Origin of the sequence: Vibrio sp. TRT 2004 (assembly GCF_050113735.1) — a bacterium.
In the GTDB taxonomy this organism is placed as follows: Bacteria; Pseudomonadota; Gammaproteobacteria; order Enterobacterales; family Vibrionaceae; genus Vibrio.
On sequence record NZ_JBNJOH010000007.1, the window covers coordinates 1 to 115,343 of the forward strand.

110 protein-coding genes and 1 tRNA gene (1 of these 111 running past the window's edge) are annotated in these 115,343 nt (G+C 45.0%); 59 read left to right on the forward strand and 52 right to left on the reverse strand.

Annotation, left to right across the window (positions count from 1 at the left end):
• Nucleotides 1-191: 191 nt before the first annotated feature.
• Nucleotides 192-548, reverse strand: a complete 357-nt coding sequence (locus ACQEXR_RS04565) for a hypothetical protein (protein ID WP_426951429.1) — start codon at nucleotides 546-548, stop codon at nucleotides 192-194.
• A 256-nt stretch (nucleotides 549-804) separates the two neighbouring features.
• Between ACQEXR_RS04565 and ccoN the strand changes: the two genes are divergently transcribed.
• The 11 genes from ccoN to ttcA all read left to right on the forward strand — a co-directional run bounded on the left by ccoN (nucleotide 805) and on the right by ttcA (nucleotide 10,814).
• Nucleotides 805-2,232 (forward strand): cytochrome-c oxidase, cbb3-type subunit I, encoded by a 1,428-nt coding sequence (gene ccoN, locus ACQEXR_RS04570; RefSeq protein WP_008079443.1) that lies wholly within the window; start codon nucleotides 805-807, stop codon nucleotides 2,230-2,232.
• A 13-nt stretch (nucleotides 2,233-2,245) separates the two neighbouring features.
• Entirely contained in the window at nucleotides 2,246-2,866 is a 621-nt protein-coding gene (gene ccoO, locus ACQEXR_RS04575; protein ID WP_006878897.1) for a cytochrome-c oxidase, cbb3-type subunit II, read from the forward strand.
• 14 nt (nucleotides 2,867-2,880) lie between these two features.
• Nucleotides 2,881-3,057, forward strand: coding sequence for a cbb3-type cytochrome oxidase subunit 3 (locus tag ACQEXR_RS04580; RefSeq protein WP_331416286.1), 177 nt, complete (start codon nucleotides 2,881-2,883; stop codon nucleotides 3,055-3,057).
• Nucleotides 3,054-4,034: a cytochrome-c oxidase, cbb3-type subunit III gene (gene ccoP, locus ACQEXR_RS04585; protein WP_426951430.1), complete on the forward strand. Its 981-nt coding sequence runs from the start codon at nucleotides 3,054-3,056 to the stop codon at nucleotides 4,032-4,034. Before ACQEXR_RS04580 ends, ccoP begins: the two co-directional genes overlap by 4 nt.
• Before the next feature lie 90 nt (nucleotides 4,035-4,124).
• Nucleotides 4,125-4,604 carry a FixH family protein gene (locus ACQEXR_RS04590; protein WP_331426500.1) on the forward strand — a complete coding sequence of 160 codons (480 nt, stop codon included), beginning with the start codon at nucleotides 4,125-4,127 and terminating at the stop codon, nucleotides 4,602-4,604.
• Nucleotides 4,605-4,610: 6 nt separating this feature from the next.
• Nucleotides 4,611-6,983 carry a heavy metal translocating P-type ATPase gene (locus tag ACQEXR_RS04595; protein ID WP_426951431.1) on the forward strand — a complete coding sequence of 791 codons (2,373 nt, stop codon included), beginning with the start codon at nucleotides 4,611-4,613 and terminating at the stop codon, nucleotides 6,981-6,983.
• Entirely contained in the window at nucleotides 6,984-7,148 is a 165-nt protein-coding gene (gene ccoS, locus ACQEXR_RS04600; RefSeq protein ID WP_427019828.1) for a cbb3-type cytochrome oxidase assembly protein CcoS, read from the forward strand.
• Nucleotides 7,145-7,819 (forward strand): sulfite exporter TauE/SafE family protein, encoded by a 675-nt coding sequence (locus ACQEXR_RS04605; RefSeq protein ID WP_426951432.1) that lies wholly within the window; start codon nucleotides 7,145-7,147, stop codon nucleotides 7,817-7,819. Before ccoS ends, ACQEXR_RS04605 begins: the two co-directional genes overlap by 4 nt.
• A gap of 88 nt (nucleotides 7,820-7,907) precedes the next feature.
• Nucleotides 7,908-8,657 (forward strand): FNR family transcription factor, encoded by a 750-nt coding sequence (locus ACQEXR_RS04610; protein ID WP_138971892.1) that lies wholly within the window; start codon nucleotides 7,908-7,910, stop codon nucleotides 8,655-8,657.
• 142 nt (nucleotides 8,658-8,799) lie between these two features.
• The gene (gene uspE / locus ACQEXR_RS04615; protein WP_331426503.1) at nucleotides 8,800-9,747 is read left to right on the forward strand and encodes a universal stress protein UspE; all 948 of its coding nucleotides are present in this window, start codon (nucleotides 8,800-8,802) and stop codon (nucleotides 9,745-9,747) included.
• 134 nt (nucleotides 9,748-9,881) lie between these two features.
• A complete protein-coding gene (gene ttcA, locus ACQEXR_RS04620) occupies nucleotides 9,882-10,814 on the forward strand; it encodes a tRNA 2-thiocytidine(32) synthetase TtcA (protein ID WP_269376474.1) in 933 nt (310 codons plus the stop codon).
• A 34-nt stretch (nucleotides 10,815-10,848) separates the two neighbouring features.
• Here ttcA and ACQEXR_RS04625 read toward each other — a convergent pair whose 3' ends face one another.
• The 3 genes from ACQEXR_RS04625 to ACQEXR_RS04635 are packed head-to-tail and all read right to left on the reverse strand — an operon-like array spanning nucleotide 10,849 to nucleotide 13,162.
• On the reverse strand, nucleotides 10,849-11,508 hold the full coding sequence (locus ACQEXR_RS04625) for a DUF2987 domain-containing protein (protein ID WP_331416294.1): 660 nt from the start codon (nucleotides 11,506-11,508) through the stop codon (nucleotides 10,849-10,851).
• 12 nt (nucleotides 11,509-11,520) lie between these two features.
• The gene (locus ACQEXR_RS04630) at nucleotides 11,521-12,366 is read right to left on the reverse strand and encodes a glucosaminidase domain-containing protein (protein ID WP_426951492.1); all 846 of its coding nucleotides are present in this window, start codon (nucleotides 12,364-12,366) and stop codon (nucleotides 11,521-11,523) included.
• Nucleotides 12,359-13,162 carry a hypothetical protein gene (locus ACQEXR_RS04635; RefSeq protein ID WP_427019829.1) on the reverse strand — a complete coding sequence of 268 codons (804 nt, stop codon included), beginning with the start codon at nucleotides 13,160-13,162 and terminating at the stop codon, nucleotides 12,359-12,361. Before ACQEXR_RS04635 ends, ACQEXR_RS04630 begins: the two co-directional genes overlap by 8 nt.
• A 380-nt stretch (nucleotides 13,163-13,542) precedes the next feature.
• On the opposite strand from ACQEXR_RS04635, the gene potA reads away from it, so the two are divergent.
• The 6 genes from potA to ACQEXR_RS04665 all read left to right on the forward strand — a co-directional run bounded on the left by potA (nucleotide 13,543) and on the right by ACQEXR_RS04665 (nucleotide 19,499).
• Nucleotides 13,543-14,676 (forward strand): spermidine/putrescine ABC transporter ATP-binding protein PotA, encoded by a 1,134-nt coding sequence (gene potA / locus ACQEXR_RS04640; protein WP_426951493.1) that lies wholly within the window; start codon nucleotides 13,543-13,545, stop codon nucleotides 14,674-14,676.
• Nucleotides 14,657-15,517, forward strand: coding sequence for a spermidine/putrescine ABC transporter permease PotB (gene potB / locus ACQEXR_RS04645; protein ID WP_138971897.1), 861 nt, complete (start codon nucleotides 14,657-14,659; stop codon nucleotides 15,515-15,517). Before potA ends, potB begins: the two co-directional genes overlap by 20 nt.
• Nucleotides 15,517-16,287, forward strand: coding sequence for a spermidine/putrescine ABC transporter permease PotC (gene potC / locus ACQEXR_RS04650; RefSeq protein WP_138971898.1), 771 nt, complete (start codon nucleotides 15,517-15,519; stop codon nucleotides 16,285-16,287). The genes potB and potC overlap by 1 nt, the downstream gene beginning before the upstream one ends.
• A gap of 76 nt (nucleotides 16,288-16,363) precedes the next feature.
• On the forward strand, nucleotides 16,364-17,398 hold the full coding sequence (locus ACQEXR_RS04655) for an extracellular solute-binding protein (RefSeq protein WP_269376471.1): 1,035 nt from the start codon (nucleotides 16,364-16,366) through the stop codon (nucleotides 17,396-17,398).
• A 173-nt stretch (nucleotides 17,399-17,571) separates the two neighbouring features.
• Nucleotides 17,572-18,609, forward strand: coding sequence for an extracellular solute-binding protein (locus ACQEXR_RS04660; protein WP_427019830.1), 1,038 nt, complete (start codon nucleotides 17,572-17,574; stop codon nucleotides 18,607-18,609).
• Nucleotides 18,610-18,707: 98 nt separating this feature from the next.
• A complete protein-coding gene (locus ACQEXR_RS04665; protein WP_426951439.1) occupies nucleotides 18,708-19,499 on the forward strand; it encodes a GGDEF domain-containing protein in 792 nt (263 codons plus the stop codon).
• 21 nt (nucleotides 19,500-19,520) lie between these two features.
• On the opposite strand, the gene cobB is transcribed toward ACQEXR_RS04665, so the two are convergent.
• The 11 genes from cobB to ACQEXR_RS04720 all read right to left on the reverse strand — a co-directional run bounded on the left by cobB (nucleotide 19,521) and on the right by ACQEXR_RS04720 (nucleotide 30,594).
• The gene (gene cobB / locus ACQEXR_RS04670) at nucleotides 19,521-20,258 is read right to left on the reverse strand and encodes a Sir2 family NAD+-dependent deacetylase (RefSeq protein WP_427019831.1); all 738 of its coding nucleotides are present in this window, start codon (nucleotides 20,256-20,258) and stop codon (nucleotides 19,521-19,523) included.
• Nucleotides 20,259-20,427: 169 nt separating this feature from the next.
• A complete protein-coding gene (locus ACQEXR_RS04675; RefSeq protein WP_331416346.1) occupies nucleotides 20,428-21,648 on the reverse strand; it encodes an ammonium transporter in 1,221 nt (406 codons plus the stop codon).
• Nucleotides 21,649-21,948: 300 nt separating this feature from the next.
• Nucleotides 21,949-22,365, reverse strand: coding sequence for a hypothetical protein (locus ACQEXR_RS04680; protein WP_427019832.1), 417 nt, complete (start codon nucleotides 22,363-22,365; stop codon nucleotides 21,949-21,951).
• On the reverse strand, nucleotides 22,352-23,398 hold the full coding sequence (locus ACQEXR_RS04685; protein ID WP_426951443.1) for a formate dehydrogenase subunit gamma: 1,047 nt from the start codon (nucleotides 23,396-23,398) through the stop codon (nucleotides 22,352-22,354). The genes ACQEXR_RS04680 and ACQEXR_RS04685 overlap by 14 nt, the downstream gene beginning before the upstream one ends.
• A gap of 14 nt (nucleotides 23,399-23,412) precedes the next feature.
• Nucleotides 23,413-24,021, reverse strand: a complete 609-nt coding sequence (gene fdh3B, locus ACQEXR_RS04690; RefSeq protein WP_006878919.1) for a formate dehydrogenase FDH3 subunit beta — start codon at nucleotides 24,019-24,021, stop codon at nucleotides 23,413-23,415.
• Between the two features lie 11 nt (nucleotides 24,022-24,032).
• Nucleotides 24,033-26,888 carry a formate dehydrogenase subunit alpha gene (locus ACQEXR_RS04695; protein ID WP_138971904.1) on the reverse strand — a complete coding sequence of 952 codons (2,856 nt, stop codon included), beginning with the start codon at nucleotides 26,886-26,888 and terminating at the stop codon, nucleotides 24,033-24,035.
• Nucleotides 26,889-26,899: 11 nt separating this feature from the next.
• The gene (locus ACQEXR_RS04700; RefSeq protein ID WP_138971905.1) at nucleotides 26,900-27,097 is read right to left on the reverse strand and encodes a twin-arginine translocation signal domain-containing protein; all 198 of its coding nucleotides are present in this window, start codon (nucleotides 27,095-27,097) and stop codon (nucleotides 26,900-26,902) included.
• Nucleotides 27,098-27,143: 46 nt separating this feature from the next.
• Nucleotides 27,144-27,779, reverse strand: coding sequence for a molecular chaperone (locus tag ACQEXR_RS04705; RefSeq protein ID WP_331416302.1), 636 nt, complete (start codon nucleotides 27,777-27,779; stop codon nucleotides 27,144-27,146).
• 11 nt (nucleotides 27,780-27,790) lie between these two features.
• The gene (locus tag ACQEXR_RS04710) at nucleotides 27,791-29,455 is read right to left on the reverse strand and encodes a 4Fe-4S dicluster domain-containing protein (RefSeq protein WP_426951445.1); all 1,665 of its coding nucleotides are present in this window, start codon (nucleotides 29,453-29,455) and stop codon (nucleotides 27,791-27,793) included.
• A gap of 178 nt (nucleotides 29,456-29,633) precedes the next feature.
• Nucleotides 29,634-30,140, reverse strand: coding sequence for a DUF3306 domain-containing protein (locus ACQEXR_RS04715; protein WP_427019833.1), 507 nt, complete (start codon nucleotides 30,138-30,140; stop codon nucleotides 29,634-29,636).
• On the reverse strand, nucleotides 30,130-30,594 hold the full coding sequence (locus ACQEXR_RS04720; RefSeq protein ID WP_138971909.1) for a DUF3305 domain-containing protein: 465 nt from the start codon (nucleotides 30,592-30,594) through the stop codon (nucleotides 30,130-30,132). Before ACQEXR_RS04720 ends, ACQEXR_RS04715 begins: the two co-directional genes overlap by 11 nt.
• A 184-nt stretch (nucleotides 30,595-30,778) precedes the next feature.
• Between ACQEXR_RS04720 and fdhD the strand changes: the two genes are divergently transcribed.
• On the forward strand, nucleotides 30,779-31,609 hold the full coding sequence (gene fdhD, locus ACQEXR_RS04725; protein WP_331416305.1) for a formate dehydrogenase accessory sulfurtransferase FdhD: 831 nt from the start codon (nucleotides 30,779-30,781) through the stop codon (nucleotides 31,607-31,609).
• A gap of 226 nt (nucleotides 31,610-31,835) precedes the next feature.
• On the opposite strand, the gene ACQEXR_RS04730 is transcribed toward fdhD, so the two are convergent.
• Nucleotides 31,836-33,428 carry an ABC-F family ATPase gene (locus ACQEXR_RS04730; protein ID WP_138971911.1) on the reverse strand — a complete coding sequence of 531 codons (1,593 nt, stop codon included), beginning with the start codon at nucleotides 33,426-33,428 and terminating at the stop codon, nucleotides 31,836-31,838.
• 190 nt (nucleotides 33,429-33,618) lie between these two features.
• Nucleotides 33,619-34,173, reverse strand: a complete 555-nt coding sequence (locus tag ACQEXR_RS04735; RefSeq protein WP_427019834.1) for an outer membrane beta-barrel protein — start codon at nucleotides 34,171-34,173, stop codon at nucleotides 33,619-33,621.
• A gap of 369 nt (nucleotides 34,174-34,542) precedes the next feature.
• Between ACQEXR_RS04735 and ACQEXR_RS04740 the strand changes: the two genes are divergently transcribed.
• A complete protein-coding gene (locus tag ACQEXR_RS04740; protein ID WP_427019835.1) occupies nucleotides 34,543-36,888 on the forward strand; it encodes an AAA family ATPase in 2,346 nt (781 codons plus the stop codon).
• A 1-nt stretch (nucleotide 36,889) separates the two neighbouring features.
• On the forward strand, nucleotides 36,890-37,768 hold the full coding sequence (locus tag ACQEXR_RS04745) for a mechanosensitive ion channel family protein (RefSeq protein ID WP_427019836.1): 879 nt from the start codon (nucleotides 36,890-36,892) through the stop codon (nucleotides 37,766-37,768).
• A gap of 45 nt (nucleotides 37,769-37,813) precedes the next feature.
• On the opposite strand, the gene ACQEXR_RS04750 is transcribed toward ACQEXR_RS04745, so the two are convergent.
• Both ACQEXR_RS04750 and ACQEXR_RS04755 read right to left on the reverse strand, forming a co-directional pair.
• A complete protein-coding gene (locus ACQEXR_RS04750; RefSeq protein ID WP_427019837.1) occupies nucleotides 37,814-39,853 on the reverse strand; it encodes a sensor histidine kinase in 2,040 nt (679 codons plus the stop codon).
• Complete coding sequence (locus ACQEXR_RS04755) at nucleotides 39,843-41,291, reverse strand: sigma-54-dependent transcriptional regulator (protein WP_427019838.1); 1,449 nt, start codon at nucleotides 41,289-41,291, stop codon at nucleotides 39,843-39,845. Before ACQEXR_RS04755 ends, ACQEXR_RS04750 begins: the two co-directional genes overlap by 11 nt.
• 257 nt (nucleotides 41,292-41,548) lie before the next feature.
• Between ACQEXR_RS04755 and ACQEXR_RS04760 the strand changes: the two genes are divergently transcribed.
• From ACQEXR_RS04760 to ACQEXR_RS04790, 7 genes are all read left to right on the forward strand, one after another.
• Nucleotides 41,549-42,367, forward strand: coding sequence for a substrate-binding domain-containing protein (locus ACQEXR_RS04760; RefSeq protein ID WP_426951453.1), 819 nt, complete (start codon nucleotides 41,549-41,551; stop codon nucleotides 42,365-42,367).
• A 6-nt stretch (nucleotides 42,368-42,373) separates the two neighbouring features.
• On the forward strand, nucleotides 42,374-43,072 hold the full coding sequence (locus ACQEXR_RS04765) for an ABC transporter permease (protein WP_269376450.1): 699 nt from the start codon (nucleotides 42,374-42,376) through the stop codon (nucleotides 43,070-43,072).
• A gap of 9 nt (nucleotides 43,073-43,081) precedes the next feature.
• The gene (locus ACQEXR_RS04770) at nucleotides 43,082-43,798 is read left to right on the forward strand and encodes an energy-coupling factor ABC transporter ATP-binding protein (protein WP_426951454.1); all 717 of its coding nucleotides are present in this window, start codon (nucleotides 43,082-43,084) and stop codon (nucleotides 43,796-43,798) included.
• Nucleotides 43,776-44,360 carry a molybdenum cofactor guanylyltransferase MobA gene (mobA, locus tag ACQEXR_RS04775; protein ID WP_427019839.1) on the forward strand — a complete coding sequence of 195 codons (585 nt, stop codon included), beginning with the start codon at nucleotides 43,776-43,778 and terminating at the stop codon, nucleotides 44,358-44,360. The genes ACQEXR_RS04770 and mobA overlap by 23 nt, the downstream gene beginning before the upstream one ends.
• A complete protein-coding gene (locus ACQEXR_RS04780) occupies nucleotides 44,360-46,129 on the forward strand; it encodes a bifunctional molybdopterin-guanine dinucleotide biosynthesis adaptor protein MobB/molybdopterin molybdotransferase MoeA (RefSeq protein WP_427019840.1) in 1,770 nt (589 codons plus the stop codon). The genes mobA and ACQEXR_RS04780 overlap by 1 nt, the downstream gene beginning before the upstream one ends.
• Before the next feature lie 58 nt (nucleotides 46,130-46,187).
• A complete protein-coding gene (locus ACQEXR_RS04785; protein ID WP_426951458.1) occupies nucleotides 46,188-46,454 on the forward strand; it encodes a DUF2960 domain-containing protein in 267 nt (88 codons plus the stop codon).
• Between the two features lie 233 nt (nucleotides 46,455-46,687).
• On the forward strand, nucleotides 46,688-49,180 hold the full coding sequence (locus ACQEXR_RS04790; RefSeq protein ID WP_427019841.1) for a sensor domain-containing phosphodiesterase: 2,493 nt from the start codon (nucleotides 46,688-46,690) through the stop codon (nucleotides 49,178-49,180).
• Between the two features lie 30 nt (nucleotides 49,181-49,210).
• Here ACQEXR_RS04790 and nagK read toward each other — a convergent pair whose 3' ends face one another.
• Complete coding sequence (gene nagK, locus ACQEXR_RS04795) at nucleotides 49,211-50,119, reverse strand: N-acetylglucosamine kinase (RefSeq protein ID WP_331426517.1); 909 nt, start codon at nucleotides 50,117-50,119, stop codon at nucleotides 49,211-49,213.
• A 144-nt stretch (nucleotides 50,120-50,263) separates the two neighbouring features.
• A complete protein-coding gene (locus ACQEXR_RS04800; protein ID WP_138970943.1) occupies nucleotides 50,264-51,001 on the reverse strand; it encodes a tRNA-uridine aminocarboxypropyltransferase in 738 nt (245 codons plus the stop codon).
• Between the two features lie 71 nt (nucleotides 51,002-51,072).
• Between ACQEXR_RS04800 and ACQEXR_RS04805 the strand changes: the two genes are divergently transcribed.
• Entirely contained in the window at nucleotides 51,073-51,864 is a 792-nt protein-coding gene (locus ACQEXR_RS04805; RefSeq protein WP_427019842.1) for a sterol desaturase family protein, read from the forward strand.
• A gap of 22 nt (nucleotides 51,865-51,886) precedes the next feature.
• Here the strand turns inward: ACQEXR_RS04805 and ACQEXR_RS04810 are convergent, their stop codons facing one another.
• Complete coding sequence (locus ACQEXR_RS04810) at nucleotides 51,887-53,917, reverse strand: methyl-accepting chemotaxis protein (protein ID WP_427019843.1); 2,031 nt, start codon at nucleotides 53,915-53,917, stop codon at nucleotides 51,887-51,889.
• Nucleotides 53,918-54,005: 88 nt separating this feature from the next.
• Between ACQEXR_RS04810 and ACQEXR_RS04815 the strand changes: the two genes are divergently transcribed.
• Nucleotides 54,006-54,524, forward strand: a complete 519-nt coding sequence (locus ACQEXR_RS04815; protein WP_427019844.1) for an NlpC/P60 family protein — start codon at nucleotides 54,006-54,008, stop codon at nucleotides 54,522-54,524.
• Nucleotides 54,525-54,542: 18 nt separating this feature from the next.
• Here the strand turns inward: ACQEXR_RS04815 and ACQEXR_RS04820 are convergent, their stop codons facing one another.
• Entirely contained in the window at nucleotides 54,543-54,887 is a 345-nt protein-coding gene (locus ACQEXR_RS04820; RefSeq protein WP_138970940.1) for a DUF3802 family protein, read from the reverse strand.
• Between the two features lie 357 nt (nucleotides 54,888-55,244).
• Between ACQEXR_RS04820 and ACQEXR_RS04825 the strand changes: the two genes are divergently transcribed.
• Both ACQEXR_RS04825 and ACQEXR_RS04830 read left to right on the forward strand, forming a co-directional pair.
• Complete coding sequence (locus ACQEXR_RS04825) at nucleotides 55,245-56,111, forward strand: fructosamine kinase family protein (protein WP_427019845.1); 867 nt, start codon at nucleotides 55,245-55,247, stop codon at nucleotides 56,109-56,111.
• Between the two features lie 248 nt (nucleotides 56,112-56,359).
• Nucleotides 56,360-56,563 (forward strand): CPXCG motif-containing cysteine-rich protein, encoded by a 204-nt coding sequence (locus ACQEXR_RS04830; RefSeq protein ID WP_138970938.1) that lies wholly within the window; start codon nucleotides 56,360-56,362, stop codon nucleotides 56,561-56,563.
• A gap of 23 nt (nucleotides 56,564-56,586) precedes the next feature.
• On the opposite strand, the gene ACQEXR_RS04835 is transcribed toward ACQEXR_RS04830, so the two are convergent.
• Nucleotides 56,587-57,198: a riboflavin synthase subunit alpha gene (locus ACQEXR_RS04835; RefSeq protein ID WP_427019846.1), complete on the reverse strand. Its 612-nt coding sequence runs from the start codon at nucleotides 57,196-57,198 to the stop codon at nucleotides 56,587-56,589.
• Nucleotides 57,199-57,340: 142 nt separating this feature from the next.
• Here ACQEXR_RS04835 and ACQEXR_RS04840 point away from each other — a divergent pair, with 142 nt between their 5' ends.
• Nucleotides 57,341-58,711 carry an MATE family efflux transporter gene (locus tag ACQEXR_RS04840; RefSeq protein ID WP_427019847.1) on the forward strand — a complete coding sequence of 457 codons (1,371 nt, stop codon included), beginning with the start codon at nucleotides 57,341-57,343 and terminating at the stop codon, nucleotides 58,709-58,711.
• A 33-nt stretch (nucleotides 58,712-58,744) separates the two neighbouring features.
• On the opposite strand, the gene ACQEXR_RS04845 is transcribed toward ACQEXR_RS04840, so the two are convergent.
• A complete protein-coding gene (locus tag ACQEXR_RS04845) occupies nucleotides 58,745-59,599 on the reverse strand; it encodes a DNA ligase (RefSeq protein WP_427019848.1) in 855 nt (284 codons plus the stop codon).
• A gap of 310 nt (nucleotides 59,600-59,909) precedes the next feature.
• On the opposite strand from ACQEXR_RS04845, the gene ACQEXR_RS04850 reads away from it, so the two are divergent.
• The 19 genes from ACQEXR_RS04850 to ACQEXR_RS04940 all read left to right on the forward strand — a co-directional run bounded on the left by ACQEXR_RS04850 (nucleotide 59,910) and on the right by ACQEXR_RS04940 (nucleotide 81,524).
• Nucleotides 59,910-60,230, forward strand: a complete 321-nt coding sequence (locus ACQEXR_RS04850) for an STAS domain-containing protein (RefSeq protein WP_138970935.1) — start codon at nucleotides 59,910-59,912, stop codon at nucleotides 60,228-60,230.
• 34 nt (nucleotides 60,231-60,264) lie between these two features.
• Nucleotides 60,265-61,104 carry an OmpA family protein gene (locus ACQEXR_RS04855; protein WP_427019849.1) on the forward strand — a complete coding sequence of 280 codons (840 nt, stop codon included), beginning with the start codon at nucleotides 60,265-60,267 and terminating at the stop codon, nucleotides 61,102-61,104.
• The gene (locus ACQEXR_RS04860) at nucleotides 61,091-63,184 is read left to right on the forward strand and encodes an SLBB domain-containing protein (RefSeq protein ID WP_427019850.1); all 2,094 of its coding nucleotides are present in this window, start codon (nucleotides 61,091-61,093) and stop codon (nucleotides 63,182-63,184) included. Before ACQEXR_RS04855 ends, ACQEXR_RS04860 begins: the two co-directional genes overlap by 14 nt.
• Nucleotides 63,184-63,879, forward strand: coding sequence for a chromosome partitioning protein ParA (locus ACQEXR_RS04865; protein ID WP_427019851.1), 696 nt, complete (start codon nucleotides 63,184-63,186; stop codon nucleotides 63,877-63,879). The genes ACQEXR_RS04860 and ACQEXR_RS04865 overlap by 1 nt, the downstream gene beginning before the upstream one ends.
• A gap of 8 nt (nucleotides 63,880-63,887) precedes the next feature.
• Nucleotides 63,888-64,688, forward strand: coding sequence for a phosphate/phosphite/phosphonate ABC transporter substrate-binding protein (locus ACQEXR_RS04870; protein ID WP_427019852.1), 801 nt, complete (start codon nucleotides 63,888-63,890; stop codon nucleotides 64,686-64,688).
• 11 nt (nucleotides 64,689-64,699) lie between these two features.
• Nucleotides 64,700-67,012 carry a response regulator gene (locus ACQEXR_RS04875; RefSeq protein ID WP_427019853.1) on the forward strand — a complete coding sequence of 771 codons (2,313 nt, stop codon included), beginning with the start codon at nucleotides 64,700-64,702 and terminating at the stop codon, nucleotides 67,010-67,012.
• A 24-nt stretch (nucleotides 67,013-67,036) separates the two neighbouring features.
• Nucleotides 67,037-68,491, forward strand: coding sequence for a sigma-54-dependent transcriptional regulator (locus ACQEXR_RS04880; protein WP_427019854.1), 1,455 nt, complete (start codon nucleotides 67,037-67,039; stop codon nucleotides 68,489-68,491).
• Nucleotides 68,472-69,524 (forward strand): glycosyltransferase family 4 protein, encoded by a 1,053-nt coding sequence (locus ACQEXR_RS04885; protein WP_427019855.1) that lies wholly within the window; start codon nucleotides 68,472-68,474, stop codon nucleotides 69,522-69,524. The genes ACQEXR_RS04880 and ACQEXR_RS04885 overlap by 20 nt, the downstream gene beginning before the upstream one ends.
• Nucleotides 69,525-69,654: 130 nt before the next feature.
• A complete protein-coding gene (locus ACQEXR_RS04890) occupies nucleotides 69,655-70,860 on the forward strand; it encodes a glycosyltransferase (protein WP_427019856.1) in 1,206 nt (401 codons plus the stop codon).
• Nucleotides 70,853-72,037, forward strand: a complete 1,185-nt coding sequence (locus ACQEXR_RS04895) for a glycosyltransferase family 4 protein (protein ID WP_427019857.1) — start codon at nucleotides 70,853-70,855, stop codon at nucleotides 72,035-72,037. The genes ACQEXR_RS04890 and ACQEXR_RS04895 overlap by 8 nt, the downstream gene beginning before the upstream one ends.
• Nucleotides 72,038-72,060: 23 nt before the next feature.
• Complete coding sequence (locus ACQEXR_RS04900) at nucleotides 72,061-73,488, forward strand: lipopolysaccharide biosynthesis protein (RefSeq protein ID WP_427019858.1); 1,428 nt, start codon at nucleotides 72,061-72,063, stop codon at nucleotides 73,486-73,488.
• A gap of 32 nt (nucleotides 73,489-73,520) precedes the next feature.
• Nucleotides 73,521-74,885, forward strand: coding sequence for an O-antigen ligase family protein (locus tag ACQEXR_RS04905; protein ID WP_427019876.1), 1,365 nt, complete (start codon nucleotides 73,521-73,523; stop codon nucleotides 74,883-74,885).
• Nucleotides 74,886-74,958: 73 nt separating this feature from the next.
• On the forward strand, nucleotides 74,959-75,690 hold the full coding sequence (locus ACQEXR_RS04910; protein WP_427019859.1) for an acyltransferase: 732 nt from the start codon (nucleotides 74,959-74,961) through the stop codon (nucleotides 75,688-75,690).
• Nucleotides 75,683-76,798, forward strand: a complete 1,116-nt coding sequence (locus ACQEXR_RS04915) for a glycosyltransferase (RefSeq protein ID WP_427019860.1) — start codon at nucleotides 75,683-75,685, stop codon at nucleotides 76,796-76,798. The genes ACQEXR_RS04910 and ACQEXR_RS04915 overlap by 8 nt, the downstream gene beginning before the upstream one ends.
• Complete coding sequence (locus ACQEXR_RS04920; protein WP_138970922.1) at nucleotides 76,795-78,231, forward strand: GumC family protein; 1,437 nt, start codon at nucleotides 76,795-76,797, stop codon at nucleotides 78,229-78,231. Before ACQEXR_RS04915 ends, ACQEXR_RS04920 begins: the two co-directional genes overlap by 4 nt.
• Nucleotides 78,232-78,364: 133 nt before the next feature.
• Nucleotides 78,365-79,459, forward strand: coding sequence for a glycosyltransferase (locus tag ACQEXR_RS04925; protein WP_427019861.1), 1,095 nt, complete (start codon nucleotides 78,365-78,367; stop codon nucleotides 79,457-79,459).
• The gene (locus tag ACQEXR_RS04930; RefSeq protein WP_331426537.1) at nucleotides 79,456-80,643 is read left to right on the forward strand and encodes a glycosyltransferase family 2 protein; all 1,188 of its coding nucleotides are present in this window, start codon (nucleotides 79,456-79,458) and stop codon (nucleotides 80,641-80,643) included. The genes ACQEXR_RS04925 and ACQEXR_RS04930 overlap by 4 nt, the downstream gene beginning before the upstream one ends.
• A gap of 9 nt (nucleotides 80,644-80,652) precedes the next feature.
• Entirely contained in the window at nucleotides 80,653-81,291 is a 639-nt protein-coding gene (locus ACQEXR_RS04935; protein WP_331416334.1) for a sugar transferase, read from the forward strand.
• Between the two features lie 156 nt (nucleotides 81,292-81,447).
• A tRNA-Val gene (locus ACQEXR_RS04940) sits at nucleotides 81,448-81,524 on the forward strand.
• Nucleotides 81,525-81,780: 256 nt separating this feature from the next.
• Here the strand turns inward: ACQEXR_RS04940 and ACQEXR_RS04945 are convergent.
• Nucleotides 81,781-82,218 (reverse strand): hypothetical protein, encoded by a 438-nt coding sequence (locus ACQEXR_RS04945; protein WP_427019862.1) that lies wholly within the window; start codon nucleotides 82,216-82,218, stop codon nucleotides 81,781-81,783.
• The gene (locus ACQEXR_RS04950) at nucleotides 82,205-82,540 is read right to left on the reverse strand and encodes a hypothetical protein (protein WP_427019863.1); all 336 of its coding nucleotides are present in this window, start codon (nucleotides 82,538-82,540) and stop codon (nucleotides 82,205-82,207) included. The genes ACQEXR_RS04945 and ACQEXR_RS04950 overlap by 14 nt, the downstream gene beginning before the upstream one ends.
• Nucleotides 82,541-83,011: 471 nt before the next feature.
• On the opposite strand from ACQEXR_RS04950, the gene ACQEXR_RS04955 reads away from it, so the two are divergent.
• Complete coding sequence (locus ACQEXR_RS04955) at nucleotides 83,012-83,212, forward strand: DUF2986 domain-containing protein (protein WP_331416335.1); 201 nt, start codon at nucleotides 83,012-83,014, stop codon at nucleotides 83,210-83,212.
• A 59-nt stretch (nucleotides 83,213-83,271) separates the two neighbouring features.
• Here the strand turns inward: ACQEXR_RS04955 and ACQEXR_RS04960 are convergent, their stop codons facing one another.
• Complete coding sequence (locus ACQEXR_RS04960; RefSeq protein ID WP_426953241.1) at nucleotides 83,272-83,466, reverse strand: hypothetical protein; 195 nt, start codon at nucleotides 83,464-83,466, stop codon at nucleotides 83,272-83,274.
• Between the two features lie 70 nt (nucleotides 83,467-83,536).
• On the opposite strand from ACQEXR_RS04960, the gene ACQEXR_RS04965 reads away from it, so the two are divergent.
• Nucleotides 83,537-84,373, forward strand: coding sequence for an alpha/beta fold hydrolase (locus ACQEXR_RS04965; protein WP_427019864.1), 837 nt, complete (start codon nucleotides 83,537-83,539; stop codon nucleotides 84,371-84,373).
• Between the two features lie 88 nt (nucleotides 84,374-84,461).
• Here ACQEXR_RS04965 and ACQEXR_RS04970 read toward each other — a convergent pair whose 3' ends face one another.
• From ACQEXR_RS04970 to nirB, 6 genes are all read right to left on the reverse strand, one after another.
• Nucleotides 84,462-85,358: a hypothetical protein gene (locus ACQEXR_RS04970; RefSeq protein WP_171052130.1), complete on the reverse strand. Its 897-nt coding sequence runs from the start codon at nucleotides 85,356-85,358 to the stop codon at nucleotides 84,462-84,464.
• 151 nt (nucleotides 85,359-85,509) lie between these two features.
• Nucleotides 85,510-85,992 carry an NYN domain-containing protein gene (locus ACQEXR_RS04975; protein ID WP_138970915.1) on the reverse strand — a complete coding sequence of 161 codons (483 nt, stop codon included), beginning with the start codon at nucleotides 85,990-85,992 and terminating at the stop codon, nucleotides 85,510-85,512.
• A 71-nt stretch (nucleotides 85,993-86,063) separates the two neighbouring features.
• Nucleotides 86,064-86,822 carry a uroporphyrinogen-III C-methyltransferase gene (gene cobA / locus ACQEXR_RS04980; RefSeq protein ID WP_427019865.1) on the reverse strand — a complete coding sequence of 253 codons (759 nt, stop codon included), beginning with the start codon at nucleotides 86,820-86,822 and terminating at the stop codon, nucleotides 86,064-86,066.
• Nucleotides 86,823-86,954: 132 nt separating this feature from the next.
• Nucleotides 86,955-87,803 (reverse strand): formate/nitrite transporter family protein, encoded by an 849-nt coding sequence (locus ACQEXR_RS04985; RefSeq protein WP_331416340.1) that lies wholly within the window; start codon nucleotides 87,801-87,803, stop codon nucleotides 86,955-86,957.
• A gap of 125 nt (nucleotides 87,804-87,928) precedes the next feature.
• Complete coding sequence (gene nirD / locus ACQEXR_RS04990; protein ID WP_138970912.1) at nucleotides 87,929-88,252, reverse strand: nitrite reductase small subunit NirD; 324 nt, start codon at nucleotides 88,250-88,252, stop codon at nucleotides 87,929-87,931.
• A 15-nt stretch (nucleotides 88,253-88,267) separates the two neighbouring features.
• The gene (nirB, locus tag ACQEXR_RS04995) at nucleotides 88,268-90,823 is read right to left on the reverse strand and encodes a nitrite reductase large subunit NirB (RefSeq protein WP_426953245.1); all 2,556 of its coding nucleotides are present in this window, start codon (nucleotides 90,821-90,823) and stop codon (nucleotides 88,268-88,270) included.
• A 509-nt stretch (nucleotides 90,824-91,332) separates the two neighbouring features.
• Between nirB and ACQEXR_RS05000 the strand changes: the two genes are divergently transcribed.
• Complete coding sequence (locus ACQEXR_RS05000) at nucleotides 91,333-92,880, forward strand: methyl-accepting chemotaxis protein (protein WP_427019866.1); 1,548 nt, start codon at nucleotides 91,333-91,335, stop codon at nucleotides 92,878-92,880.
• Between the two features lie 207 nt (nucleotides 92,881-93,087).
• Nucleotides 93,088-94,134, forward strand: a complete 1,047-nt coding sequence (locus ACQEXR_RS05005; RefSeq protein ID WP_426953247.1) for a GGDEF domain-containing protein — start codon at nucleotides 93,088-93,090, stop codon at nucleotides 94,132-94,134.
• Here the strand turns inward: ACQEXR_RS05005 and ACQEXR_RS05010 are convergent.
• From ACQEXR_RS05010 to ACQEXR_RS05030, 5 genes are all read right to left on the reverse strand, one after another.
• On the reverse strand, nucleotides 94,131-94,793 hold the full coding sequence (locus tag ACQEXR_RS05010; RefSeq protein ID WP_331418261.1) for a DUF2726 domain-containing protein: 663 nt from the start codon (nucleotides 94,791-94,793) through the stop codon (nucleotides 94,131-94,133). The two genes, ACQEXR_RS05005 and ACQEXR_RS05010, sit on opposite strands and share 4 nt — an antisense overlap.
• A gap of 84 nt (nucleotides 94,794-94,877) precedes the next feature.
• Nucleotides 94,878-95,684, reverse strand: a complete 807-nt coding sequence (locus ACQEXR_RS05015; protein ID WP_426953248.1) for a hypothetical protein — start codon at nucleotides 95,682-95,684, stop codon at nucleotides 94,878-94,880.
• Nucleotides 95,685-95,692: 8 nt separating this feature from the next.
• On the reverse strand, nucleotides 95,693-96,454 hold the full coding sequence (locus tag ACQEXR_RS05020) for a substrate-binding periplasmic protein (RefSeq protein ID WP_426953249.1): 762 nt from the start codon (nucleotides 96,452-96,454) through the stop codon (nucleotides 95,693-95,695).
• 90 nt (nucleotides 96,455-96,544) lie between these two features.
• Nucleotides 96,545-97,228 (reverse strand): response regulator, encoded by a 684-nt coding sequence (locus tag ACQEXR_RS05025; protein WP_138970906.1) that lies wholly within the window; start codon nucleotides 97,226-97,228, stop codon nucleotides 96,545-96,547.
• Nucleotides 97,225-98,844: an ATP-binding protein gene (locus ACQEXR_RS05030; protein ID WP_427019867.1), complete on the reverse strand. Its 1,620-nt coding sequence runs from the start codon at nucleotides 98,842-98,844 to the stop codon at nucleotides 97,225-97,227. Before ACQEXR_RS05030 ends, ACQEXR_RS05025 begins: the two co-directional genes overlap by 4 nt.
• 346 nt (nucleotides 98,845-99,190) lie before the next feature.
• On the opposite strand from ACQEXR_RS05030, the gene ACQEXR_RS05035 reads away from it, so the two are divergent.
• On the forward strand, nucleotides 99,191-99,415 hold the full coding sequence (locus tag ACQEXR_RS05035) for a hypothetical protein (RefSeq protein WP_138970904.1): 225 nt from the start codon (nucleotides 99,191-99,193) through the stop codon (nucleotides 99,413-99,415).
• A gap of 53 nt (nucleotides 99,416-99,468) precedes the next feature.
• Here the strand turns inward: ACQEXR_RS05035 and ACQEXR_RS05040 are convergent, their stop codons facing one another.
• From ACQEXR_RS05040 to ACQEXR_RS05095, 12 genes are all read right to left on the reverse strand, one after another.
• Nucleotides 99,469-100,638, reverse strand: coding sequence for a tetratricopeptide repeat protein (locus tag ACQEXR_RS05040; protein WP_426953251.1), 1,170 nt, complete (start codon nucleotides 100,636-100,638; stop codon nucleotides 99,469-99,471).
• A complete protein-coding gene (locus tag ACQEXR_RS05045; protein ID WP_427019868.1) occupies nucleotides 100,635-101,252 on the reverse strand; it encodes an energy transducer TonB in 618 nt (205 codons plus the stop codon). Before ACQEXR_RS05045 ends, ACQEXR_RS05040 begins: the two co-directional genes overlap by 4 nt.
• Nucleotides 101,252-101,656 (reverse strand): ExbD/TolR family protein, encoded by a 405-nt coding sequence (locus ACQEXR_RS05050; RefSeq protein ID WP_138970901.1) that lies wholly within the window; start codon nucleotides 101,654-101,656, stop codon nucleotides 101,252-101,254. The genes ACQEXR_RS05045 and ACQEXR_RS05050 overlap by 1 nt, the downstream gene beginning before the upstream one ends.
• Nucleotides 101,653-102,210 (reverse strand): MotA/TolQ/ExbB proton channel family protein, encoded by a 558-nt coding sequence (locus ACQEXR_RS05055; protein ID WP_426953253.1) that lies wholly within the window; start codon nucleotides 102,208-102,210, stop codon nucleotides 101,653-101,655. The genes ACQEXR_RS05050 and ACQEXR_RS05055 overlap by 4 nt, the downstream gene beginning before the upstream one ends.
• Entirely contained in the window at nucleotides 102,210-103,565 is a 1,356-nt protein-coding gene (locus ACQEXR_RS05060) for a MotA/TolQ/ExbB proton channel family protein (RefSeq protein WP_427019869.1), read from the reverse strand. The genes ACQEXR_RS05055 and ACQEXR_RS05060 overlap by 1 nt, the downstream gene beginning before the upstream one ends.
• Nucleotides 103,562-104,329, reverse strand: coding sequence for a DUF3450 domain-containing protein (locus ACQEXR_RS05065; protein WP_427019870.1), 768 nt, complete (start codon nucleotides 104,327-104,329; stop codon nucleotides 103,562-103,564). Before ACQEXR_RS05065 ends, ACQEXR_RS05060 begins: the two co-directional genes overlap by 4 nt.
• A 169-nt stretch (nucleotides 104,330-104,498) precedes the next feature.
• Nucleotides 104,499-106,592: a TonB-dependent siderophore receptor gene (locus tag ACQEXR_RS05070; RefSeq protein WP_427019871.1), complete on the reverse strand. Its 2,094-nt coding sequence runs from the start codon at nucleotides 106,590-106,592 to the stop codon at nucleotides 104,499-104,501.
• A gap of 199 nt (nucleotides 106,593-106,791) precedes the next feature.
• Nucleotides 106,792-108,171: a histidine kinase sensor domain-containing protein gene (locus tag ACQEXR_RS05075; protein ID WP_427019872.1), complete on the reverse strand. Its 1,380-nt coding sequence runs from the start codon at nucleotides 108,169-108,171 to the stop codon at nucleotides 106,792-106,794.
• Between the two features lie 5 nt (nucleotides 108,172-108,176).
• Nucleotides 108,177-108,836 carry a response regulator transcription factor gene (locus ACQEXR_RS05080; protein WP_426953257.1) on the reverse strand — a complete coding sequence of 220 codons (660 nt, stop codon included), beginning with the start codon at nucleotides 108,834-108,836 and terminating at the stop codon, nucleotides 108,177-108,179.
• Between the two features lie 104 nt (nucleotides 108,837-108,940).
• A complete protein-coding gene (locus ACQEXR_RS05085; RefSeq protein ID WP_427019873.1) occupies nucleotides 108,941-109,702 on the reverse strand; it encodes an MBL fold metallo-hydrolase in 762 nt (253 codons plus the stop codon).
• A 172-nt stretch (nucleotides 109,703-109,874) separates the two neighbouring features.
• Complete coding sequence (locus ACQEXR_RS05090) at nucleotides 109,875-110,840, reverse strand: lactate/malate family dehydrogenase (RefSeq protein ID WP_138970893.1); 966 nt, start codon at nucleotides 110,838-110,840, stop codon at nucleotides 109,875-109,877.
• 123 nt (nucleotides 110,841-110,963) lie between these two features.
• A complete protein-coding gene (locus ACQEXR_RS05095) occupies nucleotides 110,964-111,836 on the reverse strand; it encodes a DMT family transporter (RefSeq protein WP_138970892.1) in 873 nt (290 codons plus the stop codon).
• 185 nt (nucleotides 111,837-112,021) lie between these two features.
• Between ACQEXR_RS05095 and ACQEXR_RS05100 the strand changes: the two genes are divergently transcribed.
• The 3 genes from ACQEXR_RS05100 to ACQEXR_RS05110 all read left to right on the forward strand — a co-directional run bounded on the left by ACQEXR_RS05100 (nucleotide 112,022) and on the right by ACQEXR_RS05110 (nucleotide 114,683).
• Nucleotides 112,022-112,738, forward strand: coding sequence for a glycerophosphodiester phosphodiesterase family protein (locus ACQEXR_RS05100; RefSeq protein WP_138970891.1), 717 nt, complete (start codon nucleotides 112,022-112,024; stop codon nucleotides 112,736-112,738).
• A 255-nt stretch (nucleotides 112,739-112,993) separates the two neighbouring features.
• Nucleotides 112,994-113,389 carry a SulA-like leucine-rich domain-containing protein gene (locus tag ACQEXR_RS05105; RefSeq protein WP_138970890.1) on the forward strand — a complete coding sequence of 132 codons (396 nt, stop codon included), beginning with the start codon at nucleotides 112,994-112,996 and terminating at the stop codon, nucleotides 113,387-113,389.
• A 190-nt stretch (nucleotides 113,390-113,579) separates the two neighbouring features.
• Complete coding sequence (locus ACQEXR_RS05110) at nucleotides 113,580-114,683, forward strand: phosphoribosylaminoimidazolesuccinocarboxamide synthase (RefSeq protein WP_427019874.1); 1,104 nt, start codon at nucleotides 113,580-113,582, stop codon at nucleotides 114,681-114,683.
• A 426-nt stretch (nucleotides 114,684-115,109) separates the two neighbouring features.
• On the opposite strand, the gene ACQEXR_RS05115 is transcribed toward ACQEXR_RS05110, so the two are convergent.
• On the reverse strand, nucleotides 115,110-115,343 hold part of the coding region annotated (locus ACQEXR_RS05115) for an IS630 family transposase (protein ID WP_427019875.1) (this coding region is incomplete at its 5' end). Its footprint extends 438 nt past the window's final position; 234 of 672 annotated nt are visible.

Sequence of the window (115,343 nt, forward strand, 5' to 3'; positions counted from 1 at the left end):
TCTAAAGATGACATCTAGGGTGCATAAAATACCTAATAATCAGTAAGATAATCAAAGATTAATTTACTGATTATTAGCTTCTTCGCTAATGACCAAATTCCAGTTGGTTGTTTTTAGCTTGATTGCGCCGCTTCGGTCTGAGACAACGCCTTCAAATTAAGAATGGTTTCCAAGTACACTAAAAACGGTGGTTAGAATCGTATTGTGGCTATCGGTTTGTGTGTATTACCAACGATGTTTAATTCTAAATCTTCTAATTTTTCAGCTTCGATTACCCAAGTGTTTACATCTTCAAGCACCTTAACTGAATTATCAGGCGAAATAATTTTCAAATCCGTTGTTGGCTTGTTAATCAATAGGCGATCTTTTGTGCGCTTGGCGGCAAATTCGTTACCGTTAACAGTAAAAGTACAGTTTGTTTTCAATCTGCAATCGATTATTTCCCCTTCGCTGAATGTGATCGTCCGCCAAATAAACGCTGTAAATAGTAGGGTTAACATGATGATTATTTGAACAAAACGTCCGCGCGTCAGTTTTTCAGCTGCCATTTAAGAGGTTCTCCGTGTAACAAACTTCAAAGTTTTAAAATAAAAGGCCAAAACCTGACCGACTGTAAGGTTACTACTCTGTCATTGAATTGTTAAATGCAGTATAGTTGGCGGCTGAAAATGCCACTTTTTTTTAAAATCGGCAAGAATATTTAACCGACTGAATAGGTTCTATTTTCTTAACGGTTTGGGTGGCATTACGACATGTGTCGTGTTGGAAGTAAAGTGTAGTTAATTAGAAATTGGAAGCATGCAAATGAGCCAAGAAAAGCAGCTTGAACAAAACTACAACTATACAGTCGTTCGTCAGTTTACCTTAGTGACTATTCTCTGGGGTATTGTTGGCATGGCTGTTGGTGTTTTGATTGCCGCTCAATTAGTTTGGCCACAGCTAAACTTTGATACGCCGTGGTTGACGTACAGTCGCTTACGTCCTCTGCATACTAATGCGGTTATTTTCGCGTTTGGTACAAGTGCCCTATTCGCAACGTCTTATTACGTTGTTCAGCGTACCTGTCAAACTCGTCTATTTGGTGGCCCTCTTGTCGCCTTCACCTTCTGGGGTTGGCAAGCCATTATTTTAGCAGCAGCAATTACTCTGCCATTAGGTTTTACCTCTGGTAAAGAATACGCTGAGCTAGAATGGCCAATCGATATTGCCATCGCAGTTGTCTGGGTTTCTTATGCGATCGTGTTCTTCGGAACATTGATTACCCGTAAGACCTCTCACATCTACGTAGCAAACTGGTTCTTCGGTGCCTTTATTATCACTGTTGCGGTACTTCACATCGTAAACAGCATGGCAATCCCTGTCTCGATGGGTAAATCGTACTCGATTTATTCAGGCGCAGTGGATGCGATGGTACAGTGGTGGTACGGTCACAACGCAGTAGGTTTCCTACTGACGGCTGGTTTCCTAGGTATGATGTATTACTTCGTACCTAAGCAAGCTGAACGTCCAGTTTATTCCTACCGTCTGTCTATCGTTCACTTCTGGGCATTGGTTTCCCTGTACATTTGGGCAGGTCCTCACCACCTACATTACACTGCACTTCCAGACTGGACTCAGTCATTAGGTATGGTGATGTCACTTGTTCTATTCGCTCCTTCTTGGGGTGGTATGATTAACGGTATCATGACTCTGTCAGGAGCATGGCACAAACTACGTTATGACCCTATCCTACGTTTCCTAATCGTGTCTCTATCGTTCTACGGCATGTCTACGTTCGAAGGTCCAATGATGTCTATTAAGACAGTTAACGCACTGTCTCACTACACAGACTGGACTATCGGCCACGTACACTCTGGTGCATTAGGTTGGGTTGCTATGGTATCTATCGGTTCGGTATACCACCTAGTTCCTCGCCTATTCGGTCAAGAGCGCATGTACTCTGTTGGCCTAATCAATACGCACTTCTGGTTGGCAACTATCGGTACTGTACTGTACATCGTTGCAATGTGGATTTCGGGTGTTATGCAAGGTCTGATGTGGCGTGCAGTTAACTCTGACGGTACATTGACTTACAGCTTCGTTGAGTCAGTTCAAGCGTCTTACCCATTCTACTTCGTACGTTTCTTAGGTGGTTTCATCTTCCTAGCGGGTATGTTCCTAATGGCATACAACACGTACAAGACGGTAACAGCGCCAAAAGATAGCCTAAAAGCTATCCCTCAGCCGGCATAAGGAGATTTAAAGAATGAGTTCTAATTCTAACAATCGCCACGAAATTGTTGAACGCAATGTCGGTTTACTCGCGATTCTTATCGTTTTTGCTATTAGCTTGGGTGCGCTTGTTGAGATCACTCCGCTAATTTTCCAAAAACAAACTACTGAGCCAGTTGAAAACCTACGTCCTTACACTGCGCTTGAAATGGAAGGTCGTGACGTATACATCCGTGAAGGCTGTAACGTTTGTCACAGCCAGATGATTCGTCCATTCCGTTCTGAAACAGAACGTTACGGTCACTACTCTGTTGCTGGTGAAAGTGTGTATGAGCACCCATTCCTATGGGGTTCTAAGCGTACAGGTCCAGACCTAGCACGCGTGGGCGGTCGTTACTCTGACGAGTGGCACCGTGTACACCTTATTGATCCTCGTGAGTTAGTTCCTGAGTCAAACATGCCTGGTTTCCCATGGCTTGAAGAGAATGTTCTTGATGGCAAGGACACTCAGAAAAAACTAACTATTTTCCGTGATCAATTCGGTGTTCCATACACTGATGAGCAGATCGCTAATGCGTCTAAAGATGTAGAAGGTAAAACTGAGATGGATGCCATCATCGCTTACCTTCAGTCTCTTGGTCACGCAATGAAGTAATTAAGGTGGTATTTATGGACATTGGTACTATTCACAGTATTTGGACCATAGTGCTTTTTGTGAGTTTTATTGGTGTGGTTTGGTGGGCTTACGGTAAGAGCCGTAAAGCTCGTTTCGACGAAGCCGCTAACCTTGTATTCGCTGACGAAGAGCAAGCACCTTCTAAAGAACAAGGAGTGACTAAGCAATGACTACATTTTGGAGTCTTTGGATAATCATCATTACAGTCGGTACACTTCTCGGCTGTGCTGCTGTCCTTTATTGGTGCCTTAAAGATAAAATGGGCGTCGAAGAAGGTGCAGATATGGGTCACGAATACGATGGTATTCGTGAATTGAACAACCCACTTCCTAAGTGGTGGACCTACCTATTTGTTGGTACGTTTGTATTTGCTGCGATTTACCTAACGCTTTACCCAGGTTTAGGTAACTTCAAAGGCGTTCTAGGTTGGCAGAGTTCTGACCAAACTGTACGTTCAGTAGAAGAGTCGAAAGCTTCTATCGCTGCATCACAAGAGAACAAGCATCTAGTTCAATACGCAAAAGAGTTAGACGATGCAGAAGCCTACTTTGGTGAAGCATTTAAGAAACTTGCTTACGTAGATGGTTCATCTGAATTGCGCCCTATCCCAGAAATTGCTGCGGATGGCGAAGCAGTTAAAGTTGGCCAACGTTTGTTCCTGCAAAACTGTTCGCAATGTCACGGCTCAGATGCTCGTGGTCAGAAAGGTTTCCCTAACCTAACTGACGACGCATGGCTGTACGGTGGTGAACCTCAGGCTATCGTTTCGACAGTAATGAATGGTCGTATCGGTCAAATGCCTTCATGGAAGGATGCTCTAGGTGAGCAAGGTGTGAAAGAAGTTGTGAGCTACACACTAAGCCTATCTGGTCGTTCTGTGAATGCACGTGAAGCTGAAGCAGGTAAAGCACGTTTTGTTGTATGTGCCGCGTGTCACGGTACTGACGGTAAAGGTAACCCAGCAGTGGGTGCTCCTGACCTAACAGACCAAGACTGGTTGTTCGGTGGCTCTCGCGCGGATGTAACTGAAACAGTTATGAACGGTCGTTCTGGCGTAATGCCGGCTTGGAAAGATATTCTAGGCGAAGACAAAGTTCAGCTAGTTTCAGCTTACGTTTGGAGCTTGAGCAACTCAGATAATAAGTAACATTTCAATAACAGCCCCTTTTTAAGGGGCTGTCTTTCCTTTACAGTTAAAGCCCTAATATCTTTCATTTTTTTCATTGAGAACTTTTTTATGGTAAAGCCTTGGTATAAGCAGTTCTGGCCGTGGTTCCTAATCATTCTGCCACTCACCGTTGTTGTATGGACGATCATTACAGTTATCGTTTTCTCACAGAACTCTGTTTCATTAGTGACTGAGGATTACTATAAAAAAGGCAAAGGCATCAATATCGATATCTCTAAACTGAATGTGGCAAAAGAGCTCGGTCTCAGCGCGGCTGCATTCTCTCAAGATCACGAAGTTGTGATTCAATTTGATAAAGGTCAACTTGATCACTATCCAGCTATAACGGCCATGTTTGCCCACCGTACACTACCGGACCGTGACTTTAGCCGACTACTTACATCTGATGCGAGCGGACAATATCGCTTTAAGTTAGATCAAGAGCTTCAAGGACCTTGGTTTATTGAACTTACGCCGCATGATCAGCAGTGGCTACTACAAGGGCGCGTCACTTTCCCATCCTCGACTCCAGTACAACTAGCGAACTAATAGCTTATGTGTAAATCGTGTTACCACTGCGGTGAAGAAGTACCAGTCAACACGGACTATAAAGTAGAGATTCTGGGTGATATCAGAGAAATGTGTTGCCCAGGTTGTGAGACTGTCGCTCAAACGATCGTTGATAGCGGTTTAGTCTCGTACTACCAATATCGCACCGCACCTGCCGAAAAAGCAGATCTCGTTCCTGAACAGTTACAAGCATTAATTCACTACGACAATGATGATGTTCAGTCAGAGTTTGTTCGCAATAGCGAACATTGTTCCGAGGTCACTCTCTCGCTTGATGGGGTTTCTTGTGCAGCTTGTGCCTGGTTGATTGAAAAACAGGTATCAAACAAATCGGGTGTGGTCTCTATTCGTGTCAATACAACCACAAACCGTGCTTTGTTGGCTTGGGACAAAACTCAGGTTCGTCTTAGTGAACTGTTGTCGTTAATCCATCAGTTAGGTTATAAAGCTGCACCATTTGAAGCAGATAAGCAGGAGGCCGCTTATCATCAACAGATGAAGCAGTATCTGTATCGACTAGGCATAGCAGGCTTGGCAACGATGCAGGTTATGATGCTCGCGGTTGCGCTCTACCTAGAAGTCTTCGGCGACTTAGAGCCCGAGTTTAAAAACTACTTCCGCTGGGTGAGTCTAATATTCGCCACGCCAGTGATGCTCTACTCTGCTTTGCCGTTTTATATCAACGCGTGGCGAAGTATTCGCAGCCGTACACTCGGTATGGATGTCCCTGTATCCATTGCCATGATCTTCGCCTATTTCGCCAGCTTGGTCGCCACAGTGACTGAAAAAGGAGAAGTGTTCTTCGAATCTATTTCGATGTTTGCATTCTTCTTATTGGTTGGCCGTTTCTTGGAAATGCGCGCACGTCGTAAGGCTGCGGCTGCGAGTGGAAACTTGTTGAAGTTAATCCCTGCGATTGCGAACAAGTTAAATGGTGACCAAGTGCCGGTGAAAACGTTGAAAGTCGGTGACCAGATCCGTGTTCTCCCCGGTGAACATATTCCTGCAGACGGTAAGATCATTTCTGGACGCGTCCACATCGACGAATCCATGCTTACAGGTGAGTCTTTACCTGTGGTCAAGCAAGTGGACGACTATGTGTTTGCAGGGACATTAAACGGTGAAGAATCGTTCGAACTTGAAGTGACCTCTTCAAAAGCCGATTCAATGATTTCGAATATTGTTCGTCTTCAGGATGAAGCGCAGCTATCTAAGCCAAAAATTGCAGAGATCGCTGATATTGTTGCACGCTATTTTGTAGCGGTGATCCTCATTATTGCCGCAGGCACTTGGTTTTTCTGGCACTCAAGTCGCCCAGATGACGCGTTTTGGATCATGTTATCCGTTTTGGTTGCGACGTGTCCGTGCGCGCTTTCTCTTGCTACGCCGACCGCTTTGACATGTGCGACATCCAGAATGGGTAACCTCGGCATCTTGCTGCGTAAAAGTCATGTATTCGAAACTTTGTGTAAGGTGAACCATCTCATTATCGACAAAACAGGGACACTTACCCATGGCGATATCGAGATCAATGAAGTGGATGTGTACGGTGAACACGATAAACAACAAGTTTTAGCTATTGCTGCGTCACTAGAGTCTCGCGCTAACCACCCTATTGCTCGCGCATTTAAACAATACGCCGATACCAACGTTATCGTCGATGACGTAGAAAACGTGATCGGTTCAGGGATTAAGGGACGTTATCAAGGTTCTGTGGTTAAAATCGGTAGTGCACACTATGTGTTGGGTGAAACAAAGCTCGCACAAGCGAATTCGGTTTATCTGTCCTTAGACGGCATTCATGTTGCGACATTTAGTTACCGCGACCCAATACGTGCTGAAGCAAAAGAGTTTGTAGAGAAGTTCCAGCGCTCGGGTGTCAAAATTACGCTTTTGACTGGCGATACCAGTGAAAACGCGCACCTTGTCGCGAGTAAAATTGGTATTCAAGACGTGGTTGCAGGTGCAAAACCACAAGATAAGCTGAATTATCTCAATAATGTTGACGCCAAAGACATTACCATGATGATTGGTGACGGCATTAATGATGCTCCTACGCTTGCCGGCGCTCATCTATCGGTGGCAATGGGCGGTGGTGCTGACGTCGCCAAAGCCTCCGCAGACATGGTGTTACTCGGTGACAGGCTTGACCGAATTTTGGCAGCTCGTGAACTGGCTTTGCAAACACGTAAGATCATTCGCGAAAACCTGGCTTGGTCGCTTGGTTACAACCTTCTGATCCTGCCACTTGCAGTTGCGGGATTTGTTGCCCCCTATTTTGCAGTTGTCGGTATGTCTGCGAGCTCAATTATTGTAGTATCTAACTCTCTACGCTTGCTCAAAGAAAAAGGTAAATAGATGGAAAGCCTTTATATCCTCATCCCTATTGCTATCGTGCTGGTCTGTGTCGCTGTTGCGGTCTTTCTGTGGGCGGTAAGAAGTGAGCAATTTGAAGATCTTGAACGTCAAGGTCATAACATTTTGTTTGATGAAGACCAACGTAAAGAGAACCCGCCTAAGTGAGCATTGATTGGTTAGGTGCTTTTTTCATTGGCCTTGTGGGCGCTGGCCACTGCATGGGAATGTGTGGAGGTATCGCGTCCATGCTGACAATGGGACAATCGCAACCATCGAAATGGGTTCCGTTGTTCTATAACAGTGGTCGCTTAATTAGCTACGCTGTCATTGGCGCCATCGTAGGTGGCGCCTTTTCGACAATTTCACAAGTTAGTCAAGTTAACGATGCATTGATTTGGTTAAGACTTGCCGCTGCGCTATTTATGGTTTTATTGGCCTGTTACATTGGTCGTTGGTGGCAAGGCTTACTTCACATCGAAAAACTTGGCCAAGTTATCTGGCGATTTATATCCCCCGCAGGTAAATCCTTGTTGCCACTGAAATCTTCACTCCATGCGCTTCCATTTGGATTTGTTTGGGGTTGGCTTCCATGTGGACTCGTGTATTCAACGTTAACATGGTCAGCCGTATCCGGAAGTGCACTCAACGGTGCGTTAGTCATGCTAGCATTTGGGGCCGGAACCCTACCCGCGATGCTACTTGTAGGACATGCAGCGACCTCACTCCATAAGCTGCAAAACTCTGATATATTTCGTCACATTGTTGCATTTACTATCTTAATCTATGGCCTATATACAGGCTATGGTGCACTGTCTTTACTTAACATTAGTTTTTAGTCGGCTGTTTTTATGCGCTTTTTTCCACTATCCTTTAGTCGTAATGGGTGCTAAAATATTGATGTATATCAAATAGTGAAAGGTTGTTATGATTTCTGAAAAGCCTGCAACAAAGCGCATTCAATCTGGTGGTTGTGCAATCCACTGTCAAGACTGTAGTATCAGTCAGCTTTGTATTCCGTTTACGCTCAATGAATCTGAACTCGATCAACTCGATCAGATCATCGAGCGTAAAAAGCCAATCCAGAAAGGACAGGAATTGTTTAAAGCAGGAGATGACCTTAAATCTCTTTATGCAATCCGTTCAGGTACGATCAAAAGTTACACCATCACAGAACAAGGAGATGAGCAGATTACTGCTTTCCACCTAGCGGGTGACCTAGTAGGTTTTGATGCAATTACTGGTGATTTGCACCCTAGCTTTGCTCAAGCGCTAGAAACCTCGATGGTTTGTGAAATTCCGTACGAGATCCTTGATGACCTTTCAGGTAAAATGCCGAAATTACGTCAGCAAATCATGCGTTTGATGAGTAACGAAATCAAAGGCGATCAGGAGATGATTCTTCTGCTATCGAAGAAGAATGCCGAAGAGCGTTTAGCTGCATTCTTGTACAACCTTTCTACTCGTTTCTCTCAACGTGGTTTTAGTCCACGTGAATTCCGTCTTACCATGACTCGTGGTGATATCGGTAACTATCTTGGACTTACCGTCGAAACGATTTCTCGTCTCTTGGGCCGTTTCCAAAAGTCAGAAATTCTAAGTGTTAAGGGTAAATACATTACTATTCTTAACCACGATGCGCTTATGGAATTGGCGGGCGTTTCAAAAGAATCATAATAATTTTCAATGATGTAGCTCGTTTTTCAGCATGATGATGAGCTACATCAAACTTCTCTTACATTCCTCCAATTATTTCTAAAACTCTACGTCCAACTAAGCTACATTAATCATATGCCCTCCTCGTCTCTAAGGAGTCAATATGAGTATCTACAATAAGATTTTGGTCGTTGCTGACATTAATAAAGATGAACAGCCAGCCTTAGCTCGTGCTATGCAACTTGCAGCGAAAAGTCGATCTCCAAGCCGGGTAACCTTCTTTCTTTCTATCTACGATTTTTCCTATGACATGACGTCCATGTTATCTGTCGATGAACGCGACGCAATGCGTCGTGGAGTCATTCAGCAACGCGAACAATGGATGCGTAAAATCGCCAAAGATTACATTAATGACGACGTCGACTTCGATGTTCGCGTGGTATGGCACAACCGCCCTTATGAGGCGATTATTGCTGAGGTATTTGCCGGCGAACACGACATTGTTATTAAGGGGACACGTAAACACGATGTGCTGGAGTCTGTAATTTTCACTCCCACCGACTGGCATCTATTACGTAAATGTCCATGCCCTGTTCTGCTAGTGAAGAACGCTGATTGGCCCGAAGATTCTAGCATCTTGGCTTCAGTTCACGTTGGTTCAGAGAACGATACCCACCTTGGTCTAAACGATGCCATGGTAGAACAGCTCAATAGTCTGACTGAGCGGTTAGGCGCGAAGCCTTATCTGGTCAATGCGTACCCTGTTACTCCAGCAAACATTACGATTGAGTTACCAGAATTCGATCCAGCGACCTATACCGACGCGGTACGTGGACATCACCTTACTGCGATGAAAGCTCTGCGTCAGAAACACGGTTATGACGAAGAACAAACCGTTGTAGAACAAGGATTGCCTGAAGACATCATTCCTGAGGCCGCTGAGCGACTCAATGCTGCGATGGTTATCATTGGCACGACGGGCAGAACAGGATTGTCAGCCGTCTTTATTGGTAACACAGCGGAGCACGTGATCGATAAAATTAATTGTGATGTGATGGCGTTGAAACCACAAGGTTATATCAGCCCGCTCGATCCAAAAACCGCTATCTAGTGCAAAGCCTCTCTCCGTCCCCTCTTTGAGGGGACTTTTTTTTGTTCTCCGCTGAATAGATCTAGCATCTGTTCCATTTATCCGTATCATACGCACTTCATTTTGTTTTGAAGATTGATGAAGACTGCAAGCTAATGACCGAGCAAACTCAAGAGCGTACTAAAGCTCAACAATATAATTTTAACAAGCTACAAAAGCGTATTCGCCGTAATACAGGCCAAGCGATCCAAGACTTCAACATGATTGAAGATGGTGACCGTATCATGGTGTGTTTATCTGGCGGTAAAGACAGCTTTACTATGCTTGATATCCTAATGAGCTTACAAAAGAGCGCGCCGATTTCATTCTCGCTAGTTGCAGTTAACCTTGACCAAAAACAGCCTGGTTTCCCAGGTCACATTCTTCCTGAATACCTTGAATCTCTCGGCGTTGAGTACAAAATTGTCGAAGAAGACACTTACTCAATCGTTCAGGACAAGATCCCAGAAGGCAAAACAACCTGTTCACTTTGCTCTCGTTTGCGCCGTGGCATCCTTTACCGTACCGCTAACGAACTCGGTGCGACGAAAATCGCATTAGGCCATCACCGTGATGACATTCTAGAAACTCTATTCTTGAACATGTTCCATGGCGGAAAAATGAAGGGAATGCCTCCTAAGTTGGTATCAGATAATGGCGAACACGTTGTCATTCGTCCGCTCGCATACTGCCGCGAAAAAGATATCATCAAATATTCAGAGATGCGTGAATACCCTATCATTCCTTGTAACCTTTGTGGGTCACAGCCTAATTTGCAGCGTCAAAACATCAAGCAGATGCTCAATGATTGGGACAAACGCTTCCCTGGCCGTATCGAGACGATGTTCCGTGCAATGCAAAATGTCGTACCAAGCCACCTTGCTGACTTCGAATTATTTGATTTCAAATCGATCGACAAAAACTCTGGTGTAATCAACGGTGGTGATATTGGTTTCGATAAAGAAGAAATGCCAACTCAGACTGTTCAAGACCCAGATATGGTTCACGAGTTTGATCCAAGCCTTCAGCTTAATGTCACCAACATCTAATCCGAATAAAAAGGGTCGCAATGCGACCCTTTTTTCATTTTGCTTTAGGCAAGTACGGCAGCACACGCGCTGTCTCTTGCGGCAAGGTCATAAAGCCTCCCTCACCAATATCATCTAGAGAGACTTGAACTTTACCATCAATAATGGGTTTTGATTTACCGTTAGAAAAAACGATTTTTGAATTGAGTTTGTCTGCAAACTCAAGTGTCACACCTTCGACATCAGGTGTGAACCAACTAGCAAACATGCCCCCTAACTGCTCTAAAATAGCCTGCATTTGTGGCAGGAGAACTTTCACCTGATCGTACGTGACATTGTCACTCATTGGTTGTTTGGTCATCACGACCATAGAAAAGTCACAACGCATATCCATCGGCGTATGGACAAAAACCAAAGGGTTAGCCGATCGTAAGTTATCGTCTAGAGGAACAATCACTTCGTTATATGGCGAAACCTTAAGGTCTTCGTAGTGTTCTTCTTTCTCCATCCAGGCTTTTTCGATATTACACAATTGTTTGGTATTAGCGTTAAGGAAGAAGAACCCTACTTTTACATCATCATGTCCCTCTTTCGCATTCTGCTTCATGTGTGAGTAGAGCTTTGAGTAGGTGAACATGTATTCTTGAGCTTGAGCAGGTAAAACAGCCGCACCCGTTAGCGCTGCGGCCAAAAACATTGACGTTACTTTCTTCATGAAATTATATACTTATTGTTTGACGATCGGATTTTCCCAGAAGCTCTGATTGTGCCTGATCATGCTTTGTAAATCGTTGACGTAGGCCTCACCTCGTTCAGAGTACTTCAGTAATCCATTGGACAGCGCCATTGCAGCCTCAGTATCAGTCAAGCTTTGTCCGGCAAGATGTCGTTGATAACGAATTTCTCTCAGCTCTTCATAAGCGTTATTGCGATTGACGTTCATAAAATAGCCGTAAATCGACTGCTGAACCGAACTGAACTTAGCCACTTCATGGGTCATGCCGTCGCCACGTTGAAGAGGGACAAGCCCACAACCTGACTGATAACACCATTGTCCAAAGTAGTTATTGGCTTCGGTGGCAAAACGCGAAGTGCCCCACGCCGATTCATTTGCGCCTTGAACCAAAACCAGTGCTTCAGGTATGACGTCGACACGGTGAAGCATATCGTCGAGCCACTGTTGCGATATTCCGTCAGAAGGCAGTTCAACATTGTAGAGCTTGCCTAAACGCTGCGCGTAAGACTTATCCGCATCGTCGAGCGATTGTTGCAAGTAGTTCTGCTGAATTGAATCTAAGCGCAGACGCTCGTTTCTCACTCTCTGGTTTTCGAGTGCGATACCAGGTCGAAGGTAGTCAAAGAATGCCTGCTTCTTTTGTTTTACATCGGTGATGGCAGCAAAGTTAGGTGCGCTACCTACAGCTGACGGCTTAACCTTCTGCTGCATCTCTGTTGCAACCGCTGCCACTCTCTTTTTTTCGCGCTCTTCTGCGGCATTTCGTTCGTACCCATAAAGAGAGCAGCCAGCAATAATACTCGCCGCAGCAATCGCTATAAATTCACTTTTACGCATTGAACACTTGTGGATCGTTGTCATTATCGTCTTCATCTTTTGGTCGGTCTGAGGCAATGATTTTTAGTTTGATGCCAAACATGTTGCGGTAAACAATCCCCTTAACATGGAAGAAAAACGGCAACACAAATATTAGACCTAAGCCGTAAAACATCATGCCGAGCACAAACATAATCGACACAACAATATAGATTCCCGCCAGAGCAAATATCTTTTTGTTCACCGCACGCAGAGAAAGCAGCAGTGATTGCATTGGGGGAATTTGTTTCTCACAGATTAAAAGAATCGAGTTACTGAATGCCAGCGACAAATACAAAGATAGGAACGGAAATATCATTCCTGCGATACCTTGTAGTAATAAACTGAACAGTGTAGCCAGAATGACAGGTACGGTATACTGCAACCCTTTACCAATATGGCGTGGTTTGGTGGCAAGGCCCGCAGCGTGGCTCATCGCCATTAAACTAATCCCCGCATAGATAGGCGCGCTGATGACTTCATAGCTAAAGTTAGCAATCATGATGGCGTTGAAGATACTTGGATCAAATGCCTCTGGATTAGTAAAAGCATCAATAATGATACCAGGGTTACCCAGTTGCAGCTTTAGTGCTATGTAGAAAATCGCCAGTTGTAAGGCGATCAAAATAATGATCGAAGGTGAAAATGAAAGGAAGTTTTTAACGGTATGTTGCCATGCTTCCTTAAACACGTCTCCTGCTTTAAGGTCATAGTCGCCGGACAAAGCACGCTCTACGCTACCGCCCAAATTGAAGTCTTTTTCAATGTCGTTGTTCATTCTTGAATCCAGTGGCCGGTTGTACGTTCATTCCAGCCAACTTGTTAATAGAAAATTTCGGCTATTATACTGCAACACTAAGCGGTCTAAAATCGAATCTCAATGATGAGCTTGCTTTCTCAATTGTTTGGATGATAATTAACCACTAATGCGTCATCTAATTGCATTTATCTTACTCTAAGGCAAAGAAAAATAACCCTTATCTGCAAGCCATTACCCATATATAGAGAGTATGGTAAGGAATGTTTAATTAAGCCTGCAAAATTTTTTGTGTTTCAGGATAAGAAAATGCTTTGAATTCACACTTTTGATGATTATGATGCGCGCCTCTAATTTGTGTAACTACGGGTCATTCAGTTAAGTCACTTTAAATGACCAATGTGGGAGAAAAACAGACGTTGAACGCTAAACAAAATGCAGGACAACCAGTAGTTCGTCTTACTGGAATTAGCAAAAGTTTCGATGGTAAGGAAATCATCGCAAATCTTAACCTTGATGTTAATCATGGTGAGTTTCTAACGATTTTGGGCCCTTCTGGTTGTGGTAAAACAACCGTATTAAGAATGATCGCTGGTTTTGAAAGCGCTGACAATGGTCAGATCATTCTAGACAACCAAAATGTAACTCAAGTTCCTGCTGAGCAAAGGCACGTAAACACTGTTTTCCAGAGTTATGCACTATTTCCCCATATGACGGTGTTTGAAAACGTCGCTTTCGGTCTCCGCATGCAGAAAGTCAATGCAGCTGAAATCGAGCCTCGAGTGATGGATGCGTTACGTATGGTTCGCCTAGAAAAAATGGCTCAGCGTAAACCTCATCAGCTTTCAGGTGGTCAACAGCAACGTATCGCTATCGCTCGCGCCGTAGTGAACAAGCCAAAAGTCCTCTTGCTTGACGAATCCCTATCTGCACTTGATTACAAACTGCGTAAACAGATGCAAATCGAGTTAAAACAATTGCAGCGTCAGTTAGGTATTACCTTTATTTTCGTTACTCACGACCAAGAAGAAGCCTTATCGATGTCAGATCGCATCATCGTTATGCGCGACGGTGTTATCGAGCAAGACGGTTCACCACGTGAGATTTACGAAGAACCTAAGAATCTATTCGTTGCACGCTTTATCGGCGAGATCAACGTGTTCCACGCCACCATGATTGAGCGCCTTGACGAAAAACGCGTTCGAGCTGAAATTGAAGGCGTAGAGTCCGTTGTATACTACGAAAAAGAAGCGTCAGCTGGTGACAAACTAACAGTACTACTTCGCCCAGAAGATTTACGTATTGAAGAGATTAAAGAATCAGAACAAGAAGGTATCGTTGGTCACGTTACTGAGCGTACCTACAAAGGTATGACGTTAGATTCTGTCATTGAACTGGAATCTGGCATGCGTGTGATGGTCAGCGAGTTCTTCAATGAAGATGATCCAGATGTGGATCACTCATTAGGTCAAAAAGTCGCTATCACTTGGGTTGAAAGCTGGGAGGTAGTACTCGATGAAAGCCAAAAAGCTTAGCCTTCAGAACGCAATCATTGCCTTAATTGTTGGTTGGCTAACACTGTTTGTGCTTGTGCCAAACGTGATGATTATTGGCACCAGTTTTCTGACTCGCGACGAAGCAAATCTTATCGAGATGACGTTTACTCTCGATAACTATTTCCGATTGCTTGATCCGTTGTACGCCAAAGTGCTATTGCACTCATTTTACATGGCTATTATTGCGACGTTACTGTGTTTAGTCATTGGTTATCCATTTGCTTACATCGTCGCTAAGATGCCAGAGAAATGGCGTCCATTTATGCTGTTTTTAGTGATTGTTCCATTTTGGACTAACTCACTTATCCGTACCTACGGACTTAAAATTGTGTTGGGTACTCAAGGTATTCTAAACCAATCGCTCATGGCGCTGGACATTATTGATAAACCACTTCGTCTTATGTACACAGAGACGGCAGTGATGATTGGTTTAGTCTATATCCTATTGCCTTTTATGATTTTGCCCCTCTACTCGGCTATTGAGAAGTTGGACAACACATATATTGAAGCAGCGAAAGATTTAGGTGCGAACAAGTTTCAGACCATCACAAAAGTTATTCTACCGCTAACAATGCCTGGCATTATCGGTGGTTGCTTGTTGGTGCTGTTGCCAGCTCTCGGTATGTTCTACATATCGGATCTACTGGGTGGAGCGAAGAATCTACTGATTGGTAACGTGATTAAGAGCCAAGTGCTTAACGCTCGTGATTGGCCGTTTGGCGCAGCCACAAGTATTGCACTGACCATTGCGATGGCAATCATGCTCTACGCCTACTACAGAGCGGGTAAATTATTGAATAAGAAAGTGGAGCTAGACTGATGGGACGTACTGTTCGATTTAGCTTTATGACATTGGTGTATGCATTTTTGTATTTGCCAATCGTGGTGTTGATTGTTAACTCATTCAATGCCAACAAATTTGGAATGAAATGGGGTGGCTTTACCACTAAATGGTATGAGACGCTGATCAACAATGACAGTTTAATGCAGGCTGCTTGGCATTCACTAAATGTCGCCATCTTTTCTGCTACAGCTGCTACAATTATCGGCAGTTTAACTGCCGTTGCCCTATTCCGTTACTCGTTTAAGGGTAAAGGCGCAGTTAATGGCATGCTGTTTGTTGTTATGATGTCTCCAGATATCGTCATGGCAATCTCGTTACTGGCCTTGTTTTTGGTGCTTGGCGCTCAATTGGGGTTTTTCACCCTGTTGATTGCTCACATTACATTCTGTCTACCATTCGTGGTAGTCACCGTCTACAGTCGCTTGAACGGCTTTGACGTAAAAATGCTTGAAGCCGCGAAAGATCTGGGTGCCAGTGAATGGACCATTTTAAAACAGATCATTTTGCCACTGGCTAAACCGGCCGTTGCGGCGGGTTGGCTATTGAGTTTCACCCTTTCACTAGACGACGTGATCATCAGCTCGTTTGTGACAGGACCAACTTATGAAATTTTGCCACTGAAAATTTATTCAATGGTAAAAGTCGGCATATCACCGGAAGTGAATGCCTTAGCAACAGTAATGCTGATTGTCTCACTTGTTCTAGTCGTAGCATCACAGCTATTGGCTAGAGAAAAAGTGAAGTAACTCAGTATTTAAAACGAGACAGAATGGGTTAAGCCATTCTGTTTTTCTATCTACGTTTGGTTTGGAGCTAACGTCAATGAAGAAATGGGCTACTCTATTAGCTGGTAGTGCATGTGCGCTTTCTCTGTTCTCTGGTTCAGTGGCAGCGGACGAAAACAAAGAACTGGTATTTATGAACTGGGGTCCTTACATCAACAGTAATATCCTAGAGCAATTTACCAAAGAAACGGGTATCAAAGTTATCTACTCGACTTACGAGTCAAACGAGACTTTGTACGCGAAGCTAAAAACTCATAATCAAGGTTACGACCTAGTCGTACCTTCGACGTATTTCGTAGCAAAAATGCGCGACGAAGGTATGTTGCAGAAGATTGACAAGTCTAAGCTGTCAAACTTCGACAACCTTGATAAAAATTACCTAGATAAGCCATACGATCCTAACAACGACTACTCTATTCCACACGTTGTTGCGATTACTGGTCTTGCGGTAAACACAGACATGTACGACGCGAACGATTTTCAAAGCTGGGCGGATCTATGGAACCCTGAGCTTGAAGGTCAGCTAATGCTAATGGATGACACTCGTGAAGTGTTCCACATCGCTCTGCGCAAGTTAGGTTACTCTGGTAACTCAACTGACCCTAAACAGATTGATGAAGCGTACGCGGAACTTCAAAAGTTAATGCCAAACGTATTGGTCTTTAACTCTGATAACCCAGGTGCTCCTTACATGTCAGGTGAAGTTGGCGTTGGTATGCTTTGGAATGGCAGCGCAGCGGCAGCTCAAAACGAAGGTATGAACCTTAAACTTGTCTTCCCTAAAGAAGGCGGTATCGGTTGGGTTGATAACTTTGCTATTTCTTCTGGTGCGAAAAACGTAGATGCGGCACATAAGATGATCGACTTCTTACTACGTCCAGAAATCGCTGAGCAGATTTCTCGTGACACAGGTTATCTGACAGCCGTTGCTGAGTCTAACGCGAAGTTCAAAGACATCGCTCCACTATTCCCTTCTCAAGAAGATCTTGACCGCGTAGAGTGGCAAGATTCAGTGGGTGACTTGACGGTTAAGTACGAGGAATACTTCCTTAAACTTAAAGCTGGTCAATAAGTCAGCGAAAATTATGAAAATAGGCAGCCTTGGCTGCCTATTTTGGTCTTGGACTGATATAATTCCGTTTTGTATCTCTTGTTGTCCTAACAAGAAAGTTAACTCACTGCTTAATCAGAGTATTTGGCTTGGATGGGTCTTATGCTGATTAAGCAAAGAAAAACGGAAACATAATGAAAAGTAAATTCTATGCAAGCGCACTGTGCGCAGCGACTTTGATCGCTACTCCTGCAATGGCTGCTGATCAAGAACTCTACTTCTACAACTGGTCTGAATACATTCCAAATGAAGTTCTTGAAGACTTTACAAAAGAAACTGGGATCAAAGTTATCTACTCGACTTACGAGTCTAACGAAAGCATGTATGCCAAGCTTAAGACCCAGGGTTCTGGTTACGATCTAGTAGTACCGTCTACTTACTTCGTGTCAAAAATGCGCAAAGAAGACATGCTTCAACAAATCGACAAAACTAAGCTGTCTCATTTCAGTGATCTAGACACTAACTTCCTTAACAAGCCGTTCGATCCAAACAACAATTACTCTATCCCTTATATCTGGGGCGCAACGGGCATTGGCATCAACTCAGATATGCTAGACAAGTCGTCAGTCACAAAATGGGACGATTTCTGGGACAGCAAGTGGGAAGGCCAATTAATGTTAATGGATGACTCTCGCGAAGTGTTCCATATTGCCCTAACCAAACTAGGTTACTCACCAAACACAACCGATCCAAAAGAGATCGAAGCTGCTTACCACGAACTGAAAAAGCTAATGCCAAACGTATTAGTTTTTAACTCTGATTTTCCTGCAAACCCATACCTAGCTGGTGAAGTATCACTCGGCATGCTTTGGAACGGCAGTGCATACATGGCGCGTGAAGAAGGCGCTTCAATCGATATCATCTGGCCAGAAAAAGGCACCGTTTTCTGGATGGATAGCTTAGCGATTCCAACTGGCGCTAAAAACGTTGATGCTGCACACAAAATGATCGATTTCCTACTTCGTCCAGAGAACGCCGCTAAGATTGCACTAGAGATTGGTTACCCTACTCCTGTAGCGACAGCGCATGACCTACTACCAAAAGAATTTGCTAACGATCCAAGCATCTTCCCTCCACAAGAAGTGATGGACAGCGGTACATGGCAAGATGAAGTTGGCGAAGCGAGCGTGCTTTACGACGAATATTTCCAGAAACTAAAAGTGAATAACTAATCCAAAAATTAGTTTTCAGTTATATACTTAAAAAGCGGCTCCGGCCGCTTTATTTGTATTTGCAGCCCATAGACGCCGATCTCGCAAAGGAGCAGCTATTGAGTATAAATACCAAATATTATCTAGTGTTACTCTCCTCCGCCTTTATTGGGGCCACGACCTTTATTACTACTTACTTCGGCCAGACATTGAATATCGAGTCACGTAATGACTTACTGTTTGAGTCGAACACACTGTTCATTCTACTGTTTATCTACTTTATCCTGGCGCGAAAAGTGGTGACCAACAGATTGGTTAAAATCGGTTTCCTGCTGCTCATTCTTAATCAGGCTTACGACGTCATCACAGAGATAGACGAGCTTGATAGGTGGGCCGATAACAATGACTTCCTTCATACTCTGATTGAAGATGGCAGCCTACAAATTGCCTATCTAATGATCGCATTTGGTATCACTCGTTTAGTGTACGACATGCACAATAGAGCGACCATCGATGAGTTGACGGGTTTATATAACCGTAAAAAACTATCAGAAATTGAATTAGACACTTTTGATTTAATTTATTTCGACCTTGACGGTCTTAAACTGGTCAATGACAGTGAGGGGCATTCTGCAGGTGATCTGTTAATCATACGCTTTGCGCGAGGGTTAAAATCTTCACTACCCAGCCGGGGAAGCGCGTACCGAATTGGTGGCGATGAGTTCGTCGCTGTTGTGCCTGTTGGTCACAGTGATGAACTGATTAAGAATCTGGATAAACAGCTTGAGGAGCGCTCTATCAGTTACAGCTATGGTATAGAGCCACAAACCAGACGGGAAAAATTTAAAGAAGCGTTGATCAAGACCGATCAAGCAATGTACCTAATGAAAAACTCCCAGCGCAATGGCTGAGAGTCTATAGCAAAGATTATCTTAAGCGTGTTTTACATCCGCTTGCTGCAGTGCAAGGATCTCTTCTACCAATTTAGGTACTTCAATACTCGCCTTTCCGTAACGCTTCTCTTCAAACTCACTTTCTACTGCACTCGGCTCCAAGTTGATTTCAATCGTGTGTGCGCCATGCATTTTAGCGTCATGCACGAATCCAGCGGCAGGATAAACGACCCCAGACGTACCGATAGAAACAAACAAGTCAGCAGCTTCTAAGGAGGCATAAATATCGCCCATTTTTAAAGGCATCTCACCAAACCAAACCACATGAGGCCTCATTTGAGCAGGGATCTGACAGCAATGGCAAAGATCGCCGGTATGGATTTCACCCTTCTCTTCAACAACCTGATTTGATTCACTGCAACGCGCTTTTAATAGCTCGCCGTGCATATGGATGACATTATTACTCCCACCGCGTTCATGGAGATTGTCAATGTTTTGGGTAATAACGGTGACAGTACCTTCCAGCTCCTGCTCGAGTTTGCCCAAAGCAATGTGAGCAGGGTTTGGTTTGATTGTCGGATTTTGTAGCCCTAAGCGACGTTTATTATAAAAGTCTTGCACTAAATCTGGATTACGCTCAAAGCCTTCCGGCGTTGCCACATCTTCTATACGGTGGTTTTCCCACAGCCCATCCTGTGTGCGAAACGTTTCAATACCAGACTCAGCAGAGATTCCAGCGCCGGTTAATACAACGACATTACGATACGGGAGCTTCATACCACATCCTCTTTAGTGTTCATTGAGTTAGCTTAGCATTGTCTGATTCTCGGTATAAGCCAACAAGATTAGACCATGGTCGAAGTTACCGCAGTTTTACCCATTTTTTGTGAGGTTAAACAAAAAGGCAGCCACTTGGCTGCCTTCCGAAACACCAATCTTCACGCATTTAATCTTCGTTTGTTGACGAAATTTTGTGAATTGCCAAATCGGCACCGTTAAACTCATCTTCTTCAGAAAGGCGCAGGCCCGTTAGTTTATTGATGACACCATAGACGAGCACGGCACCGACTAGAGCAATAGAAATGCCCGCCAAGGTCCCTAGAACTTGCACTGTTAAACTGACGCCACCAAGACCGCCGAGAGCACTCTGGCCGAAAATACCTGCCGCTACACCGCCCCACGCGCCACATACCCCGTGCAAAGGCCAAACACCCAGTACATCGTCAATTTTTGTCTTGTTCTGTAGGTAGGTAAATAAGTAAACAAACAGAGCGCCAGCGAGTGAACCTGTGACCAACGCACCAATCGGATGCATCAGGTCTGAACCCGCACAAACTGCGACAAGTCCTGCTAAAGGACCATTGTGGATAAAGCCTGGGTCGTTTTTGCCTGCAATTAGCGCTGCTACAATGCCGCCCACCATCGCCATCAAAGAGTTCATGGCCACAAGACCACTGATGCCATTCAGTGTCTGAGCTGACATGACGTTAAAGCCAAACCATCCGACGCATAGAATCCACGCACCTAACGCCAGAAACGGAATATTGGATGGGGCAAAGTTTGTGTGTTTACCCGCACGGACACGACCTTTACGCATACCGAGGAAGATAACCGCAACCAGAGCAATCCAACCTCCGACACCATGAACGACTACAGAACCTGCAAAGTCGTGGAAGCCATAGCCAAACTGTGTTTCAAACCAATTTTGAACACCGTAGTTGCCATTCCAAATCATGCCCTCGAAAAGTGGATAGACCAAGCCTACCGTAAAAAACGTGGCAATTAAAATGGGATATAAACGTGCACGCTCAGCAATACCACCGGATACAATAGCAGGAATCGCAGCGGCGAACGTTAGTAAGAAAAAGAACTTCACTAGCTCGTAGCCGTTGCCTTGCGATAAGGTTTCTGCATCGGCAAAAAAATTGGCCCCATAAGCCACCCAGTATCCAATGAAGAAGTATGCGATGGCAGAAATGCCGAAATCGGCAAGAATCTTGACGAGTGCGTTGACTTGGTTTTTGTGACGGACTGTCCCTACTTCAAGAAAAGCAAAGCCTGCGTGCATCAAAAATACCATGATTGCACCGAGTAATAAGAACAGTGTATCTGAACTTTGTGTCAGGGTTTGTACCGCTCCATGTACCTGACTGGCATCTACGCTCATTGTCATTTGTCTCCTTTGTCGCCCAACGTCTGTGCGCTGGGCATTTTTGTTTCACCATATTGGTGAATTGATAGTGAGACATAGCAAGGGCAAGCTTTGTGCCAAATAAATCACATAATTATCAACTCATGTAATTCATTGATTTTACTTATCAAAACGAATTTCTAACGATAAAGTTGCGCAACGAAAGATAAGAACGACGCATAAAAATGCACTTTTTTGGTGAGACCGCACCAACTTAATGCGCTCAAATTTTGTGCACGCAATAAAAAAGCCCTGTTGAACAGGGCTTTAGATTCGCTATAAATTGGGGCCTTTGACTATGCTAAATGGCTGATTTTCTCTAAGCTTTTGCATCCCCTGATACATGCGTACAAACCACAATAATATCGCAATCGCACCAAACAGCATTCCCACGTAAGGGATGTAGTACGCGATTTCATCGATAACATTGCTGTTGTACCAGTAGTCGTTAACACCAATCAGGACACCATTAGATGTCGCGACTGTGATAATCAGCACCACAAAGAAGGTTAGGTTTAGGAAGAAAGTACGAATCAAACCGTAATAGTGTGAATCAACAATCTCACCATCCTCTCCTTTATCCAAACGATAACCTGCATAGATAATCGCGATCACTCCAGAGATAAGGCAAGTGAATGGAGTAAATATGCTAAGGATATACGCTACCCAAATCCCGTTATTAGGCTTGCTCATCGGCGCGCACTCCTTTCACATCTTGAACGGTTGTTGTTTGTTGTTCCTGCTCTTTAGCCATCATTTCTTGGTACCAAAGATCATGATGTTCTTTTGCCCAAGTCTCATCAACTTCACCGGTGACCATACCTTCTAGCGCCCCTTCCATACCAAACAAACCGATGTAGATATGGAAGACGAAGCCGCAGATAAGGATCAGAGCAGCCAACATATGAACTAAGTTCGATAGCTCCATGTCGCGACGAGTTTGACCGAAGATTGGGAAATCCAACACTAAGCCACTGAACGCGACAACACTACCAACAACGATCAGAAGCCAAAATAGCGCTTTCTCGCCCGCATTCGAAAACTCAGCTGAAGGGTGAGAACCTTTGTGCTTACCAACCATACCTCCAAGCTTCATAAACCAAGCAATGTCCACCTTCTTGAAGGTAGATTTACGCCACCATTTAATCAGCACACATAGCAGCAACACATAGAAAATTGGTCCTATGTAGTTGTGGTATTGTTTAGCCAGCATAATGATGAATCCCCACAGCTCTGTTGGGATATATGGTTTAAGGAAATGCTTACCGTAAACCAGCATTAAGCCGCTAAACGCGAGGGTCAAGAAGGTGAATGCCATACTCCAGTGCAGTGCACGATCAAGACGAGACCAGCGTTTGATCTTTTTGCCCGTCCGAGGCGCACTTAACATTAGCGGACCAATCACGATATACATCATGGTCACTAATGCGATACTACCGAAAATCGCCACAGCTCCCGCAGGAGACATCCATTTTTCTTTTAAAATGTACCAAGCTTGACCTGGGGTACTAATTAGCATTCCGTGCTCTGGGAACTGAGACGTCGTGTAGCCCACTTCGCCCTGACGAACTTGACGCCAATAATCGGCACCAGCTAATTGCGTCATTTCACGTTGTGCAACATCAGACTCTTTTTGCTCAGCATGCGCAGGCAACGACAAAGCAAAAAGCAATGCTGCCATCAGTGACAGCATCGCAAGAGATGCACGTTTAAACATTGAAAACATGAATCTCTCCACCGTTAGCTTTTCGTTGCGTCATAAGACAGATCATTGCCATCTGTCCAGCCCGCGCCCTTGGCTCCACGTTCAACAACGCGTTGACGGAAGATGTCAGAGACCTTTTCTGCATCACCGGCAAGCAGCGCTTTTGTCGAGCATAGAGAAGCACACATTGGGAGCTTACCTTCTGCAATGCGGTTGGCACCGTATTTTTGGCGTTCTTCTACCGAACCTGGTTCAGTTTCCGGACCGCCAGCACAGAATGTACACTTGTCCATTTTACCGCGTTCACCAAACGAAGCTTGTTTAGGGAACTGAGGAGCACCAAACGGGCACGCGAATAAGCAGTAACCACAACCGATGCAAAGATCTTTGTTGTGTAACACGATGCCATCTTCGGTGTGCTCAAAACAGTCAGCAGGACACACGGCTTTACATGGCGCATCGGTACAGTGCATACACGCAACCGAAATCGAGTTTTCACCTGGTTCGCCATCATTGAGTGTGACTACGCGACGACGTTGAATACCCCACTCAAGCGCATCGTCATTTTCGTTCTTACATGCAGTGACACAACCGTTACATTCGATACAGCGTTTGGTGTCACAAAGGAATTTCATTCTAGCCATCAGTGGACTCCTTACGCTTTGCGAATGTTACATAGGGTGACTTTAGTTTCCTGCATCTGAGTAACAGGATCATAGCCATAAGTGGTGGCAATATTTGCTGATTCACCAATGACATATGGGTCACAACCTTCTGGGTACTTAGAGCGAAGATCTTCACCTTGGAATTTCCCGCCGAAGTGGAACGGAATGAAGGCAAGGCCTGGTTTCACACGACGAGTCACCATTGCTTTTACGTGAATGCGGCCTTTCTCAGCACCTTCTACCCACACCATATCGCCATCTTTAAAACCAAGGTCATTGGCATCTTTCGGGTTAACTTCTACAAACATCTCTTGTTGAAGCTCAGCGAGCCATGGGTTTGAACGTGTCTCTTCACCACCACCTTCATATTCAACCAAACGACCAGACGTTAATATAATTGGGTACTCAGCAGAGACATCTTTGTCTTGGATCGACTTGTACATGGTCGGTAGACGGTAGATAGACTCACTGTCATCCCATGTTGGGTAATCAGCAACAAGGTCGCGGCGAGGTGTGTACAGTGGCTCACGGTGCAGCGGAACACGGTCTGGGAATGTCCAAACCACAGCACGCGCTTTCGCGTTACCAAATGGAATACAACCATGTTTAATAGCTACTCGCTGAATACCGCCAGAGAGATCCGTTTTCCAGTTTTTGCCTTCTGCCGCGGCTTTCTCTTCTGCTGTGAGGTCATCCCACCATCCGAGTGCTTTGATCAGTTTGTCGGTAAATTCTGGATATCCATCTTCAAGCTCACATCCTTTAGAATAACTATCTTCAGCAAGAATATTATTGCCTTCAAATTCCACACCAAAGCGAGCACGGAAGTTACCACCGCCTTGAGCAACTGGCTTAGACGTATCATAAAGAATATGCGTACCCGGATGTTTCATCTCAGGCGTACCCCAACACGGCCATGGTAGACCATAGGTTTCACCATGAGCAGGACCACCTTCACCTTCTAACGACGTCTTGTGGAAGGTGTGCCAATTTTGTTGGTGCGTTTTCAAACGCTCTGGGCTTTGACCCGTGTAGCCAATTGTCCACATACCACGGTTAAATTCACGCGTGATGTCTTCGATAAGTGGTTGGTTGTTTTCAACTTTTACGTTTTTAAACAGTTGATCGGAGAAACCAAGCTTCTTAGTCAGAAGGTACATGATTTCATGATCAGGTTTTGACTCGAACAACGGCTCAACCACTTTGTCACGCCATTGAATAGAACGGTTTGACGCTGTCACACTGCCGTAGGTTTCAAACTGAGTGGTCGCTGGAAGAAGGTAAATGCCATCTGTACGGTCGTTCATTACCGCAGCAACTGTTGGATATGGATCGACGATCACCATCATATCCAATTTTTGCATTGCCTTACGCATCTCGACGCCACGAGTTTGCGAGTTGACCGCGTGTCCCCAGTAGAACATCGCGCGAATGTTGTCATTCTGCTCGATATTTTCTTTGTTTTCTAAAACGCCATCGATCCAACGAGAAACCGGAATACCCATATTGTTCATCGGTTTCTTACCACGGTACTCATTTTGGTCGAATCGATTTTTAACCCACTCGTAGTCAAGATCCCACACTTTCGCCCAGTGTTTCCAAGAACCATCTGCAAGGCCGTAGTAACCTGGAAGCGTATGAGAAAGTACGCCTAAGTCTGTCGCGCCTTGCACGTTATCGTGACCACGGAAGATGTTCGCACCGCCACCTGACTTACCCATGTTACCTAGCGCAAGTTCCAGTACACAGTATGCACGGGTATTGTTGTTACCTGTGGTGTGCTGAGTACCACCCATACACCAAACAACACATCCAGGACGGTTTTCAGAAAGAAGTTTCGCCGTTTTGTATACATCGGCTTCAGAGACGCCTGTTACGCGCTCAACTTCAGCAGGAGTCCACTTTGCGACTTCCTGACGAATTTCATCCATACCAAACACACGTTGACGGATAAACTCTTTGTCTTCCCATTGGTTAGCAAAAACATGCCATAAAATACCCCAGATAAACGCAACATCTGACCCTGGGCGAAGCGAAACATAGTGATCAGATTTTGCTGCGGTACGTGTACGACGAGGGTCAGCAACAACGATCTTACAGTTGTTTTTCTCTTTCGCGATTAAGATATGCTGCATTGCCACTGGGTGCGCTTCAGCAGGGTTCGAACCGATAAACAGCATCGACTTACAGTTGTGCATATCGTTGAACGAGTTCGTCATTGCACCGTAGCCCCAAGTATTTGCTACCCCAGCTACTGTTGTTGAGTGACAGATACGCGCCTGGTGGTCTACGTTATTGGTTCCCCAAAGTGATGCCATTTTACGGAACATGTACGCTTGTTCGTTGTTGTGCTTTGCGCTGCCTAACCAGTAAACGGAATCTGGACCAGATTCTTTACGAATATCGAGAACCTTGTTACCAATTTCTTCGATAGCTTGATCCCAGCTCAGTTTGACCCATTTGCCATTTTCGAGCTTCATTGGGTATTTGAGACGGCGTTCACCATGGCCATGTTCACGCAGCGCTGCACCTTTTGCACAATGTCCACCAGCATTGAACGGGTGGTCAAAAGCAGGCTCTTGGCCTGTCCAAACGCCATTTTGTACTTCGGCGTAGATACCACAACCTACAGAACAGTGAGAACAAATCGTTCTTTTGATCTCAGTCTTCGCTGAAGGATCAACAGACTTAGCTTGCGCTTTTTTGATCATTCCTGGTGCGAACAGGCTTGCCCCTACTACGGCCCCGCCTGCTGCAAGGGTACTGTTTTTCATAAAGGCACGGCGTGAAACGCCGAGTTGGTGTTGCTCTTTGCTCACACTATCGGAGCGTTTAACTAGTTTCATTGGTTAGGCTCCTATAGCGTATCGTAGTAGTCACGAATATGCTGAGTTTCGTGATAGCCAGTTTTCTTCACGTCTTGTTTTGGCAATACAGATTCTGAAGCACTAGCCACTTTAGTGGTTCCAGCGACTACCGCTCCAGCAACTGCTGCCGTAGTTAAGCCTTTGAGAAGATCCCTGCGGCTTTGATTTAACTTATTATCGTCTTTCATTATTGCTTCCTTACCCTTATTAGTAGGTATTGCATCGATGTTACGCTTATTGCTGAGCTTGCTCGTACTCAGTCACGTTCTTAACATCAATTTTTAATTTGTTTTTTCCACTTTGTAGATTTTCACTAAAACGCACTTGCTCAAGGGTCATAAATGCGTCAGTTAATTCGGCAACAGCCAGGTAGAAATTGGCGTGCTGAGCAGCCTTGATCTGTTTCGTTAACGCGTTAAACCACGTTGCTAAGTGCTTATTGAAAAATACCTGTTGCAGCTCTTCATCTTCAGCGGTAAGTACAGACATCACTTCACAAAGTGCAGAGAAGTGATCTTCTGGCTCTTTGACTTGCTCTTCGCGCTCTAGACCAAGAATTGCAAGATCGTGACGAATCGAAGCCAATGGTTTTTCCATCAGTGAACCCGTAAGATGCCAAGAGGCGAAAGGCATCACTTCACCACGACCAATACCAATGAATAATTCTTGGTACTCATCGTTTAACGCTTCTTGGTTAGATTCTCGGGCTGCGTTTTGCAAACCGATCCAAGCGGACTGCATTGCGCTTGCACTCTGTTCAATCTCCAACTCACTGAGAAAACTCACCATCTCTTCTGATGGCGCCTGACGGAATAGTGCAGATAGCACAAGGTAAATTTCAGCGCGTAGAGTTTGTTGTTGATTTTCCATTGCTTTCTACCCTAGTAATTCAGTTGTTTAGTTGGGTCTTCCGCCATCGATTCGAACATATCGACAACACGACAGTCTTCACACATCGCAATTCTGTTTAGCGAAGCTTGGTCTGAAAAATGAGAGTGACCGCGTAACTTATTTTGAAGCATGTCAATCATTGACTGTGGGGCAAACGGCTTTTGACAACGAATGCATTCCGCGGCTTTTTCTTGATGGATTACCGTCGCTTGCTGACGACTCGCCTTGTCCCAGTTCATACGTGTTGTCATCGTAAGCGCCTGCTCTGGACACGCTTTAGTACATAAACCACATTGAATACAGTCTTGTTCGACGAACTTGAGCGACGGAGAGTCACCGTCAGTATGCAACGCACGAGTTGGACACACGGCCACACAACTCATGCACAGAGTACAGTCACTCGATTTGCATGAAATATTGCCGTAAGGGGCATTGGCCGGAAGTTCAACAATGTTTTCGACCGGAATTCTTGACTGAGCAAGCGCATCTAGAGCCGTAAACAGTCGTTGACGCTTATTACCCGGCAAATCACCCAGTGCGAGGTCAAATGAATCCGTGCATAAAATCGGAGCACCTTCGCGTAATGACTCTAGGTATACGATGTCGATGGTTTCTTTCGCGATACCGATTTGAGCCAGCAGTTCTTGTGCGACTGCAACTTCATTGTTGAGGACTCGTTGAATCGTTTCAGGCATGAAACGGCTCGCGGCGAACAGCACTTGTGTTGCGCCATTTACTAATGCAGCAAACCAAGAATCGACGCCAACAGACGGCAACTCTTCAACAACGATAGGGATTACGTTATCAGGTAGCGCCTTAAGTGCTATCACGTTGTATTGCTCGTGACGAGAACTACAAATCAGTACGATCGGATCAACACCTCCTTCTGATTCATAATTTGCTAAGGTTCGTTCGATGAATTTTTGTGTATCTTGTGGATTCGGTAACGCATAGTGAATTGCTTCTGTCGGACAAGCAGTGGCACAAGTACCGACGCCTTGACATAAGTAAGGGTTAATCTCAATGCGATGACCGGTTTTATCACTGCCTTCGCTCGACAACGCACCAGCAGGACAGGCGTCAACACATCTCTCGCAACCTTTTACACCACGAGAGCTATGCGCACATTTGTCTGTATCCAGACGGAAAAATTTGGGTTTATCAAATGTCCCCATCAGCGTCGGAATTTCTTCTAATGCTTCAGCCAGTTTTGGATAACCTCTGCCAACTGGGTAATAACCAGGGACAGGAACCTCTTCACTCATGCAACTGTTGAGGCACAGATCCAAAACGATATCAAAACAATCATGATTTAACGCGACCTTAGCCAGATTGCTCTCTAGGCCGTTGTTTTCGATTAGCACCGAAAAGGTGCCCAGGAATCCTGATACTTGAACTGTGTTAGCGTAATACAGATTCGCGTGTTGACCTTGTTCGCCATCAGTAGAAAGCAAGGTTAGGCTATTCATTTGACCCAATTGAGCAGCAGCGCTTTCGATGATGGAAGTCGGACCGACGATAAGCGTATTACCACCACTCTCGTAACTTACCGTGGGAGGAATTAAGTTCGTTAGTTCAACCGTGTTCTCAAATGCATAAAGACGCGCTTTACCATTGGATGTTGACGATGATTCTTGTAGTAGTTGTTTTAGCATTGCTCAGTTCCAGTTAGAACGGAATATTCACCTGCACTCTTAACTGCAAATGCTGTACCAACTTTTATTTACATTAAAATCAATGAATTAGAATATTTCCTTATCTTTATTGGTGACAAAAAAACAGAGTGAGACAAATTGTCCCACTCTGTTAATTGATGGTTTAGTCAAAATGTACCTATTTATTGTGTGGTATATTTTGTCCCATCGATTCTCGCTCAAGTTCTGACTCTTGTTCAACTTCTTCGGGTTGAATCAAGGAATCTTGATCGGTTAGCTGGTAATTATTATCCAGTTCAGAAGACGGTTTCGGCTCTTCTTCGCGTGCGTTGACCCATTCGCGAAGTTTGCTGGCGACTTCTGAAGAGAGATTCTTAACCGCTTTATAGTCATGATCGTAATCATTGAGCCCGTCAATTTCACTGAATTGCCCTGATAAAAAGAGTTTGCGTAACGCAGCCTTTTTGACCGCTGACTCGACCTCTGAAGTCAACAAAGACGCGACGCTGAGCTCAGATTCACTCGCTTCTGCACTCTGTTGTTCAGGGATGTCTGGCGCAAGTTCCAGTGAAGAATCAGCGTTATCTGGCAAATTTGTACTTTCACCTGATTCAACCAACTCAGGCTCAGAACCTTGCGCATCGAGTTTACGTTGTGACCAGCGACTTAGGAAACTAGTTGCCACTTGCTCTACCCGCCCCTTTACGCTTTTTACGTCTTTCTTCTAGCAGTTCACCATGACGACCAATATACGCCTCCATCCATGCTTGTACCGCAAGCGGCATGTCATTAGAAAGCACTAGGTAATCGCCATCCATGTATTGGCCAGCAACACTTTGCGAGGCTGTGAGTATGACAATATTAGGATCGTCTTCGGACTCCATAGTATCAAGAACCAAAAATAGCTTAGGTTGTTGAGAACTCAAGTTAAAACGGTAATCCGTTCTTTCATCCCGATGCAGTTGCAGCGCAATGACTCTCTGGTGCGACTCATCTGGCTGTAGATCAAAGCTTGAAAGTTGCCACTGCGTCGTCGTCCATAGTCCGGTACTAATTTCATGTGCGATTAAATTGCACCCGATTGACCATAAATCTTCGGACTTTTCTGCTTTAACGGACATAGTTTGCTGTTCTGGCATAGTTCACCAACTTGTACACTGTTGTTTGTCAGGTTTGGATTGTGTAATTGATACAATCTGGGTTTTACTTTGCAATATTTGTACCTAGTCCTAAACAATGCGATTCCCTACCCTTATTATAGAGGCGGAACATTATTTGCAAGCAGCACTCCGCGAATGCGGATAGATCGAATAGGATAACTCTGTGGTTAAACCAAACATTATTAAAACCAGTGAAAACCCAATGCAGACACTTGAAGTTGAAGTGTTTGATGAATATGGTGAAAAGCTCACCAAACAGATAGCTTGCGAACGTCCTTTAACCGTCATGCTTAACTGGAAAGAAGTGGTTACCTTGATGACATTAGGATCACGCCCTGAGTCACTCGTGCTTGGCTATTTAAAAAACCAGAGTTTTATTTCCGATCCACAGGCATTGGAATCTGTGATTATTGACTGGGAAACTCATACCGCAGCGGTAATCACCAGTGAAGACACTCAACAAGTCGAGGGCGCACTGAAGAAAAAAACCGTCACATCAGGTTGTGGTCAAGGCACCATGTACGGCAATGTGATGAAACAACTAGAAAACTATCAAGTTCCTCAAGTCAAAATTAAGCAATCAGAAATATACTCCGCGCTCGAAGCCCTGACTCACTACAACGACACCTATAAAAAAGCCGGCGCCGTTCACGGTTGTGCGGTATGTAAAGCCAATGAGGTTCTTTCTTTTGTTGAAGATGTAGGCCGTCATAACGCAGTTGATACGCTAGCCGGTGAAATGTGGCTCAATGAGCAAAGCGGTGATGACAAAATTTTCTACACCACAGGTCGCTTAACCTCAGAAATGGTGATTAAAGTTGCTCAAATGGGAATTCCCGTGCTTTTGTCCCGTTCAGGAGTGACGCAAATGGGGTTAGATTTGGCACAAAAATTTGGAATTACCACCATAGCTCGAGCCAAAGGTTTGAGGTTCCAGGTATTTACCGGCGCAGATAAAATGGAGTTTGACGTAAAAGGCAATCCAGCAAGTTAACCGATACTGGCAAAACACCTCCCATGCGCCCTTAATTTTATATTTCCCGGCATAAAAAGAGTTGCGGCAATGCGAGAGCAAGTGAAGCGTTACATTCTGCCAGAACGAAAAAACGGCCCAAATCAAGGGCCGTTCGTATAAGTAAAACTCTACCCTGTTCGTTCCAAACACGTAAAGTGATAGGAGTTATCCGCAAGGAGGCTTTTACTTGTCTGGCTGGAGAGAATTATCCCTCGATACCACGAGCTTTAAGGAACTCTGAATACGTTCCTTTGAAATCGGTAATTTTGTTGTTCTTGATTTCAATAATTCGAGTAGCCAGTGAGTCTACAAATACTCGGTCGTGCGAGACGAAGAATAGTGTGCCTTTGTACTGCTCAAGCGCGTTGTTAAGCGATTCGATCGACTCCATATCCATGTGGTTGGTCGGCTCGTCCATTAACAGCATATTCGGTTTGTGCATCATGATTTTGCCAAGCAACATACGACCCTGTTCACCACCAGAGAGTACTTTCACTGACTTTTTGATGTCATCTTGAGAGAACAGCATACGACCAAGGAAGCTACGGATAACTTGTTCATCATCTCCTGCTTGACGCCACTGGCCCATCCAGTCCATCAGATTCATATCTTCTTCAAAGTCATGCGCATGATCTTGAGCGTAGTAACTGATGTTAGCGTTTTCTGACCACTTAAATTCACCTGTGCGAGGCTCTAGTACACCCGCTAATGTATTAAGTAGTGTGGTTTTACCGACCCCGTTCTCACCGATGATAGCGACACGCTCACCGACTTCGAATATAGCATTGAAATCACTAAACAGATCGTCTTCAAAACCTTGGCTCAGATTTTCAACAATCAGTGCATTACGAAACAACTCTTTCGATTGCTCAAAACGAATAAATGGGTTCTGACGGCTTGATGCTTTAACTTCTGCCAGTTGGATCTTGTCGATCTGCTTAGCACGAGATGTTGCTTGTTTAGCTTTAGATGCGTTAGCCGAGAAACGTGCAACGAATGTCTGTAGTTCAGCGATCTGAGCTTTCTTCTTCGCATTATCAGACAGTAGACGATCACGTGCTTGTGAAGCCGCGGTCATGTACTCATCGTAGTTACCCGGATAGATTCGTAATTCACCGTAATCCAGATCCGCCATATGCGTACATACAGAATTTAGGAAGTGACGGTCGTGCGAGATAATGATCATCGTACAGTTGCGTTGGTTTAGGGTATCTTCTAACCAACGGATAGTGTCCATATCCAAGTTGTTGGTTGGTTCGTCAAGCAGCATGATATGCGGGTCTGCAAACAGAACCTGAGCAAGAAGAACACGTAGCTTCCAACCAGGTGCGACTTCGCTCATCAATCCGTAGTGTTGTTCTTCTGGAATACCCACAGCAAGAAGCAATTCACCCGCCTTAGAATCAGCCATGTAGCCATCCATTTCAGCGAACTGAACTTCCAAATCCGCAACTAACATGCCCTCTTCTTCGCTCATTTCTGGCAAGGAATAGATGCGGTCACGTTCTTGCTTAACTTTCCAAAGTTCTTTATAGCCCATGATAACCGTATCGATTACCGTGAACTCTTCATAAGCGAACTGGTCCTGATTCAGCTTTGCCACACGTTCGTTAGGATCGTAACTTACGTTACCACCAGTCGGCTCAAGTTCTCCGCTAAGGATTTTCATAAAGGTTGACTTACCACATCCATTGGCACCAATCAGGCCGTAGCGGTTACCTTCACCGAATTTTACCGAAATGTTTTCAAACAGCGGCTTGGCGCCAAATTGCTGAGTGATATTAGCTGTACTTATAATAGGACTATCCCCCTAATGAATTAGCATTAAAAATCAATTAGATATAGCTAATTACTAAATGTATTGATGTAAATTTGGCGCTATTGTAACAGGTAAGAAGTGTGAACTACATAACATGTTGCAGATATATCAAAAAGGAGCCGCTAATCGCTTAACAGCTCCTTCGAACTATTGGTAATACACAGTGGGTTTAGAAGGTAACTCGGCCACCCACTGAAACTCGCGCATTGGTCAATGTTGTGTCGATTCCAATTATCTTGCCAGTAAGGGCTGTATACTCGACACCGACATACCCGTACTTGAAGATTGTCGCTCGCGCACCGATACCCGCAGTCAGACCAGACATCGACGCGTCAAAACTGAATTGCGAGTTATCTTTGATGTTTGCCTTCTCCCAACCAATAGAGCCGTATGGCTTGATTGAAAACTCTTTTTCATCATCAAAGAAGAAGGTATAGCCAAATTCACCTGCCGCTCGAATATCGTCGTAGTCAGAGCCGTTATCATCCCCTTTGCTGTATGAGAAGGTGGTACCGAATACTCGGTTAAAATCGAAGCCAACTTCTACCCCATCCATATCACCTTTGACCGTCGTGTCCTGAATGTTATTGCCTGAGAATTCAAGCTCTGAGTTAACCGTCTGGAAACCGAAACGCGGTCCTGCGACATCTAAGTTTATAAAGTCTGAAGCGAACGTTGAACAAGTGACTGCCATCAATGCAGTCGTTAGAATCATCTTTTTCATGCTGAGTCATCCATTTTATATATAAGTTATTTTGAGACTCAAAATTACAAAATTTCTCTATCTGTGTATTTACATTAATCAGTAAAGTGACATTTCAAAATTGAGCATTTACTCTACTCGCGCACTAGTGTACTAGCTCGCATTGTAGGGGCATTCTCAACTGAGCTAACTTATTGAATCAACGCCGGTAATTAACTGCATTGTAAAGATTGTCTCAATTAGCGGATCACTATTATTAATGACATCGGTATGACACTTGACGCAAAGTTAAGAATATAGTTTTGCAGCTTAAATAAGTGGGTGTTTCACTCGCTTTCATTTCTAAAACTACTAAACTAACTCTAACCTCATAAGTTATAAGAGATTTTTATGCGTTTAATCGTACGCTTTTTATGTATGGCTAGCTTGATTACTGCGCTTCCTGCTTTGGCAGCTTGGCAGTATGATCTCCAGGCAATTCCTCAGGTGGACAGTGTCAGCAGTGACATTGAACAAGAAATAGCGAACCTTCCTGAAGCTTTGTTTATGACGGCTCAAGATAGAAGAAAGGTCAATCAGCTACTTGATGCCGTTCTTACTGAGCAACAAAAACAGATTGATCATTTCCAGAAAAACCTTGCGACTTTCCGAAAACATGGGGGGGACGATGCGTGGTTTGACACAGAATCCAGTTATCTGACGTTAACCAGTCTTGGCAAAAGTAAGGAGCAACTGCTTGTCCTGACCGATTCAGTTAACCGTGACAAGCTGACGGGGTTTGGTCCTTACGGGGTAACTCAGTTTAAACAGGAATGGCATCAAACCCAGCTTAATCTTGAATATTGGATCTATTTTCAACTGCGCAGTTTTAAATCACTGCTTGGCGAAGTCCTGATCTCACCGATTCCTGTCATTTGGGCTGGGTTGAAAGTACTGTTTATCTATTTTGGTCTGGTCTGGTGGCTAGCAAACAGCAAGCGCTTGATTCGCCTTTTCAAAGAAACTCAGCTTGAGTCGAATGCTAAGCCTGCATTGTGGGTTCGCCTTATCTGGTACATCAGTCGCGCCAACAGAGCGATCGCTTTCTTGATCGCGATTACCTTATCACTGCGTGTACTTTCTGGTATTCCAAGTCTTCAGCACCTGATTATCTTAGAGATATTTACTTGGTGGGTGCTCGGTGGTTCGATAGCGATTAGCTTTATTCTCGAGTTTGCGTATCGCAATAGTCGCTCATCTAATCCAGAAGTTGTTGCCTTGAGGCTATCGACCATTCGACGCTATGTCTGGAGCGCCATTGTCGCTGGTGTGATCTTACAAATCTCTATGCGCACCCTCGGTAAAGGAACCATTTACTATTGGATATATAGCGCCCTTTACGCTTGGTTTGTCTTGGTGACCTTATCGATTTTGCGTTTGTGGCGTAGCAAAGTATTCGCAACGGTTGAGCACTTAACCGACCGACCAGTATGGGTTAACTGGGCAGTAAGCCGCAAAGATGCCTTGCTGCTGAGTATTCCTGCGACAGCGATGGCAATGGTGTGGTTAATCATTCACCACTTCAAACATAGGCTCGTCTCTGCGCTTTCAAATTACAGTTTTTTCAGTCAAGCACTCGCCTACCTGTTCCGTATTGAGGTCGCTAAGCAAACTGGAAACAACAACGGCCAAAGCAACTTAGTGCGTGTTAAAGGTAACGACACATTTGAGTACGTTTCACCTGGGAGCTTTGACAGCACCATCATCGACTATGCGGGTGATGAAATTAAGCAGTTGTCTAAGTATTTGATGAGCGACAGTCCGGCGATATGCGTAGTGTCGGGTGAACGTGGCGTTGGAACCACAACACTCCTGCGTGGGCTTCTTATGAAAGTGAAAAATGCCGAGCCAATGTATCTAAGTTGTCCTTACTCTGGGTACAGCGAATTGCTCGCGCATTTGGCCGTTAGCCTTGGTTTAGAAGAAGACGCGACAGAGATCCAAATCTTGTCCCAATTGCGAAAAAGTGACACCACTTACTTAATTGCCGTGGACAACGCTCAACGACTGGTGAAACCAATGGTCGGTGGGCTAACTGACCTGATTCGTCTTACTAACCTCTTGCGCCGTTCAAAAAAGAACCATCGCGTTGTTATCGCAATTGAGAAAGCCAGCTGGCGTTTTGTCGATCGCGCTCGTGGTGAACGTCTGCTGTTTGATTTGGTCTCTTTTCTGCCTCGTTGGACAGAGAAACAGATCCATCTGTTACTCGATACCCGAATCAACCAACCTGAACAGAAACAGATTTCATTTGAGGGCTTAGTGGTTCCAAAACAGTGGGATCAGGAAGAAGTCACTGAAGAAGAGCGTGCTAAACAAGGGTTCTATCGAATTCTATGGCATTACTCTGATGGCAACCCTACCGTCGCGCTGCGCTTTTTCAGGTTGTCATTAAACCGCGATAAAGAGACGGAGCAGGTTTATATTCGCCTATTCCGCGCACCTGAATCACAAGAGTTGGAGAAAATGCCCAAACCTATGTTGGCTGTGCTGCGCTCTATTGTTCAATTGGAGATCGCTTCTCCAGAAATCCTGTCCGAATGTACTCAGTTGAGCATTGCCGAGATCACCGGCACACTGCGTTACTTCCAGAGCCGTGGTTATATTGAGTGGCTAGAAGACAAAGCGCGTGTTTCCGATCACTGGTTCCGTCATATAACCAATGTTCTCGATCGTCAGCATTTATTGGTGAAGTAACATGAAAAAAATTCTAATTGTCTTGCTTGGTTTGCTGGTCATCCACCCTGTTTTTGCCACTGAGGAAGTGGCCAGTGTCGAAAACATCGGTCAAATTGCCAGTCTGATTCGTTGGAGCGGTGTGTTCTTCTCGCTGCTGATCATTATCGCCACCTGGTTACTGCTTAAGTTCATCAATTCCATGGTTGAAAGCATTGGTGGTCAGTTTGCTCAGTACAGAATGCTGCTGCAAAAACTCCAGTCATTCATGCAGTTCTTTATCTACATGAGTGCGGGTATCTTGGTGTTTATGATGAGTTTCCGCATCAATGACCAAATACTCGCATTGATTGGCGGTACACTTGCTGTATCCGTGGGCTTTGCGCTTAAAGACCTTGCAGCGTCGTTTATTGCGGGCATGACTGTGATGGTCGATCGTCCGTTTCAGGTTGGTGACCGCGTCACATTCGAGGGTAACTACGGAGACATTATTGCGATTGGATTACGTTCCGTTCGTATGCGTACTCTCAATGACGACATCATCACCATTCCGAACAACAAGTTCCTCAACGAAGTGACGGTGAGCGGGAACTACGGTGCTCTTGATATGCAAGTTGTTATCCCATTCTATGTTGGGCTTGATGAAGACATTACGCTCGCTCGAGACCTGATTCAAGAAGCGGCGTCATCAAGTCGCTACATCCACTTACCTAAGCCTGTAACGGTACTGGTCAAACAAACCATCACTGATAACTACTTAGCCATTCAGTTGACGTGTAAGGCGTACGTGGTTGATACCGCTTACGAAAAGCTGTTTGAAACCGACATTACTCTGCGCGTGATGAAAGAGTTTAAAAAGCACGGTATTTGCCCGCCGAAAATTGCAGTTAACGCCAGTTAATAACACCGATAAAAACGGCCAGTACGATAGTCGCACTGGCCTTTTTTATAGATTGGTAATCTTTAGTTTGGGTTCGGCATGTTCGGGTAAATAGACACTAAAACAACTCCCTTTGCCCCACTTAGAAGTGACTTTTAGTTCACCACCAGATTGGCTCAGGATACTCTGCGATACGGAAAGCCCTAACCCTGTTCCATCGCGCTTGGTGGTGTAAAACGGCGAGAAGATTCGCTTCAGATTCTCCTCTTTGATTCCACACCCTTCATCTCTAACATGAATAATAGCGCCGACGGATTTGTCGCCTTCCATCCAGTCTTGTGTAGATATGAACAGTCGCCCCGTCCCCTTCATTGCATGGATACCATTCATCTGCAAGTTGACCAGTATCTGCAACAGTTGGTGACGGTTAACCTCAACAGAGGTATGAGCAGAGAGGTGTGTCTCAAACTCAACGCCGCGTTTTTTAGTTCCCGTCTTAACCAGAGTGATGCTCTCCTCAACAATGGGGTTGACATGTTGCCATGTGATTTCATCCTGAACTCCCCCTTGACGGCTGTATTGCAGCAAACTGCGAGTAATGTTTCGGATGCGATCTATCTGAGCATGAATGGCTTCAATCTCTTCTTTGACTCGATTAGATTCATCACCGAGTTCAAACTGCATTAACTCGACATTTCCCAGAATTACCGCTGTTGGATTATTGATTTCATGCGCAATACCCGCCGTCAATTCGCCAAGCGCGGCTAATTTCTCATTGACCACCAATTTGTCTCGGGTTTGGTTGAGTAGCTGGATATGAAGTTCCAGTTCCTCCGTTTTCTCTTTCAAACTGGCGGTGCGATCTTGGACTTTACACTCCAGTTCATTTGCCGCTCGCAACAATTCATTTTTGCGCTGCTTGAGCAGATCAAGCATGTTGTCGAATTGCTTAGCTAATTGCGCCAGTTCATGGTTCTCATCCAAACCGAGCGGGCCGATACGCGTTTCCTTACCTAACTGGATCATTTTGACGACGCGGTGAATGTGCTCAATAGGAATAAACAGATCTCTCGAACCGCGATAGACCAATAAGCTGGAAATGAGCAGTAGAAACAAGGTGGTTATCGAGATCTCAGCGATGTTGGTCATATAGGTGGTGACAAACGGCCATAGCAGGTAGCCGGTATAAAGCATACCAATCACATTGTCATATTGATCATGTAATGGTTGATAAGCCGTGATATACCAAGCGTCGTATACAAAGGCTAAGTCAACCCACTCCTCACCATTGATGAGTACCGTGCGTTTGACTTCGTCGGAAACGCGCGTACCGATGGCGCGTCCCAAGCGGTCATCACTGTCTAAAGGAACGTTGGTACTGATTCGCAGATCGTCCAAGAAGACCGTGAGCGTTCCCACGGGACGCAAGCTATCTTGTTTCGACGGATAGATTAAATCACGAATGGTATCAACCAAAACGGTGCTGTTGTTAAGCAGCAATCCACCATCTAGAAAACCAATAATATCATTGGCCTTGTTGTGAATAGGGATCACGGTTCGACTAACTAAGCCACGTCCTTCTATCTCGCTACTATTGAGAATCGGCGTCTGAGCTCGTTTTACAAGATCCGACCCTAGTGCATTGAGCTCCTGCTGAGTAAGTACATCGAAGAAGGATTCACGGCGAGTGAGATCCATAAAGCGAAATTTATTGACTAGGCTATCTACACGATGAAACCGTAAAAAATCCAACTTATATTCGATACGCTGGTCAGACACCCATTGTTGCAAATCTGCTTCGGGCATCTCACTGTTGGCCACTCTGGTTACAAAGTCGTAAGAGTTCGCAAATGCTTTGACGTGATTCGCTTGACGTTCCTGAATCAGTTCAATGCTGTTCTCTGCCACGCCTAAACGTTCAGAAACATCAATCAACGCGCTTTGCCACGTGTAATGAATCGACCAGTAGATGGTTATTCCAATCAGAGCGAGCAGAGTCAAAAAAATCGGCGCAGAGGTGAGGATCATCAGCCTATAGCGCACCATGGTTTTAAAGCGATAGCGCCATTTTGACCACAGAGACCAACGTGATGCTCTACTCGGCATGCGTTGACTCCTCACCATCCCACTCTTTGTATTTGCGCTCTAATGTCTTACGAGCTACGCCCAAATCACGTGCGGCGGCGGATTTATTACCATCGTGGTAATCAACCAACTGCATGATATGGGCTTTTTCAACATCCTTTAGCGCCCAGCTGTTTGGATAGCCAACCCCCTTGTTGGTATCGCCAGCCAGTTCGATTAATTCAACACCACTCGAAACCTTCATCGAAACAGAAGGTTTGTAAGCATCGCCATGAATCTCACGCCAGTAATGAGCAGGTGGTTTCCCTAGCAGAATACAACGTTCAATCAGGTTCTTGAGTTCACGGATGTTGCCTGGCCAATCATACTCATTCATCGCCAGAACATCTTCATGCGCCCACTTAGGGTCAGGCATTGCTAACTCCGCGGCGAGCTTTTTAGTAAAGAACGGTACCAACTCAATCAAGTCCGTCTTACGTTCTCTCAGCGGTGCAACATCAATTTTCAGTACGTTAAGGCGATAATAGAGATCCGATCGAAAATGCCCTTTGTTGACTTCTTGTTGAAGATTACGGTTCGTCGCAGCCACCACTCGCACGTCGACCGCCACTTCCTTCTCACTTCCCACTGGGCGAATTGTTCTCTGTTCCAACACCCTTAGTAACGCCGACTGCATTGGAAGCGGCATCTCGCCAATTTCATCTAAAAACAGAGTCCCCCCATTGGCGACACGGAATAAGCCTTCACGACTGCGTTTCGCCCCTGTAAAAGCGCCCGCGGTATGACCAAACAGTTCACTCTCTAATAATTCAGGGGCAATAGCGCCACAGTTGATGGGAACAAAAGGCCCATTACGCTGACTCGCATCATGTACACCCCTAGCGACCAGTTCTTTACCCGTTCCAGATTCGCCTTCAATGAGAACGGACGCACGTGAAGGCGCAAATTGAGTAATGAGTTGTTTCAGTTGTTTGGTTTTGTCGGAACCACCAACGATATCAGTCGCGATATGGCGCTTGAAGTCATGACGAAGCGCAAACTGATGGCGTTGTTCAAGACGTTTGTCCATACAACGTTGAACGGCATTAAGCATTTGCTCCAAATTAAACGGCTTAAGAATAAAGTCCGTCGCGCCGAGTTTGATCGCCGAAATAGCGGTATCTAAGTCGGCATATCCTGTCATAAATATCACGTCGGCTTTTTTATCATCGTCGTAAAACGCCTCTTCCCACTCAATACCAGAGCGACCCGGTAAATTGATATCCAAGATGATCAAATCGTAATGATTGGCACATCTGAGCGTTTCTGCCTCTTCGATACTTCCAGCGCAATCCACTTTTGAAAACCATTTACTTAGTGCTTTGTTTAATATCGCTTGCATTCCCGCTTCGTCGTCAACGACAAGAACGGAAAATGCTTGATATTGTGAAGCCTTATTAGGATCGAATGAAGGAGGCATTGTATTCCACTATTACTGTGTGACTATTGGGACAGAGTGTACCAAGTTTCCAAAGCTTGGTTATATTTAATGTGAGACATTTTGTCCCTCATCAAACTTTTTCCTTGTAACTTATTGATAATTCATTTGAAAAAGATCGCATTTTTTTGGCATCAAGATTGCTTTATATGCATGCCAACTTATAACACGTCAGAGTTGGCAGCGATTAGGTATCAAGATACCTAGCAAATAATAAATAGAATGGATTAATAAACACGATGAAAGCAATCTCTTTTACATTAGCAACGGCGTCTTTAGCCTTAGTCAGTTACTCCGCGTCATCTGCCGATGAAGTTCCTCATGTTCGTCTCGCGACTACTACAAGCACGTATCACTCAGGCCTACTAGACTACCTATTACCTAAATTTGAACAAGATACCGGTTATAAAGTCGACGTTATTGCTGCCGGTACGGGTAAAGCACTTAAAATGGGTGAGAACGGTGACGTAGATTTGGTTATGACTCACGCACCGAAAGCAGAAGCAAACTTCGTAGAAAAAGGCTATGGCGTACTGCCTCGCAAGCTGATGTATAATGATTTCGTTATTGTTGGTCCTCATTCAGATCCTGCAAAAATTGCTCAGCAGAAAGACATAGCTGAAGTGTTCAAAAGTATTGCAAACATGAACGCTACTTTTGTATCTCGTGGTGATGATTCTGGAACACATAAAAAAGAAAAAGGCATTTGGCAACAAACAAAAATGGAACCCAACTTTGGCGGCTACCGCAGCGTGGGCCAAGGTATGGGGCCAACGCTAAATATGGCCAATGAGATGCAAGGTTACACGATGACCGACCGTGGTACTTGGTTAGCCTACAACAACAAACTTGATCTAGAAGTGTTGTTCCAAGGCGATAAAAAACTGTTTAACCCATACCAAGTTATACTTGTTAACCCTGAGCGCTACCCTAGCATCAATTACCAAGGTGCCAAGGAGTTCAGTGACTGGCTTGTCAATCCAAAAGGACAACAACTGATCAATGAATTCAAACTCAATGGTAAACAACTGTTTGTCGCCAACGCTAACGAGAAATAATTTTCGATGAGCCTATGGCAAACCACCCTCGATGCGCTCGCCTTATTGGTGAGCCTCGATAGAGAACTTTGGGAGATCGTCGCGGTCTCCTTTAGTGTTTCATTGTCAGCGATTTCAATCGTGCTGTTGCCAGCAATCATTTTCTCTTTTGTTCTCGCGTACACAGAGTTCAGGGGAAAATGGCTTTTTCTTTCGCTGGTCAATACGCTTCAGGCTATCCCAACTGTTGTGATTGGATTACTGCTCTACATGCTACTGTCACGTGCAGGTCCTCTTGGGGACTGGCAGATGCTATTCACTCAGAAAGCAATGATTGTTGGTCAGATGCTTATCGGTTTTCCGGTACTGGTTTCAATGATGCATGGCGCGCTTCAATCTAGTGACCGAAGAGCGGTTGAAACATCAATCACGCTCGGAGCTTCGATACCTCGCATCGTTGGAACAATGATTTGGGAAACACGGTTCCCGCTTCTTGCAGCCACTATTGCTGCCTTCTCGCGCATCGTGACAGAGGTGGGTTGCTCGACTATGGTTGGTGGCAACATTATGGGCATCACTCGCAACATACCGACAGCGATTGCTATGGAAAGCCACAAGGGTGCCTTTGCGCAAGGTGTCGCATTAGGCATAGTGTTACTGACTCTAGCTTTAGTATTAAACTTCTTGCTTACCAGTATGCGTGGCAAAGGCTACCTCAGAACTTAAGGGCGCTGTATGACTATAAAAATAACGGCACAGCAACTTTCTATGCGCTTCAAAGAGCGCGTGCTATTTCACGTCCCTACTTTGAATATTGGTCCAAACGACGCCATTTATCTAAAAGGAGATAATGGCGTCGGTAAAACTACCCTGCTAAAAATCCTTTCTGGGTTGATCAAACCCACCACCGGTAAAGTTGTCGCCCCCAGTGACTCGTGGCGCAATAGACTCTTTTCGCGATCGGGACGAAAAAATGTTATCTACCTCCATCAGTCTCCCTATTTATTTGATGGCACGGTATACCAGAATATTGCATACGGTATTCGCTATCAAAAAGAAACAGCAAAAGATAAGCGAGCTCAAGTTATTACGGCACTGCGCATGGTAGGCTTAGAAACTCTTGCAGACGAACACATCTCAGTGCTGTCGGGGGGCGAAAAGCAACGCGTTGCAATGGCACGAGCGTGGATTCTAAAGCCTTCGATTTTGCTGATGGACGAACCCAGTGCTTCTTTAGATCAAGAATCGATCGACCGTTTAGTGATTATGGCGCAAGACCTTCTCGAACGTGGGTCAAGTTTGGTGATAACCAGTCACCAGCAAAACGCCTTGACCGCTTTATGCCGTAAACAATGGTGGATAAAAGAAGCCACTTTGGTAGAGTCTCCTCTGCTTCAAGTAATAACCGACAAAGAGTTACAAACTAATTATGCTTCCTCCAATGCAAACTAGCTGGGTCATTTTAGCTGGTGGACAAGCAACCCGTATGGGCGGACAAGACAAAGGGCTTGTCCAACTGAATGACAAACCACTCATTCAACACGTTATCGAGCGTCTCACTCCACAGACTGAGCGCATCATGATTAACGCTAACCGAAATCAGAGTATTTATACTCAGTTCGGCGAAGTATTTAGTGATCAATTTAAAGACTATCCTGGGCCAATGGGCGGTATCCATGCGGGGCTGCTCAACGCACCAACAGACTGGGTAGGATTCGTCCCTTGTGACAGTCCACTGATCAATAACGATCTCGTCGAGCGTTTTTGCGCTTCTGTCACCGACGAGACGGATATTCTCGTTGCTCACGATGGTGACCACCAACAGCCGGTTTTCACCCTTTATCACAAAAGAGTTCTTCCCAAATTAACCGCTTTCTTAGAGCGCGGTGATCGCAAAATCATCCTACTTTATAAAGAGTGCCATACCCAGTATGTCGACTTTAGCGATTCACCAAACTGTTTTGTTAATTTGAACACACCAGAAGAGCTCGCTCAATTCGGTACCATTAACTGATGATTGAACAAACACCCATTCCTATTCTAGGTTTTGCTGCCTATTCGGGCACAGGTAAAACGACGCTCCTTGAAGCGCTGTTGCCAAAGCTAACAACCACTGGCCTGCGCATTGGTATGCTGAAACACGCTCACCACAATTTTGACGTCGATAAAGAAGGCAAAGATAGTTATCGTCTTCGTAAAGCTGGCGCATCGCAAATGTTGATTTCTTCTCGTAATCGTTACGCACTGATGACGGAGACGCCTGAGGAAGAATCACAATTTCAATACCTACTGACACGTTTTGATACCGATAAACTCGATATCATTTTGGTTGAAGGCTGCAAAAACATCGCGTTTCCAAAGATTGAATTGCATCGCGAAGTTGTGGGTAAACCTTGGTTGTATCCAAATGACACTAACATCATTGCCATTGCGTCGGATACGTCAGTCAAGGACACCGAACTGCCACAAATGGATATCAATGACCTTGATGCGATTGCTCAGTTTGTCATTCAGTACGCACAAAATGGTATCCAACCAAACCAAGTGGCGGCATGTTGTGACACCCTCTCCCCTGCGTATCTTTCTGTCACACAAGGACAAGAAAAAATTCTGTCACTTGTCAATACCGTTACTGAGAATGAGCCGTGCGCTGTGGAATCTTGTTTTGGTCGAGTTTTATCGAACAACATTATTTCACCGGTCAATGTGCCGCAATACACCAATTCGGCAATGGACGGTTACGCGATTCGTGGTGATGACCTCGATCGTCAGCACTACCAAGTCGTGGCTGAAGTACTCGCAGGTCATGCTTACCAACAACCTTTACAAAAAGGTCAAGCGGTAAAAATCATGACAGGTGCGCCGACGCCACAATTTGCCGATACAGTTGTCATGCGTGAACAAGCCACCGAATGCAGTGACAGCGTCACGTTTCCTAATACTTCAATAAAACAAGGTCAGAATGTACGTCTTGCAGGTGAAGACCTAGCGGCAGGAAGTAATGTGTTTTCTCGTGGTCAGCGCCTCTCTTCTGCTGAGATGGGAATGATCGCCTCTCTTGGTTACGGTGAATGCCAAGTCTACCGTAAGCTTAAAGTTGCTGTTTTCTCAACAGGTGATGAAGTTCAAGCCCCAGGGAGTGAGCAAAAAGCGCACTCTATATTCGATTCAAATCGTTTCACCATTATGGGGTTACTGCAAAATCTTGGTTGTGAAATTTTGGATTTTGGCATTGTTGAGGACAACCAGCAGACGATGGTTGAAGCACTGGAACGCGCAGCTCAGCAAGCAGACGTGATCATTACTTCTGGTGGCGTCTCTGTTGGCGATGCCGATTACATTAAACTTGCCCTTGAACAGCTAGGTAGTATCGATTTTTGGCGTATAAACATGCGTCCGGGTCGCCCACTCGCTTTCGGTAACATTAGCGAAAAACCTTTCTTTGGTTTACCAGGTAATCCAGTGGCGGTTATGGTGTCATTCATTAATTTCGTCGAACCAGCGATACGCAAGATGCAAGGCGAACTTGATTGGCAGCCATTAAAGATTAAGGCAATCGCCACTGAACCCTTACGTTCTCGCCAAGGACGCACAGAATTTAGTCGCGGCATCTATCAATTTGATTCTCGTGGCCATTTAACCGTCGCAACAACGGGCAAGCAAGGTTCAGGTATTCTTCGCTCAATGAGTGAAGCCAACTGCTTGATCGAAATATCCCCTGCTGTTGACACGGTTAAAGTTGGAGAAAGCGTGACAATCATCCCACTTCAAGGCAGAATCTAGCAATCCATTCAGGGGCCAGCTTAGCTGGCCTCTTTATTTTATAGACGGTTGAATATTTATGGCTCGTACAATCCTATATACCTACAAAGACCAAGACAAAACACTGACTTTTTCTTACGAGAAACACAGAAACATTCACGAGGCAGTGGCAGAAGCTGAAGGTATTGATATTTCGGCATACCTAAAAATGGAGCAGCAAATCGAAGCGATTTCAGACACCAAAGCCGTTCGCAATTATCGTGATAATCACTTTAAAAAACTTGGCTTTAGTAAAATCACTTTGGCGCAAAAAGAAAACCTCGGTGTAGGAAAGAAGAATTCGTAATCCCCTCGTTTCAAAGGCTGGCTTTCCAGCCTTTGTTCTTTCTTAGACCTTAATGTTCAGGCAGCGACGTTCCATCCAGCTGAATTAACTGATAATTTTATATTTTGACAATATTCCCCTCACAAAACCGTACATTGTACATATACAATTAATGGCACCTGTGTGAATATTTATGCCAACCCTATAAACCATAAAAATAGAACATAATACTTAACAAGGATTGGCCCCTTCTAATGGAATCGCTCATTACAAAAATCATCGATTCAAGAAATGAACAAGAGCTTTACCACCATTGTCTAAAAGACGTCTATTTACGCTATAAACCACAACACTGTTTGATTGCTGAGTATGATCTGGAGCAGAACATCGCTCATTCTCACTGCTACTTGCACCACGGCGAGCTAGCGGAAAACATCACCTATTCTTTAGGTGGCACGCCGTGTGAACTGGTGCTGGAAAACCGAGAAATCTGTGTCTACAAAGAGAAAATTCAACAACTTTTCCCTGATGATGCCATCTTACAGATAATCAATGCGCACAGTTATCTCGGCATTCCTATTCAGTCGCGCAGTGGCAAAGTGGTTGGCGTTATCGCACTCATGTATAACACCAATTTACCCGATATATCTTTTGATAAGACTTGGCTAGAAACCATCGGTTTTCTCATCGGTAAGTCAATCACTCAGCGACGCCTTGCAGATCAAAAAGATAAACTATTGGAACAATTTGAACGTTCAGAGCAATTAACGCAAAGTGGTTCATGGACATGGGATATCACTCATAACCATTTTAGCTATTCTAAAAATCTCGCCAATATGACGGGCATGGCACCGAATCAACGACTACAATTTTCTGATTTTTTCCGACTCTATATCTTTAAGAGTAAAATCAGCTTAGATCGTTTCATGCTTGATGTAAGCTCTGGGGGGCAAGCTAAGACTCTCACTGTTTATAGAGAAATGTGCCCGATCAATAAGCAATTCGAAATTAGCTACATTAAAAAATTCAATGAGTTAGGCGAATTGACCAAGGTGGTAGGCAACATACGAAATACGACAGATATTTCTCAATTAGAAGCGGACTTTACCATTGCGCAAAAGATCGTTGACCTCTCGAGCAACGGCGTATTAATTACCGACAAACACAACCGCATTATCAGTACCAACTCAAAAGTGAAAGATATTACTGGCTATACTTTTGCTGAGCTAGAGGGTGAATCGCCTTCTATCTTGAGCTCTAGTCTCCATCCGGCGAGTTTTTATCAAAAGATGTGGGCAGAGCTTCATGAACATGGGCACTGGAGCGGCGAGGTCTGGAATCAAACCAAATTTGGCGCCGTTTATCCCGAAAAACTCAGTATCTATGTGTTACGAAACCGAGTTGGCGAGATACAAAACTACATCGCGACATTCGAAGATCTTAGTAAGCTAAAATCCATTGAAAGTGAACTCAACAACTACAAAAACGAACACGATTTTACGGGGCTACAAACTCGAGAAAGCTTTATTAATGCCTTATCAAACACCGACAATCAAACAGTCATCATTCTCGATCTTAAACGTTTTTCGTCAATCAATAATATGTACGGAGAATCCGTTGGTAATAAGGTTCTCGTCCATGTTGGTCATACTCTGGCGACCAATTTTGATACCAATCAGATTAACATCTGTCGATATGGCCCAGATCAGTTTGCACTGAGCTTTACTCAAGACACCCTCGAGGGGTTCAATAAATTCGTTAGCTTTGTTCGCGCCAAGATCGAAACAAGCGTCGTGATAGATAATCATGAAATTGAACTCGCGGTGAACATCGGTTGCTCAAATGTCAGTGAGTTTGATAGCAAAACACACCCGATAAAGCAGGCCTACTATGCGCTACGAGAAGCCAAGTGCGACCCTGCTCCATCGACCTCTATCTATTCCACTCAGTTAGAAAAACGAGTGGCAAGACAGTATTCGCTTGGTGCACGTCTCAAGAAAGCCATCGACGAAAAACGCATTGATGTTCACTATCAGCCAATTTACGATTTGAACAGTAACAAGGTAGTCAAACTCGAAGCTCTTGCACGCTGGAACGAAGACGGTGAGATTATCTCTCCATTCGAGTTCATCCCTATCGCTGAAAATCTTGGCTATATTTTCCAGCTTGGCGAAATTGTGTTGGAGAAGTCCTGTCAGGATCTGCAACGTTTAAAATCTCGCGGCTATGAAAATATTTCGATGTCGATTAACCGATCTATCGATGAACTAAGCGAAGAAGACCCCGCCAACTGTTCGATCTTGAACATCATTCGTCAGTCAGGTTTGTCTGAGAAGGACATCATTATCGAGGTCACCGAGTCAATCCCTCTTGAAGATAAACCACATGTTCAGGATCTACTCAGTGTGTTACGCATGAAAGGCGTTAAAGTTGCGTTGGATGACTTTGGTACTGGCTACGCATCATTCTCTAACTTAATGAAGAATTCGATTGATATCCTAAAAATCGATCGCTCTTTTGTCCGAGATATTTCAACCAATCTCAACAATGCGGTGTTAATTAAATCGGTAAACCTGTTAGCGCGCCAACTTGGGCTAGAAGTGATCGCGGAAGGTGTTGAAGATGAACAACAACTGACTCTGCTTCAAGAATTAGGATGTCGCTACATTCAGGGCTACTTAATCAGTAAACCGCAACCGTTTGAGGAGATTGAAGCAGAGATCAAACGGATCAACCAAGGCGAATAACAAACGGGACCAAATGGTCCCGTTTTTCTACTATTTGATGTTGAGGAACGCTGCACCGCGTACGCCACCCGAATCACCATGCTTCGCTTTAATGATTTTCGGGCATTTTGCTACCGAAAGTAAGTATTTCGGTACACGCTTAGGCATTTCTTGATAAATCAATTCGAAGTTTGATAGACCACCACCTAAAGCAACAACGTGTGGGTCGTTAGCCGTGAAGATATTTGCAAAACAGATCGCAAGCAACTCCATAAAGCGCTCAACATGTACACACGCTTTTTCTTCCCCCTGCTCATACGCTTTGATGATGTCGATCGCTTTTTTCTCTTCACCAAAGTAATGCGCATAAATAAGTTCAAAACCACGTCCTGATAAGTAGCTATCTAGACAGCCTTTCTTACCACAACCACAGCCTAATAGCGGCGCATTGTCACCAAGGTGGAACCAAGCATCAATCGGTAGACGCATATGACCCAACTCACCAGCTACGTGGTTGCGTCCCGAAAACACCGCGCCATCATAAATAAGCCCGCCACCGAAACCTGTGCCTAGAATCAGACCCATAACTGATGGAGAGTCTTTGAGTTCTTCATCCCATGCTTCTGACAGTGCGAAACAGTTTGCATCGTTCTCGATTTTTACACTACGGCCAATTTTACGCTCTAGGTCAAAACGGAGCGGTTTGCCTTTAGCCGCAGGCACGTTTACTGTCAATACAGTCGCATCGTCAGCGTCTTCCATACCCGGTAAACCAAGACCAATTTTACCTTCACAGCCAAACTCTTGGTCGTACTTTGCAACCAAAGCAGCAATGGTTTCAACCAATAATTCGTAGTCGTCCGTTGGCGTTGGTACTCGCTCGGTAGCCACTCGCTCCAGTTTTTCATTGAACGCACCAAATTCAATCTTAGTGCCACCAACGTCAAAGCCGTAGTACATCTTATCTCTCCCAGAAAAAATCAATCAGAAAACGTATAATCGCACCATTATCCATATAGCTAAGCCTACAAACTGTGATACAGAACCAATTTAGCTTTGCGTTGTGCTCAACTGAACAGTCTCTGCCCAACCAGAATTGATTATTTAGAGTGATTTCTCGTTTCTCGACATGATGTACTCGTTCAATGCCGGCTTAGTGTCGTCTCTTCTGTTACGTGTTTTGCTGTTGAGATATGACTCTCGAAACACCTCAAACCACATGGTCAATGTTTGATGCAATTGTTGATGGCCTAATTGTTTGAATACCAGTGCCGCCACTTCCGCCGTTGCGAGATGTTGATCATTGTCCGAACGACGCATCATATATTGCGAGATTCGCTGAGGGCTAATCGATAAAACGGGTAGTTGACTCAAATATGGCGACTTGTTGAACATGCGTCGAGCTTCACGCCAACTCCCATCAAGAAAAACCAACAAGGGTTTGCGTGCCAAGTCGCTACTAGTGGTCGTATTCGCGACCAGCCTTGAGTGATCCTCAACATACTGCTCAGGAAAGACCAGAATCGGTTGGTAATCTGGGCTGTTGAGCAATTCTAACATTGCCGCTTCAGGCTCAGTTCTGCTCCATTGATATGCATGCCCGTCTGCCACCGTATCTAAAATTAAGCGTCCAGTGTTACTCGGCTTGAATACTTCGTTCTCTGAGAGTAACAACAACACCGCCACCTCTGTGCTCGCTGTCGGTTGGTGCTGACACAAACAATCTTGCTGTGCGACTTGGCAGTACTGACAACGCGCGACTTTACTACCTCGCGCATTAAAGGGCTTGGTTGAACGTTCGAGGCGTTGCTGGTACAAGTGATGAAAGGCGTGGATTCTCATAGCGCAGTGTCGATAATGTCAAAGTTGAGCAAGTTTACTCACCCAAATAACAGTTGCAAGGAATAGTATCAATGCAAAATCCAGAAATGATTCGATTAAGCTTTTTCGTTGGCGTCCTTGTGCTTTGCGGTCTTTGGGAATGGGTGACGCCACGAAAACGTTTAACACAGAATAAACTCTACAGATGGCTTAACAATCTAGGCTTAGTCGCTTTCAACTCATTATGCCTAACCCTATTGATGCCCATCGTCGCTATTGAAGCGGCCTACTATGCTCAATCTCATCAAATCGGGCTGTTTAATCAGTTTTTTGCGCTTTCTCAACCAATGGTGTTACTTATTGCGGTCATCGTTCTCGACTTAGCGATATATCTACAACATTTGGTTTTTCATCGGGTACCGCTTCTGTGGCGATTACACCGAATGCATCATTCTGATCAGGACATAGATGTCACGACCGGCTCTCGTTTCCACCCAATTGAGATTCTTCTTTCAATGTGGATTAAAATTGCGCTCATATTAGTACTTGGCGTACCACCTATCGCTGTACTGGTTTTCGAGATCATTCTCAATGCCAGTGCGATGTTTAATCACAGTAACGCTTATTTGCCACACAAATGGGATAAATGGTTAAGAAAGTGGGTGGTTACGCCTGATATGCACCGCGTACACCACTCTACCATTACCCAAGAGACCCATTCTAACTTTGGCTTCTTTTTATCGGTGTGGGATCGGATATTTACCACCTATCGAGCCCAACCAAAGTTAGGGCATGATGATGTCGAAATTGGCATCACCACGTTCCGTTCAGCGCAAGAGCAACGAATTGACAAGATGCTCTCGCAACCTTTCAGAAATCGCTAAGATACGGCACACCAGTAGGAGTCTAAACCGAATACTTGTGTAACATAGCCTGCTGATTACCCGCAATCCCTGCTACCTGCTGTGAGCTTTCGACCATCGATTCAAGCTGCATTTTCGTCTGTTGCCCCTGCTCGGAAATAAGTGAGATCGAACTGCTGACGTGTTCTGTCGCTCGCTCTTGCTCTTCGGTCGCTATGGTTACCTGCTCCACTCTAGCCTGGATGTGAGTCACTGCGGCTTCAATATCGTTGAAAGTAGATTTGACGACTTCACTCGACTCTAACGCATTGTTCATTTCCTGACGTGATTCCTCAACCGCCAAGCGCGAACGTTCGGCAGCAGCAACCAATTGATTCATACGTTCACGAATATTCGTTGTCTGATTAGATGTATCACTAGCGAGTTTACGTACTTCGTCTGCCACCACTGCAAAGCCTCGCCCTTGCTCACCGGCACGAGCGGCTTCTATCGCGGCATTGAGGGCCAAAAGATTGGTGTTTTCAGCGATACCAGAGATAAGATCAACCATTTCTCGGATCTGTTTCACCCTTTTATCGAGCTCAACCATAGACTCTTCATTGGCATTGAGTGTACTTTCCAGCAATCGTAAGCGTGTCTGGTTCTCTTCGACTGCATCGACACCTTGAGCTGAGAAGCGCGTCGCGGCTGTTGACTCATTGTATGACTCGGCTGTCACTGTCGCGATTTCTCGAATTGAAGCTTCCAACTGGTTGATGGTCGCAATCATACTTGCCAACGATTGATTTTGTTCCGTTAGACTCTGATTGGATTGTTCCGCTGCGCCGTGGCTAATTTCGGCGGTCTGATAGAGCATTTCGCAGTTTCTTGTCACTAGAGCGATTGATTCGTTAGTCGAACGAATCACCTGATTGAGTTTATTGGCGATCTCTTTCATTTCCAACGGCCCAACTAACAGCGCCTGACCCGTGAGATCGTATTCAGTCATACGGTTGAGATGCGTCAGAATGTTCTTGAGACCTCGGTTTGTCCATGCACGAAGAATAAACCAAGCCATGATAATTACCGCTACCAGCACTGCACCGCTCGTCAGTACGACGGTAGCTGTGGTTTGCATCGTTGAGCTAACCACGCGCTGACTGTTGCCTATCAAGGTGTTGGCTGTAGCCGAAATATCATTGAGTAAACCGATCGTCTTATCTGCGGCAATCACCACTTCTTCAACCTGGCTGCGCTGTTGGCTAACAAGCTCAAGTTTGGCTAATATCTGCTCGACAATCGCATTGGGTTCAAAGCCAGACAACACCATCTCATAACCCGCTGTAAGGCTTGTAAACTCAACCACATCAGGATGCCACTGCTTAAAATCGTCATACGCTAAGTTGACCCCTGCAAGACGGTTTTTCATTTCTTTGAATGCTATTTGGGCCTGATCCAGTTCTGTTATCATCATCAGTTGAACAAAAGAACTTTCCATCGAACTCACATTAGCAATAAACCGATTCGCAGCATCTGCTGACTCAGGATTGTCGCCAACTAAAAATGAGCTAATGCGATTCATTTCCGGCCCAATAGACCCTAGTCCATATCGGAATCCGTCGAGTTCATTGGCAATAGTCTTTTCTAACGTCAAGATATTGCGCTGCGTAGCTATCACTGTGTTGCTGAGTGACGCAAGTGACAATAACGATCCCGTTAACTGTTCAGTTTGATCTGGTGTCACCGCATTATCAAATTCAGCTGAAATCTTCACCACACTTTCAGATAGCGCGGTACTTTGTTGCTCATGAATTACAATCTTTTGTTCGATCGTTTGTAGTGACTCGATGCTCTGAGTTCCAGTTGCATAGCTTAACTGCTTAACCTGCTCTAAAATGTTTTGCGTAAGTTCAGCATTGGTCATCGCCAGTGGCAAAGCTTGTTGGGAAAGTTCTGAAAAACGTTGTCTAATATTTTCTAAACCTTTAATACTAGTGACAGAAAGTAAAATGACGAGTAAGGTGATGGTAAAAAATACCGCACTGATTGTCTGAATAAGGGACAGTGAAAATGTGCTTTTTTTCATCGTTTCCATAATGAAGATAAGATCCTGATACCGACGTTTCTGGCGAGGATATTATGGCGAGATTGTTACGGTTAGATTGCAGACTAGAGTTATAATTATGTATCGCGATGCACTTCACCTATCCCTGAACGCAATAATCCTGACAACATTACTCACGGCTTGTAGCAGTTCTCCTCAACAAGAAAGTCAGCCCGTGTCGGCAACTCATTTAGCGCCCAATGCTTCTCAGTTGGCGATCAGAGAGTCTTTGATTAAAGTTTATGACCAGTGGGAAGGTGTTCCCTACCGCTTAGGTGGGTCGTCATTAAATGGGGTGGATTGTTCGGCATTCGTGCAAACTGCGTTTCAACAAGCGATGGGAATACAGTTACCACGAACGACACTAGATCAAGTTAAGGTGGGAACGGAAATCGCCTACTCTCAAGCGACAATTGGTGATTTGGTATTTTTTAAAACTGCACCCAACACTCGACATGTTGGCGTTTATATTGGCGGCAAGCAGTTTATGCACGCGTCAACATCAAAAGGGGTCGTCATATCGAGACTCGACAACCCATATTGGGCTGGCAAGTACTGGCATTTCAGACGAGTTAGCCTCTCGCCTGAAATCAATTAGTCGTACAACAAATTGGGGTTAATCGTATTTCGCAACAGCGGAGTCGAACAAATTCTTAACCAAAGCAATGTATTCGTCTAAGAAGCTAATTTGTTCGTTTGTCGCAGGCTTGCCCCATACTCCAGCAAGAACCTCCCCGAGGTCTTCTACTACTGAATCAGCTTCTTTAAGTAACTGGAAGCGGACGCTAGAGTGGAGTTCTGGGTTTTGCTCAAAGATAGCCATGATGTTACTCGCAACCATATCGGTAACGACATCTTCGACGCTCTCTGTTCCTGTGTCTCCTTCTTCAGAAGCAAACACATCAAGATTGAAAGCTAAGTGCTCGATTAGAGCTAGGTAACCATCGGTTTCAACAACCACAGTTCATCTCCATTATTGTCATGTCGTCGATATCCATCTTTAATACTAAGACATTTCAATGTGTTTTCACAACTCGTGTCCGTTCAGTTGCTGATTACATGTTCAGTTCTGGCTATAGTAGCCTACCCCATTAGACATAACTTGCTGCAACTAAGAAAGTTGAAGCAGAGTCAAATAATACTCACGTATTATTAATAGCATATTTTATAGCGAAGAATGCGATGAGGGACACACTTCACACTTTACGAATTTGACAGGTCAGATTGTCTAAATCGTTGAATTTTTTGCACTATGAATCAGTATTCAACGCCATCATCTTCTACACTGTAGTTAAATACATCTGACTTAGGAAATGTTATGTGGCAAGCCATATCAAAACAGCTTTCTGAAACCTTGATGTTCGCTTACGAAATAAGCGAAAAATGCAAAGTTCACGGTGGTGAAATCAACGAATGCTATATGATTTCGGACGGAGAACAACGCTATTTCGTTAAAGTTAATCAGCGTGGTTTTTTGCCTAAGTTTGAAGCTGAAGCTGAATGTATTCACATGTTGCGTGAAAGCCGAACGGTTTCTGTTCCTGAACTGGTTTTAGCGGGTACCACCAAAGATAACGCCTTCATTATACTCAACTACCTCCCAACCAAACCATTAGATGACAGCAAGAATAGTTATCTCTTTGGACAGCAGATCGCCGCACTTCACCAGTGGGGCGAGCAGCAGGAATACGGCTTTGATCAGGACAACTTTGTTGGTGCGACGATCCAGCCTAACAAGTGGGATAGGAAATGGTCCCGTTTCTTTGCTGAACAACGAATTGGTTGGCAACTGCAATTAATGCAAGAGAAAGGAATTAACTTGGTCGATATCAACGACTTTACCCAGTTAATTCAGACCAGACTCGCCAATCATCAGCCTAAACCTTCCCTACTTCACGGCGATCTTTGGCATGGTAATGTGGCAAGTTCTGTCTTCGGCCCGATTTGTTATGACCCAGCCAGTTACTGGGGTGATCGTGAATGTGATATCGCTATGACTGAGCTGTTTGGTGGATTCCAACCAGAGTTTTATCAAGGCTATGAAAGTATTCTGCCGCTCGACATCAGTTACAGCGAACGGAAAGACATCTACAACCTTTATCATTTACTCAATCATTACAATCAATTTGGTGGACACTACTTGGATCAATCAGAAAAAATGATAAAGAAAATTCTTTCATATTAATGGTGAATGTATTTATTTAACAAACACTTAAGAAGGTTTGCGGTTATTGAATTGTCAAACATTTAGTCGATCAATAGTGATGTGTGTTTCGACAACCTTTGCCTTTTCGTAGCTAAGTCAAATTTTGTACTTAATTTCTGCCTAACAGAAACTTCTAAGCATAAGATTATATCGTCTACAGGGAAATTCTTACTTTCAGTGGGAGTCAGTTAGGCGCTGTTTTCGATATAGATGTAAGGAAAAGAGTTATGCATAGCTACACAGAAAAAAGGGTTGCTTGTCCCCATTGCGGTCATACCATTAGTATTACACTTGATGCGTCGAATGGTAGCCAAGAGTTTTACGATGATTGTCCTGCTTGCTGCCATGCAATCCACCTCAACATGACGGTCAATGAGCAAATGGATACGATTGACTTGTTTGTTGATGCCGACGATGAACAAGTATTTTAAAAAAGCGCCAAACGGCGCTTTTTTTATAACGATTTACTCGCTAATACTCTTTCAACGGTATCCACAATGGCTTGTGTCTGTGGATCAAATTCAACGTTAATTTTATCACCAATTTTACGGCTTCCGAACAGAGTTCTATGCAACGTCTCTGGGATGAGATGAACGGAGAACCGCGCACCTTCAACCTCACCTATGGTCAACGAACAACCATCGAGGCCAATATAGCCTTTAGCCAACACATACTTAATCATCTCTTGAGGAATTTCGAACCATAGAGTTCGATTATTTGGTGTGTCTATCACATCAACCACTTCACCCATTAGCGAGATGTGACCTGACATTGAGTGCCCGCCAATTTCATCACCAAACTTAGCGGCTCTCTCAATATTAACCCGATCTCCGACAGCCAGCTCTCCAAGGTTGGTCAACGCTAACGTCGCCTGCATCAAATCAAAATCAACAAGCTCTCCATCCACTTTCGTTACCGTAAGACAGCACCCATTGTGTGCCACAGATGCACCTATCTCAAGACCCTGATTCATTGACCCAGTGAATTTAACGGTATGTGTTTGAAACTTTTCTTTCTTTTCGATGGCAACAACTTTCGCCATTCCCTGAACGATTCCGGTAAACATGATTAATTCCGTTAGTTTTTCATGGTGCTTAGTGTGACATTTCTTTATCATCGCAGACAATCATTTTCTCTGTGCTTGAGTGCGCAGCATTCCTTTGCCTATTCACTCAGGTTTTTCAAACAGTTTGTTGGAGTATTTTTCATTGCATCGCTATAAAACCGAAGCTAACACACTGGTAAAACTGGCTACACCTGTTCTGATTGCTTCCGTGGCTCAAACAGGAATGGGCTTTGTCGATACCGTAATGGCGGGTGGCGTCAGCGCAACAGATATGGCAGCGGTATCCATTGCTGCGAGTATTTGGCTACCGTCGATTCTATTTGGTGTTGGTCTTCTAATGGCTTTAGTCCCTGTTGTGGCACAGCTCAATGGTTCAGGTAGACAGCACAAAGTACCATTTGAAATCCATCAGGGACTTGCGATGGCACTTTTGCTGTCTATCCCGATTTCATTAGTCTTGCTGCAAACCAAAGGTATCCTCGGTCTAATGGACGTCGAGCCTCTGATGGCGAGCAAAACGATTGGTTACATGCACGCTGTTATCTTCGCCGTCCCTGCATTTTTGCTGTTCCAAGTGCTTCGAAGCTTAACCGATGGTATGTCATTGACTAAACCAGCGATGGTGATTGGCTTTATTGGACTCCTGATCAATATTCCGCTCAACTGGATATTTGTTTATGGCAAGTTTGGCGCCCCTGCTCTTGGTGGGGTTGGCTGTGGTGTCGCTACAGCCATTGTTTATTGGATTATGTTTGCCTTATTGCTTTTCTATGTGCTGACGTCCAATCGATTGGCACACGTTCAGTTATTTGCACTGTTTCATCGTCCACAAATAAAGCCATTGGTACGTCTATTTAAACTGGGATTCCCCGTCGCCGCCGCCATGTTTTTTGAAGTGACCCTATTCGCTGTTGTCGCTCTGTTAGTGGCACCATTAGGGCCACTTGTCGTCGCAGCTCACCAAGTCGCGATTAATTTCTCATCATTAGTGTTTATGATCCCAATGAGTATTGGTGCTGCAACCAGTATCCGCGTCGGACACAGACTTGGGGAATCTAACGTTGAGGGGGCTACCATCGCATCTCGTGTTGGCCTTATCGTTGCGGTAGCAAGCTCACTGTTTACGGCACTATTCACCGTCTTGTTCAGAGAACAAGTCGCCCTGCTCTACACCGACAACCGAGCAGTAATCGAGCTTGCGTTGCAGCTCTTATTGCTGGCAGCGGTTTATCAGGTGACCGATGCGGTACAAGTTGTCGCGGCTGGTGCTCTTCGTGGCTACAAGGATATGGCAGCAATATTCAACCGTACCTTTATTGCGTACTGGGTATTGGGCTTACCACTAGGCTACATACTCGCTATGACAGACTGGATTGTAGAACCAATGGGCGCTCACGGCTTCTGGATGGGCTTTATTATTGGTCTATCTTCGGCAGCGATCATGCTCGGATTACGCCTACGTTGGATGCATCGACTCGATGATGCTCATCAATTAGAACTCGCATCTAAATAACGCGACCGGCCAGTCAATTGACTGGCCTGTTTTTTATTGATCTATTGCGGCTCTAAGAAATCGAGCAAACTTAGGCACGCCATTTTGAGTGTAGCCATTGAACTGATAGGTAATGCGACTACCCAATGGTGGAGGGAAATGACGCTGCTCGTCACTGAATCCGTTTCCAATATAGAACCGTTGTCCATTGGGCAATTCGACTAACAGTGCTCCCATCATATTGGAAAACTTGCCTTTGCCTGGCTTATAACCAACAACGACCGCCTCTCCATCCTGCTGTTTCTTAAGCTTGATTAGATCTTGGCTTCGCCCTGCGTGATAGGCATGATGAATATTCCTCAACATTAAACCTTCACCTTTAAGTGCCGTTACACGCTCAAGATTGTCAAACAATGTCGCCTGACTTTCTATTGGTGTATGCTCAATCAATTGGATATGTTCTGTATCCAGCGTATTGACTAAACTCTGTAAGGCGTCATAGCGTTTCAGATAGCTCTGATCGCTATAAGGAATGTCAAATAGCATGTAGCGGATCAATGACCAAGCCACTTGTTTGGGTAATTGATCCAACACCGTTTGTTGAACAATGTGAAAGTTTCCTCTACCTGCCCACAACTCCCCTTCCAAAGGAAAATTGGGGAGAGACTTTGTAAACCACGTTGGTGCAGCTATTGGGTTTCCACGTCGAGTACGGAGAGTGGAACCATCCCAAACCGCACGAATGCCATCAAGTTTCTCACTTTGCCAATACTGCTCTAAATCGATTTCATCACTATAGTTGCTCGCCAACACCACAGGCTCAGGTCGCTTGTCTTTCTCTTTTGCGTATACAGGCGAGTTTAATATTGCGATCACGCTGATTGCGACCAACGAACATCTTAACTGCATAGCGACGGCTCCTAGCTCAATTGTTGCCTCAATTATTGCCACTATCTGGAGCGTTTCTAGGTTCAATATTACGGATTCAGAGTCATCGCTGTCTAAACGATAGTTGTTAGTAATCACAGTTACATTTCGCTGGAAACAAACTAGTTAAACCTGATGTTTTAGCCTCACTCTTATGACTTTCAAATTGAGAAAAACGATTTCTCATATTGAGAAATTCACAAAGCAAAACGTTAAGCACATGATTATTAATGGTTATTTTTTTGGCACGTAACCTGCTCCACTCTATGCAACCAACATAGGAGTATGCGTCATGGAACTACGTAAAATTCAAGCCAGTGAAACCATAGATACACTCATCATCAACGGAAACTTAGATGCTGACGGCAGCCGTTTCGCTCAACCACACATCGATCAGATTATTGCTGAAGACTCTGGCCGCGATGTGGAGATCGACTTCAGCCACGTCCAGTTTCTCGACTCCTCCGGTGTCGGCGCTATCGTGTATCTCTACAAGCGCCTTATTGAACGCCATCGCAACATGCGCATCGAAAACGCTTCAGGGCAGCCACTGGAAATCATCAACCTGCTGCGCATCAGTCAGGCGATTCCGGTCAATTCTCAAACTCACTAAAAATAACAATAACTCACTAACAAAGGACGTTGGCATGAACTTTTCTCTCAAACACATAGCCCTAGCTGTCACTGTCAGTTCAGTGATTGGCTGTTCCAGCTACCCTGAAAGTGGTCGTGGCGGTATTGCAGAAGATTATATTCAATCGAGTTTCACTCCTGTCATGCCCGATGAGCCTCTTGGTCCAGAACACGGTTTACGCTTCGACTGGCAGTTGGCCAAACTTCAGCTTGATTCACTCATTCGAGAAGGTGCACGTTGGTGTTTTCCAGCCGCAGTGGTTCAGGCACTAGAGAAACAGAATCGCATTGCTCGTGAACTGGAAGGCGGCCTTCTTCTCGATGCAGCCAATGATATCGTCATCCAACGCAAACGTCTTAATGAGTTAGAACTGCAATTGGACTACGTAACCTCTCAAGCGAAATGTGTTCCACCAATGGATGAGAACGCCTTTCAGCAACGTTTGGCCATCATCGACAAGCTCTACAGTCTACTCAATGTGGATAATCAGTTTGCATTCAACTCTACAGAGGTGAACCCTAAATATATGGGGCATTTAGCTCGCGCAGCGAACTTACTGGAAGAGCATACAAGTTTAACGCTCTCCGTCACGGGTCATTCAGATTCGGTGGGTGACGTGGGTTACAATCAAAAACTTGCGATGGGCAGAGCACAACAAGTTAAGAGATACCTGATCATTTTTGGCCTCAGTCCAGAACGTGTCAAAACCCATTCCGTCGGCGATGCCCTTCCTCTATATCAGGGAGAATCCGAGGGCGTTCGTCTCACCAATCGCCGAGTAAGCATTGAGGTGGTCGACAAGCAGGAACGCACCGAGTCACCGATGCAAGGAGGCTACTATGAAACACATTAATCTTCTGTTAGTCACCTTGTTACTGTCACTTGCTACTTTGGCCGACGCGAGTGAAGAGCGTGTGGATATCGGCGACTTAATCCAAGTTAATCTGCCAGGCGAAACCTCACTAAACAAAGGATTTCAAGTCGATAAACGTGGCCGAATCACCTTGCCTGAAGTGGGCGCCCTTTATGTTGCAGGTTATACTGAGCCTCAACTTGAGTCGGCCGTCAAACAAGCGTTGGAGAAAGTCTATCGCGACCTGTCCTCTGCGACGGTTTACATCGCCGAACAACAAATCCTCGTTTCTGTCCAAGGGTACGTAAAGTCACCCGGTGAATACACCTTACCTAAGAGCGCGGATATTCAGATGGCACTGCATGCAGCTGGTGGATTACGTGCAGGCGCTCAGTTGAACGATCTATTCATAAAACGCGGCAACGAAAAAATCACCTTTAATTATAAAAACTTCCTTGATACTGGTAATTCGTCACTGCTTCCAAAACTGGATTCACTGGACACGATTTTCGTTCCCGCCTCACCGCTCGTCGGCAATATCGAACAAGAGTTTGACGCAACCAAACTCGCAAACGCTGGCGACAGCGCTGATGGACGAACTGCGATCAAAGTGTTTGGCGAAGTCAACGCTCCAGGCTCATTCGGCTACAAAGCCAATACGGATTTGGTTGATATCATTATGCGAGCAGGTGGCGTCACTCGCTATGCTTCGGTAGAACAAATCCGAGTGATTTCGGACAACACCCCTAAACTATTCAACCTTAAATCCTATTTAGATAGTGGTGATGTTTCTCTGCTGCCTACCCTAACTCCGGGAACGACTATCTTTGTACCCAAGCAAGAAGAGGAAATTAAGTCGGGTGCTAATGTTGTCTATATCATGGGGGAAGTCGCTAGTCCTGGTGCCTATGAAGGTAAAAAAAATGCCTCTTTTATGGATATTCTCGCCAATGCTGGCGGGCCAACACGCTACGCTGAATCCCGTCAGATTCGCGTCATTAAAGCCAATGGTACGGTCGTCAAATTCGACCTAACCGCTTTTACTGAAGGACTATCAGGACGCACCCCTCCGAAAATCAGTGCTGGTGACGCAATCTTTGTCCCCGAGAAAACCGACATGAACGAAAAATCTTGGCTCAAGATAGCGCCGAGTCGCGCAGTACGCATCATCGGAGAAGTGGTTCGTCCCGGTCGTGTCGAATGGTCTGATGAAATGGACCTAATGGATTTACTCTCTCACGTAGGCGGCCCAACATTACGCGCTGATACCTCCAAAATCGAGGTTGTCACCAGCGACAATAAACTCCATGTGTTCAACCTCGATGCCTATATTTTGAGTGGAGCACCAAGCAGTGAATTGCCGAGCATTACAGCAGGGTCCATTATTCGTATTCATGACCTGCCTCAAGACCCATCGGATAATAAGTCACAATGGGTTCGTCAAAGTTCGGATGCGTCGATTTACGTCTTCGGTCAGGTCAACGCGCCTGGACGCTATCGCTTCACCAAAGATATGCATTTCCTAGACATTCTTTCCGCCGCCGATGGCCCAACCAAAGATGCTGACATCCATAACATCCGCATCACCCATAGAGACAAAAGTTACTCAAAAGTGAGCAAGCTGAACCTTTCTCTTTACTTCGAAACGGGCGACGAAAGCCTATTGCCTAACGTGACCATGGGCGACACCATCTACATTCCCGAGAAAGATAAAATCTGGCTGGATCGTTCGAAAGAGTCCACCGTTCGTGTCCTTGGCGCGGTAAACAAACCTGGACGTTACGTTTTCGATGACAATATGACCGTGCTCGACATACTTGCAGAAGCAGGCGGCCCGTCTGACCGAGCTTACCTTGAAAAGATTTCTATCGTAAATATGTCCTGCTGTCAGGGTCAGGCGCGAACATTTGATTTGGTCAACTTCAGTAAAACGGCCAACATATATCAACTGCCTGTCCTTCGTGCCGGTGACACCATCTATGTTCCTGACCGTAGCGAAAGCATCTTGGAAAAAGCCCGTGTTGGCTTGGAAGATATTCTGCGCTTAACCACCACCATAGTGTTAATAGGAGCGTTGTGATGATTATTCCTTCAACCCATACCGAGATTGAGCAAATCTATCTTGCAGCGGAGATGAATGGTTGCCGCTCTCTCTGTCTTACCGCCTGTCAATCAGGTGACGGCGTCACATCCATTGTATCTGCACTTGCGGAGCGTTACTTATTGGCTGGCTATAAAACATTAGTCGTTGATTTAAATACCTTTCATCCAGCATTTGAATCGATCGATTCGATGCCTCAGTTTACTGAGCAAGTTGGATTTTTGGTTGAACACAACGATACGCATCAACTGTTTACGGGGTTACCTGTCCCTAGCAGTCAATCTGCGCTTCTGGCATACAAAGACCCGACCTACCTTACTAACGCGGTATCCGAGTGGCTGCAACAATTTGATCGAGTCATTTGCGACACTTCCCCTTTGTTACACATAAATCGCGGCAATATACCCGCCCAAGTCGTCGCGGGGGCTTGTGATCAGACCGTCCTTGTTGTTATGGGTGGAAAAACGTCGTCGGGTCAGTTAGCCAAAGCGACTGAAATGCTCAATTGCGCGTCAATTTCTCTGTTGGGTTCTATTCTTAATATGAGAGACCAAGCCACTTTGGCCGAAGAAATAGTCCGCGAGTTAAACCGCTTTACCTTTATTCCACGTCGTTGGCGTGAGCGTATAGCAAGCAAAATTTTGACCAACGAATTTCTGGCACAGTCAGCGTAGGAGTTAGCATGAAACGTCTAGTCGTGTTTATTTCCGCCCTAACCTTATCCGTAACCTGTCTGGCTCAAACCCTTAGTTTCGGCATCGTTCCACAGCAATCTGCCAGTCGATTGGCTGAACAGTGGACGCCGATAATGAACTACCTCAGTGAGCAAACGGGAATTGATGTGGTATTTAGTACCGCTCCAGACATTCCTACCTTCGAGCAACGTTTGGCAGAAGGGAAGTATGACATCGCGTATATGAACCCTTATCACTACACGGTTTTTAGTCAGACTCCAGGATATCGTGCGATAGCCAAAGCAAAAGACAAACTCATTCAAGGTATTATTGTCGCGAAAAAAAAAGACCCTATTGAAAGCCTCACACAGCTCAACAACTCTAAGCTCGCTTTTCCTTCTCCTGCCGCTTTTGCAGCCACCATTTTAACTCAAAGCGATCTAAATAAAGCGGGAATCAGTTATCAGGTCAACTACGTCTCCTCACACGACTCAGTCTATCTCGGTGTGGCTAAAGGCTTTTATCCCGCGGGTGGCGGTGTAATGCGAACCTTTAACTCACTGCCAGAAGTCGTCAAGTCTCAACTTAAAGTCATCTGGAGAACAGAGTCTTATACACCACATGCGATTGCCACCCACCCACGTTTAAGCCAGCAACAGGTCTCTGCCTTGCAAAAAGCCTTAATGTCATTGGATTCAAGTAGCGTCGGACAAGCTCAACTACAGACACTAAGCTTAAAAGGTTTTGTTGCTGCTCAAGATGAAGACTGGAATGACGTTCGTAAGCTAAACATCACGATTTTGGATTAGTGGGGAAGCGCATGACTTTACGTTCAAAAACAATCCTTGGAATCGCCATCATAGAAATCATTGTGCTGATCGTTCTCGTCCTCAGTGCAATGAGCTTTCTTTCCAACTCAAATGAGAAGCAGCTCATACAGAGAGCCAACTCTAGCGCAACCATGTTTACTCAAGCGGCCAAAGATGCCGTTCTGTCCACAGACATCGCCACTCTGGAAAGCCTCGTCGATGAATTCATGACGTTGGAAGATGTGGCCTACGTTAGAGTGTTGCGTGATGGCAAAGAGATGGCCTGCGCTGGTGACAAACAGATCTTACAGCGTGCGATGCAAAACGATACCAGCCTTGAAAGTGTTGATGATGGAATCTTCGACTTGCGTAGCCCGATTGAGGTCAACGGCAAAGTCTACGGTTATGTCGATATCGGCTTTCAAGTCGAACCTATCATGATGATGTTGAATGATGCACAACGATCCATTGTCGGCATTGCAACCATGGAAGTGGTGTTAGTTGCCCTTTTCTCTTTCGCCTTAGGTACCTATTTAACACGAGGATTGACTCGCATTGCTTCGGCGGTCAACACCATTGAGCAATCGGGCCCTGGCTTTCAACTTAATTCACAATCGAAAGACGAAATCGGTGACGTATCTCGTGCATTTGATGACATGTCCGCCAAGCTGGAACAAGAATATAAGTTGCTTCACGCCGCCCGCGAAGGCGCGGAGCTTGCCAATGACTCGAAAAGTCGTTTCCTTGCCTCTATGTCGCATGAGATTAGAACCCCAATGAATGGTGTACTGGGTATTCTCAACATACTCGAAGAGACCAAACTGAGTAAGGAGCAGAGAAAACTTGTCTCGACAGCGATTGAATCAGGCCACTTTTTACTGTCCGTCATTAACGATATTCTCGATTTCACACGAATGGAGTCAAATACCCTGATCCTTGAGGATCAGCCCTTTGATTTTCGCCAGTGTGTAGAGAGTGTTGTCGATTCATTCACTCCTACAGCGAAAGCACAAAATTTAGTCTTACACTGCTATATTGAAGGCCACGTACCCAGTAAGGTTCGTGGTGATATTAACCGAGTCAAACAGATTTTACTGAATCTAATTGGTAATGCGATTAAGTTTACCCATGAAGGAAGCGTCACCGTTAAAGTCGGCGCTGAGAAGGCCTCTGAAGACAAGGTAAAACTCATCTGTCAGATACAAGATACAGGGATTGGTATCAACCAAAATGCGATCGATTATCTGTTTGATGAGTTCACTATGGTTGACCAATCATACTCTCGTAGCAAAGAAGGCTCCGGACTCGGTCTGGCAATTTGCCGACGCCTTTGCAATTTAATGGATGGAGAAGTACGTGTAGACAGCCAGCCTCAAATTGGCAGTACCTTCACCTTTGATATCTGTTTACCTGTTGCTGATCAGCTCATCTCGTCACCGGATACCACTGAAAGTCGCCCTACTTTGCAATACACCAATGCTCGTATTTTGGTTGCGGAAGACAACAGAGCGAACCAATTGGTCATCAGAGAGATGTTTAAGCGTATCGGCCTCACTATCGATATTGCTGAAAACGGTGTGCAAGCGGTAGCGATGGTCAAGCAATATCAGTACGACATCATCTTTATGGACATCTCTATGCCAGAGATGGACGGTATGCAGGCATGCAAAGCAATCCGCGAACTCGATGATGACATTACCTCGCAACTTCCTATTATTGCCCTTACGGCGCACTCGCTAGCGGGAGACAGAGAGAAGTTTCTTGCCTCGGGTATGGATGATTACTTATCAAAACCTCTAAGAGCATCACAACTAATTGAAAAAATTAATCTATTCTTAAATGAAGAACACAATACGGAATCAGGTTCTGCTCACACTTCAAACACAGAAAATAAGCAATCAGACTCACATCGAGCTAACATTAAAACCGTTGAACCAGCAAGATTAGAAGAGGTTAATTTGGAACTTGTCGATGAACAAATCCTTCAACAAATGATTGAAGATACAAGTGCAGATGTCATCCCGTTATTGATTGACCACTATCTTGAAGAGTCACATCAACGGCTGGAAAAAATATACCAAGCCATTGATCGAGAAGACTCACAAACGGTTGAGTTTGAAACACACACCTTAGGAAGTTCTTCACTGGCTTTAGGCAACCGTACACTGTCTAATTTTGCGCGTAAAATTGAACATCTATGTATAGATGGACAAGGACACCAAGCCTTCAAACTTAAATCTGAGTTGCAACACCTTGCTGAACAATCACTAGCCGCACTAGAAATTCGTAAGCAGCAAGGCTTTTCACAACCGATGCAACCTTAACTGTTTATCGATAGGAAATCGCCTATGAAACCAAAAGTATTATTAATAGAAGATTCCACATCACTGGCTATTCTGTATAAGCAGTACGTTAAGGATGAAAATTACGACCTTTTCCATGTTGAAACGGGTAAAGAAGCGATCGCTTTCATAGAGCGTAATGTCCCTCATCTAGTGATACTTGATTTAAAGCTACCCGACATGGATGGCGAAAATATCTTAGACTGGATCAACGAGCAGCAGATCCCTACGTCTGTGGTGATTGCTACCGCACATGGATCCGTTGATGTGGCGGTTAGTTTGCTGCAAAAAGGCGCAAAAGACTTCTTAGAAAAACCAATTAATGCCGACCGTTTAAAGACTTCAATTGCCCTGCATTTACAGCAGGTAAAACTGGAGACACTCGTCGAAGATATTGAAGCTAAATTCGACCGTAATCGTTTTCATGGTTTCATCGGTTCAAGCCTTCCCATGCAAGGGATCTATAAGATCATCGACTCTGTCGCACCGACTTCTGCGAGTGTTTTTATTATCGGTGAGAGTGGTACAGGTAAAGAGGTATGTGCGGAAGCCATTCATCAAGAGAGCAAGCGCCGCGATAAACCCTTTGTCGCCATCAACTGTGGTGCTATCCCCAAAGATCTGATGGAAAGTGAGATATTCGGCCACGTAAAAGGTGCTTTTACAGGTGCAACAGCGGATCGTAAAGGGGCGGCATCTCAAGCCCATGGGGGAACCTTATTTCTCGATGAGCTCTGTGAGATGGAACTGGAAATGCAGAAAAAGCTTCTCCGCTTTCTGCAAACCGGAACATTCACTCCGCTCGGTGCAACCAAAGAGATGAAGGTTGATGTTCGCATTATCTGCGCAACAAACCGCGATCCTTTGCAAGAAGTCAAGCAAGGCAGATTTAGGGAAGACCTCTATTATCGCGTTCACGTGGTTCCCGTTGAAATGCCACCTTTGCGAGATCGTGGTAACGACATCATTACCTTAGCGACCCATTTTCTCAAAGTGTACGCCAAAGAAGATGGTAAGAAGTTCTCTTCAATCCATCGAGAAGCGGAATCTGCGCTGAAGCGTTACAACTGGCCCGGCAATGTTCGCCAGCTGCAAAATATTATTCGCAATATTGTCGTGTTGAACGACGACAGTCATTTGAGATACGAACATCTTCCGGAGCAACTGATCAAAAACAAAAGGCAGCAGCCAAACTCACCGACTGCTGCGGTCTCTGAGCCAGTCAGACTGCGACATGATACTGACTCCATCTCTCAGTTGACGGATGCCACACCACAAGTGGCAAAGTCGGATCACAATATACGTCCTATGTGGCAGATAGAAAGAGAAGCTATCCAACAAGCGATCGATTACTGTGACGGCAATGTGCTCAATGCGGCGGTGCTGCTCGAACTTAGTCCTTCAACTGTGTACCGAAAAAAACAAGCTTGGGAGTCTGAGGATGAGCAGCAACTCGTCTGATCAAGTTTGGTTGGTGATTGATAGTCAAACCTTCGGTGGTATAGAAACGCATGTGCTTGAGCTCGCGAAAGGGCTCAAGCTCTTTAACATTCACGTTCAAGTTTGGCTTCTGCGCCGTTACCCTCATCACAACCAATTGAAACAACAGTTAGAGCAAGCGAACATCAGCGTTGATTATCTTGATCGCGATAAACAGCACTTTGTGTTTCAATTACGCGACCAGATTCAAGCTCAGCGCCCCGCCGTCGTACACGCCCATGGCTATAAAGCCAGCATCATATGTAAACTGCTGCATCTCTTAACTGGTGTTGCACAGATCACTACTTATCATGCCGGCGAGACACCCAAAGGAAAAGTATGGCTTTATGACTTGATCGACAGATATAGCAGCTTTCTCTCTACCCACTCTCTCGCCGTCAGTCATGCAATCATGGCTAAGTTGCCAAGCCGGTCTGTTTGCTTCAACAACTTTATCGATAACCACCAGCTAGCCATCAGTACTGGACAACAGATTGCTTTTGTCGGGCGATTAAGTGAAGAGAAAGCGCCTGATCGATTTGTTGAAATCGCACGGCTTAATAACGAGTTAAACTTTGATGTTTATGGTTCAGGGCCGATGGAAACGGCACTCACCACCTGTGCCCCAATCAATGTTCGCTTTCACGGTCACCAGAGTGACATGTCTAGTATATGGCCAAATGTTGGCTTGTTGGTCATTTGCTCTCGCTTCGAAGGCCTTCCAATGGCGGCTCTTGAAGCTATGGCGCGTGGTATACCCGTCCTTGCACTCAGTGTCGGCAACCTCGATAAGTTGATTCGTCACCAACACAATGGTTTTCTGGTTAACTCTATGGAAGAACTCAACCAACAATTGCAAGATTTTGTCTCACTCGACTCGCAGCGCAGAAACGCACTACAGCGCAATGCCGTCGCGACCGTTGAACAGCACTTTTCACCTTCGGCTATCATCCCTCAAATGCTAGAGCTCTACTTTCCAAAACAGTTTCAAACTGATTCTCAAATTGAGAAATGAGCGACCCTTACCTTTCTCATTTCTAAAAATAACTATAAAACAATAGCTTATAAACCATCAATTTGTGGCATCCCGTTTGCGTTACATCTGCTATCGACCTTTATTCTTACGGCAGCAAAAGGGATTGGCTATGGCGAAAAAAATTCTGTTTGTACACTATGGTGATGACTGGATTCGTGGCAGTGAGCAATGCTTGCTCGATTTGATTAAGTTTCTAAATCCGACTCACTTCCAGCCCTTGGTGTGGACTAACAATCGTACATTGGCAGAGCAACTCGACCAACTCAACGTCACCACAGAACTGAGTCAATTTCGGTTGTTACTGGGATGGAAAGCCCCACGTTTCAATCTGATGAGCTGGATGGCGTTGGTAGAGCACGGTTGCGAGCTCATTGATCGAGAAAAGATCGACCTTATTCATGTCAATAGTGGCGCACCTTGTCAATGGATGGTGGTTGCAGCAAGGATCAAGAATATCCCTTTGGTCACTCAACTGCACTGCCCTTACCAGATCAGAGAGCGTCTTACCCTAGGTCTTCATCTATCGCCTCATATTATTTCGGTCAGCAAGTATGTTTCACAAGCTTTGATCAATGATGGCTATCCCGTTGAACGCGTTAACGTTGTGCACAACGGTATTGACACGCACGCTTTGTTAGCCCAATCCGAAGTTGATGTTCGACGTGAACTCGGTATTCCGCAACACGATTTTATTTTTGCCACTGTCGGCTCGTTAATTCACCGCAAAGGGATCGATCGAATTCTCACCGCACTTCGTCATGTAACCCTTGAATACCCCGATACACGTCTAGTGGTTATCGGCGATGGTCCTCTTAAAAATAAGCTTCAAGAGCAAGCTGAATATCTACATCTTGCGATGCAGGTACACTTTGTTGGTGAGCAAAGAAACGTTGTTGGCTGGCTTAAAGGTTGTGACGCTTTTATCAGTGGTGCACGCAGTGAAGCCTTTGGGTTAGTGGTTGCAGAAGCTGGATTGGCTAAACTGCCCATTGTCGCACCATTTGAAGGCGGTATTCCTGAGTTTATCAGCCACGGTAAAACCGGAGTGCTATATCCTAACCATGGGATTGGCCCAATCGCGAGTGCAATGCGGATTTTGATTAACAATCCTAAGTTGTGCCATCGCATAGCTGCCAACGCCTACCGCCATATCATCAAAAGCCATGATTTATCGGTAACGTGTCCGCAGATTGAACAAGTTTACAACACCATTCTTGCGCAAAAAAATAATCAAGCACGCGGCCTATTCACCTCTCTTTCACCACTAAAGACCTACTTATCGAATCGCGTATCTTTAGGAGGCCAACATGGTTAAGTCTAATTTTACCTTGGTGTTTGACCCAATCCCGTTTAAAGGCGGTTCTAAAATCGCAACCAGCGATGCACTCAATATATGTCGAGTAAACGGGAATCAATTTGTTGTCTTGACCATCCAACCGGAATTTTGGCTCAACAGCGAGTTTTACGCCAAACATGATGTCATTATTACCCCTATTCGCGCTGTGTCGGCACTGATGAAAATTCATCAAGGGCCTTTATATTGGTTCAACCAACTCTATTTGCTGCTGCTGTTGTTTATGACGCTATTACGTTATCGCGGAATAACAAAAGTGGTTGGCGCATCTGGCCCGGGTATTGATATGGCGATTTATCTGCTTAGGCGTGTTGTTGTTTACGAAATCATCCAGTTCGTTCATGGTAGTGTTGGGCTTTCGCGCTCTATTGGGTACTGTTTGACTCAAGCCAATGCGGTATTTTACTTACCCTCAGCGAGAGAAAGCTTAAAAGCCGCGTTACAGAGTTACTTGCGCCACAAAACGAACATTGCGGATGCATCAGCGCTAGCGGAGTCTTATCTATGTGCTCAACATTACCAACCATTTGCCAATGGCTTACCTCAATCTAGATGGCCGACACCTTGCCAAACTCAGTTGCCAGTTTGCTTTTGGGCCGCATCGCTATTGAAATGGAAAGGTCTCGACCTCTTAGTCGACGCCATCAAACTCACCACCCATTATAGACCGATTGCGTTAAACATCTGTTTTATCCGTCCAGTCGATACCTGTTTACCCGTATCGAACGCGCCAATAAATCTAAGCAACACTCAGTGGTTTGAAGATCCACAAAACCTAGATGAGATACGCAGTCAATCCAATATATTTATCTCAACCAGTCAAAACGAACCTTTTGGACTTTCCATCCTTGAAGCGCTTGCCGCTGGCATGTGTGTGCTTATTCCTCAAGATGGCGCTTATTGGGACCAACAGCTGGTTCATAACCACGACTGCATCAAGTACCAACCAGGCGATGTCGATTCACTGGCGAATGCTTTGCTCTACGCCGTCAGTGATCAAGAGGTTTTTCATCGTTGTCGTCAAAACGCTCGTTTATTAGCCAAGCACTATCGTGCAGAGATTCGCTATAAGAAATTTGCTCAGTATATCAATGGCGATTTGGCACTGACCATGGCGCGTGTCATTCAGAATAGCTAAACAGTGCAAATCAGGAGGTTGCTATGTCCAACGGTCATATAAAGAACATTAGTTTGTATGCTGTGAGCTTGTTTCTGATGAAAGGTGTCTCACTGTTTACCTTGCCGTTAATGGCTCACTACTTGTCACCAAACGAGCTAGGCCATCTTGAACTGTTGGGGATTACTACTGTATTTTTCAGCTTGGTTGTTGGATTGGCAATGCATGAAAATCTCTACCGATTTATTGGGCCAATCCGCCACGCTAGATTACGCAGAATAAAGGCAGCCAAGTTATATAGTGCGTCTCTATCCCTTTCTGTTTTTCTAAGCATCGTCGTCCTGTTTTTCTACATGGTTTCTCCTTTTAAACTCGATTTATTCGACGCCAATCAGCTTGGTCTCATTCTGTTGGTGCTCTGCTACGAAGCGCCACTGGCGATATGTCTCGCTTGGTTACGTCTGCATAATCAGGCGGATCAATTTTTTAAAGTGTGTACAACAACAGTCGTGATTCAGGTTGCGTTACTGGTGGCCGTGCTAACCCATTCCCCTGACGTAACAACCATTTTTGCACTCAATGTACTCTGTACTTTTGCCCAGTTTCTTTTTCTTCACTTTTACCTACGATTCCCATTTCGCTTACCTAAAACCACTCATTTACGACAATACCTCTATTACTCGATGCCGTTAATGTTGTCAGCGGTTGTCGCGTTTGGTTTAAGCGGTGCCGAAAGATGGTTAATCGCAGGTGCGACTGATCTTGAAACGTTAGGCATGTATGCTATTGCCGCCAAATTCGCTTTAGGTGTCGGAATATTAATTCAACCTTTTCACATGTGGTGGATGCCAAAACGTTTCGAATCTATGCAAATACATGGTTCTGACTACACAGCTAAAGTCACCCAGCGTGGCGTTTTACTTCTTTGTCTTATCGCCATCAGCGTCTCTTGGCTTAGTCAGATTTTCATCGAGTTGGCTCTCCCTGCTAACTATCAGCCAGCCATCGGCTACGTCAGCCTAACCATTATCATGATGCTGTTTAAGGAGTTAGTCGAATTGTGTAATTTTGGCGTTTTGTATCGTAAACAGACTCCACAGTTACTCTACATTAATATTTTTGCGACGTTGGTGGCACTCGGCACATGCATTGTGACGCTTGAGCATGGGCTGTATGGAATCTTGCTATCGCTGGTGATTGGTCAAGTGACTCGCTTCGTGCTGACCTTGTATCGTAGCCAAAAACTCTTCTATCTTAACTATCAGTTATCAGCATTGACGGGTTTGGTGCTTTTAACCATTAGCTTCATTGTTACCAGCCGCTACCACCAACATTTAGAAGTATCAGTACTGATGTTAGTTCTTCAGCCGCTTGCTCTGATTGCTTACGCGATTCGCTGCCAATTAGTCACAATTATCTCAATTAAAACCGTGTTTATCGCAATGCAAACATACTTAGGTAAAACCCAATGAGCCGATACAAGCACATCAAAGCGATCATGTGGATGTCACTGCTGTGCTTCACTCTTGCAGCAATATGGATGTTTGTCCCTCACCCTGCCATTGTGATTGTGCTTTGCTTTGCTCCACTTGGCGTTCTGTTTGTGCTCAATCAGACATTTTGGCTAGTCAGCCTGTTCGTGTTGTTCTCATTTTTCCGAATTCACGAAGCGATACCAGCTCTCTATTCATTGAAGATTCCATTATTACTCTCTGTGGGCGCTTTAGCGGCTTTGATTTGGCACAGTTTGATTAGCAGACAACTGACCACCTTTTGGCACCCGAGCTTTACTTGGCTGGCCATTTTTTGGCTGCTTGTCATCATCGGTGCCGTTTTGTCATCAAATCCTGGACTTGCTATTACCTATTTCAAAAATATTTACTGGAAAATCATCATCATGACTTTGGCGATAGCATGGTTGGTTAACAGTGAAGAATCCGTTAAAAGAATCGCTACGCTGATCATTTTAGCCGGGTCGTTAATCGCTGTCGTGGCGTTATCAAATTCGATCAATGGGGTCGGTCTGGTCGAAGGGACAAGGGTGACCATCGGCCGCGAACTCGGCTCAATGTTAGGCGACCCTAATGATCTCTCTCTGGTACTGATGTTTCCGCTCGCATTCGCGATTAGCTTCGCGACCACCAAACAATTAGGCTTTTCTCGTATTCTGGGCAGCATAGGTTTGGTCCTTGCTATGGCGGCAGTTATTGCAACTCAAAGTCGTGGTGGGTTGCTCGGTTCCCTCGCGGTGTTTGGTATCTTTGGTTTACGATTAGTTCGCTCGAAAACTCTGCTAATCATTATTGGTATCATCGCGATGATGATACTGTTCACAGTCGCTGGTATATCCGATCGCCAATCAGGTGGTGCCGCAGAACAGGGTATCGATGCCTCCGCAATGGGACGTTTATATGCATGGGAGGCAGCATTTAAGATGGCATTAGATCATCCACTAACGGGTGTTGGTCTGAATAACTTTTACGCCAATTATTTTTTCTACAGTCCACACTGGGATGGGCTCAACCATGCGGTTCATAGTACTTGGTTTGGTGTTTTAGCAGAAACGGGGTTTTTAGGATTGCTGGTTTTTATCATCATGATCGTATCGCTGATTAAAACGAGCCGAGCGACCATGACGATCTTAGACTCCAGCACCGAACCCGTTTCACCCTATCTAAAAGCGACCGCTTTATCAGTGTATGCCGGTATTATTGGTACCATTGTTTCTGGAACCTTTCTCACCCAAGGCTTTACGTGGCCAATTTATATCCTAGCCGCTTTGTGTATTGCGCTATCACGAATTAGCCAAAAGCATTCTCAATTTGAGAAAACACCTTCCCAATCAGAGAATGAATTTTTAAACCAATGATTTTATTAACAATTAATTATGGCACGCTTAGTGTAATGATCCCTGCATAATTCAAATAATGTAGGGATAGATTATGTTGGCACAACGCATTAATCACTTTAAGGTGTGGCTTCAACACCACGAGAATCCGTCTTATCGCAAATTGTTTCTCATATTGAAAACAGTTCGAGCTTTCGATATTCCAACCCCACAGTGGTGGAACAGACTGTGTTACTTCTTGTATCAAACTCTAACTGGTTTCTATCTCAGCCTTGTACGCGTGATAATTCACACTCCTGCGTTCAAAGGCCGTCTCAAGCAGCATGGTAAGAGTCTCTACTTGTTTGGTGGTGTCCCTTTCATCTCTGGCCCGCTATCGATCACCATCGGCGATGATTGCCGTATTTCAGGTCAAACTACCTTCAGCGCGAGACCACAATCCAACAATCCGCAATTGCTTATCGGCAGCAATGTCGACATCGGTTGGCAAAGCACCATCGCCGTAGCTACACGCGTCGTCATTGGGGATAACGTCCGTATCGCTGGTCGAGCATTTCTGTTTGGTTATTCTGGCCATTCACTTGACCCAGAATTGCGGGCTCAAGGCCATGGTGATGAGTGCAGAGATATTGGCGATATCGTACTTGAGCACGATGTTTGGCTAGGCACCAATGTTACGGTATGCCCAAATGTCACTATTGGGCACGGCACTGTGGTTGGCACCGGTAGTGTAGTGACCAAAAGTCTCCCCCCCATGGTGGTTGCCGTAGGAAACCCAGCCAAAATTGTTCGCTACCTGAACAGTCAGGAGGTTGACCATGCGTGATTTAATTGTGTTTGGTGAAGATTTTGGTGGCCTGCCTTCGAGCACCCAACATTTAATCGTACGTTTAGCCAAACAAAGGAAGGTTCTCTGGGTCAATTCAATAGGATTGCGCCAGCCTAGGTTGACTCGACATGATTTAAAGCGAGCCATCGCCAAACTGTTGGGTAAAAGTAAAGGGGGTTTCACTGTTGGTCACACCTTACCTGACAACATAACGGTGGTTAATTTACGCACCATTCCGGCACCGCGTTCTTATTTGGCTCGTCGCATTGCAAAAATGATGATCTGCATTCAACTGCTTCCCGTCATCAAGACACTTAAACTCGACAACCCCATCCTGTGGAGCTCATTGCCAACCACCGCCGATCTTTGTGGCTCTCTGGGCGAATCTGCGGTGGTTTACTACTGCGGCGATGATTTTTCCTCCTTGGCAGGCGTAGATCACCGTGTTGTCGCACAGCATGAGCTGAAGTTGGTTGAACAAGCCGATTTAATACTCGCCGCCAGCGCGAAACTGCTGATTAAGTTTCCTCAAACTAAGACTCACTATCTACCGCATGGCGTCGATACCACGCTGTTCAGCACACCGGCCGTTCGCGCAAAGGATCTACCGCCAAGACGACAACGAATCGCAGGCTTCTATGGCAGTATATCTAACTGGCTCGACTATCAACTGTTAGAACGAGTTTTTCGAGACAATCCCGACTGGCAGTTTGTGTTTATCGGTCCTCTCGAGCTCGACTACAACCCGCTACCTAAGCTTGATAATGTTCATTACCTCGGGCCTCGCCCACATCACCTCCTGCCCAGCTATAGCCAGCACTGGGACGTGAGCCTGTTGCCTTTTGTCGCTAATCAACAGATCAGATCCTGTAGTCCGTTGAAACTTCTCGAGTATCTAGCAGCAGGTAGCCGTGTGATCAGCACTCCGTTCCCTGCCCTGGTACCATATCAACAGCATGTTGACGTAATCACAAACTCGGAACAGTTTTCACTCGCACTTAAACGTGTTGCGATTCAGCAGCCACGTCTCGGTGTTGTGAATATCAGCAACGAAAGTTGGGACGCTCGCACCAACAAACTTAACGCTATGTTGGAGGCTCTATGAACGACCTGAAACTTCGTCTCATCGTTATTCTCAATGGCGCGTGGCGACAAAGATATGTCATCGTCGTTCCTATGTTGATATTGCCATTTATCGGTTATTTCGTTGGCAAAATGGCTCCGACCAATTACGTTTCACATACCTCTATGCTGATACAAGAAACCGCAAAAATGAACCCTTTCTTAGAGGACATTGCTGTCTCTACCATGCTTAAAGAACGTCTGAATGCATTGAGTACTCTGTTGAAAAGTCGCCATGTTCTAACTGCGGTGGCCAACGAGCATGGATTGATCAACGATTCGATGTCAGATGCCCAAAAAGATCATGTCATCAACAAACTATCGAATAGTCTAACGGTCAGCCAACCAGGTAAGGATTTCTTACAAATATCTCTCACAGCGCCTTCACCGTCTGGTATGAAAGAGATGCTTGAATCAATCAGTGAGCATTTCATCGAACAGTTACTTGCGCCTGAGCGTTCATCAATTAAGGACTCGTCTGAATTCCTAGCAATACACATTGAAAAGCGTCGTGTGGAATTAGATCAAGCTGAGAATGAACTCGCAGACTTTAGAAACCGTTTTGCCTCCGTAACACCTGAAATGCAGACGCAATCGCTCGCTCGCTTAGCGGCACTAAAGCAAAGCTATGCAGAAAAAAGTGCAGAGCTTGCTGGTGTCGAACGCAGTTTAGGTTCGCTCGATCAACAGCTATCAAAAACCAATCCTGTGGTAGGTAAAATCGAAGATCAAATCATTGAAATCCGCAGTGAACTGACGTTGTTAAAAGCCAAATACACGGAAAGCCACAGCGCGGTGCAAGGTAAAGAGCGCGAGCTGCGCCGTCTTGAGAATGAAAGAACAATCTTACTGAAAATGGAGCAGCCAAACATCAGTAGTGATCAACTATGGGATATTGCCAGCAGTAGCCAATTGAGAGAACTGGGTGAGATTCAGCCTCTACTCGTCACCCAACTCCACAGTCTACAACTGGTGAGAGGACGTTATGAGTCTCTCAAAGAAGAAACAAAAAGCCTCAACAACATGATTGTTCAACTAGAACAAGAAGCGAATAAGTTTGGTGACAACGCAAAAACTATGCACCGTTTAGTTCGCAACGCGGAAATCAAACGTCAGCTTTATGATGAACTGCTTCAACGCTACGAAATGGCTCAATTGACAGGGTCACTCGGTGTTTTTGAGCAAAACAAAAGGGTTAAAATCATCGACCTTCCTTTTACACCCAGTCGCCCCGCTAACTTACCGATCATCATTTTTGTCATTGCAGGTTTTGTCGCAGGAATAGCACTCGGATCCGGTGTCGCGACATTAATCGAACTTTTCGATTCGTCGGTGCGCCGTAAATCAGAGATAGAGTCAATTACTAAAGCACCTTTGCTGACTCAACTTCCCAAAATCAAACCTTACCACTCATAGTGAAATGTAATTTGATTTTCACTATGAAAATCACCCAATAAAACAAACTAACCATATGATAAATAACAATTAAATAGTTGGCACATCCTATGCTAACTACTAGTAAGGTAATTAAACCATGTCAGGAGATAGCATGAATAACCATACCCAAAACGTCATTCATGTCGTTCAACATCTTGCCCCTGGAGGGCTCGAATCACTGGCACTCAACATGATGACGTTTTCCAACCCTGAGCACCATGTATTGATTGTTAGCCTAGAAGGTTCAAAGGAAGAGGCGATTTCTCACTGGCCTCGGTTAGGAGAAGTCGAAGATCACCTCGTGTTTCTTGATAAACCGGCAGGGTTCAGTTTTACGACATTACATCGTCTATATAAGCTATTTCGCACCTTAAAACCGACCACTGTACACACTCACCATATTGGGCCAATCATTTACGGAGCGATTGCAGCACGTCTTGCTAACGTCAAAGCCCGAATCCACACCGAACACGATGCTTGGCACTTGTCCAACCCAAAGCACTGTTCATTACAAAAATTGGCTCTCGCTATCGCCAAACCCTCTATCGTCGCCGATGCGAAATTGGTGAGAGATCAATTACTTGAACGACTTAACTATCACGACGTATCTGTGATCAATAACGGCATTGATTGTCAGCGTTTTAAACCAGGATCAAAGCACCTCGCCCGTCAGGCACTAGGCCTTCCCCTTTCTTCGACCATCATTGGCAGTGCTGGACGCCTCGAACATGTTAAGGGTCACGACATACTGCTTGATGCCATGGTGTTGCTGCCCAATAACCTGTATCTGGTGATTGCCGGAGCAGGTTCGCAAAAAGAGGCACTTGAACAACAAGCACAAAGGCTCGGGATTAGCCAACGTGTAATTTTACTCGGCCTCGTCGACGACATGTGTCGCTTTTACCAATCTTTAGATCTGTTCTGTCTTCCATCTAGGAGTGAAGGCTACCCTCTTTCCACGCTTGAAGCACAAGCATGCGGCATTGTTACCGTTGCCTCCGATGTGGGTGCTTGCAGCGAAACCCTTTGTCCTATAACAGGTTCAGCGGTCGAAAGTAATAACCCAAATGCACTGGCAGAGGCTCTATTAAATAACTTAGTGGACAGACATCGTACGTACTCGCCAAGGGAGTTTGTTCTTAATAACAATGATATACGCCAAATGGTCAAAGCCTATGACCAACTAGCTGTGGAGAAAAACGCATGATGGAACTTCTATTGAGCACTCTGTTTTTCATCTCGAGTAGTTTGATTATCTATCACCATGTCGGATATCCAGTATTACTCTCATGGTATTCAAAACATCATCCGCTCAAGGCGATTAAACACGCTTCCCGAGGCTATAGACCAGTGACGAGTGACCAAGATTGTGCGTCGATCACTATTCTCGTGCCAGCCTATAACGAAGAACAGTGGATTGCAGATAAGATTCGCAATCTGTCGTCACTCGATTATCCTAAAAGTCGTTACAACGTGATTATTGCTTGCGATGGTTGCACAGACAACACCGCCTTAATTGCAGAGCAGACTATTCAAGAAGCTATCTGCGCTGATACGCACTTTGAAATTCGTGTGTTTAACGAAAATCGCGGTAAAGTGTCCGTCATCAATCAACAGATGTCGACGATATCTACTGATATTACTGCGCTTAGCGACGTATCCGCCCTAATCTCTATTGATGCGTTGTGGTTAGCTAATCGTCATTTTCATGATTGCCAAGTTGGTGTTGTTAACGGTCACTACCAACTATTTAACCATCACAATGAAGGCGAGAATCGCTACTGGCAGTACCAAAGTAAAGTCAAAATGCATGAGGCCTCCCTAGGGTCTACGCTCGGTGCGCACGGCGCGTTTTATCTATTCCGTACCCATCTGTTTAAAAGCATGGGTACGGACACGATCAACGACGACTTCATCATTCCTATGGAGATTGTTCGCCAAGGTTACTTAGCCAAATATGAGCCCAGAATGGTGGCGTTGGAAATGGAAGCAACCAACCAACAAAATGACTACCACCGCCGATTAAGAATCTCCGCGGGTAACATGCAACAAGCGATACTATTGGCCGATATGTTTATGCCTCGCTACCGTGGTGTCGCTTTTGCCTTTGCATCGGGAAAAGGCTTACGCCTGCTCACCCCTTACCTGCTGATTCTTTGCCTAATTTCGTCAATAGTATTGATGGACAACCCTCTATTTATGGCAGCGTTAACGGGGCAAATCGCCCTCTATTCTCTGGCGTTGCTCAGTTACTTCTTGCCCTACATATTCAGCCACAGAGTCTGCAAGTTGGTGCTCTATATTGTCGCAGGACACTGTGCAAACCTCATTGGTGGCTTACGTTACCTACTCGGTCTTGAATCAGGAAAATGGTCTCGTGTAGACCAATAAGGATATATTATGAGCAATGTATCAACACACATGTCAATCTGGTTAGCTAAACGCCTTTTTGATCTATTTGGTGCGATCTTTGGTTTACTCCTTTTATCGCCTTTTATCCCCTTCATTGCAGTGGCAATAAAAGTCAGTTCACCGGGCCCCGTTTTCTACAAACAACTTCGTGTTGGTAAATCGACTCCTGAAAAAATGGTCTTCTTTGAAATCATTAAGTTCCGCACCATGTATCAGGACGCAGAGCAACGAACTGGGGCTGTTTGGGCAACCGAAAACGACCCAAGAATCACGCCTGTTGGTCGCTTTCTGCGTAAAACGCGCCTAGATGAAATCCCCCAGCTGTTTAACGTGGTAGTCGGAGATATGTCTTTGATAGGCCCAAGACCGGAACGTCCAAGTTTTTACAACAAGCTGGAAGCAGCCATTCCCTATTTCGCTGACCGAACCTATGGCGTGATGCCAGGTATTACCGGATTGGCTCAGGTTAACCAAGGTTATGACACTTGTATTGATGATGTGCGTAGGAAAGTCGGCTACGACCACAGTTACGCGTTGTCACTCTGTTCGATGAAATCTTGGTTAGCAATGGACATGAGTATCATCACAAAAACCATCATTGTTATGTTTGATGGCCGAGGACGATAGTCGTTGCATGTGTGTGATTTAATGCACATTTTCGTATCTAATGCGGATAAAACTACGACAATTCGCTTAGATATAAAGCAAACGAGCTAAAATCGATAAAAATGCTCTTGCACGATCGAATAACTCTCGGTAACATCCGTCTCGTTCTTAAGGAATGGGTCCGTAGCTCAGTTGGTTAGAGTACTACCTTGACATGGTAGGGGTCGGCGATTCGAGTTCGCCCGGACCCACCAAATTTAGTTCTTAGGAACAAAACGCAAAGCCCGCTTAATGCGGGCTTTGTTGTATTTCACGTTTCTACTTTATCTTGAATCAAAATTATTTGTCATTTTGACTTTCATTTAGCTACCCATTTGGGGTCGGTTCCAAAACTCACACCACTGAAAGTTCTCCTAGTCGAACCGCGCTAGAGCACAAATAGCCAAATACTGGCTGATTGACGCCTCTTATCAACATGCTTTTCTGGACGTAGCTAAAAACTCTACTAAGTCAGTCCCATAACCCTAACTCCTCCAATACACGGAATGTATCAAATGGTTTAGGAAACGCATTTTGCATTCTTATTATCTCATTCATATCTAAATGGGAGATGTCTACGCTAAACTCGAAAGGTTCTGATATTGATGAGTTTTCAAGTGCCTCACGCTGTTGGGACGTAAGTTGATTACTTAACCCTCTAAGTGTTTCCATTTCTTGAGATGAACATTGTTCCGAGTTACTCAAAGAGATATAACCAATAACTAAACGCTTATCAATTTTAGACAATCCCTTAAACCAATCATTTACAGGAAACGGTTCTACATTTGAAGTCATTTCATTGTTACAACGTTCAATCGCATCACCTACTTCGATAAGTGCCTGATTAAAAGTTGTCGCACTTTGCGAGGTAAAAGATACAAGTAACAAGAAAATACTATAACGACGCATCAGCAACACACCTCCAAAATTCTCTCTCTTCACCATGGCTATATAAAGCTTCCATTGTGGCGATTTTCCTAATACGTTCTTTGGTTGTCTTTCCTGCCCCCTGAACAACCCTTGAAAACTCTACCCAGTCATAACCTGCAATGTTGATTAATTTATCTGCGGCATGACTTCTACCTAGAAATATATCTAGAATAGGAACAAAGCCTAAAGCAATAACAAGGTAATTACTTTGCTCTGCTACATACTGAATCTCTTTTACTGCATCTTTACTTCGACTTGAGAGTTTTAAATTGTTGATAGAGCAATAACCTAATTTTGTCACAACCACACCCCATACAAACCGCGTTGTATATAAGAAGACTCTATCAACTGCTTTCTACATGTCTATACGGAAGAATCTGAACTTATTTAATCTGCGCCACACCATCACATTATTGTTTCAGCTCAATGGTCCCAAATTGGCTTCGGTTATACGCACACAAACCTTGACGCTGATGCGTCAGAGCGTTACTTAAATGGCAAATACCGTAATGCCGTTGATAAAACTTATGGCGGCTTGTACGTAGACCTAGGAGTTAGCCTAACCGAGGCGCTGTTTGTTGCAGGCAATGCCAGCTTTGTGACTCGCTTGAGCTCGGAAATTGATTCTTGGCAAGCCGGCGCTGGATTTAATTCGTTCTCAGTTCGTATCGCGAAGCATATGTTTTATGGGTACGATACTCATCACTGATATTGGTGATTTGTGTTCAGATATTTGATAGGATCGGCGCCTTATTCAGGACCGAGCGATACCATGAACCGTAAAAAGAAGATCAATAGCATCTTAAAAGCTAAGCAAAAGAAGATAAACGCTAAGCTACATAAGAGTAATAAACCTCGCTACATCTCAAAAGCCGAGCGCGCTAAGCTAGAAGCAGAAGAGGCAAACCTCAACAATGAAGAGGCGTTGGTCGAGCAAGAATCAGCGGCAAGCGAACAACACGCTCAACACTAATTTCCAAATAGAAAAGCCAGTCGGGTTTACCCAACTGGCTTTTTTGTTCTTCCCTTTGGTCACTGACCCGCTTCATAGCCACCATCAAACGAAACCAACTTGATTTCCAGTTTAGCTCCGAAGTAGCGAAGTGCTAGCTTGGGGTCTTGGTTGTCAGTGACTTTCTTTCCTAGCGCTTCCAACAGCTCAGCCATAAAATCTTTAACTGGTTGTTCCGCATCAGCCAAATGCTGTTCTAGAGTATGATTATGCATTAGATTCCTAGCCATAACGTTATCAATCAATCGTTTATAGTTAAGTCCTTATTCAACCGAGGACATTAAAATGGAAACTATAAAAACGATCTTAAATGGCAATCACTACCGCTATTCGTTTCACCACTGTGAAGGTTCAGACCAATACGCTATTTTTCTTTTAGGCGCGTTACAGGACATAGAAAGTGTCCACAGTTTCTCGACCTTCTTTGCGACAAAATTGAACTGTATAACCATTGAGGTTCCTGGAACCGGTCATACAGAAAATCTTGAATCGACAGTCAGTATACGTTCACAAGCGATTATGTTGCGCGATTTTATCGAGTATTTAGGGGTTAAAAATGCCCATATTATTGGCTTTTCTTATGCTACAGCTGTTGCGGTAGAACTGTGCGACATATGGCCGCATGTGCTGTCGATGTCGATTTGTGGTGGCGTCCCAGGCATCCCTTCTTCGGGACGTCTTGCGACTAAGAAAATGATCGCGGCTGCGATGGACAACCCAACGAGCTTTGCGCAGTCATTTACTGAGTCTTTGACTGTAAACAACAGCGATATTCCACGTAACAAAGCCATCATTAAGGCGACAGTCAGGAGCATCACTAATATGTCACAACAGCGTATTGACGTGTTCTTTGAGAACTCCGTTAGATTGCTGGTTCATACACCGTCCAATGTGACCAATATCTCTGTACCATGCACAATATGTGTTGGTGAGTTTGATCCATATGTCACGAAGGAAACCGCTCAATCCTTTGCAAACCAACTCAAAAATGGTCGCCTTGTGGTGATAAAAAACGCCGACCATTTAGTCCATTTGCAATATCCCGACAAGGTTGCCGCTCTAATGTTAGCCCAAGCGAATTCAGCGATAGCGCTCGATGAAGCTCTGTTAGCATTAACCTAAATAACTAGTGAACATTGTTGTTTTTTAGTGAGATATAATCAACTCAAGGCTCTGCGCAATTTGAGTTGATTATTTCCACTTGATGGAACTAGATCACATTTTTTATATAGATCTTTGATAGTGTGGTCAGTATTTCTACTGCACGCTTCTTACATTCACCCTTTAAATAACGCAATGCTTCTACGATCAGTGCGTCACGCAAATGCTGGATTTGACGTAATTGATGAAATTGTGGGAATAAACGCATTTCACTGGTGAAATTTACGTGCGAGTTAAGTTCAAAACCCAGTTTGACCCTAAATCCTATCGCGACCGAAAAATCTCTTACTTTATTCACATCTTCAAGTTGCTGATATTGATACTCTGAAAGGCCTAAAACTCGCGAGATAACATCAATAGGAATTTGGTGTTCTAAGCGAAAACGTTTAACTGTAATCGCAACTGAGCGGTAGTAGTCGATCGCAAAGGCATTGATATCTAACACTGGCGGTGGCAACAACTCGTTGTAGTTAATATCAGGATCGCTCTGAGATTCTACGTCAGAACGAAAAGATCGAAACTGTTGCTTATTCTCCTCACTCATCATATTCGTCACGAGATCGAGGTAAAGGTGAAATTGTTCGGCTGGAAGTCGACCAATGCAGTACAAAGCTTCGATGGCTTTGTCATCCATTCCTCGGTAATGCTCTTTCATTTTGAGGGCAAGATAAAAGCTGGTCATCGGAACCATCATGACCCACGACATTGCTGCCACGACATGGATTGGTCTGATCGAGTGATAGCTTTGCTGCATGTAACGCTTTAGAGTCGAGCCATTGATACCTGTTGTTCGCTGCTCTAAGTCGCGAAATGACATCCCTTGAGCACGTCGAATAAAGGACATAGACACAGCCATATCCGTATCAATGGTTTTCAGTAGTGTATCTAACGTTTCGATCTTTTGTTCTGAAACGCTGATTGTGACCTGATCCGCTCGATTTAACATACAACAAAACCTAACTAAAACAATGAATAAGCTACCTACAGTTGAGTCGGTAACTCTACCATAATCTGTGCAAACCTTGAACAATCAGTCGCAACCAGTGGGTAGGATATTGAACCACCCATCATCTTGTCTCAGCATGCCAGTTTGGTTGTCAGTTACGTGTGATAATTAGATTTCTATCGATAGCGATATAACGGTCAGCGGCATCAATAAGTGATTGCGCGGTAAGTCCTGGTACGCCAAAAACGTCTACTTTCGTCGCAAATCGAGTCTGAATTCTATCCACTAACACGTCGAAGTCACCATCACCAGTCAGCAGAATAACGCGATCTACTTGCGATGCCGTCTCATAAACATCCAGTGCTAATCCAACGTCCCAGTCCCCTTTCGCACTGCCATCATTTCTTTGGATAAAGGGTTTGAGTTTAACGTTAAAGCCAATGCCGCGAAGAATATGATGAAACTGACGCTGTTTGGGATCATGTGAAGCAATGGCATAGGCATTTGCTGCAATCACCTCTCTACCTTCTGTGGCGATATACCAAAACTGGTTGTAATCAAAATTGGCGCGATATTTATCTCGCGTGGTGTAGTAGATGTTTTGAACGTCTACGAATATAGCCACTTTTTCCATAGATACTTTTGAGCTTAGAGTGATGCCCTGACTCTAACAGAATCAGGGCATCAGTGCAGCAGTCATCACGGCTAGTTGTACCATTTCAGTTTGTCGTGCAAAGACGTCACACTGCCCACGACAATCAGTGCGGGGCTCACAGCTTGCTCTGCCAGCGACGCTAAATCTTTGAGCGGGCCAGTAAAGACTCGCTGTTCGCGGCGCGTGCCATTTTCTATTATTGCGCAGGACATCTGCTCATCTAAACCCGTTTCGAGCAGCTTCTCAGCAATATAGCCACTCTGTTTTAGTCCCATGTAGAATACCAAGGTGTTGTTCGATTGAGCCAGAGAACACCACTCTATTTCACGGCCATCTTTCTGAACATGACCAGTAATAAACTGCACGCTTTGCGCATGGTCTCGATGAGTCAACGGAATGCCTGCATAAGCGGTTGCGCCTGCTGCTGCCGTAATCCCAGGAACCACTTCAAATCCAATCCCATGTTCAGCCAGTTCTTCTAGCTCCTCTCCACCTCGACCGAATATAAACGAGTCACCACCTTTAAGTCTGACGACTCGTTTGCCTTGGCTTGCTTTATCGACGAGTAATTGATTGATCTGTTCCTGCGGTACACAGTGGTAATCGAGCTTTTTACCAACGTAGATCATTTCTGCTTGGGTATTTGCTAAAGCGAGAATGTCTGGGGAGACTAAGCGATCATAAACAACCACTTCTGCCTGCTGAATGACGCGATACCCTTTAACAGTCAGTAGCTCTGGATCACCAGGGCCAGCTCCCACTAAAGAAACGAAGCCGCTGTGAAGTGGTGAAATATTAGAAGCAGTCATAGTCACGCCCTTTGAGAAAATTTGAATATAAAAAGTAACACTCACAGCGAGGAATGAAGTGGCTACTTTTTATAGTCAACTAACGTTAAAACTAAAAGATGCCCCATGATTTCACATGGGGCGGTATTGAGATTATTTCGCTAGTACTGGTTTCGCGTTTACTTCTTCAGCATCAGACAGTGCAGGCGCCGCTTTCGCATGCGTTAGGTATAGAGGAAGACAAGTCATTAGCAGACCACCAACAATGTTACCCAAGATGGTTGGAATGAGGTTGAAGTTCAACCAAGTCGCGATACCAAAATCGGCACCCAGAATCATACCTAGTGGGAATAGGAACATATTGACGACTGTGTGCTCAAACACAAGAGCAAAGAAGATGAAGATCGGGAACCACATCATTGCAATGCGGCCAGCCAATGTACGACCTGTCATGTTACCAATCACACCCAGACACACCATTAGGTTACAGAAGATACCGCGTACGAAACAGGTGATCCAACCGTCCATACCCATGTTCTCGAAACCAAGGCTACGTGCCGTCGATACCGCAATGAATTTTTGTGCAACGGCATTTGGTTCGAGTGAGAAGTTACCCGTCAATGAGACTGCAACAAGAAACGCAACAATCAGAGAGCCAATGAGGTTACCAAGTCCAACCAGACCCCAACAACGGAATACGCGGTTCCAAGTAATACCAGGGCGATTTTCAAGCTTAGCCAGAGGTGCAAGACCGAAGACACCGGTTACTAGGTCATAGCCCATCACGCTAAGAATGACAAAACCCACTGGGAACACTAACGCGCCAACCACGCCCATGCCCGTTTGAACGATGGTCGTAATCGCAACAACAACCGCCAATGACAAAATGATACCTGCCATCGTGCCACGCAAAAGCAAGTCACGAGTACTTGTTTTGGTTTTTGCTTCACCCACGTTAATCATGGTTTGTACAAATTCAGCAGGTTTAAAATCAGTAGACATGAATGTGTCCTTATTCAAAGTAAAAGTTAAAAGTTGAAATCGAATAGTGAAAGGCTCGCTGTTTCTCTGTTCCTCACTGTGAAACAGCAAACCTTTAGGCTATTAAATCTCGCCTTAACGCTAGGTTAAGCTGCGATTTCTACCTGCCCTTTTACTACACGAGCCTTATAGGCTTTGACGTTGAACTGCTGGTTTTCCATGCATACGCCAGTCATCAGGTTGAAGCGCTGCTTTTTCAATGGACTCGCCACCCATAATTCATCGCTATGTTCAACAATCAAACCACGTGACAACACGTTCGACTGATAGAAAGGATCCATGTTGCTAATCGCAAACACTTCTTCAGTCTTGGTTGGACGAAAGATCGCGACTTGTTCGCCTTCAACTAACGCACACACACCTGTTCCCGGGATGATGTCTTCAATGTTACATACTTTGGTAAATGCCATGATGTCGTCTCCCACTTAAACCAATTCAACATGAAGGATATCGCCCTTCACTTCAGGGTGTTTTTCCGTAAATGTAGCCGGACGATGCTGAGCACGCTCTTGAACGAACACGACATTGTCATCACGCTGATCTGAGTTAATGAAGTGAGCAAAGCGTTTTAGCTGAGCGGGGTCATTCACGGTATCAGTCCATTCACAGCGGAACTCTTCAACCAACTTAGCCACATCGGCTTCAAGCTGATCATTGATGCCTAGTTTGTTGTCAACAATCACTTCACGTAGATAGTTGATGCCACCTTCTAGGTTTTCCATCCATACTGAAGTGCGTTGAAGCGGTGCCGCTGTACGGATATAGAACATCATGAAACGGTCGATGTATTTGATCAGAGTTTCTTGGTCAAGATCGCTTGCTAGAAGATCGGCATGGCGTGGTTTCATACCGCCATTACCACAGACGTACATGTTCCAACCTGCGTCTGTTGCGATGATACCTAAATCTTTACCTTGTGCTTCAGCACACTCTCGAGTACAGCCAGAGACACCGAACTTCATCTTGTGAGGAGTACGGATACCTTTGTAACGGTTCTCAATCATCACACCCAGACCCACAGAGTCCTGCACGCCGTAACGACACCACGTTGAACCTACACATGTCTTCGCCATACGCAGCGCTTTAGCGTATGCCTGACCAGTTTCATAGCCCGCGGCAATCAGTTTGCTCCAGATCGCAGGAAGATCATCCTTCTGCGCACCGAATAGACCGATACGTTGAGCACCTGTCACCTTCGTATAAAGATTGTATTCAGCGGCAACTTCAGCCAGTACTTTCAATGCTTGAGGGGTTACTTCACCGCCCGCCATACGCGGAATGACTGAGTAAGTACCATCTTTTTGCATGTTACCTAGGAAGTTATCGTTGGTATCATGCAGTTTAACCAATTCAGGTTTAAGAATGTGCTCACCCCAGCATGACGCTAGAATTGAACCCACAAGTGGCTTACACACCTCACAGCCATAACCCTGACCGTATTTCTCTAACAACTCTTCGAATGACTTGATCTCTTCGATTCGAATCAGATGGAACAGTTCTTGACGAGAGTATGCGAAATGCTCACAAACATCGTTCTTCACTTCAACGCCCGCTTTGGCAAGCTCTGCGTTCAGTACAGAAGTCACTAATGGGATACAACCACCACAGCCAGTACCCGCACCTGTTACCGCTTTAATGTCACCAATCGTGTGGTGCCCATCAGCAACAGCCTGAGCAATCTTGCCTTTAGTAACATCGAAACAAGAACAGATAACCGCTGACTCTGGCAGTGCATCTGCACCCAATGTTGGTTTCTCTGCCCCCGCATGAGCAGGAAGAATAAGCGTATCTGGGTGTTTCGGTAGCTCAATTTCATTAAGCATTAATTGCAGCAAATCGCCGTAATCCGACGTATCGCCAACCATTACTGCACCAAGCAACGTCTTATTGTCTTCAGAAACAATCAGGCGTTTATAGACTTCTTGCTCTTCGTTTTGGTAGACATAGCTCTTACAGCCTGGAGTACGACCGTTGGCATCACCAATAGAACCTACTTTTACACCAAGCAGTTTTAGTTTTGCAGACATGTCTGCACCTTCAAACTTGCTCTCATTACCGACAAGGTGGTCAACGGCAACCGTCGCCATTTTGTAACCCGGTGCCACTAGGCCATAGAAAGTATTGTTCCACGATGCACATTCGCCAATCGCGTAAATGTTCTTATCCGTGGTTTGACAGTGGTCGTCAATCTCAATACCCCCTCGCGGTGCAACGCCTAACCCCATTTGACGAGCAAGTTTATCTTGTGGACGGATACCCGCCGAGAACACGATAAAATCTGTCTCAAGCTCGGTCCCATCCGCAAAACGCATAACGTTTCTCGCTTCTTTACCCTCAGGTGCAATTTCAAGCGTGTTCTTGCTAGTGTGTACCTTCACACCCATGCTTTCGATTTTGTGACGCAGTTGATTACCGCCCGCTTGGTCTAACTGCTCCGCCATCAACTTAGGTGCAAACTCAACAACATGAGTCTGCACACCTAGCGCTTTCAATGCGCCAGCGGCTTCAAGCCCGAGTAGACCACCACCAATAACCACACCCACTTTGCTTTTCTTAGCGCATGCTTCGATTGCTTTAAGATCTTCGATAGTACGGTAAACAAAACAGTCTTTGCTCTCGCGACCTTTAATCGGCGGAACAAATGGGAACGAGCCAGTCGCCATAATCAGCGTGTCGTATTGAATCTCACGACCTGAGCTTGAATGAACAATACGCTTCTCGCGGTTTACGTTGATCGCACGCTCACCAATTAACATGTTAATACCATGTTTTTCGTAAAAGCCTTCTTTTACAAGAGAAAGCTCGTCCGCAGTGTGGTGAGAAAAGTAAGAAGAAAGGTGGACACGATCGTATGCTACGCGTGGTTCTTCACAGAAAACCGTGATTTCATATTGAGAAACATCCGTTTTATCAACAAGGTCTTCGATATAACGGTGTCCTACCATACCGTTACCGATAACGACCAGCTTCAACTTGCTCATAATACTTCCTAAGGGTTAGGTTCTTATCTGAGCTGATTGTTAATTATGAAAGAAAATTAATACATGATGTAAATCAATTACAGAATTAAACTACTCCAAAGGGGTAGGAACACAATTTAACCAACTAAAATCAGTAAATTAATTACATTAATGGATATTTGGATAAAATATCACCAATCATTCCTTATGCGATATTTGTATAGATTGAAATCTCTGTTCACACCTCTCATCCACAGTGATAGAAATGCCACCACACCCTAGCAATATTTTGAATCAACATCTCACACAGCACGAAACAAAGTGTAATAAGCTCAATTTTGCAACAGAGTTTTGCTCGTAATCATGTTTCAACAACCCTATATGAAATTAATTAATCAAATTGATTCACATCAATTACTAATGGGTATGTGCATAGTTATCATGCGCCGCTTTAAGTCAAATAAAACAATAACTAAACATAATTATTCTTAAACGTAGCAATGCCAAAACATGAGAAAGAGTCAAAAAATATGGATGAAACAACGCTCAACAAAGATTACTGCGCTTCTGCAAACCTAATATCAACCACAAGCTCATCGAGTCATATTACTCATGCCAACGAGGATTTTTGTGGCGTTGCCGGTTACTCTGAATCTGAACTGATCGGCAATCCACACAATATGGTTCGCCACACAGATATGCCTAAGCAAGCATTTAAACAGATGTGGGATTATCTAAAGCAAGGTAAAAGCTGGATGGGACTGGTGAAAAACCAGTGTAAAGATGAGAAACATTACTGGGTTTCCGCCTTTGTCACCCCCATCAAATCAGAAAGCGGCGAAATCATCGAGTTTCAATCGGTTCGTTCTAAGCCGACCAAAGCACAAGTTCTAAGAGCGGAAGCATTGTATAAAAAACTCCGCACTGGAAACGCGCCTAAGAAACCCCGCCTCCCCCTCACAACGGTTGCTCTCGCACTCGCAGTGTTCACCACGCTCGTCGCAGTTATTGGGGTTATATCGGCACCGAATTGGCCAAGTATCATGCTGCTGATCTGCACCACATTGACTAGCGGTGCTCTCCTCTACCAACGTAAGCGCGTTGGTGAACTGACAGCGCTAGCCAATCGCGCCTATTCGAACCCCTTAATGGAGCGACCTTATACCAACCACTTTGATGACTATTCTCAAGTGGAATTGGCACTAATGATGAAAAGTGCTGAGTTACGCGCAGTAACGGCTCGAGCGACTGAAACATCAGGGCAGATTCTGGCCTCAGCGGAAGATGAGTTCGCAACCATACAATCCATCGGGCAAAGCTTGGATCAGCAATGCAACGAGACGGAGCAAGTGGCAGCCGCGGTAGAACAGCTAACCCACTCAATTAGCGAAGTTGCCAATGCAGCATCGGCGGCGTCTATGCTAGCAGAACAAGCCGATCAAGAATCAAAACGTGGCTTAGAGAGTATTCAGTACACCATCACTGAGGTCACGACGCTGGCAAACGAACTTAACCGCGCACAAGGAATTATCAATGTACTGGCTCAAGACAGCCAAAAAATCGATAGTATTCTTGAAGTTATCACGACGATTTCAGAACAAACCAATCTGCTCGCACTTAATGCCGCTATCGAGGCCGCCAGAGCGGGTGAAGCGGGACGTGGGTTTGCCGTCGTTGCTGACGAAGTTCGCAATCTCGCCTCCAAAACTGGCACTTCTGCAAACGAAATTCACGCAATGATCCGCCAGTTGCAAGAGACCGCAGAGAGCGCGGTTGTTGCCATGCAGCAAGGGATTGCTCTTTCTACTAACTGTAAGGAACGCGCCGACCAAACCGGTGGTGTACTCGATAAGATTTCACAAAAACTCAATGCAGTGACCGACAGCAGTGTACAAATTGCGGCTGCCGTGGAGCAACAAGCGAGTGTCACTAACGAGATCAACACCAATATCGTCAACATTAAGAATCTGTCTGACGAAACCTTATGTACGTCACAATCGTCGATTGAACGTACCAGTGCTCTTGTTGATAAGATAGAAGGCTTACAGCGCTTAATGAAACAATTTCAAACTTCATAAACCGTTCTTTCTGCCCCTCGCCACTCTATGATCTGCTGAGGGGTTCATTCGAGGTGCGTTTGATCGCTTTTTTAGCCTCAATAATCGAGTCTGTTATATTAGTGTGAAGTGGGTTTATTTCTTGCCTTGATTCTCAACATGAAAAGAATATTATGAGTGGATATTCATAACTGAGCATATGTTTACTCACTGGAGAAGGCGGTTCGAATGGAGCTCGACATATTCAACCCTTCGCGGCAATTGCGTCGAGCTGTGTTATTTTGGCTCAGTATGCTTTCGGCCGTCATGTCTGCCTTTTTAACTGTCGTTAATATCGCTTCTGGCACCTATAGTTTACATCATTACAATGAAGCGGCTTTTGGTGTTCTGTCTCTTGTTGTTGGTTACTTCACCTATCGCAAATATACCTCAAAGCCACTTGTTACCGCTTATGTATATTGCTTGATTGCCTCAACCTCAATTGCAACTTATTACTATCCCATCAAGTACGGGGTTTTCCTTTGGGCTTGTTTGTTCCCTGTCGTCTTTTACCTAATCCTTGGTCGTCGCTATGGCTTTCTCGCCACTGGTGTTGGCTTTATAACTCAGTTAGCCATTATACTGCATCGTATTATGGGCGAGGATGTGATCAGCTCGATTCATTTGGTACTTAACTTCTCTTTAGTGTTTCTCGCGATATGGGTAACCGCACACGTGCTTGAGGTTAAGCGAAGAGTCTCTGAAGCATCTTTAGGGCAACTCGCCTCACGTGATGCTCTGACTGGCGTTTACAACCGCCACGCACTCTCGCACAACTTTGAACGGTATCGCAATGAAAGTAGAAAGTTACCTATGTCTCTGCTTGTCTTAGACTTGGACTTTTTTAAATCAGTGAATGATCGCTATGGTCATGATGTGGGTGACAAAGTGTTGATGCAAACCGCCGCCTTACTCGATTCACTGAGTGACGAACATCTGGTCTATCGCATTGGGGGAGAAGAGTTTTGCGTCGCTTTGCACGACACGGGATTGGATTTGGCAAAAATGAAAGCGGAACAAATTCGTAATGCCATCGAATGTTATTGCTTTAATACACCAGCAGAACCGATTGCGCTGACCGCCAGCATTGGTGTTTACCTATGTAACCACTATGCCAACTTAGAATCTGTTCTCAGAGAGGCAGATAAAGAACTCTATCACGCTAAAAAGAATGGCCGCAATCAGGTAAAAGTTTGCAACCTTTCTCCTTCTAAACTCAGTTTTTTACAGCCCTAATTCTGCTGTCCCTCTTCGAATACAACATTATAATTTTCAGTGTACGTACAATGTGGTTGACGGCTGCAGGTGAAAAAACGTCGACCTTTGTGCTCACCTTGGCTGGCGGTCTTAATCACCATTGGACTTCCGCAACGTTTACAAAAACGAACCTCTTTTTCGGGTTCAATCAGATCAATATGTGCCGCAAGTAATCGGCGCAATCTACTCACCTGATAGCTATGTTTGATGTTGGCTCCAATCAGAGGGATCCCAGCCGACTTACACACATGCATCAGGAGCTTTTGCCGTTCGACCTTACCTTTATCCAACTCTTTGCCATTGTCTAATTCAATAACGACACGAACTTCAAGAGTGCGAGGATCGCACACAACGTAGTCAAAATAGCTTTTAGCGATGCGATTGTTGGCAATAAACCACTGTTTCTTGTCCGTCGCCAATGGGGCGATCACATTGGACAAGTTCACTTTACTCATCACCACTCCATGCTGCCCTACTGCCGTAATCAATGCGTTGTAAAACGCCGACTCTTGTCCTGTAAGAAGTGGGCCTTTCTTTTTATACGAGCAGTCTTTTAGCTCATCTTGTTTAAGATAACGCTTTTGTATAACGACGAAGAAAATGACCAATATGGCAACAACTATGAAAACGCTTTCCATCTGGTTTCTGCTAACCCTATATAAAGTGGATATTTGTTTTTGATATTTAATTATTCGATATTATACCCAGACAGCAATAAGTGGTTAACGTTTTTGAGAGGCAGAGGCAGGTAGGGCTAACTTTATGACTACTCTTTGCTCTGGTTTGATTTGTTTAATATCTTCGCCCCAATATTTTTCAACTAGGCGATCTATCAAACCACTGCGTTTGGCATCGAGTAATGCCTGTTCAATCTTATGACGATATGGTGCCATATTAGGCGAGAGATAGAACTTAAAGTCGCGTTCGTAAACGAGTATTAGACGTTGCTCTATTGCAAGGTGAGGGTTTTGCTGCGACTCGGTAACGATCTCATTCAAACCACGAGGAAAGTAGTTCACCTTACCGTCGGTGGTGAGGAGGTTGTACAAAACTCGCCATTCACCATCCTGAAGGTAGACGTTGAGACCATTGTTCTGCCATACCTTGGCATCATACCAATTGATCCCCATACCGGCGACCTTATCAATGCCTTGTAGCTCTTCGAGTGAGGTCACCTTATCAAATACTGGCTGCAGTTTAGGCGGAATTAGCAGCACTCGCTTGCCAATCAACCCATTCGTTAAGGGCACATCAACTGCGATATAACGACGATCTCGCTCCGCCGTACTGATTAGCCAAGTCATACTTAACTGGTTGGCTTCCACCATCTTAAGCACTCGCTTTTGCGGGATATGTTCACTGGGCTCTTCAATGAAAACTTCAAAACCCGCATTGCTCAGCGCTTGATAAAGAAGTTCATGGTAATACCTATGCCCGCCATCAATTTGCGAGGCTAGAGTGAGCGTGATGGTTTCTTTTGCCCAAGTCAACGGCGCAAGAGCGCATAACAGTACAACGAATAATTTCATATCATCGCCTAACGGTATTTGTCTAAGATTTCTTGATAGCGGCTTACACCACTTTCACCCACTGTTTTTTTCAACGCATCGACTCCCTTTTGCAATTGAGAAACAAGTTTTCTGTCCACTTCCAGATTAAATGCAAAATAGAGTTCACCTTCACGAAGTACGTGTACCACTTCATATTCCTCGGTGCTGTAACCCGCGCTCTTTAGCCACCATTTGGCAACGTTCTCTTCATAGGCCCATAAATCAATGCGATCTTTGGCTAGTTGACTCGCCAGCATATCCGGTACTGAGCTTTCAATCATGGAATCACGCGGTACACCCAACTCCAATAGCAGCTGTTCACCCACATCATCTCGGATGACCCCTATACGATATTGAGCTAACGCTATGGTTTGGTTGATGACGATATTGCGTGAGCGTTTTGCTAATACCACAATCCTCGTCGTGCTTATTGGTCCAGCCCATTGGAAGATATGCTCTCGCAATTTGGTTCGCGTGGTTGAGAAAAGGACAGTATTAGGTTTAATCAATGCAGTGCGATAAGCCCTTGGCCAAGGCTGAACCTGAATCGCCTCAAGACCAACAGGACTTTCAATATGAGCGCTCGCGGCAGCCAACACATCAACGGCAATACCTTGTACTACGCCATCGTTCTGATAATTGTAAGGAGGATACTGTTCGGTGAGATAGTTTAATTGATTGAGCTCTCTACCGTTTACGCTAATAGCGAGAAAGGACATACCCATCAAAAAACATGTCAAAAGTCGCATATACGACCCCTACAAATTAATAACAATCTACTTATTAATGTAGAGGTCTATAACGATTCCGTCTAGGAAACACCCTATTCAGTAGAGCCTCTAATTGGCTTTTTTGTAGGTGCGCTCTGGTCGACCAACTGAACCATAGTTGAGATCCGCCTCTAGTTCACCTGTACTAATCAGGTACTCCAAATAGCGTCTCGCAGTGGTGCGACTCGCACCAATCTGTTCCCCAGCTTCATCCGCAGTAAGATGAACATGTTCAACAAATAGCGTTTTGATTTTTTCGAGCGTTACCCCATCAATCCCCTTGGGTAAACGATTCTTAGGCGACTCGTTGGAAGGTGTCGATTGGAGCATCTTATCCACGATGTTTTGGTCCAAGTCACTTGCGTGATTCAACTGATGCTTCTGCGAAATGTATTTCTTGAGTGCCACTTCAAGTCTCGGAAATACGACCGGTTTGAGCAAGTAGTCGACCACGCCCCCACGCATCGCCTGTTGCAGCGTTTCAACGTCGCGTGCAGCGGTAATCAGAATGACATCACAACTTAAATGATTGCTGCGCAGTTCATGTAAAATCTCTAACCCAGTACCGTCGGGAAGGTAAACATCTAACAACAATAAGTCAGGCGCTAATACCTCTAACTGAAGACCCGCTTCTCGCTTTGTCGTCGCAATGCCAATTACTTCATAGCCATCCATCTGCTCTAAGTAGCGTTGATGGAGTTGCGCTATCGCGAGATCGTCTTCAATGATCATTACTCGCGTTACTGAGGTCATATCTGTTCTTCCTTAGGTAGGTACACCGTGATCCTTGCTCCATGTTGCTTATTGTTGACCATTTCCAACTCGCCGTGATAACGAATTGCGAGTTCATTGATGAGATATAAGCCCACTCCTCGTGTTGCCTTATCTTTACTCGAGACGCCCCGTCTTACCAATGATTCTACACTCATGTTTTCAGGCAACCCACATCCTTGATCGATTACTTCTAAAATCACTTCATTACCAAAGTCACTAATTGAGACTTCAATCGTACGTCGGTGGGGGGCAAATAAGGTCTCTTTCGTTATCGCTTCACGCGTCGCATCGAATGCATTGTCGATTAAATTACCAAGAATCGTGACCAGATCTTCTGGGTTAATTCGTTTCGGTAAAGGTTCGAGACGAGAGCCTTCTTCAACCACTAAACGCAGACCAAGCTCTCTTGCACGTTCAGTTTTGCCTAATAACATACCCGCAATCAGAGGCTCTTTGACTGTTTCTCGCAAAAACTCGATCAATGCTTGATAGTGCTCAGTTTCCTGACCGATCAAATATTGCACCGCTTCCAGCTCTCCCATCTGAACCATGCCGCTAATCGTATTGAGCTTATTTCGATGCTCATGAGTCTGAGAGCGCAACATTTCTGCATACTCTTTGGTCTTAGCCAATTGCTCAGTCAATTCGGTCAGGTCGTCTCTCAAGCGAAAACTCGACACCGCCCCCACCACTTTGCCATCAACAATGATGGGACTTCGGTTGGCAATCAAACGCTGCTTGTTGAGGTAGAGGTTAATATCATGGTCTGTACGAGCTGTTTGCAACACGGTTTGCAAGTCACTGTCTGGGAGTACTTCACTTAATGGTTGGTTAAGCGACTGCTCTTTGCTGAGGCCTAATATTTGGCACGCACTCTTATTGATAGACCGCAACTTGCCTTTATCATCAATGGTTAGAATTCCCTCTTTAAGGGTTTCGAGAGTAACATCAAGCTCAACATACAACCGCCCAATTTCTTCGGGCTCAAAGCCTAAAATCGCACGCTGAAAGCGACGTGACGCATAGCTCGAAACAATCGCATTGGCGCCAACAACAGCAAATGCCATCAGGATCAGGTAGATCAAAAACGGTTCTATTCGGTCTTGTAGTCTGTCGATTAGATAACCGACTGAGACGACACCGATGATTTGTCCTTGCGCATTGAATACTGCCGACTTTCCTCGGACGGAATAACCCAGCGAGCCTTTAGCGATCGAAACGTAAGATTGTCCATCGATCAGAGCTCGATCGTTATCCCCGCCTTTCATTGGTTTACCAAGTCGCTCATCCAACGGATGCACTAAACGGACACCTTCGTTGTTGCCGACAACAATGAAAGCAGCACCAATTAAGGTCGTCAGCGTTCGATAGCGTTCCTGACTTTCTTCATCTGGGCCATTTTCGATCATTTCAATTACGTAAGGAGATTCGGCAAGAAATGAAGCAATTCCCAACGCTTTCTGCCCCATCTCATCTTCTTGGGCATGCTTAATATAGACAAAGCCAGCTGCAACGAGTAACAGCAACTCGATTAAGCCAGATAGCGTCATAATAATCAGCATTCGTTTACGAAAACTGATGCTACTCCATTTCATAAATACTCCTTTTTCCACCTAAAGGATAACATTCGGATAACAAGCCAACGATTGGAGGATGAGTAATATGTGAAGCCCACAAAGATAAAATATTGACAGTGGTTATAAAGCCACCAAGCCGCATAAAGAAAACGTTTGCCTTGGGGTTGTTAGGCATTTTTAAATATGAAATCGGTATAATATTTGATCTAGATCATGAATATTCATGGTCATTTTTTACGCAATGCAGTCAGATTTTTCGTATAATTGTTGAGCACAGCCATTGTGCAAAACGTTAGTTTGGGCAGCCAAATTTCACATAAATACTACAACTATTTTGGCTGAAGGTATGACAGAGGAAAAGGCGATGAAAAGGGATATTTTCGGCATTTGTTTATCAAGAAGTATGCTCTCCAACAACCTAGCGAGCACGTTTACTCATGTCAGGGCTTACCAAAAGTCAGATCAAGGCGAGGATGTGACGGTGATGCATGCTTATCCACAAATGTCTGGGCAGGAGCTATTAACCAATTTGAAACAGTCCGAACGCTTATTGTGGCGTGCTGAGTTTGTCTGCTCCAACAACAAATAGCCTCATTCGTTGATAAGGAAAAGGGAAGCATTGCGCTTCCCTTTTTGTTTGCTTTAACTCGAAGGCGAATCCGCCATTTTTCTCACCTGAGTGAGGTATCGAATCCAACTTTTCGCCTGCGATGAAGGCTCTATCTGCTCAGCGCGTTTTGCCTCAATAAGGGCATCTTCGACTCGATTTAACTTGAACAGTACACGCGTCTTAGCCAACGCGACTTGTTCTTTATGCCCCTCGACTTTGTTTAGTACTGGCAGAGCTTGTTGATAGTGTCCCTGCTGTACCATTAACTGGGCAACATTCCAATGATAGTCTTTATCTAACTGCGCGGCCTGCCTCCACACCTCTATCGCTTTGCTCCATTCCTTTGCCGATTGCCAATAGACGGCCTGTTCCACCAACAGTTTTACGTCACTAGATGCGTTTTCGAGCTCACTAATTTCCAACGCTGCACGCTCCGGTACACCTCGTTTAGCGTAGAGCTGGGCGAGAATACGGCGATCATTTTGCGTTAATGCTAGCTGATTCAGCTTGGCCAGAGAGAGCGTATCCAGAGCCTCTTTGTCTTGCCCTACCCGCATCTGCAAGCTCGCTAACTGTCGCCACCAATTAAGCTTCTCAGGTTGCAAAGCAATCAACTGTTTTAGCGTTGGAATCGCCTGTGACCACTGTTTTAACTGCAATTGTGCGCCCAAAATGAGTGATAATGGCTGAATTCGGTCACTGGCCGATGCCTTCAGATAGTGATTCGCTGCCGGAATTACCTTATTCCACTGTTCAAGTTGATAATGAGACTGAGCAATACGTAGCCACACATCTTCTATTGGTGTTTTCTCGGCAGCGGATTTAACCAACGAATAGTAATGCTTGAGAGCCAGTTGATAGTTTTGCTGGCTAAGATGCAGATCTGCCAGCATTTTCTGGGTAGTCCAAGCCTGTTCATCTTGTAGCAGTCCACTCATTACCGCCTTGGTTAACTGCCCAATCGCGGCATCCACTTGACCATCCTGCCATAAAAAAACACCCTGCATACGAGCGATAAATGCTTGGTCATAAGCTCTTGATGAGTCGATCTGCTGAAGTTCGTTAATCGCCTCTTTGAGCTGGTCATTTTGCGCCAACTGGTGCGCCTTTTGTACACGAATCGCACTATATTGACTCAACTCTTGGGCGGTTCCCATCACGGAAAACAACACAAGAAAAACGACGAATAGATGTCTAATCATGGCGCTATTTTAAACTCCACTGTAGCCGTCTGACCGAATTGCGATAAGGCTTTGCCATCGACAATCTTCGGCTGATACTTCCATTTTTTGAGTGCTGCGATAGCTTCTCGCTCAAAGGTGCGCTTGGGCTTAGCATCTAGCACCTCTAAATCCGTCGGTCTACCTGTTGGGTCAATGGTAAATTTAATCACAACATAACCTTCAATGCGGCGCTTTGCCGCCTGGCTTGGATATCTAGGCTCAACTCGATAGAGTGGCATCGCCTGTTGATTGACCCCAAAATCGCCAAAACTCGGGGCGCGAATCGCCAATCCTTCGATCGCAGTACTGAGACCTAGTGAAGGTTGAGAAACCGGAGATAATTGAGTCTGTTCGGCATTCGCTTGAGAAGTCGGCATATGCTGCGGCACCTGCGGTGCTTTAGGCGGTTCTGGGACACTGCGTTGACGTCTCTGCACGTCTTGCTCATTCTCCAACATGATCATGTTAAAACTGAGCGATTGGCTTGTGTCGGGGACAGATCGTTGACCACTGTCTACCATCAGTGCCATCACGCTGAATATCGCGAGCACACAGGCGAACGCAAGCGGTATCGCTAATAGCAATCGCATCACTAGATCTTCTCCGCTGCTAATGCGATATTGCGTACACCTGCGCTCTTGGCTGCATCCATGACCTTAACCACGGTACCACTGTACGCGTGTTCGTCAGCCTGAATAACCAATGACGCGTCCGGCTTGTCCAACATCAAGTGTTCAAGCGTCGCCTGCACTCGCTCTACATCAACAACACGTTTGTCGATATATATATCGTTTGCCGAGGTAATAGCGACAAAGATCCCCACTTCTTTCTGACTCACCACGTTTGATGCAGTCGGTCGATTGACCTCTACACCTGATTCTCGTACAAATGAACTGGTAACGATAAAGAAGATCAACATGATAAATACAATATCAAGCATTGATGTCAGATCGACCTGCGCTTCTTCTTGTCTCTGTTGACGTCGACCGAGTCTCATCGTTGACTCCTTAATGATTTTTCTAATTTAATTTCGTTCATGTGACACGCTTTTTGTAAACGGGCGTAAGCAAACATGCCAGTTAAAGCCGCAACCATACCCGCCATCGTTGGCAAGGTCGCTAGTGAAATACCAGACGCCATCAATTTGGGATTACTGCTGCCCTGATTGGCCATGACATCAAATACTGAAATCATTCCTGTTACGGTGCCTAACAACCCCAACATTGGGCAAATCGCCACCAGCACCTTGATGATATTTAGGTGTTGGTGGAGCTGACGATGCGCTTCAGATAGCCAACCATCACGGATAGACCGCGCATACCAAGAGTCGTGGTCGGTTCTCAATTGCCATTTAGCCACCCACTGTTTTTTTAACGTGGGAAACTGAAACCACAAAAACACCACACGCTCTATCAGTAAAATCCAGCTCAATAACACCACTGAGGCTAACCACCAAAGCACTTGGCCACCCTGCTGCATAAATTGTTGCAGAGCACTTAGCCAAGATTGCGTCATGATCAACTCCGACAATAGAGCAAATAGCGCGTCCATTACGCTGCATTCCCCAACTTGTCGTCAACCACGACATTATCCTGTTCCGCCTGCTCGGCCACTAAAGCGATCCCTTGCTTCTCAAGAATGTTACGGATGGCTTCCGCTTGAGCACTCAAAATATTGTGTGCCAACAACAACGGCATGGCAGCGATGAGGCCTAGCACTGTCGTTACCAATGCCATTGATATTCCGCCAGCCATTACTTTTGGATCACCATTGCCGAATTGTGTAATCACTTGGAAGGTTTCAATCATACCTGTCACCGTGCCTAATAGACCGAGCATGGGTGCCAACGCCGCCAGCAATTTAAGCATTGAGAGGCCTTTCTCTAAACTGGCCTGTTCATCAACCACCGCTTCAAGCAAGCGTAACTCTAAAGCTTCAACAGTCTTGTGTTTGCCATTTCCATAAACCGCCAACACACGACCAAGTGGGTTATCCGTGGGCATGTTAGGATTTTTAAACTGACTTCGAATTTTTTGGCGAGCAACAGACAAACTTACACCACGAACCAAAGCAATCAACAAACCAATAGCAAGCAAGCCGAGAATCACTTTACCCACGGCACCGCCCGCTTGAAGTCTGTCCATAAGACTTGGGGTCAATGCGAGTTGCTCTAGCATCACGCCACGGGAAGGATCTATGACTAGCGCTGTCGGTAGACCTTTACTCAAGTTTGCTAACGTATCTAGCGTAGGACCATTTTCCGGTTGTTGAATATACGCTGTCGCAACCTGCTTACTGCCGTTCCAGTTGAGGTAGCCTTGCTGACCAACAAGTCCAAAAGCCCCTAAGCGCAGCGCCTGTGTTTGCTGAGATATCCCTTCACCGTCGATAAAGGCGACAAGCGTCGATTCGATCTCTCGGCTAGCATCAACCTGCTCACTAAACGCGAGCCATAGTTCGGTCAACTGCGGTAAGGAAGGGAGCTGCATTGCAGCGACGATCTCATTCACTGCCTCGGTATGCGTCTGCGCGCCTGCACCAGTGACCGATTGAGATAACTCTGATTGCAGTTGTTTGGCATTTTGTCTCACGACACCAAACACCTCGCCCAAGCTACCTGTTTCTAGACGCAGTTTCTCTTCCAATTCTGCTAACTGCTGTTCATTTCGACTGAAATCAGCGGCTAACTGGTCGTTTTGCGCTTGCAGAGCCTGTTTCTGCTTTGAAAGTTGTTGCTTTAACTGCGCCAGTTCTTGCTCGGTTTGTTTAAAGCCAGATTCACGTAATTGATTGTGCTGTTGCTGAACTTTCGCTTCATTCTTCGCGGCGGAGACTAAATCACTCGCCGAAGAATAGATTGGCAAAGCCGTTAAGGTCAGCAAAGTTATTAGGGCTGGGAATCTCATTGCTTCGCCTCCGCAACTTTCAGTGATACCGGCAAAGTGATCAAACTTGGCGCAACCTGTTTCGCCGCCATACTAAACGCGCTATCTAGTTGAGATTTTAGGGAAGCGTCTACTTCATACCACTTCGAGTCATTTTGATTCCAAGACCAGAATTTTTTGCCATTCAGGCTGCGTGCAACAAGAGACACACGACCAACATAGAGCACATCTGCCTGACGTTTTTCGCCATCGATAATCACTTGCCCCTGATAAAGCCCAAGCTTTGTTCCGTAGTCCATCTCGATTTGATAAGCTTCCAGAATACGACGATACTTCTCAGCATCACTGACATCCGCTCGGGTCATCATAGAGTCAAGCTTAGCGAGACGCTCATTGCGTTGATCTAACTTAATTGGGACATCTTGAGCGACAATCTGTTTCAGTCCATCAATCATCTGATACATCAAAGGTACAATCCCCTGACGTGTCGCCTTAATTTCTTCAATCTGGCGCTCTAAGCTACTTGCCTCTTGTTGCTGGCTATTCACCAAAAATGTCAAATGCTGACGATAGACTTCGAGGTTCTTGACCTCTTCTTGCAACTGCTCAATCTCTGCCTTAAACAACAGTGTTTTTTCAGCACTGCTATCAATGCGTTTTTGGCTGCTGGCAGAAGCCGAATTGGTCTTGCTTTGAATGCCTTGCGCGGTATCTAAACCGCTAGCCAATGTACTTGTTGCTGCGAGGGTAAGACTAAGTGCCAAACTTATCGTAACTGAATTCATAACGTCTGTTTTTACTGATGTCATTATATAATTGAGAAGCAATCTCATTTAGGGTGATGCTCATAGTAGCGTCATTAAGCAAAATTGCAATGATCGCTACACTTAAACAGGAATAGGGAAAGGTACTACCCTCTCCCTGATTCGTTCACAGAATTTTACTCAACTGTGATTAGTATTTAATTTGCAGTGTTGCCATATAGTTTCGACCTTCTCCAATCACTACATCTTCCGCGTAGTTATGGCTCGATGAGGTTGCACCACCTCCGGCCAAATAATCGGTGTCAAACAGGTTTTCTACGCTAAGACGAGCCACCATATCAAGGTTTGCATCATACTTATAGGTGTAGGCAAGCCCCATATCGACTCGAGTATACCCCTCTTTCTTAAAAGTATTGGCATCATCACCATATCGAGCGCCTTGATAGATAATACCCAAATTCACATCTAGCTCGTTAGTAGCAGCATAGCTAGACCATAAACTCGCGGCAAACTCAGGGACATCTTTCGGTTTGTTACCTGCATAGGTCTCATGCTGACTGATTTCAGCATCCAAATACATGGCAGAGCCAAACAGTGACACTCGCTCTGTTACCATACCCTGCGCCGTCAATTCAGCGCCGCGGTGTTGCTGTTCACCGTCTTGAGTTTTGATGTAGTTGCCAGCATTGATAGTATCTTCGACATCCATAGCAACATTCTGTTGCGTGATATCAAATAGCGCGCCAGATAGATATAGACGCTTATCGAGTAATTCCCACTTAGTACCCACTTCATAAGAGACACCCGTTGCTGCGTCTAAAAGAGCGCCATCGTTGGTGTAAGTGCGGCGACCACTTGCCACCGCGCCTTGTGGTTCAAAGCTTTCGGCATATGAAGCGTAAACACTGCCGTTGTCTGCGGGATGATAGATAACAGCAAACTTAGGCGAGATATTCTCTTCAGCAACGCCATCCGCAACCTTACGATCAAAACGAACGCCTGCAAGTAACTGCCACTGCTCGTTTAACGTCATCAGGTCTTGTGCATAAAAGCCCCAAGTGTCGTAGCTGGAATGACTCACTACATTTCGACCGCTTTGTGTCGGTACTCCCACGCTTTCGCCAGGTGCAACATCTTGAGTCGTGAAGCCTTTCTGATTGCGGTCATAGCTGTATCCCAACCAGTTCGAGCCAATTAGTAGCTGATGGCTTATGCCCGCCAATTCAAGATGACCAATCAGATCGAAATGACCTGTTCTGTAACGCCACTTATCATGGCGATTGTTACCACCATGCCCTACCGTACCGTTACTGTCTAAATCAGAGAAGTCTGGATAGCTTTCAATATCCGTTCGCTCCATGTCCTGATAGTTAAAGCCCGTGTTAACAGACCAGACAGCAGAAAGGTGTGCATCAATGTTGAAACCAATATTCTCTACATCATTTTCGATTTGAGACCACTGTGCGTCCCATATCAATTCTTTTCCTCTGACAGGCTGACCATCTAGAGTGTAGAGAGCACCAGAATCAACACTGCCTTTATCATTAGTTTTGTCGTAATTAAGTGACAGTGTGACGTCATCATTAATGTCATAATCAACAAACAGCCCCGCGACTAATCGGTCAGTTTGTGGTTTGGAACCGTCTGAGTAAGTTCTCCACGAACCCACACTTTCTTTCGCCAACACCGTGCGAGCGCGCAATGTCTCTGCCTCGTTAAGCGCACCGCTAACATCAACCATCGTACGAGAATGATTGTTCGATCCGATATCCTGGCTAACGTTTACTTGCGTCTCATAAGTCGGCTTTTTCGTGACCATATTGATCAAGCCGCCAGGGGCAGAGACACCGTACAACAAACCCGATGGCCCTTTCACCACTTCGACTCGCTCTAGTAACTCGACAGGTTGGCGATAATGAGACCAATGTTGATGACCATCACGTAGGAAGCCAGATGAGCTTTCAACTTCAAAACCACGTAACGAAAAACGTTCACGGTTACGGCCTGTTCCACCAGCACTCACACTGGCATCATTCTTTAGAACCTCTCCCAAAGTGCTTGCTCGCTGTTCTTCAATAAGCTGTTCGCCTATCACGGCAACCTGCCCCGGAGTTTCTAGCTGACTCACTTCCATACGCATAGAGGTAGAATTCGTCTCTGCCTGATAACCGTAATCACGCCCTTGAACCACCATGTGTTCATCGGTCTCAACACTGTGCGCGTAAACTCCAGGTACCGCCAATACCGTACCAATAACCAGTGCTAAGCGACTTTTAGTGAACATTTTCTTCTCCGTAGCTTGTGCAGAGCACAGCAGCTCTGCCTCATCATTTTTAACGGATCGAAATATAAGTGATAACCAATATCATTTGCATTAAATTTACAATCTTTGCAATAGGCGTACATTTCATCGTCAATCCCCTGCCCATAAAGCACAAAAGCGAATGCCACATGACATTCGCTTCGCGTGATTCGTCGTCGTATTAACGTCTAATGGGCAAAATGAGCTGAACACTCAGTCCGCCAGTGGCTCGGTTGGATGCGATCACCTTACCATTAAGCAGACTCACTGCCTCTTTGACAATCGCCAGCCCCAAACCATACCCACCCTGCTGCTTGTTGCGCGAGGATTCCAAGCGTGTAAACGGTCTGAATATCTCCTTAATGTGACTTTGAGGTATGCCTGGCCCGTTGTCACAAACCTCTACCACAACATAACCTAAGTTCGTTGATTTAGTGTCTACGCTTACCCTTATTTCGGCGCTATCACCAGCATACTTGATGCTGTTGGTCAGCAGGTTATTAAGGCATCGGAGTACCAAGCGCTGATCCGTCACGATCATAGGAAGATTCGCACCATAATCGACCGTCATCGTTTGATGCTGCCTGAGTTGGAGACGGCTTTGCTCAACCTGACTTGAAATCAAACTTTCGAGGCAGACAGGCTTATAACTCGCTTCATAGCGAGAGTTTTCCAATCGACTGTACTCTAAAATCTCGGCTACCAAGACGTCCATTTGATCCACTTCTCGTTCCAATCGTTCAATCAGAGGGCGGTGTGAATCTGATGATTTTGCTCGAAGTAGATGGAGTGCGAGATTCTGTCTGGCTAATGGTGTGCGCAGTTCATGAGAGACGTCTCTTATCAAGTTGCGTTGACGCTGGGCTAAAGCATGGATCTCTTTGGTCATATCGTCGAAATCACGAGCTAAGTCATTAAACTCGCGCGTGTTGGAGCGCAATTCGCTCACAACACTGATATTAAAATCACCGGACGCAAGTCGACGACTCGACTCGCGCAATCGGTCCAACGGTCTTTTCAGTTGATTAGCCAAAATCAGCGAAAACAACGAGAGCATGGTAATGACGATCACCACTTTACTTACCGCCAGATAAACAAGAAAACGATGTGCTGGGTGCATTTCACTTGGCAATTGCACGACTAAGGTGTTGCCACCATCAAGGCCCAATCCAATCAATGGCTTACTCACCGTATCGCTTAAGGGGCTATCTAACTCTCGCAAGAAGCGCAGTTTAAATTCGAAGTGTGGATGCATCTGACGGTGAGACAGCGGCTGATTGTCCCGATCGAGAACAAAGAGGTAATAAGGTTGTGCGTTGGCCCAGTCGGCCAGTTCATCCATATCCCCTTCTTCGATCAGAACATTGGCCTGATGAGCCAATTGTAAAATATGTTGCTTGATTGGCACCGGCACCTTGAGCACCGCTTTAACTAATGCCTGCTCAGCAATAACTTGCAACAGGAGTATCGACACCATGACTGCCGCCATATGGCTAAACAACTGGAACACCAAGCTGTCTTTTCGCTGGGCAAAACTGTTGCGTAAACTAAATCGATACATGGTCATTAGCCTACGTTGGCGTTGAAGCTATATCCTTTGCCTCTCACCGTCTTTATATGTTGTTTGGAGAGTCCGGCTTCCACAAACTTACGTCTCAAGTTGCTGATGTGCATGTCTAAATTTCGATCGTATGGGCTGAGTTCTTTTTTCAGCACTTGGATCTGTAACTCTGCTTTAGACACAACCACACCTTCATTCTTTATCAGATAACCGAGTAAATCAGCCTCGGTGCAGGTCAAAGGCAACTGAGAAGAATCAAACGAACCTTGAGACTCGCAACTATTGGCTTGTCTTTGTTTCTCTAGACCGACACGTCGAAATATCGCTTTGATCCGAGTCAGTAATTCAGGAACCTTGAAAGGCTTAGCGATATATTGATCCGCGCCAGACTGATAGCCATCAAGTATCGATTCTTCATCATTGAGAGCCGTCAGCATTAGGATAGGAGTCGCAAAGCGCTGGCAGATTTTTCGCGCAACTTGCATACCATTAAGTTTAGGCAGCATGACATCAAGTAAAACCAGATCTACGGCCTTCTTTTCTAGGTATTTAAGTGCGCTCTCACCGCAGTGGACGCATTCAACGAGGTAACCTTCAGCTTCCAGAACATCAGACAGCAAGTGACACAGTTCGATATCATCATCGACAACTAAAATTCGCGACATGAGAATAGCAGTACAATTGAAAAGGGTTCGCATTCTAAACTAAGGCCATATTGAAGACAATGGCACTTAGTTGCGAAGTGCTGTGCGAATAGTCGGATCTAACGTCAACCAAGGTTCAAGACTGACGAGAATAGGCTCCTAAGCTTAATTTTGGTCGTGCGCCAATGAGTCGTTGGCGTTCTCGGTGCCGTACTCAGCAAGTGCTGATAGACAGGCTCAGTAAATTCGACCTGCCCTCCATGCGCAACCAGCAATACTTTCGGCTGGAGATTGTAGATACGCTTAATCGAAGCCCGATATTTATTTGGATGGAAGACGGGAAACGGTGAGATAAGATGTTTTTTGACTTCGACCATCAGATCGGCGACATACAAAATTCCTTTCTCTTGGTGATGCAGCGAAAGGTCTCTATCGGTGTGCCCCGGTGTTTCGAGCACGGTCCAATCTTCAAAGCCAGGAATCATTTCACCATCTGAAAGCTCAATATCGGCGATCAGCTTTCGTGAATACCACAAATTTCTCCGCGGTTTGTTTTTACGTCGCGCAACCCAACGCGCCAGCATAATATCGGTCAAGTGCATTGCAAATCCGCTCACCCCGCCATACCAATGATGATCTCGTTTTGCCGCCACTATCTTACACCCTGTAATCGATCGTAGCTTATGCGCTGCGCCCGCATGGTCTGGGTGCATGTGTGTCACTACCACTGCGGCTAGATCACTAAACGGGCGCTGCAACTCATGAGTAATAAAATGTTTGAGATACGAAATATCAGCTCTCGATGCACCATCTAGTAACATCAGCTTTTTTTCATACTCCACCAGATAAATTTTTTGGATATAGCCATCTAAAGCATGGATCTTCATAGCCGCTAAATATTTAACATTGCATTTACATTCAACTTATCAGGCTTATCACTATTGCAAAGAGTATTAGCTCTAATATGTGACGTCACAGATGCCTTTGACCAACAAATTTGAGCGATACAAACACAAAAGCGCGGCATTCACACCGCGCTCTCATATCAATGCCCTTGACTCAGTGTGCTTTGCTGGTTGATAAGCCAGTCATCTTAGCCACCTGCTCTACGACGGTATTCACTTGCTGGGCAATCTGCTTGAGTGTCTCCATCTCTTCGTCACTAAACGGATGTTGCAAGATCGCTTCTGCACCATTTTTACCCACCACCGTTGGCAAACTCAGCACGACATCTTTCAGGCCATATTCTCCCTTGAGCAAGGTAGCAACAGGCAAGACAGAGCGTTCGTCAATCATCAACGCTTGTATGATTCGAAATACGCTGGCGGAGATACCGTGAGTGGTATTTTGCTTACGTTTGAAAATCTCATACCCTGCCTGCTTGACCGACTCTAGCAGTTCGTCAGCACAGATCCGCTCAATATGGTGGGTATCACAATAGTAATCCGCGGGCTGACCAGCGATAGAAATAAGACTTTTGGGTGTAAAACAGTGGCTACCATGCTCACCCAGCACATAGCCAAATACGTTCTTGGGATCGAGATTGACACGATTGCCGACAATACTCATCAAACGGGCGGTATCAATAACACAGCCACTACTGATCACTTTAGAACGCGGGAAATGGGTATTGGTGGCGATAAAGTGAGCCACGACATCACATGGATTACTGACCACGATTAAAGTCGCGTTAGGCGCTACGCGTTCAACTTCTTTGGCAATCTCAACACCAATGCGGGTATTGATTTCAGCCAGATCGATACGTGTTTGTCCTTGTTTGATCTGAGCACCTGCGGTAATCACGACGATATCAGCGCCAATGAGAGTCAGATAGTTATCCGTCGGGACTAAATGGGTGTTTTTTGAAAACGTCAAAGCGGCTGTGTGCCTAAAATCAAAGACCTCGCCTTCTGCGCGTTGTAAGTCTTTATCCAGCAGTACAAGCTCACTGATACTTCCTAGTGTCAGAAGGTAGTTACATACGCCTACCCCTACAGAACCAGCACCAATCACACCGATTTTCATTTATCTTTCCTTGTTAGATCTGTCCTATAACTTTGGATTGTACTAACAATTTCATCAATGATGCTAATTTAATTTTATCTATGAAATAAATATCAGATGTTTAATCTAAATATCGCGTAAAGACTAGACACGTCTCTTAAATAGCCGCCCATCTGTGCGATAGAATATCAGCGACACCAAGATCAGCCCACAACCGATCAACTTATTGCCAGACAACTGCTCACCATACCAAACAATACTGAGAACCACAGTCCAGATTGGCTCAAAGAGCATGATCAACGCCGCGTTGGCTGGATTACAACCTTTCTGACCTAAAGTTTGCATCACGTATCTCAAACTGGTTGCTAACAAGGCGCTCAGTGCAAACCATCCCCAAATGGAAGCGTCCACACTTTCAGGGAAAGTTTCGAACATCATCGACATAAGCAGTGCAATCACGCCAGTAACAAATAGCTGGATACAGGTCAGCAACAACACTGGCACCTTGCGGGCGAGCTGACTGTTAACGTTGAAATGCAGAGCAAGTAAACACGCATTGGCCAAAAACCAAAGCTGACCCGCAGAGCTATTCCAACCATTGGTTAACGACAACATCGCCAAGCCAGCTACTGCTATAGGCATAGAAATCCAAAATGCTCGTTTCGGTCTATCTTGGTAAAGAACCCAAGCAATAATAGGGACAATAATCATCGATAGGCTGACGATAAACGCCCCTTCGCCCAATGTCTCACTGATTGAAATCGCATAGACCCAACTCAGCAACGCGAAAGACAGTATCACCCCTCCTCCAACCGCCTGCCCAATAAGAGCAAGCGTCAATTGGCGAAAACGCTTAACACATAGAGGAAGTAAGCAAACCGACGCGACGAGAAAACGCAAGCCAACGAACCCAAAAGGCGGCAAACCTTGAATCGTCTCTTTGGAAAAAATCCACCCCAGCCCTGCGAGTGCTGTTGTTGCAAATAGTATCCAGCCAGCTTTATTTTCAGCGTTCAAATTCAAGTTCTCTTTCTCGTTATTATCGTTATTATCGTTATTATCGTTATTATCGTTATTATCGTTATTATCGTTATTATCGTTTTGATAGTGTCAGATTTATTGAACAGAAGCTATTAATTATCTACTCATCTTCACCACTTCATACTAAGCTATCACTCTGAACTATTTGAGGATTATTCGATATGATCATTGTTGGACACCGAGGTGTCGCCGGACATTTCCCTGAAAATACACGTTGCAGTATTGAAGCCGCCATCGCGCTAGGTTTGAAATGGGTAGAAGTCGATATTCAACCAACCAAAGATAACCAGCTAGTTGTCTGTCATGACCACACCATCAACCGTTGCAGTAACGGTCGTGGCCGCGTTGATCGCTATACGTTGGATGAACTCAAACAATTTGATTTTGGTCGTTGGTTCGACCGCAAGTTTGCCAACCAGACAATTATGACACTCAATGAACTGCTCAATTTAGCTGTAGAGAACAAGCTAAAACTTAATTTAGAGGTCAAAATCGATCGTCACGATCCAATGCTAGTTTGTCAGCTCCTCGCTAAAGAGCTAGGCAGCAGCCAAGCCACAACTGAAGACATTGTCCTATCGAGCTTTAACCACGACATTGTGCGTTGTCTGCACCAACTTATTCCCGAGTACAGACTCGCCGTGTTGTGTGATCGAGTAACGACTAAGGTGGAACGTTTACTTAAGCAAGTCTCTGCTTTTAGCTGCAACGTTAACTATAAATTTCTTAACAACAGCAAGATTTATCGGCTCCAAGCGGAGGGGTTTCAGGTGTGGAGCTATACGGTCAACAATCCAAAATCATTGCGTCATCTATCGAAGCTCGACGCCATTTTTAGCGACTTTCCTCAACGCTTTCTCACGCATAATCCTCAGTAGTAACCTGTACAGTGTTATCCACCACCACTGGATAACACTGGCTATGTGAGTGCGTCAGCTCACAATTTTCATTTTAGCTCTCACGCCCAAAAGCATTCCAAAAACCAAACAAAACCATTAAATATCAAAGACATAAACCAAAACCACCCTCTATGACTTTGTTTTTATCGTATAAAAATCCCACAAAAATGCTTGCTTCTTATTTGGATTAAAACTACTGTATACACATACAGCATGTATAAAGGAACAGTGATTATGATTCAGGCACAAACTCAGACTTCAGCGTTTTCAAAATATAATGTTCTTGCTCAACCGACTCAGCCGATGAACATCGATGACACGACGTTAAATCGCCTAGCGGGTCTTTCCAATCAAAAGCAATGGATTCTGTTTACTGCTGAGTGCCCTCGCCCGAATTATGATCAGTTCGCTTCTTGCCATGTAAGCTGCAAAAAGATTATTCAGATGAAACCTTCACAGACCCAGTCTGAATTCGAAATCGTCATTAAGGCGATCCAATCCGGTAATGCCAGTGCTGTCGTTGCCTCTAACAATCTTTCTACTGTTGAGCAAAGCCTACTTTGTGAACATGCTCGTCAGTATCAATGTGAAGTCTTCTTCGTCGAAGGAAGAGTGAACCAATTTCACTAATCAACACTGCCAATCGCCCCTCTCTGAGGGGTTGTTTTTTGTTAATCTCAGCTCATTTTGCTTGCAACATAAAAAAATAAGCAAACGTTTGCTTTTTCTCTGGCAGCACAGAATAGTTCTGGTATGATGCGTTGGATATCGGCTGTCGCGAATGGCAGTCGCCCACCTTGCTAAAGATAGGAATGTCGAAATGAGTCTCGCTGATCAAGTTCTTGCCGTAAACGATGATCTCCCAATTCGTACTGATAAACCCGTTCACAGTGGCAAAGTCCGTTCAGTCTATTGGCTGACGGAAGAAGACAGTAAACGCCTTATTAAAGAGAAAGGCTACGATGTTGCCCCTGATGCACCATTGGCTATCATGGTGATCAGTGACCGTATTTCTGCTTTTGATTGTATCTGGCATGCTGAAGGTGGATTAAAAGGTGTTCCTGGTAAAGGAGCGGCTCTAAACGCTATCTCCAACCACTGGTTTAAGTTGTTTAAAGACAACGGGCTTGCTGACAGCCATATTCTAGATATTCCGCACCCATTTGTTTGGATTGTCCAAAAAGCCAAACCAATCATGATTGAGGCGATCTGTCGCCAATATATTACTGGCTCAATGTGGCGTGCATACGAAAAAGGCGAGCGTGAATTCTGTGGAATTCAACTACCAGAAGGGCTAGAGAAAGATAAGCCGCTTGCTGAGTTGCTCATGACACCGTCGACAAAAGGCATTCTTAAAGGCATCTCAGGTGTACCTGAAGCTGACGATGTTAATATTACTCGTAAAAATATCGAGGATAACTTCGCTGCCTTTAACTTCTCTAAAGCAGAAGACATCGCACTTTACGAAAAATTACTTCGTGAAGGTTTCGTGGTTATCAGCAATGCACTTGCCGAAGTCGACCAGATTTTTGTCGACACTAAATTCGAATTTGGCTACGTGACTGACGCAGCAGGTAACGAAAAGCTCATATACATGGATGAAGTTGGTACACCCGATTCATCACGAATTTGGGATGAGGAAGAGTACAATCAAGGTCGAATCGTCGAGAACTCAAAAGAAGGTTTCCGCCAATTCCTACTTAATTACTTCCCAGATCCAGACATTTTGCTCAACAAAGAGCGAATGGATGAACGTGAGGCTTTGGCTCGTGACAATGCGTTACCATTAGAATCACTGATCGATATTTCAACGACTTATCTAAGCATTGCCGCTAAAATTACTGGCCAAGAGATCAAACTAAGTGACAATCCGAAGCAGGAAATCATCGATATCCTTTCTCGCGATTACGGGCTGATCGACTAGATAAGCCATCATACGCAAAAGCCCCGCTCAGCAATGAGCGGGGCTTATTGATCACAGCTCAAACACTATTTGTCTTTGCCTTTGTCACCTTTATCTTTACTGCCTTTATCTTTGCCACTATTGTGGTTGCCCTTATCGCCACTTTTTCCTTTACCAGATGTTGGGCTCGCTTGTTCTGACTCATCGTCGCTGCCTTTCAGCGTTCCCGTCCCATTTCCTGGGTTAGAGTACTTAGCGTGAGCATTTAGCTCTTCTTGGGTGACGAACCCATCTTTGTCTTTATCAAACGATGCAAAGGCACTGAGTTTGTTTCTACCATCAGTACCATCGTCATTAAACAGGCGCTGCTGGGTTCAGTGACGACGCCGTATTCCGCCAGAAGTCCTCGAAGCTGATTCACAGTGGCCGTTCGTTGTTTATACCCAATCAACTTGAAAATGCAGGCTTGAGTACCTGAAAATTATCATTGATTCGAGACGTCAGTGAACCTGCGATCTCTGGAAGAGTCACAGTAAAAAATTCATCGATGGCTTCCTTGAAGTCTCGTTTATTTTTGAAGTAAACGTTATTCCTCGACTGCTCGTTCATTACCTTCCAAAGCCGCTCAATTGGGTTGAGATTTGGGCTGTAAGGTGGAAGGTAATGCAGCTCAATGTTAAG

Bases quoted from the DNA above. Each gene is read 5' to 3' on its own strand.
- ACQEXR_RS04565 (WP_426951429.1), bottom strand. From the start codon at position 548: ATGGCAGCTGAAAAACTGACGCGCGGACGTTTTGTTCAAATAATCATC.
- ccoN (WP_008079443.1), top strand. From the start codon at position 805: ATGAGCCAAGAAAAGCAGCTTGAACAAAACTACAACTATACAGTCGTT.
- ccoO (WP_006878897.1), top strand. From the start codon at position 2,246: ATGAGTTCTAATTCTAACAATCGCCACGAAATTGTTGAACGCAATGTC.
- ACQEXR_RS04580 (WP_331416286.1), top strand. From the start codon at position 2,881: ATGGACATTGGTACTATTCACAGTATTTGGACCATAGTGCTTTTTGTG.
- ccoP (WP_426951430.1), top strand. From the start codon at position 3,054: ATGACTACATTTTGGAGTCTTTGGATAATCATCATTACAGTCGGTACA.
- ACQEXR_RS04590 (WP_331426500.1), top strand. From the start codon at position 4,125: ATGGTAAAGCCTTGGTATAAGCAGTTCTGGCCGTGGTTCCTAATCATT.
- ACQEXR_RS04595 (WP_426951431.1), top strand. From the start codon at position 4,611: ATGTGTAAATCGTGTTACCACTGCGGTGAAGAAGTACCAGTCAACACG.
- ccoS (WP_427019828.1), top strand. From the start codon at position 6,984: ATGGAAAGCCTTTATATCCTCATCCCTATTGCTATCGTGCTGGTCTGT.
- ACQEXR_RS04610 (WP_138971892.1), top strand. From the start codon at position 7,908: ATGATTTCTGAAAAGCCTGCAACAAAGCGCATTCAATCTGGTGGTTGT.
- uspE (WP_331426503.1), top strand. From the start codon at position 8,800: ATGAGTATCTACAATAAGATTTTGGTCGTTGCTGACATTAATAAAGAT.
- ttcA (WP_269376474.1), top strand. From the start codon at position 9,882: ATGACCGAGCAAACTCAAGAGCGTACTAAAGCTCAACAATATAATTTT.
- ACQEXR_RS04625 (WP_331416294.1), bottom strand. From the start codon at position 11,508: ATGAAGAAAGTAACGTCAATGTTTTTGGCCGCAGCGCTAACGGGTGCG.
- ACQEXR_RS04630 (WP_426951492.1), bottom strand. From the start codon at position 12,366: ATGCGTAAAAGTGAATTTATAGCGATTGCTGCGGCGAGTATTATTGCT.
- ACQEXR_RS04635 (WP_427019829.1), bottom strand. From the start codon at position 13,162: ATGAACAACGACATTGAAAAAGACTTCAATTTGGGCGGTAGCGTAGAG.
- potB (WP_138971897.1), top strand. From the start codon at position 14,657: ATGAAAGCCAAAAAGCTTAGCCTTCAGAACGCAATCATTGCCTTAATT.
- potC (WP_138971898.1), top strand. From the start codon at position 15,517: ATGGGACGTACTGTTCGATTTAGCTTTATGACATTGGTGTATGCATTT.
- ACQEXR_RS04655 (WP_269376471.1), top strand. From the start codon at position 16,364: ATGAAGAAATGGGCTACTCTATTAGCTGGTAGTGCATGTGCGCTTTCT.
- ACQEXR_RS04660 (WP_427019830.1), top strand. From the start codon at position 17,572: ATGAAAAGTAAATTCTATGCAAGCGCACTGTGCGCAGCGACTTTGATC.
- cobB (WP_427019831.1), bottom strand. From the start codon at position 20,258: ATGAAGCTCCCGTATCGTAATGTCGTTGTATTAACCGGCGCTGGAATC.
- ACQEXR_RS04675 (WP_331416346.1), bottom strand. From the start codon at position 21,648: ATGAGCGTAGATGCCAGTCAGGTACATGGAGCGGTACAAACCCTGACA.
- ACQEXR_RS04680 (WP_427019832.1), bottom strand. From the start codon at position 22,365: ATGAGCAAGCCTAATAACGGGATTTGGGTAGCGTATATCCTTAGCATA.
- ACQEXR_RS04685 (WP_426951443.1), bottom strand. From the start codon at position 23,398: ATGTTTTCAATGTTTAAACGTGCATCTCTTGCGATGCTGTCACTGATG.
- fdh3B (WP_006878919.1), bottom strand. From the start codon at position 24,021: ATGGCTAGAATGAAATTCCTTTGTGACACCAAACGCTGTATCGAATGT.
- ACQEXR_RS04695 (WP_138971904.1), bottom strand. From the start codon at position 26,888: ATGAAACTAGTTAAACGCTCCGATAGTGTGAGCAAAGAGCAACACCAA.
- ACQEXR_RS04700 (WP_138971905.1), bottom strand. From the start codon at position 27,097: ATGAAAGACGATAATAAGTTAAATCAAAGCCGCAGGGATCTTCTCAAA.
- ACQEXR_RS04705 (WP_331416302.1), bottom strand. From the start codon at position 27,779: ATGGAAAATCAACAACAAACTCTACGCGCTGAAATTTACCTTGTGCTA.
- ACQEXR_RS04710 (WP_426951445.1), bottom strand. From the start codon at position 29,455: ATGCTAAAACAACTACTACAAGAATCATCGTCAACATCCAATGGTAAA.
- ACQEXR_RS04720 (WP_138971909.1), bottom strand. From the start codon at position 30,594: ATGCCAGAACAGCAAACTATGTCCGTTAAAGCAGAAAAGTCCGAAGAT.
- ACQEXR_RS04735 (WP_427019834.1), bottom strand. From the start codon at position 34,173: ATGAAAAAGATGATTCTAACGACTGCATTGATGGCAGTCACTTGTTCA.
- ACQEXR_RS04740 (WP_427019835.1), top strand. From the start codon at position 34,543: ATGCGTTTAATCGTACGCTTTTTATGTATGGCTAGCTTGATTACTGCG.
- ACQEXR_RS04745 (WP_427019836.1), top strand. From the start codon at position 36,890: ATGAAAAAAATTCTAATTGTCTTGCTTGGTTTGCTGGTCATCCACCCT.
- ACQEXR_RS04750 (WP_427019837.1), bottom strand. From the start codon at position 39,853: ATGCCGAGTAGAGCATCACGTTGGTCTCTGTGGTCAAAATGGCGCTAT.
- ACQEXR_RS04755 (WP_427019838.1), bottom strand. From the start codon at position 41,291: ATGCCTCCTTCATTCGATCCTAATAAGGCTTCACAATATCAAGCATTT.
- ACQEXR_RS04760 (WP_426951453.1), top strand. From the start codon at position 41,549: ATGAAAGCAATCTCTTTTACATTAGCAACGGCGTCTTTAGCCTTAGTC.
- ACQEXR_RS04765 (WP_269376450.1), top strand. From the start codon at position 42,374: ATGAGCCTATGGCAAACCACCCTCGATGCGCTCGCCTTATTGGTGAGC.
- ACQEXR_RS04770 (WP_426951454.1), top strand. From the start codon at position 43,082: ATGACTATAAAAATAACGGCACAGCAACTTTCTATGCGCTTCAAAGAG.
- mobA (WP_427019839.1), top strand. From the start codon at position 43,776: ATGCTTCCTCCAATGCAAACTAGCTGGGTCATTTTAGCTGGTGGACAA.
- ACQEXR_RS04780 (WP_427019840.1), top strand. From the start codon at position 44,360: ATGATTGAACAAACACCCATTCCTATTCTAGGTTTTGCTGCCTATTCG.
- ACQEXR_RS04785 (WP_426951458.1), top strand. From the start codon at position 46,188: ATGGCTCGTACAATCCTATATACCTACAAAGACCAAGACAAAACACTG.
- ACQEXR_RS04790 (WP_427019841.1), top strand. From the start codon at position 46,688: ATGGAATCGCTCATTACAAAAATCATCGATTCAAGAAATGAACAAGAG.
- nagK (WP_331426517.1), bottom strand. From the start codon at position 50,119: ATGTACTACGGCTTTGACGTTGGTGGCACTAAGATTGAATTTGGTGCG.
- ACQEXR_RS04800 (WP_138970943.1), bottom strand. From the start codon at position 51,001: ATGAGAATCCACGCCTTTCATCACTTGTACCAGCAACGCCTCGAACGT.
- ACQEXR_RS04805 (WP_427019842.1), top strand. From the start codon at position 51,073: ATGCAAAATCCAGAAATGATTCGATTAAGCTTTTTCGTTGGCGTCCTT.
- ACQEXR_RS04810 (WP_427019843.1), bottom strand. From the start codon at position 53,917: ATGGAAACGATGAAAAAAAGCACATTTTCACTGTCCCTTATTCAGACA.
- ACQEXR_RS04815 (WP_427019844.1), top strand. From the start codon at position 54,006: ATGTATCGCGATGCACTTCACCTATCCCTGAACGCAATAATCCTGACA.
- ACQEXR_RS04825 (WP_427019845.1), top strand. From the start codon at position 55,245: ATGTGGCAAGCCATATCAAAACAGCTTTCTGAAACCTTGATGTTCGCT.
- ACQEXR_RS04830 (WP_138970938.1), top strand. From the start codon at position 56,360: ATGCATAGCTACACAGAAAAAAGGGTTGCTTGTCCCCATTGCGGTCAT.
- ACQEXR_RS04835 (WP_427019846.1), bottom strand. From the start codon at position 57,198: ATGTTTACCGGAATCGTTCAGGGAATGGCGAAAGTTGTTGCCATCGAA.
- ACQEXR_RS04845 (WP_427019848.1), bottom strand. From the start codon at position 59,599: ATGCAGTTAAGATGTTCGTTGGTCGCAATCAGCGTGATCGCAATATTA.
- ACQEXR_RS04850 (WP_138970935.1), top strand. From the start codon at position 59,910: ATGGAACTACGTAAAATTCAAGCCAGTGAAACCATAGATACACTCATC.
- ACQEXR_RS04855 (WP_427019849.1), top strand. From the start codon at position 60,265: ATGAACTTTTCTCTCAAACACATAGCCCTAGCTGTCACTGTCAGTTCA.
- ACQEXR_RS04860 (WP_427019850.1), top strand. From the start codon at position 61,091: ATGAAACACATTAATCTTCTGTTAGTCACCTTGTTACTGTCACTTGCT.
- ACQEXR_RS04865 (WP_427019851.1), top strand. From the start codon at position 63,184: ATGATTATTCCTTCAACCCATACCGAGATTGAGCAAATCTATCTTGCA.
- ACQEXR_RS04870 (WP_427019852.1), top strand. From the start codon at position 63,888: ATGAAACGTCTAGTCGTGTTTATTTCCGCCCTAACCTTATCCGTAACC.
- ACQEXR_RS04875 (WP_427019853.1), top strand. From the start codon at position 64,700: ATGACTTTACGTTCAAAAACAATCCTTGGAATCGCCATCATAGAAATC.
- ACQEXR_RS04880 (WP_427019854.1), top strand. From the start codon at position 67,037: ATGAAACCAAAAGTATTATTAATAGAAGATTCCACATCACTGGCTATT.
- ACQEXR_RS04885 (WP_427019855.1), top strand. From the start codon at position 68,472: ATGAGCAGCAACTCGTCTGATCAAGTTTGGTTGGTGATTGATAGTCAA.
- ACQEXR_RS04890 (WP_427019856.1), top strand. From the start codon at position 69,655: ATGGCGAAAAAAATTCTGTTTGTACACTATGGTGATGACTGGATTCGT.
- ACQEXR_RS04895 (WP_427019857.1), top strand. From the start codon at position 70,853: ATGGTTAAGTCTAATTTTACCTTGGTGTTTGACCCAATCCCGTTTAAA.
- ACQEXR_RS04900 (WP_427019858.1), top strand. From the start codon at position 72,061: ATGTCCAACGGTCATATAAAGAACATTAGTTTGTATGCTGTGAGCTTG.
- ACQEXR_RS04905 (WP_427019876.1), top strand. From the start codon at position 73,521: ATGTCACTGCTGTGCTTCACTCTTGCAGCAATATGGATGTTTGTCCCT.
- ACQEXR_RS04910 (WP_427019859.1), top strand. From the start codon at position 74,959: ATGTTGGCACAACGCATTAATCACTTTAAGGTGTGGCTTCAACACCAC.
- ACQEXR_RS04915 (WP_427019860.1), top strand. From the start codon at position 75,683: ATGCGTGATTTAATTGTGTTTGGTGAAGATTTTGGTGGCCTGCCTTCG.
- ACQEXR_RS04920 (WP_138970922.1), top strand. From the start codon at position 76,795: ATGAACGACCTGAAACTTCGTCTCATCGTTATTCTCAATGGCGCGTGG.
- ACQEXR_RS04925 (WP_427019861.1), top strand. From the start codon at position 78,365: ATGAATAACCATACCCAAAACGTCATTCATGTCGTTCAACATCTTGCC.
- ACQEXR_RS04930 (WP_331426537.1), top strand. From the start codon at position 79,456: ATGATGGAACTTCTATTGAGCACTCTGTTTTTCATCTCGAGTAGTTTG.
- ACQEXR_RS04935 (WP_331416334.1), top strand. From the start codon at position 80,653: ATGAGCAATGTATCAACACACATGTCAATCTGGTTAGCTAAACGCCTT.
- ACQEXR_RS04945 (WP_427019862.1), bottom strand. From the start codon at position 82,218: ATGCGTCGTTATAGTATTTTCTTGTTACTTGTATCTTTTACCTCGCAA.
- ACQEXR_RS04955 (WP_331416335.1), top strand. From the start codon at position 83,012: ATGAACCGTAAAAAGAAGATCAATAGCATCTTAAAAGCTAAGCAAAAG.
- ACQEXR_RS04960 (WP_426953241.1), bottom strand. From the start codon at position 83,466: ATGCATAATCATACTCTAGAACAGCATTTGGCTGATGCGGAACAACCA.
- ACQEXR_RS04965 (WP_427019864.1), top strand. From the start codon at position 83,537: ATGGAAACTATAAAAACGATCTTAAATGGCAATCACTACCGCTATTCG.
- ACQEXR_RS04970 (WP_171052130.1), bottom strand. From the start codon at position 85,358: ATGTTAAATCGAGCGGATCAGGTCACAATCAGCGTTTCAGAACAAAAG.
- ACQEXR_RS04975 (WP_138970915.1), bottom strand. From the start codon at position 85,992: ATGGAAAAAGTGGCTATATTCGTAGACGTTCAAAACATCTACTACACC.
- cobA (WP_427019865.1), bottom strand. From the start codon at position 86,822: ATGACTGCTTCTAATATTTCACCACTTCACAGCGGCTTCGTTTCTTTA.
- ACQEXR_RS04985 (WP_331416340.1), bottom strand. From the start codon at position 87,803: ATGTCTACTGATTTTAAACCTGCTGAATTTGTACAAACCATGATTAAC.
- nirD (WP_138970912.1), bottom strand. From the start codon at position 88,252: ATGGCATTTACCAAAGTATGTAACATTGAAGACATCATCCCGGGAACA.
- nirB (WP_426953245.1), bottom strand. From the start codon at position 90,823: ATGAGCAAGTTGAAGCTGGTCGTTATCGGTAACGGTATGGTAGGACAC.
- ACQEXR_RS05000 (WP_427019866.1), top strand. From the start codon at position 91,333: ATGGATGAAACAACGCTCAACAAAGATTACTGCGCTTCTGCAAACCTA.
- ACQEXR_RS05005 (WP_426953247.1), top strand. From the start codon at position 93,088: ATGGAGCTCGACATATTCAACCCTTCGCGGCAATTGCGTCGAGCTGTG.
- ACQEXR_RS05010 (WP_331418261.1), bottom strand. From the start codon at position 94,793: ATGGAAAGCGTTTTCATAGTTGTTGCCATATTGGTCATTTTCTTCGTC.
- ACQEXR_RS05015 (WP_426953248.1), bottom strand. From the start codon at position 95,684: ATGAAATTATTCGTTGTACTGTTATGCGCTCTTGCGCCGTTGACTTGG.
- ACQEXR_RS05020 (WP_426953249.1), bottom strand. From the start codon at position 96,454: ATGCGACTTTTGACATGTTTTTTGATGGGTATGTCCTTTCTCGCTATT.
- ACQEXR_RS05025 (WP_138970906.1), bottom strand. From the start codon at position 97,228: ATGACCTCAGTAACGCGAGTAATGATCATTGAAGACGATCTCGCGATA.
- ACQEXR_RS05030 (WP_427019867.1), bottom strand. From the start codon at position 98,844: ATGAAATGGAGTAGCATCAGTTTTCGTAAACGAATGCTGATTATTATG.
- ACQEXR_RS05035 (WP_138970904.1), top strand. From the start codon at position 99,191: ATGAAAAGGGATATTTTCGGCATTTGTTTATCAAGAAGTATGCTCTCC.
- ACQEXR_RS05040 (WP_426953251.1), bottom strand. From the start codon at position 100,638: ATGATTAGACATCTATTCGTCGTTTTTCTTGTGTTGTTTTCCGTGATG.
- ACQEXR_RS05050 (WP_138970901.1), bottom strand. From the start codon at position 101,656: ATGAGACTCGGTCGACGTCAACAGAGACAAGAAGAAGCGCAGGTCGAT.
- ACQEXR_RS05055 (WP_426953253.1), bottom strand. From the start codon at position 102,210: ATGGACGCGCTATTTGCTCTATTGTCGGAGTTGATCATGACGCAATCT.
- ACQEXR_RS05060 (WP_427019869.1), bottom strand. From the start codon at position 103,565: ATGAGATTCCCAGCCCTAATAACTTTGCTGACCTTAACGGCTTTGCCA.
- ACQEXR_RS05065 (WP_427019870.1), bottom strand. From the start codon at position 104,329: ATGAATTCAGTTACGATAAGTTTGGCACTTAGTCTTACCCTCGCAGCA.
- ACQEXR_RS05070 (WP_427019871.1), bottom strand. From the start codon at position 106,592: ATGTTCACTAAAAGTCGCTTAGCACTGGTTATTGGTACGGTATTGGCG.
- ACQEXR_RS05075 (WP_427019872.1), bottom strand. From the start codon at position 108,171: ATGTATCGATTTAGTTTACGCAACAGTTTTGCCCAGCGAAAAGACAGC.
- ACQEXR_RS05080 (WP_426953257.1), bottom strand. From the start codon at position 108,836: ATGTCGCGAATTTTAGTTGTCGATGATGATATCGAACTGTGTCACTTG.
- ACQEXR_RS05085 (WP_427019873.1), bottom strand. From the start codon at position 109,702: ATGAAGATCCATGCTTTAGATGGCTATATCCAAAAAATTTATCTGGTG.
- ACQEXR_RS05090 (WP_138970893.1), bottom strand. From the start codon at position 110,840: ATGAAAATCGGTGTGATTGGTGCTGGTTCTGTAGGGGTAGGCGTATGT.
- ACQEXR_RS05100 (WP_138970891.1), top strand. From the start codon at position 112,022: ATGATCATTGTTGGACACCGAGGTGTCGCCGGACATTTCCCTGAAAAT.
- ACQEXR_RS05105 (WP_138970890.1), top strand. From the start codon at position 112,994: ATGATTCAGGCACAAACTCAGACTTCAGCGTTTTCAAAATATAATGTT.
- ACQEXR_RS05110 (WP_427019874.1), top strand. From the start codon at position 113,580: ATGAGTCTCGCTGATCAAGTTCTTGCCGTAAACGATGATCTCCCAATT.